Annotated in this window: 91 protein-coding genes and 8 pseudogenes (1 of these 99 only partly in view); 59 read left to right on the forward strand and 40 right to left on the reverse strand. The window is 57.9% G+C overall.

Translation table 11 applies throughout. The features are described from left to right. Window positions 1-189: 189 nt before the first annotated feature. Both ACODNH_RS22005 and ACODNH_RS22010 read left to right on the forward strand, forming a co-directional pair. Window positions 190-1,224, forward strand: coding sequence for a galactitol-1-phosphate 5-dehydrogenase (locus ACODNH_RS22005; RefSeq protein ID WP_434531847.1), 1,035 nt, complete (start codon window positions 190-192; stop codon window positions 1,222-1,224). A gap of 365 nt (window positions 1,225-1,589) precedes the next feature. After that, window positions 1,590-2,357, forward strand: a complete 768-nt coding sequence (locus ACODNH_RS22010; protein WP_306711167.1) for an IclR family transcriptional regulator — start codon at window positions 1,590-1,592, stop codon at window positions 2,355-2,357. Between the two features lie 592 nt (window positions 2,358-2,949). Here ACODNH_RS22010 and ACODNH_RS22015 read toward each other — a convergent pair. Further along, window positions 2,950-3,956, reverse strand: a pseudogene (locus tag ACODNH_RS22015) (hypothetical protein). Between the two features lie 352 nt (window positions 3,957-4,308). On the opposite strand from ACODNH_RS22015, the gene ACODNH_RS22020 reads away from it, so the two are divergent. Then, on the forward strand, window positions 4,309-4,830 hold the full coding sequence (locus ACODNH_RS22020; RefSeq protein ID WP_306711161.1) for an LUD domain-containing protein: 522 nt from the start codon (window positions 4,309-4,311) through the stop codon (window positions 4,828-4,830). A gap of 2 nt (window positions 4,831-4,832) precedes the next feature. Further along, on the forward strand, window positions 4,833-7,013 hold the full coding sequence (locus ACODNH_RS22025; RefSeq protein ID WP_306711159.1) for an LUD domain-containing protein: 2,181 nt from the start codon (window positions 4,833-4,835) through the stop codon (window positions 7,011-7,013). Between the two features lie 213 nt (window positions 7,014-7,226). Here the strand turns inward: ACODNH_RS22025 and ACODNH_RS22030 are convergent, their stop codons facing one another. From ACODNH_RS22030 to ACODNH_RS22040, 3 genes are all read right to left on the reverse strand, one after another. After that, complete coding sequence (locus ACODNH_RS22030) at window positions 7,227-8,576, reverse strand: DUF362 domain-containing protein (protein WP_306711157.1); 1,350 nt, start codon at window positions 8,574-8,576, stop codon at window positions 7,227-7,229. Window positions 8,577-8,703: 127 nt separating this feature from the next. After that, a complete protein-coding gene (locus tag ACODNH_RS22035) occupies window positions 8,704-10,038 on the reverse strand; it encodes a glycerate kinase type-2 family protein (RefSeq protein ID WP_434531848.1) in 1,335 nt (444 codons plus the stop codon). A 926-nt stretch (window positions 10,039-10,964) separates the two neighbouring features. Beyond that, window positions 10,965-11,894 carry an NAD-dependent epimerase/dehydratase family protein gene (locus ACODNH_RS22040; RefSeq protein WP_434531849.1) on the reverse strand — a complete coding sequence of 310 codons (930 nt, stop codon included), beginning with the start codon at window positions 11,892-11,894 and terminating at the stop codon, window positions 10,965-10,967. A 349-nt stretch (window positions 11,895-12,243) separates the two neighbouring features. Here ACODNH_RS22040 and ACODNH_RS22045 point away from each other — a divergent pair, with 349 nt between their 5' ends. The 6 genes and pseudogenes from ACODNH_RS22045 to ACODNH_RS22070 all read left to right on the forward strand — a co-directional run bounded on the left by ACODNH_RS22045 (window position 12,244) and on the right by ACODNH_RS22070 (window position 20,518). Beyond that, a complete protein-coding gene (locus ACODNH_RS22045; protein WP_306711151.1) occupies window positions 12,244-13,563 on the forward strand; it encodes a glycosyltransferase family 2 protein in 1,320 nt (439 codons plus the stop codon). Between the two features lie 219 nt (window positions 13,564-13,782). After that, entirely contained in the window at window positions 13,783-15,063 is a 1,281-nt protein-coding gene (locus ACODNH_RS22050; protein ID WP_306711149.1) for a nucleotide sugar dehydrogenase, read from the forward strand. Between the two features lie 169 nt (window positions 15,064-15,232). Beyond that, window positions 15,233-16,340 (forward strand): annotated as a pseudogene (gene wecB, locus ACODNH_RS22055) (non-hydrolyzing UDP-N-acetylglucosamine 2-epimerase). 305 nt (window positions 16,341-16,645) lie between these two features. Continuing rightward, the gene (locus tag ACODNH_RS22060; protein WP_434531850.1) at window positions 16,646-17,623 is read left to right on the forward strand and encodes a DUF1616 domain-containing protein; all 978 of its coding nucleotides are present in this window, start codon (window positions 16,646-16,648) and stop codon (window positions 17,621-17,623) included. Window positions 17,624-18,271: 648 nt separating this feature from the next. Continuing rightward, window positions 18,272-19,240, forward strand: a complete 969-nt coding sequence (locus tag ACODNH_RS22065) for a glycosyltransferase family 2 protein (protein ID WP_434531851.1) — start codon at window positions 18,272-18,274, stop codon at window positions 19,238-19,240. Window positions 19,241-19,309: 69 nt separating this feature from the next. Further along, on the forward strand, window positions 19,310-20,518 hold the full coding sequence (locus tag ACODNH_RS22070; protein ID WP_306711141.1) for a glycosyltransferase: 1,209 nt from the start codon (window positions 19,310-19,312) through the stop codon (window positions 20,516-20,518). 17 nt (window positions 20,519-20,535) lie between these two features. On the opposite strand, the gene ACODNH_RS22075 is transcribed toward ACODNH_RS22070, so the two are convergent. Then, a complete protein-coding gene (locus ACODNH_RS22075; RefSeq protein ID WP_434531852.1) occupies window positions 20,536-21,096 on the reverse strand; it encodes a glycosyltransferase family 4 protein in 561 nt (186 codons plus the stop codon). Between the two features lie 149 nt (window positions 21,097-21,245). Then, window positions 21,246-21,752 (reverse strand): hypothetical protein, encoded by a 507-nt coding sequence (locus tag ACODNH_RS22080; RefSeq protein ID WP_434531853.1) that lies wholly within the window; start codon window positions 21,750-21,752, stop codon window positions 21,246-21,248. Window positions 21,753-22,399: 647 nt separating this feature from the next. Between ACODNH_RS22080 and ACODNH_RS22085 the strand changes: the two genes are divergently transcribed. The 5 genes from ACODNH_RS22085 (at window position 22,400) to ACODNH_RS22105 (ending at window position 28,334) form a co-directional block, all read left to right on the forward strand. Further along, window positions 22,400-22,960 carry a hypothetical protein gene (locus ACODNH_RS22085; protein WP_434531854.1) on the forward strand — a complete coding sequence of 187 codons (561 nt, stop codon included), beginning with the start codon at window positions 22,400-22,402 and terminating at the stop codon, window positions 22,958-22,960. 239 nt (window positions 22,961-23,199) lie between these two features. Then, window positions 23,200-23,406: a hypothetical protein gene (locus ACODNH_RS22090; RefSeq protein WP_306711135.1), complete on the forward strand. Its 207-nt coding sequence runs from the start codon at window positions 23,200-23,202 to the stop codon at window positions 23,404-23,406. Further along, window positions 23,403-23,687, forward strand: a complete 285-nt coding sequence (locus tag ACODNH_RS22095; RefSeq protein WP_434531855.1) for a hypothetical protein — start codon at window positions 23,403-23,405, stop codon at window positions 23,685-23,687. The genes ACODNH_RS22090 and ACODNH_RS22095 overlap by 4 nt, the downstream gene beginning before the upstream one ends. Before the next feature lie 8 nt (window positions 23,688-23,695). Then, entirely contained in the window at window positions 23,696-26,269 is a 2,574-nt protein-coding gene (locus ACODNH_RS22100) for an Ig-like domain-containing protein (RefSeq protein ID WP_434531856.1), read from the forward strand. A gap of 256 nt (window positions 26,270-26,525) precedes the next feature. Further along, window positions 26,526-28,334: a hypothetical protein gene (locus ACODNH_RS22105; protein ID WP_434531857.1), complete on the forward strand. Its 1,809-nt coding sequence runs from the start codon at window positions 26,526-26,528 to the stop codon at window positions 28,332-28,334. Between the two features lie 132 nt (window positions 28,335-28,466). Here the strand turns inward: ACODNH_RS22105 and ACODNH_RS22110 are convergent, their stop codons facing one another. Further along, a complete protein-coding gene (locus ACODNH_RS22110) occupies window positions 28,467-29,945 on the reverse strand; it encodes a chitin-binding protein (RefSeq protein ID WP_434531858.1) in 1,479 nt (492 codons plus the stop codon). Between the two features lie 1,248 nt (window positions 29,946-31,193). Here ACODNH_RS22110 and ACODNH_RS22115 point away from each other — a divergent pair. Both ACODNH_RS22115 and ACODNH_RS22120 read left to right on the forward strand, forming a co-directional pair. After that, entirely contained in the window at window positions 31,194-32,444 is a 1,251-nt protein-coding gene (locus ACODNH_RS22115) for a glycosyltransferase family 4 protein (RefSeq protein WP_306711127.1), read from the forward strand. Beyond that, entirely contained in the window at window positions 32,437-34,365 is a 1,929-nt protein-coding gene (locus tag ACODNH_RS22120; protein ID WP_306711125.1) for a heparinase II/III family protein, read from the forward strand. Before ACODNH_RS22115 ends, ACODNH_RS22120 begins: the two co-directional genes overlap by 8 nt. Window positions 34,366-34,501: 136 nt before the next feature. On the opposite strand, the gene ACODNH_RS22125 is transcribed toward ACODNH_RS22120, so the two are convergent. From ACODNH_RS22125 to rdfA, 3 genes and pseudogenes are all read right to left on the reverse strand, one after another. Then, entirely contained in the window at window positions 34,502-34,936 is a 435-nt protein-coding gene (locus tag ACODNH_RS22125) for a PTS fructose transporter subunit IIB (protein WP_434531859.1), read from the reverse strand. Continuing rightward, a pseudogene (gene ptsP, locus ACODNH_RS22130) lies at window positions 34,933-36,053 on the reverse strand (phosphoenolpyruvate--protein phosphotransferase); the annotation flags it as partial. The pseudogene ptsP and the gene ACODNH_RS22125, both read right to left, overlap by 4 nt. Next, complete coding sequence (gene rdfA, locus ACODNH_RS22135; protein ID WP_306711123.1) at window positions 35,974-36,240, reverse strand: rod-determining factor RdfA; 267 nt, start codon at window positions 36,238-36,240, stop codon at window positions 35,974-35,976. The pseudogene ptsP and the gene rdfA, both read right to left, overlap by 80 nt. A gap of 300 nt (window positions 36,241-36,540) precedes the next feature. Here rdfA and ACODNH_RS22140 point away from each other — a divergent pair, with 300 nt between their 5' ends. The 3 genes and pseudogenes from ACODNH_RS22140 (at window position 36,541) to folE (ending at window position 39,378) form a co-directional block, all read left to right on the forward strand. Continuing rightward, on the forward strand, window positions 36,541-37,239 hold the full coding sequence (locus ACODNH_RS22140; RefSeq protein WP_306711121.1) for a hypothetical protein: 699 nt from the start codon (window positions 36,541-36,543) through the stop codon (window positions 37,237-37,239). Next, complete coding sequence (locus ACODNH_RS22145; RefSeq protein ID WP_434531860.1) at window positions 37,236-38,546, forward strand: hypothetical protein; 1,311 nt, start codon at window positions 37,236-37,238, stop codon at window positions 38,544-38,546. The genes ACODNH_RS22140 and ACODNH_RS22145 overlap by 4 nt, the downstream gene beginning before the upstream one ends. A 214-nt stretch (window positions 38,547-38,760) precedes the next feature. After that, a pseudogene (gene folE, locus ACODNH_RS22150) lies at window positions 38,761-39,378 on the forward strand (GTP cyclohydrolase I). A gap of 270 nt (window positions 39,379-39,648) precedes the next feature. Here folE and ACODNH_RS22155 read toward each other — a convergent pair. Then, entirely contained in the window at window positions 39,649-40,029 is a 381-nt protein-coding gene (locus ACODNH_RS22155) for a hypothetical protein (protein WP_434531861.1), read from the reverse strand. Between the two features lie 152 nt (window positions 40,030-40,181). On the opposite strand from ACODNH_RS22155, the gene ACODNH_RS22160 reads away from it, so the two are divergent. After that, entirely contained in the window at window positions 40,182-40,775 is a 594-nt protein-coding gene (locus tag ACODNH_RS22160; RefSeq protein ID WP_434531862.1) for a cyclodeaminase/cyclohydrolase family protein, read from the forward strand. An 85-nt stretch (window positions 40,776-40,860) separates the two neighbouring features. Here ACODNH_RS22160 and ACODNH_RS22165 read toward each other — a convergent pair whose 3' ends face one another. After that, entirely contained in the window at window positions 40,861-42,606 is a 1,746-nt protein-coding gene (locus ACODNH_RS22165; protein ID WP_434531863.1) for a formate--tetrahydrofolate ligase, read from the reverse strand. 325 nt (window positions 42,607-42,931) lie between these two features. On the opposite strand from ACODNH_RS22165, the gene folP reads away from it, so the two are divergent. Together folP and ACODNH_RS22175 are read left to right on the forward strand one after the other, a co-directional pair. Next, entirely contained in the window at window positions 42,932-45,331 is a 2,400-nt protein-coding gene (gene folP, locus ACODNH_RS22170; RefSeq protein WP_306711109.1) for a dihydropteroate synthase, read from the forward strand. 25 nt (window positions 45,332-45,356) lie between these two features. Further along, window positions 45,357-45,590 carry a hypothetical protein gene (locus ACODNH_RS22175; protein ID WP_306711107.1) on the forward strand — a complete coding sequence of 78 codons (234 nt, stop codon included), beginning with the start codon at window positions 45,357-45,359 and terminating at the stop codon, window positions 45,588-45,590. A gap of 114 nt (window positions 45,591-45,704) precedes the next feature. Here ACODNH_RS22175 and ACODNH_RS22180 read toward each other — a convergent pair whose 3' ends face one another. Next, a complete protein-coding gene (locus ACODNH_RS22180) occupies window positions 45,705-46,028 on the reverse strand; it encodes a hypothetical protein (RefSeq protein WP_306711105.1) in 324 nt (107 codons plus the stop codon). A 214-nt stretch (window positions 46,029-46,242) separates the two neighbouring features. On the opposite strand from ACODNH_RS22180, the gene ACODNH_RS22185 reads away from it, so the two are divergent. Beyond that, a complete protein-coding gene (locus ACODNH_RS22185; protein WP_434531864.1) occupies window positions 46,243-46,851 on the forward strand; it encodes a hypothetical protein in 609 nt (202 codons plus the stop codon). A gap of 79 nt (window positions 46,852-46,930) precedes the next feature. On the opposite strand, the gene ACODNH_RS22190 is transcribed toward ACODNH_RS22185, so the two are convergent. Then, the gene (locus tag ACODNH_RS22190; protein WP_306711100.1) at window positions 46,931-48,691 is read right to left on the reverse strand and encodes a BCCT family transporter; all 1,761 of its coding nucleotides are present in this window, start codon (window positions 48,689-48,691) and stop codon (window positions 46,931-46,933) included. A gap of 415 nt (window positions 48,692-49,106) precedes the next feature. Here ACODNH_RS22190 and ACODNH_RS22195 point away from each other — a divergent pair, with 415 nt between their 5' ends. Beyond that, window positions 49,107-49,268, forward strand: a complete 162-nt coding sequence (locus ACODNH_RS22195) for a hypothetical protein (RefSeq protein WP_154020974.1) — start codon at window positions 49,107-49,109, stop codon at window positions 49,266-49,268. Window positions 49,269-49,274: 6 nt separating this feature from the next. Here the strand turns inward: ACODNH_RS22195 and ACODNH_RS22200 are convergent, their stop codons facing one another. The 4 genes and pseudogenes from ACODNH_RS22200 to ACODNH_RS22215 form a co-directional block, all read right to left on the reverse strand. Continuing rightward, window positions 49,275-49,718: a universal stress protein gene (locus ACODNH_RS22200; protein WP_306711097.1), complete on the reverse strand. Its 444-nt coding sequence runs from the start codon at window positions 49,716-49,718 to the stop codon at window positions 49,275-49,277. A 91-nt stretch (window positions 49,719-49,809) separates the two neighbouring features. Continuing rightward, window positions 49,810-51,072, reverse strand: coding sequence for a threonine ammonia-lyase (gene ilvA, locus ACODNH_RS22205; RefSeq protein WP_434531865.1), 1,263 nt, complete (start codon window positions 51,070-51,072; stop codon window positions 49,810-49,812). Window positions 51,073-51,128: 56 nt separating this feature from the next. Continuing rightward, window positions 51,129-53,681, reverse strand: a complete 2,553-nt coding sequence (locus tag ACODNH_RS22210) for a GcvT family protein (protein ID WP_434531866.1) — start codon at window positions 53,679-53,681, stop codon at window positions 51,129-51,131. 215 nt (window positions 53,682-53,896) lie between these two features. Further along, a pseudogene (locus ACODNH_RS22215) lies at window positions 53,897-56,466 on the reverse strand (GcvT family protein). Between the two features lie 369 nt (window positions 56,467-56,835). On the opposite strand from ACODNH_RS22215, the gene ACODNH_RS22220 reads away from it, so the two are divergent. The 3 genes from ACODNH_RS22220 to ACODNH_RS22230 all read left to right on the forward strand — a co-directional run bounded on the left by ACODNH_RS22220 (window position 56,836) and on the right by ACODNH_RS22230 (window position 60,072). Then, window positions 56,836-57,792 carry a succinylglutamate desuccinylase/aspartoacylase family protein gene (locus ACODNH_RS22220; protein ID WP_434531867.1) on the forward strand — a complete coding sequence of 319 codons (957 nt, stop codon included), beginning with the start codon at window positions 56,836-56,838 and terminating at the stop codon, window positions 57,790-57,792. 138 nt (window positions 57,793-57,930) lie between these two features. Next, complete coding sequence (locus ACODNH_RS22225) at window positions 57,931-59,133, forward strand: hypothetical protein (protein ID WP_434531868.1); 1,203 nt, start codon at window positions 57,931-57,933, stop codon at window positions 59,131-59,133. A 78-nt stretch (window positions 59,134-59,211) separates the two neighbouring features. Beyond that, window positions 59,212-60,072, forward strand: coding sequence for a methylenetetrahydrofolate reductase (locus ACODNH_RS22230; RefSeq protein ID WP_306711085.1), 861 nt, complete (start codon window positions 59,212-59,214; stop codon window positions 60,070-60,072). A 317-nt stretch (window positions 60,073-60,389) separates the two neighbouring features. Here ACODNH_RS22230 and ACODNH_RS22235 read toward each other — a convergent pair whose 3' ends face one another. Then, a complete protein-coding gene (locus tag ACODNH_RS22235) occupies window positions 60,390-61,766 on the reverse strand; it encodes an aminomethyl transferase family protein (protein WP_434531869.1) in 1,377 nt (458 codons plus the stop codon). Between the two features lie 243 nt (window positions 61,767-62,009). Further along, on the reverse strand, window positions 62,010-62,501 hold the full coding sequence (locus tag ACODNH_RS22240) for a dihydrofolate reductase (protein ID WP_306711081.1): 492 nt from the start codon (window positions 62,499-62,501) through the stop codon (window positions 62,010-62,012). Window positions 62,502-62,629: 128 nt separating this feature from the next. Here ACODNH_RS22240 and ACODNH_RS22245 point away from each other — a divergent pair, with 128 nt between their 5' ends. Further along, window positions 62,630-62,905 carry a hypothetical protein gene (locus ACODNH_RS22245; RefSeq protein WP_306711080.1) on the forward strand — a complete coding sequence of 92 codons (276 nt, stop codon included), beginning with the start codon at window positions 62,630-62,632 and terminating at the stop codon, window positions 62,903-62,905. Window positions 62,906-63,078: 173 nt separating this feature from the next. Here ACODNH_RS22245 and ACODNH_RS22250 read toward each other — a convergent pair whose 3' ends face one another. Beyond that, window positions 63,079-63,732 carry a helix-turn-helix domain-containing protein gene (locus ACODNH_RS22250; RefSeq protein WP_306711078.1) on the reverse strand — a complete coding sequence of 218 codons (654 nt, stop codon included), beginning with the start codon at window positions 63,730-63,732 and terminating at the stop codon, window positions 63,079-63,081. Window positions 63,733-64,139: 407 nt separating this feature from the next. Between ACODNH_RS22250 and ACODNH_RS22255 the strand changes: the two genes are divergently transcribed. Continuing rightward, entirely contained in the window at window positions 64,140-64,307 is a 168-nt protein-coding gene (locus ACODNH_RS22255; RefSeq protein WP_434531870.1) for a hypothetical protein, read from the forward strand. A gap of 51 nt (window positions 64,308-64,358) precedes the next feature. Here the strand turns inward: ACODNH_RS22255 and ACODNH_RS22260 are convergent, their stop codons facing one another. From ACODNH_RS22260 to ACODNH_RS22270, 3 genes are all read right to left on the reverse strand, one after another. Next, the gene (locus ACODNH_RS22260) at window positions 64,359-65,459 is read right to left on the reverse strand and encodes a carbon-nitrogen hydrolase family protein (protein ID WP_434531871.1); all 1,101 of its coding nucleotides are present in this window, start codon (window positions 65,457-65,459) and stop codon (window positions 64,359-64,361) included. 102 nt (window positions 65,460-65,561) lie between these two features. Next, window positions 65,562-66,800 carry an MFS transporter gene (locus ACODNH_RS22265; RefSeq protein ID WP_434531872.1) on the reverse strand — a complete coding sequence of 413 codons (1,239 nt, stop codon included), beginning with the start codon at window positions 66,798-66,800 and terminating at the stop codon, window positions 65,562-65,564. Window positions 66,801-67,346: 546 nt separating this feature from the next. After that, entirely contained in the window at window positions 67,347-68,129 is a 783-nt protein-coding gene (locus ACODNH_RS22270) for an IclR family transcriptional regulator (RefSeq protein ID WP_434531873.1), read from the reverse strand. A gap of 527 nt (window positions 68,130-68,656) precedes the next feature. Between ACODNH_RS22270 and ACODNH_RS22275 the strand changes: the two genes are divergently transcribed. The 12 genes from ACODNH_RS22275 (at window position 68,657) to ACODNH_RS22330 (ending at window position 80,950) form a co-directional block, all read left to right on the forward strand. Continuing rightward, a complete protein-coding gene (locus ACODNH_RS22275) occupies window positions 68,657-69,754 on the forward strand; it encodes an ABC transporter ATP-binding protein (RefSeq protein WP_434531874.1) in 1,098 nt (365 codons plus the stop codon). Between the two features lies 1 nt (window position 69,755). Beyond that, the gene (locus tag ACODNH_RS22280) at window positions 69,756-70,562 is read left to right on the forward strand and encodes a creatininase family protein (protein WP_306711064.1); all 807 of its coding nucleotides are present in this window, start codon (window positions 69,756-69,758) and stop codon (window positions 70,560-70,562) included. Window positions 70,563-70,610: 48 nt separating this feature from the next. Continuing rightward, complete coding sequence (locus tag ACODNH_RS22285; protein ID WP_434531875.1) at window positions 70,611-71,969, forward strand: ABC transporter substrate-binding protein; 1,359 nt, start codon at window positions 70,611-70,613, stop codon at window positions 71,967-71,969. Between the two features lie 9 nt (window positions 71,970-71,978). Further along, window positions 71,979-72,917, forward strand: a complete 939-nt coding sequence (locus tag ACODNH_RS22290) for a carbohydrate ABC transporter permease (protein WP_434531876.1) — start codon at window positions 71,979-71,981, stop codon at window positions 72,915-72,917. Then, entirely contained in the window at window positions 72,914-73,759 is an 846-nt protein-coding gene (locus tag ACODNH_RS22295; RefSeq protein ID WP_004965985.1) for a carbohydrate ABC transporter permease, read from the forward strand. Before ACODNH_RS22290 ends, ACODNH_RS22295 begins: the two co-directional genes overlap by 4 nt. Before the next feature lie 40 nt (window positions 73,760-73,799). Then, window positions 73,800-74,948, forward strand: a complete 1,149-nt coding sequence (locus tag ACODNH_RS22300; RefSeq protein WP_434531877.1) for a hypothetical protein — start codon at window positions 73,800-73,802, stop codon at window positions 74,946-74,948. 47 nt (window positions 74,949-74,995) lie between these two features. Further along, window positions 74,996-76,165, forward strand: coding sequence for a mandelate racemase/muconate lactonizing enzyme family protein (locus ACODNH_RS22305; RefSeq protein WP_434531878.1), 1,170 nt, complete (start codon window positions 74,996-74,998; stop codon window positions 76,163-76,165). A 49-nt stretch (window positions 76,166-76,214) separates the two neighbouring features. Then, window positions 76,215-77,057, forward strand: coding sequence for an SDR family NAD(P)-dependent oxidoreductase (locus tag ACODNH_RS22310; protein WP_434531879.1), 843 nt, complete (start codon window positions 76,215-76,217; stop codon window positions 77,055-77,057). A 6-nt stretch (window positions 77,058-77,063) separates the two neighbouring features. Then, window positions 77,064-77,438, forward strand: coding sequence for a Rid family detoxifying hydrolase (locus ACODNH_RS22315; protein ID WP_434531880.1), 375 nt, complete (start codon window positions 77,064-77,066; stop codon window positions 77,436-77,438). A 1-nt stretch (window position 77,439) separates the two neighbouring features. Continuing rightward, the gene (locus tag ACODNH_RS22320) at window positions 77,440-78,069 is read left to right on the forward strand and encodes an HAD-IB family phosphatase (RefSeq protein ID WP_306711050.1); all 630 of its coding nucleotides are present in this window, start codon (window positions 77,440-77,442) and stop codon (window positions 78,067-78,069) included. A 339-nt stretch (window positions 78,070-78,408) separates the two neighbouring features. Further along, complete coding sequence (locus tag ACODNH_RS22325) at window positions 78,409-79,341, forward strand: DMT family transporter (RefSeq protein ID WP_306711048.1); 933 nt, start codon at window positions 78,409-78,411, stop codon at window positions 79,339-79,341. 304 nt (window positions 79,342-79,645) lie between these two features. Beyond that, window positions 79,646-80,950, forward strand: a complete 1,305-nt coding sequence (locus ACODNH_RS22330; RefSeq protein WP_306711045.1) for a dicarboxylate/amino acid:cation symporter — start codon at window positions 79,646-79,648, stop codon at window positions 80,948-80,950. 202 nt (window positions 80,951-81,152) lie between these two features. Here the strand turns inward: ACODNH_RS22330 and epsC are convergent, their stop codons facing one another. Beyond that, window positions 81,153-82,016 carry a serine O-acetyltransferase EpsC gene (gene epsC, locus ACODNH_RS22335; RefSeq protein WP_306711043.1) on the reverse strand — a complete coding sequence of 288 codons (864 nt, stop codon included), beginning with the start codon at window positions 82,014-82,016 and terminating at the stop codon, window positions 81,153-81,155. Window positions 82,017-82,167: 151 nt separating this feature from the next. On the opposite strand from epsC, the gene ACODNH_RS22340 reads away from it, so the two are divergent. Then, on the forward strand, window positions 82,168-82,368 hold the full coding sequence (locus tag ACODNH_RS22340) for a hypothetical protein (protein WP_306711041.1): 201 nt from the start codon (window positions 82,168-82,170) through the stop codon (window positions 82,366-82,368). Window positions 82,369-82,410: 42 nt separating this feature from the next. Here ACODNH_RS22340 and ACODNH_RS22345 read toward each other — a convergent pair whose 3' ends face one another. Continuing rightward, on the reverse strand, window positions 82,411-83,304 hold the full coding sequence (locus ACODNH_RS22345) for a bifunctional methylenetetrahydrofolate dehydrogenase/methenyltetrahydrofolate cyclohydrolase (RefSeq protein ID WP_306711039.1): 894 nt from the start codon (window positions 83,302-83,304) through the stop codon (window positions 82,411-82,413). Between the two features lie 315 nt (window positions 83,305-83,619). Here ACODNH_RS22345 and ACODNH_RS22350 point away from each other — a divergent pair, with 315 nt between their 5' ends. Continuing rightward, entirely contained in the window at window positions 83,620-85,131 is a 1,512-nt protein-coding gene (locus tag ACODNH_RS22350; RefSeq protein ID WP_306711037.1) for an anthranilate synthase component I family protein, read from the forward strand. Further along, entirely contained in the window at window positions 85,128-85,700 is a 573-nt protein-coding gene (locus ACODNH_RS22355; RefSeq protein ID WP_306711034.1) for an anthranilate synthase component II, read from the forward strand. The genes ACODNH_RS22350 and ACODNH_RS22355 overlap by 4 nt, the downstream gene beginning before the upstream one ends. A gap of 20 nt (window positions 85,701-85,720) precedes the next feature. Here ACODNH_RS22355 and ACODNH_RS22360 read toward each other — a convergent pair whose 3' ends face one another. Both ACODNH_RS22360 and ACODNH_RS22365 read right to left on the reverse strand, forming a co-directional pair. Continuing rightward, window positions 85,721-87,577, reverse strand: coding sequence for a BCCT family transporter (locus ACODNH_RS22360; RefSeq protein ID WP_434531881.1), 1,857 nt, complete (start codon window positions 87,575-87,577; stop codon window positions 85,721-85,723). An 89-nt stretch (window positions 87,578-87,666) separates the two neighbouring features. After that, window positions 87,667-88,914, reverse strand: a complete 1,248-nt coding sequence (locus tag ACODNH_RS22365) for an NAD-binding protein (protein WP_306711030.1) — start codon at window positions 88,912-88,914, stop codon at window positions 87,667-87,669. A 172-nt stretch (window positions 88,915-89,086) separates the two neighbouring features. Here ACODNH_RS22365 and ACODNH_RS22370 point away from each other — a divergent pair. Beyond that, a pseudogene (locus tag ACODNH_RS22370) lies at window positions 89,087-89,486 on the forward strand (EamA family transporter). Window positions 89,487-89,576: 90 nt separating this feature from the next. Then, window positions 89,577-89,957, forward strand: coding sequence for a Rid family detoxifying hydrolase (locus ACODNH_RS22375; RefSeq protein ID WP_306711026.1), 381 nt, complete (start codon window positions 89,577-89,579; stop codon window positions 89,955-89,957). A 21-nt stretch (window positions 89,958-89,978) separates the two neighbouring features. Here ACODNH_RS22375 and ACODNH_RS22380 read toward each other — a convergent pair whose 3' ends face one another. Next, a complete protein-coding gene (locus tag ACODNH_RS22380; protein WP_434531906.1) occupies window positions 89,979-90,248 on the reverse strand; it encodes a hypothetical protein in 270 nt (89 codons plus the stop codon). Window positions 90,249-90,425: 177 nt separating this feature from the next. Here ACODNH_RS22380 and ACODNH_RS22385 point away from each other — a divergent pair, with 177 nt between their 5' ends. Together ACODNH_RS22385 and fdhF are read left to right on the forward strand one after the other, a co-directional pair. Continuing rightward, a complete protein-coding gene (locus ACODNH_RS22385; protein WP_434531882.1) occupies window positions 90,426-91,949 on the forward strand; it encodes an NADH-ubiquinone oxidoreductase-F iron-sulfur binding region domain-containing protein in 1,524 nt (507 codons plus the stop codon). After that, window positions 91,946-95,254, forward strand: a complete 3,309-nt coding sequence (gene fdhF, locus ACODNH_RS22390; protein ID WP_434531883.1) for a formate dehydrogenase subunit alpha — start codon at window positions 91,946-91,948, stop codon at window positions 95,252-95,254. Before ACODNH_RS22385 ends, fdhF begins: the two co-directional genes overlap by 4 nt. A gap of 241 nt (window positions 95,255-95,495) precedes the next feature. Here the strand turns inward: fdhF and ACODNH_RS22395 are convergent, their stop codons facing one another. Continuing rightward, the gene (locus ACODNH_RS22395) at window positions 95,496-96,227 is read right to left on the reverse strand and encodes a creatininase family protein (protein ID WP_434531884.1); all 732 of its coding nucleotides are present in this window, start codon (window positions 96,225-96,227) and stop codon (window positions 95,496-95,498) included. Between the two features lie 159 nt (window positions 96,228-96,386). Here ACODNH_RS22395 and ACODNH_RS22400 point away from each other — a divergent pair, with 159 nt between their 5' ends. Next, window positions 96,387-97,469: a CobW family GTP-binding protein gene (locus tag ACODNH_RS22400; RefSeq protein ID WP_373567976.1), complete on the forward strand. Its 1,083-nt coding sequence runs from the start codon at window positions 96,387-96,389 to the stop codon at window positions 97,467-97,469. 1 nt (window position 97,470) lies between these two features. On the opposite strand, the gene ACODNH_RS22405 is transcribed toward ACODNH_RS22400, so the two are convergent. From ACODNH_RS22405 to ACODNH_RS22415, 3 genes are all read right to left on the reverse strand, one after another. Beyond that, window positions 97,471-97,632, reverse strand: a complete 162-nt coding sequence (locus ACODNH_RS22405) for a hypothetical protein (protein ID WP_306711015.1) — start codon at window positions 97,630-97,632, stop codon at window positions 97,471-97,473. Window positions 97,633-97,695: 63 nt separating this feature from the next. Continuing rightward, entirely contained in the window at window positions 97,696-98,853 is a 1,158-nt protein-coding gene (locus ACODNH_RS22410; RefSeq protein ID WP_306711236.1) for a glutathione-independent formaldehyde dehydrogenase, read from the reverse strand. 166 nt (window positions 98,854-99,019) lie between these two features. Further along, on the reverse strand, window positions 99,020-99,871 hold the full coding sequence (locus ACODNH_RS22415; protein WP_306711013.1) for a CPBP family glutamic-type intramembrane protease: 852 nt from the start codon (window positions 99,869-99,871) through the stop codon (window positions 99,020-99,022). Window positions 99,872-100,432: 561 nt separating this feature from the next. On the opposite strand from ACODNH_RS22415, the pseudogene ACODNH_RS22420 reads away from it, so the two are divergent. Together ACODNH_RS22420 and ACODNH_RS22425 are read left to right on the forward strand one after the other, a co-directional pair. Then, a pseudogene (locus ACODNH_RS22420) lies at window positions 100,433-101,735 on the forward strand (S8 family serine peptidase). Window positions 101,736-101,798: 63 nt separating this feature from the next. Continuing rightward, window positions 101,799-102,410 carry an ArsR/SmtB family transcription factor gene (locus ACODNH_RS22425; protein WP_434531885.1) on the forward strand — a complete coding sequence of 204 codons (612 nt, stop codon included), beginning with the start codon at window positions 101,799-101,801 and terminating at the stop codon, window positions 102,408-102,410. A 195-nt stretch (window positions 102,411-102,605) separates the two neighbouring features. On the opposite strand, the gene ACODNH_RS22430 is transcribed toward ACODNH_RS22425, so the two are convergent. Then, entirely contained in the window at window positions 102,606-103,964 is a 1,359-nt protein-coding gene (locus ACODNH_RS22430) for a BGTF surface domain-containing protein (protein WP_434531886.1), read from the reverse strand. A gap of 342 nt (window positions 103,965-104,306) precedes the next feature. Here ACODNH_RS22430 and ACODNH_RS22435 point away from each other — a divergent pair, with 342 nt between their 5' ends. The 3 genes from ACODNH_RS22435 to ric all read left to right on the forward strand — a co-directional run bounded on the left by ACODNH_RS22435 (window position 104,307) and on the right by ric (window position 107,330). Then, the gene (locus tag ACODNH_RS22435) at window positions 104,307-104,585 is read left to right on the forward strand and encodes a PRC-barrel domain-containing protein (RefSeq protein ID WP_306711007.1); all 279 of its coding nucleotides are present in this window, start codon (window positions 104,307-104,309) and stop codon (window positions 104,583-104,585) included. Between the two features lie 893 nt (window positions 104,586-105,478). After that, window positions 105,479-106,543: a DUF2249 domain-containing protein gene (locus ACODNH_RS22440; protein WP_306711005.1), complete on the forward strand. Its 1,065-nt coding sequence runs from the start codon at window positions 105,479-105,481 to the stop codon at window positions 106,541-106,543. A 76-nt stretch (window positions 106,544-106,619) separates the two neighbouring features. Further along, window positions 106,620-107,330, forward strand: a complete 711-nt coding sequence (ric, locus tag ACODNH_RS22445) for an iron-sulfur cluster repair di-iron protein (RefSeq protein WP_434531887.1) — start codon at window positions 106,620-106,622, stop codon at window positions 107,328-107,330. Window positions 107,331-107,643: 313 nt separating this feature from the next. On the opposite strand, the gene ACODNH_RS22450 is transcribed toward ric, so the two are convergent. Further along, entirely contained in the window at window positions 107,644-108,234 is a 591-nt protein-coding gene (locus ACODNH_RS22450; RefSeq protein ID WP_306711001.1) for a TetR family transcriptional regulator C-terminal domain-containing protein, read from the reverse strand. Between the two features lie 179 nt (window positions 108,235-108,413). Between ACODNH_RS22450 and ACODNH_RS22455 the strand changes: the two genes are divergently transcribed. The 3 genes from ACODNH_RS22455 (at window position 108,414) to ACODNH_RS22465 (ending at window position 111,226) form a co-directional block, all read left to right on the forward strand. Continuing rightward, a complete protein-coding gene (locus tag ACODNH_RS22455) occupies window positions 108,414-109,013 on the forward strand; it encodes a TetR/AcrR family transcriptional regulator (protein WP_306710999.1) in 600 nt (199 codons plus the stop codon). Further along, on the forward strand, window positions 109,013-110,482 hold the full coding sequence (locus ACODNH_RS22460; protein ID WP_306710997.1) for an MATE family efflux transporter: 1,470 nt from the start codon (window positions 109,013-109,015) through the stop codon (window positions 110,480-110,482). Before ACODNH_RS22455 ends, ACODNH_RS22460 begins: the two co-directional genes overlap by 1 nt. 75 nt (window positions 110,483-110,557) lie before the next feature. Then, window positions 110,558-111,226 (forward strand): class I SAM-dependent methyltransferase, encoded by a 669-nt coding sequence (locus tag ACODNH_RS22465; protein ID WP_306710995.1) that lies wholly within the window; start codon window positions 110,558-110,560, stop codon window positions 111,224-111,226. An 11-nt stretch (window positions 111,227-111,237) separates the two neighbouring features. On the opposite strand, the gene ACODNH_RS22470 is transcribed toward ACODNH_RS22465, so the two are convergent. The 4 genes and pseudogenes from ACODNH_RS22470 to ACODNH_RS22485 form a co-directional block, all read right to left on the reverse strand. Then, complete coding sequence (locus ACODNH_RS22470; protein WP_434531888.1) at window positions 111,238-111,909, reverse strand: AIM24 family protein; 672 nt, start codon at window positions 111,907-111,909, stop codon at window positions 111,238-111,240. A gap of 216 nt (window positions 111,910-112,125) precedes the next feature. Then, window positions 112,126-112,308, reverse strand: a pseudogene (locus tag ACODNH_RS22475) (metallophosphoesterase); the annotation flags it as partial. Between the two features lie 204 nt (window positions 112,309-112,512). Then, entirely contained in the window at window positions 112,513-112,758 is a 246-nt protein-coding gene (locus ACODNH_RS22480; RefSeq protein WP_434531889.1) for a hypothetical protein, read from the reverse strand. Between the two features lie 107 nt (window positions 112,759-112,865). Continuing rightward, complete coding sequence (locus ACODNH_RS22485; RefSeq protein ID WP_434531890.1) at window positions 112,866-113,711, reverse strand: DUF726 domain-containing protein; 846 nt, start codon at window positions 113,709-113,711, stop codon at window positions 112,866-112,868. A gap of 134 nt (window positions 113,712-113,845) precedes the next feature. Here ACODNH_RS22485 and ACODNH_RS22490 point away from each other — a divergent pair, with 134 nt between their 5' ends. Next, window positions 113,846-114,448, forward strand: coding sequence for a class I SAM-dependent methyltransferase (locus ACODNH_RS22490; protein ID WP_434531891.1), 603 nt, complete (start codon window positions 113,846-113,848; stop codon window positions 114,446-114,448). Between the two features lie 69 nt (window positions 114,449-114,517). Here the strand turns inward: ACODNH_RS22490 and ACODNH_RS22495 are convergent, their stop codons facing one another. Beyond that, window positions 114,518-115,343 carry the end of a cbb3-type cytochrome c oxidase subunit I gene (locus tag ACODNH_RS22495; protein WP_434531892.1) on the reverse strand. The gene runs 881 nt beyond the window's last position, so the window shows 826 of its 1,707 coding nt (coding positions 882-1,707); its start codon lies beyond the right edge, outside the window; it ends in the stop codon at window positions 114,518-114,520.

The following is a 115,343-nucleotide window of genomic DNA, read 5'->3' on the forward strand; positions in this document are numbered from 1 at the left end:
GGCAAGATTTTAATACGCAGTCCAAAAACATCGAGAGTACGGATCGTAGCCGAGTCCGCTGTGTGTCCAGCTCAGCCGGACTAGTGACAACGGGCTACGGCCCAAACCACCCATGACCCGACCCACACCAACGCACGAAAGAGGTACTGCTGCAGTGACGACCGCGAGCCGACCGTTGGAGGACGACTGATGCGCGCTAGCATGTTGACCGATGTCGGCGAAATTACCGTCGAAGACCGTGACCGACCGGACCCTGCGGATGACGAGGTTCTCGTTCAGGTTGGCGCCTGTAGCGTCTGCATGACCGACTATCATATGTATCACGGCACCTTCGCCGCCGAAACACCACTGATTCTGGGCCACGAGGGTGCCGGGACTATTGCGGAAGTCGGTGCCGACGTTGCGGGCTTTGCGGTCAGAGACCGCGTCGCAATCAATCCCACCGTCCCCTGTAACGCCTGTTCGTACTGCAAGAGGGGGGAGACGCACCTCTGTGAGAACAACACGAGCATCGGTGGTGCCGGTGACACCATCCTTGACGGGGCCTTCGCCGAGTACGTCCGCGTCCCGGCTATCAACGTTGAGGACATCGGCGAGATGTCCTTCGAACGGGCCGCACTCGCCGAACCGCTCGCCTGTTGTGTCCACGGTGTCGAACAGGCTGACATCAAACCGGGAGACAGTGTCGGTATTATCGGCGCTGGCCCGATCGGCTTGCTACTCTTGCAAGCGTTCCGCAACGCGGGCGCTGCCCCAATCGTGGTTTCCGAACTCGATGACGAACGGCGAGAGCTGGCCGCCGACCTCGGCGCAGATGCCGTCATCGACCCCAACGAAGAAGATCCCGAGGAAGCGATCCCGGCGGCGGCCGGTGGACCGGTCGACGTCGGCGCTGAGGCTATCGGGCTCGTCCCGACAATCAAGCAGGCCAACGCTGTGACCGCGCCCGGCGGCTCGACACTCATCTTTGGCGTCCCGGACCAGGAAGCGACGATGGAAATCAGTCCGTTCGATGTCTTCTTTGACGAGGTTGACTACCGCGGTTCGTTCTCTCTGACGACTGAGGACTTCGAGCGAGCGATAACACTGCTCGAACACGAACGTATCGACGCCGAGCCGCTTATCACCGAACGTATCGGGCTTGACGACCTTCCGACAGCGTTTGAACGGATGGGCAACGCTGAGGGACTAAAGAAAGTAGTCATTCCAGACGGCTCTGAGTAAGCAAGTGCGACCTCCTGATACTGTTCGGAAACGCCGCCGTCGAGCGGCCTTACAACGGTATGGAAGCAATTGGGGTCGAAGACCTAAGCCACAGTCGACACGGTGCTTAGATGAGAGCGATTCCGATGCAGTCAAAATGGCCGTGCCAGCCTGACGCGGGTATTTTCTACACGCTGAGGATCTGCACTGTTCTGAGTACACTCGTTCTGGAGAGAAGAACGAGTAAATTTCGGTATCCAGGCATCGTAGCAATCTAGTTATGGACAATAAATAATGTGTGCCTCTCTGTGTTACTAGCTTACATCACTCTAACTGTTCTGCTCTAGTGAACAGAATTTTAAGGCGAGGTATTGAAATGACGTTCAATGACCGAAGAACCACAGTATGCGGTCGAAGCGACCCAGACCTCGGTGGCTATTCTGGAGGCGCTTGTCGCCGAGGGCGGACCTGTCGGGGTGACAGAGCTTGCGAACACAGTGGGGGTTTCTAAGAGCGTCGCTCACAACCATCTCTCGACGTTGCGTGCGGCCGGATACGTGGTCAAGCACGCAGAAACGTATGCTGCGTCGCTCCGTCCGCTAGCGCTCGGTGAGAGAACGCGAGATAATCTCAGTTTCTATCAGGCGGCGAAACAGCAACTGGATAATCTGGCGGCAGCAACAGGGGAAACAGCGACACTGTTCGTTCTCGAAGAAACGGCCGGCGTCCCAGTGTCAATTTCCGAACCCGAAGACGGCTGGTCGGTCCCGTTCTATGCGGGCGAACGGTTGCCACTCCATGTCAACGCTCCGGGAAAGGCACTGCTATCGTCGCTCTCGAGTAGTCGCGTCAAATCGATTCTGGATGAAAGAGAGCTTGTCGCACCGACTGACGCGACAATCGTTGCCCCAGACGAACTTACCGAAGAACTGCGCCGGATCCGCGATGACGGTATTGCGTTCTGTAGAGGTGAACAGTACGAAGGGATTGTCGGTGTTGCCGCCCCGCTGCCTGACGTTGGCGGCAATCGGATCGCCGCGCTGGGCATTTGTGGCCCCGTTGAGCGCTTGAACGGCCGATACCTCAGGGAAGATATCACCGGGCAAGTCCTCAGCACGACAAAATCCATTCAGGTGGCCCTTACATCGAATTGATTGGATACTAAATAACGGACGTACCACTGTTATTCACTGGGCCGATTGCCGCTGTCAAAGTGACAAATGTCTCTCCCACGCACCGCTAACGGGACACCTGACTTTCATGCATTCAAACGATAGCCTGCGGGTGACCTGGCATCAGAAGTGCCCTCGTGATGGTATCGCGGATCACTCTACCGTCCGCTTCCTGACTGTGAGAGTAGGTACCTTCGTGTGACTGCTACTGATGCAAATTGTACTGTTTTTCAAAACAGAACAAACAGCAGGGTTACCGAGCAAGAAGTCACTGTGGAGACAGTTGGACGGCTACGGGAGCGGCTATTGACCCGTGCTTCAGTTATCTCGTCCAATATGGTTCTGTAATGGCCCCATTTCGATTTATATTCCCAAAATTGGATGTAGATATACTAGATACACACTCCATCTTGTCTGGGATGGAATGTCTCACCAGTACTATCCGATCCCCACAGAAGTAGATACATATGAGAGGTATCGGTACGAGATGACGCAGCGCTAGGTAATCGACTGCAACCGTAGTCCTATTAGAAGTGGACCGTGCTGTGAGCACTGTCGGTAAACCGCTGTTCTTTCACAGTGGGGTGCCACAGCCCGGGCACAGCGGGGGACCGGATTCGGGGAGTGAAAGCCCGCAGTGTGGGGCATCCGCCATCTCCTTCTGGCGTCCGGATTTTCGAGACAATATCGGCCGTCTGCGTGCGGATTGCATCTCTCGTGCCTATGCCTGTGAATCCATCAGCAGGCTCCGTCCCGCGATGCCGAGACAGGGCGAATTGTGCTCGTCTTGCAACAAACGTCTCGTCTACGGTGAGACTGTCGAGCTGTGCTTGCGGAAACGATTCCATGCTAGGCAGTGCCGGCAAGCAAACCTAGCGCCTCGGCCGCCCGCCCACGGACGTATCTGCCTTCGTCTTCGAGGCACGAGACAAGTACTTCCTTGGCGTCTGCAAGCCGTTCGGGACACGCAGAACCGATAACGACGAGTGTTGTGCTCAGGTGATATCGGACTAATTCGCTGTCTGCTTGAAGATGCTCGGCGAGTGAGTCGACTTGATAGCGGAGTCTGTCGGGACTACCTAGGGCCACATGGACCAGCGCCTTCGCCAATTTCTCTGTTACTTCTGGTTCGTCGAACTCCAGACCGATACGCAGGTCTGCCACGACCTCAGGTGAGACAACGGCGTCGGGATGATCGACGGCGACGTAGCCCAGCGCCTCTGCACACCGGGCACGGACGTAGTAGAACTCCGCCTCATCCGCCAGTCGATCAGCAAGCGTCGGAACAACCGGAACCACGCTACCCGGCGCGCTCTCACTGATCGTAACGAATAATTTCGCTGTCGTGAGCCGTACAGGGCGCTCACTGTCCTGCAAAAAATCGGTGAGTGATGGTAGGACGCCGTCGAACAGTTCTGGCTGGTCGTTGGCAGCCGCTTTGAGTGACCGCAAGCACGCCTGTTGGGTAGCTGGTCCGGCTGTCGAAAGCCGCTCAAGTGCTGCCAGTGCGTCAGCCTCTTTCCCTTGTTCAAGCAATGTTGCAATCTCTGTGTCTGGAGATCCACTGGGTCGGTCGTCCATCGGTCCGTTGTCGGTGTTTCTTCGAGAACCCACAAAACCCCTTCCTCTCAGTCATTGCTTGATCTGAAAACAACTGCTTAGCGTTGAATCTGCGATACCGTGAGTACTGTATCATCTGGTAGTGGATTCTTCATTGACATATCTATCTATCGAATATATCGATACGGAATACCAGGATTTGGTTATGTTGTGGGTGTCGCTTCTATGAACACTGATCGTGATGTGCCCAAGTTCACAACATTGCAGCCACTGTAGGATACCTTCTGAGTCACATTTTAGTATGAACTTGTCGGACGTCCATTCGTTTCAGACAAAAACTAAATGATGATGTAGGTTTACGGTTCGCGTATAGATGGAAAGCAAACGCGCGTCGTTCGAGGGAGCTCTCGAAGCCTTGGGTGTGACAGTTGCCAGCACTACTGAGTCCGAACTCGAAGCCGCTGTCACCGAGGCGGTCACGGAGCCTGCCGTTGGGGTTCCGCCTGATGAGGCGGTTGCGGACGAGGCGTTTTCGCTCACAGAGACGCCGGTAACAGTTGACCCGACACCGGTCGCGCTTCGAGAGGCGACCACTGGCGTAACCGAGGCCGAACTCGGTATCGGCGACTACGGCTCACTTGTCCTCTCGATGACCGATCAGGCCAGCGAACTCGTGAGCCTGTTTGTCGAGCGCCACGTGGCCATTCTTTACGAGGAAGACATCCAGCCCGATATGGACGCAGCAGTGGCAGAGTTGGACGAGCGGTTCAACGAAACCGGCGAGAGTGCAATCATCGCAACAGGACCGAGTGCGACAGCCGATATGGGCGCGTTGGTCAAGGGTGCACATGGACCCAAAGAGGTCCACGTCATCATCGTCGAGGAGGAGGCCTGACAATGGCGACTGCCGACGAAATCCGCGAACTGATGCGGACCGAGGGAGCGGCAATCGCGGAGAATACGCAGGGGTTCAACACGGGACGGTACGACTCTGTCTCGGACCTAGAGGACTACGAGGACCTCAAGCGAGCGGCCCGCAGTATCAAGGAGGACGCTATCGCGGAGCTTCCAGATCTACTTGACCAGCTAACGGAGACCGTCGAAGCGAACGGTGGGTCGGTGTACATCGCCGACGACGCCGCTGACGCAAACGAGTACATTCGTGACGTGGCCGACGAGCGAGCAGCTGACCGAGCCGTCAAGAGTAAGTCGATGACCAGCGAGGAAATCGAGGTCAACGAGGCACTTGAAGCCGACGGCGTGGACGTGGTCGAGACGGACCTTGGCGAGTGGGTGTTACAAGTCGCTGATGAAGCCCCCTCCCACATCGTTGCCCCCGCGATTCACAAGTCTCGTGAGAGCATCGCCGAGCTATTTAACGAGCGGTTTGACCCTGATGAGCCACTGGAGACGGCCGAGGAACTGACTCATTTCGCTCGCGAGAAACTCGGCGAGCAGATCATCGACGCGGAAGTCGGCATTACTGGCGCGAACTTTATCGCGGCCGACACTGGAACGATGGCGCTGGTCACCAGCGAGGGCAACGCCCGCAAAACGGTGGCTGCGACGGACACACACGTCGCCGTCGCTGGCGTCGAAAAAGTCATCCCGACAGTTGCAGACCTCCATCCGTTCATCGAACTCATCGGTCGGTCGGGCACTGGGCAGGACATTACGTCGTATGTCTCGCTACTGACCCCACCGGTCGACACGCCGGTCGTCGATTTCACCGACGACGAAACACCGCTGTCTGAATTCGACTCCGACCGCGACTTCCATCTCGTGCTGATCGATAACGGCCGACTAGAGATGCGGGACGACGAGCAGCTCCGGGAGACGCTGTACTGCATCCGGTGCTCCGCCTGTTCGAACTCGTGTGCGAACTTCCAGAGCGTCGGCGGCCACGCCTTCGGCGGGGAGACGTATTCGGGCGGTATTGCGACGGGATGGGAAGCCGGTATTGAGGGGTTAGACGTGGCTGAGGAGTTCAACGACCTCTGTACCGGATGTACGCGCTGCGTGAACGCCTGCCCGGTCGGTATCGACATCCCCTGGATCAACACCGTCGTCCGGGACCGCATCAACCGCGACAAAGATGCCCCCGGGGAGTGGCTCGTCGATGGCCTCACTCCCGACGAAGAGGACGATGGTGCCCCACTGCAGAAACGCTTCTTCGGAAACTTCGAGACCGTTGCGAAACTGGGTAGTGCCACCGCACCGGTGTCAAACTGGCTAGCCGAGACAACACTCGCTCGGCAAACGATGGCCCGAGTTCTGGGCATCGACCCGAGGCGAGATCTGCCGACGTTCGAGCGACAAACGCTTGTCGACTGGGCTGCCGCCCGTGACTCACAGATCACAAATCCTGAGCGTCGGGCGGTGCTGTACCCGGACCTGTACACGAACCACGTGCAGGTTGAGCGCGGCAAAGCCGCGGTAAGGGTACTTGAGTCGCTGGGTGTCGACGTGGTAGTGCCGCCGGCTCCGTCCAGCGGCCGCGCGCCACTGTCACAGGGGATGGTTTCGACGGCGACCGACCACGCCGAACGGGTCACAGAGATCCTCGAACCACATATCGAAGACGGCCGCGACGTGGTCGTTATCGAGCCGAGCGACCACGCGATGTTCACCCGTGAATACGAGCGACTTCTTGACGAGCCGGCGTTTACCGACATCGCGGCGAACAGCTACGAAGTGTTCGAATACCTCTTCGGCTTACTCGACAATGGCGCGTCCACCGATTCACTCTCGACCGTCACCGGCGCAGAAATCGCGTATCACAGCCACTGCCAGCAGCGGACGCTCGGACTCGAAGCCCATACCGTCGCTGTCCTCGAAGCGTGTGGCTACGACGTTGTCACATCTGACGTGGAGTGCTGTGGCATGGCTGGAAGCTTCGGGTACAAGTCCGATTACTACGAACTGAGCATGGACGTTGGCGACCGGCTTCGGACACAATTGCGAGACGACGGCGTACAGGACCGTCCCGTCGTCGCCAGCGGGACCTCTTGTCTCGAACAGATTGACGCCCTACTGGAGCGGCAGCCGCGCCATCCGATCGAGCTATTGGCAACCTAGACAACCGCTTCGGCTTGGAATTTGCTCTCGCACGGGAAGCGTCATACCTAACGTATGTACGCCCGTTATTTATTATCCATCCATATGTTGGGGGGACACGTCGCGTTGGATTCGGGATCTGAGATGTCGCGTGTGTGCTGCGACGACTTTTAGGAATCGTTGCCTGCTCTGTCTGCAGTCCGCAGTGTGAGTATACAGATTCGCTACCGGCAGCTACTCGCGGAGCGACGGCGCGACAAGCTGTCCGTTATCAAACTTAATCGGCGACGGCTCTTCGATGACACGGAGGTCGTCACGGTCGCGTGCGGCCTCGACCAGCGCCGGCGACGCGTAGAGCTGGTGGAGATGCATCGTGTCGGCTGCACGGAGTACCCGAACGGTGTCGGTGTTGACGACCCCTATCGTCGACAGCGCCGCGACGATGCCGGCACGGTCGGTTTCAACTACCGGCGGTAGTTTCACGCCGCGAATCGTGCTCGCGGTGAGCGCGTTGATCAGCGACGTCTCCGCGTCAAGTTCCGCAACAATATCAGCATGGATGATATCAGCCGAGCCGACACCCATCGCGTTCCCGTGGGTCTTCTCCGTCAGCCCGCGTGTGAAGATGCGCTTGATGTCCGGTGTCTCTGGGGCCGGCTCGTTAATCGAGAACGGTCGGCGGCCGATGACATTAGTATCGAGTCCCTGGCCGCTGATCTCCTTCCCTTGCCGGTCGAACACCACGAGATCAAGTTCCTCGAACGGGAGCTTCGGCATCAGCTCGTAGGCGGTCTCTAACAGTTCCTCCTCGCGGTCGAGGAAGCCACTCGGCGGCACACCTTCTATCAGGGTCGTGTCGTCGTGTTGGTCCTCGATGATTGCGACGCCGCCGACGATGGGGAGCTCTTCGAGCAGCTGGCCAGTAATTTCGGGAATCATCCGGCGGAACGACCAGTCGACGGCCCACTTGTGTGCAATCTGTGCGCCGCGCTGCTTGCCCATGCCGATGACGAGCATCTTCGAGAGCCCGCTCTCGACTGCCCCGCCGAAGTCCGTGTGTGGCTTAACTCGGTTGATAGGGATGATTGCATCAGCCGCCACAGCGTTGTCGTCGGCGACGACAGGCACGTCCCGATCCGGCGTTCGTCCGACCTCGTCCACATCCATAGTCGACCGGATTTCACAGCCGATGGCCGACTCGGTCACCCCCAGTTCGTTCAGCATCGTTCGCTGTCCCTCGCCGGTCGCGCCACCGTGGCTCCCCATAGCCGGGAAGACGAATGGCTCGTAGCCGGCGTCGGAAACTGCGCCGACGACACCGGCGACAATAGTGGGCAGGTTCGCAATACCGCGACTGCCGACACCCAGCGCGACTTCGCCGCCGGCAGGCACGTCCGCAAAGGACAGGGATTCGGCCGCTCGGGCTGCATGTGTTGCGACATCGTCTGGCGCTATCGGGTCTGTCTCCCAGCCCTGTTCGATGATACCGAACTCGGGGAGTGGCGGGTCGCCACAGGCGTCGACGATCGTCTCTTCCGGGACCGAGAGTGCGTCCGCCGCGACCGCCTGATCTGATGCGTTCATACGCGGCATATCAGCCCGTCTGTTGATAAACGTGATCCACGGATCGAACGGTAGCTACCACCTCAATCGTGATGTGGCGGTCCGGTAGTACCACCTGAGAATAGCCACCGTGTATCGGTAGCCGGGATTACTCGCTTGGGTCTGGGACAACGAGCACGGCCACGTCGTTGACGTTCGTCCCGGTCGGTCCGGTTTCGACTGTCGCCTCAATTTCCGAGAGGTACGAGCCGGCATCGTTTGCGAGCAACGCATCGCGGGCTCGTTCGCGGTCGCCGATGACGGCCCCATCGGCGATTGCACCGGCCACATTGGAGCTTCCGTCTTCACCGTCAGTGTCGACGGCTGCGATGACCGCGTCGCCGTCGTGGGCCAGTGCGCTGGAGAGAACAAACTCCTGATTAGGCCCTCCCTGCCCACCGTCCGCTGTTACGGTGACGGTCGTCTCGCCACCGGCAAGGAGAACGGCCGGTGGTTCGACCGGTGTTCCCGTCGCTGTTGTCTCTTCGGCGATAGCGACGAGCGGTTTCGCCACTTCGCGGGGTTCGCCGCGCAGGCGAGACGTGAGTACGAGCGGTTCGTAGCCGGCCTCCCGTGCGACAGCAGCGGCGGCGTCAAGCGCGGTTGCGTTGTCCCCGATGAGGTGGTTCGTAACACGGTCAAAGACCGAATCATCGGGAAACGGTGTCTCCGATAGTCGGCCATCCTGCCCCGCTTCGAGGTGGTCGTGAACGGCTGACGGCGGGCTAAGGTCGTATCGTTCGAACACGCCAAGGGCATCTTCGTATGTGGTCTCGTCCGGAACTGAGGGACCGCTACCGATGGTCGAAAGGTCGTTTCCAACAACGTCGCTGATCAGTACCCCGGCGACAGTGGCGGGAGCCGCGCGCCGTGCTATTTGGCCACCTTTCAGGTCCGAGAGGTGCTTCCGGACCGCGTTGATCTCTTCAATCGGAACACCACCATTGAGCAGCCTGTCGGTCGTCGTCTGGAGGTCATCCAGTGTCAGGTCCCCGGCCGGAGCAGATAGAAGCGCACTGGCCCCGCCTGTCAGGACGAACAAGATGAGCGTCTCCGCATCGGCCTCGTCAACGGTTTCGAGAATATCGGTGGTCGCCACAACGTTTCGGTTCGACGGTAACGGGTGATCTCCGACAGACCTCTGGACAGTTTCGGTGTCAGTAGCCTGCTTGACGACGATGTGGCCGCCGTTGAGGGTGTCCCCGAGAACAGACTCGAGCGCCCGTGTCACACCGTCTGCGGCTTTCCCGCCACCGACGATGACGACATCAGTGTAGTTATCAAGATAGTACGTTGTCTCGCCGACTGTCAGCGTCTTGCCGTCACGGTTGACGGCTGCCCTTGTGGCGCCCTCTGGTGCGGCCGTGGCCACGGCGGCCTCGATACAATCGAGTGCCACCTCGTGTGCAACGCTGGCAGCCAGTTCGCTTCGGTTGTGAATCATACGACTGCTTCCATCCGAGTCATTAAAAATCCCCCTCGGTAACAATTACCCGTGGTGCTGTCAGAAGCCGCTGCTACTCTGCAGCGAGTGCAGGCTTTTGCAGTGGCCTTTGAGATGAGGACTCAGCGTACACACTGTCCCAATCTGCCGGCAGCTGATTGAGGATTTGGATAGTTGCGACAGCGCGTCCGTGTCTAACGCACGCTTGCAGTATGATCCGGCCCATCGATCCAGACGGAGGCTCTGCTCAAATACGAGGATAAATACATGATTCCGGTTTTACACACCCGATAACAGTGTTCAACAACGTCGGTGAGTTCGTAGAACTCAGACATAGACGCAAATACTACTGCGGTGCGGATTTTTCGCTCGCTCCTGTCTCCATGTCACACGAATATACATCGATATAGCTAGTTTACTGTTCGATACCCTGATTGTATAACTGTTATTTTAAAACGGCCCAATATGCCTCAGCCCCAATAGACTTGCGGACGGATGTATCCCAGAGCACGGGACTGTGAACGAAGGGATGCACCAGTAAAACTAGGTGGAACCCGAATAATAAGAAACCCATCACTTACTCATCAAGATGATGTGTGGTGGATTTCTTGTGATGATTGTTGCCGATGTACAACTAAACTCTAATGCTACTGTCACTTATGTCACAACTCTACTAGGGGTTCTAAATGCCAACCCTCTGTGTGTTGAATCTGGCTGATGATACAAATTAAATGATTGTGGTCTGGATCAGTGTTAGACGCTGTTTTATATTATTATATGTAGGCTATCTTTATTTTACATAGGGACGATTGCTGACCCCGTGCGATAAATAGATAGCCTCTTCGGTGATATTACGACGAGAGACTGGCCCAAATGTGATGTTTTCCTTGCAATTGTACAGACGTTCTATCAGCAACAGAAGGGGCTTATTCCGCTTCAGCACTGAGCGTTGTTTCCAGCCCTTTTGCGAGGGACACTGTTGGTTCATATCCAAGCAGTGTGCGTGCGTCACTGGGATCTGCTTCGCTCTCTCTGATATCATTCGTGCGTTCGGGGACGTGTTTTATTTCTACATTCGCTCCAACGACATCTCGGACGGTTTCGGCAAGTTCCTTGATACTGATACTTCGTCCAGTTCCGACGTTGAACGGCTTGCCGATAGCATCTGTCGCGGCTGCAAGCAGGTTGGCACGGACAATGTCATCAACGTGTACGAAATCCCGAGTCTGTTTTCCGTCACCTTCGACTGTGAGCGGATTGCCGGCCTGTGCCTGACGAATGAATGTGCCGATGACACCGGCGTACTCCCCGTCAAGCCCACGCGGTCCATAGACATTGAAGTATCGTAACGGGACTATGGGTAGGCCGTACCGCTCTGTATAAAACCGTGCATACTGTTCACCGAGATGCTTCTCAATCCCATACGGCGTGCGTGGATCGGCCGGTTCTTCTTCTTTAATCGGTATCGTATCAGGATTGCCGTATACGGCGGCACTGGAGGCGAGTACGACCCGTGCATCCTGCCGTCGAGCGCAGTCGAACACGGTGACGGTTGCCGACCCATTAAGCTCGTGACAGTCGACCGGGTGCTCGATTGATTTCGGGACACTAACCATCGCGGCCTCATGAAAAACTATGTCAATGTCGTCCATCGCTTCGTCGACTGTTCCTTTATCGCGTATATCGCCCTCAATGACAGTCACGTCTTCTGGGAGGTTTGCACGCCGTCCCGTCGAGAAGTCATCGAGGACTCGCACCTCGTTCTCCACCGCTAGCGCTGATGTCAGATGACTTCCAATGAACCCACCCCCTCCGGTAACTAGTACCCGACAGTTGCGAATATCGTTTGTCGACATATCATTCGAAAACGAGGTTTTGATGCTTTAAGTTATTCATAGACATACATCTCATCTCCTAGTTGAGTAATCTTGGTATCGTAAGGGATGGGCCGAACTAAACTCCTCTCAGACCGTAGTGGCCACGCGCTGTATTCCTACGCCAGACTATACTTTGTTACCTGCTTTTTGCGGATAATACAGGGTTGGGACAATCTCGGAAAGCTGGGGATAACAATATGATAACTCGTTCACAGCAGAGCACAACGGAGTCCACTACTCGCCACAATGATGCCATTATACGTACCGGAGCGTGTGGACGACCACACCGAACGACCGCCATCGAGAGCGGTTCCGGAGTGGGACTGAGATGTCGGATAGAATCCAGCAATCACCCGCCGGTGACGGTATCCGAGAGGTTTCGAAGAACTTGCCGGCGGTGGGACTAGTCGCGACCGAGTCGAACGCCGAATGGATCGCGGCTGAGATTCTTCGTATCCACTCACGGGCACACCAGGCAATCGTTACAGCTGCCGTTGATGCTGACCTTCAGGCACTCACTTTTGCCCGGTGGCTTGATGCAGAGGTGGTTCCCCCTTCTGGAAACTGGGCTGAAGCCGATGCCCCTCGCGAGCGGTTGCGGATGTTTGCTAAGCAGGCAGGGTATCCGGGACTCCTGTATCATGGTGAAGAGAATGGGTCAGTTAACCTCCCGGCAAGCCGCCAAGCACTGAAGAGTACAGAGAAGTTCACTGTCGATGCCCGTCTTGAACCCGTCACCGAGCCGGATCCGACTGTCATGGTCGGAATTCCTGCGTACAACGAGGCAGCGACGATCGGGGCGGTAGTGGAGTCGGCCAAGCACTATGCAGACACTGTTCTGGTTGTTGACGACGGGAGTACCGACGACACTGTCGAGGTCGCAGCGGCGGCTGGCGCGACAGTGTATGAGCACGACCGTAACGTCGGGTATGGTGGTGCCCTCAACAGTATTTTTGAGCAAGCTGACCGTGGTGACGCGGACTACCTAGTCATTCTTGACGCCGACGGGCAGCATGATCCCAGTGATATCCCAGAATTAATTGAACAGCAAAAGGAGTCGGGGGCGGAGGTCGTCATCGGTAATCGGTTCGATGAGGATGCGGACACAAAGATGCCGCTGTACAGGCGATTTGGGCTGTTCACGGTGAACCTCATGACTAACCTCAGCCTTGGAATCCTCAAGCCAGCCAATCAAATCAACGACACACAGAGTGGTTTCCGTGCGTATAGTACAGAGGCCATAACCTCACTTGCTGAAGACAACTCAATTGGCGACCAAATGGATGCAAGCACCAATATACTGTACCACGCCCACTCAAACGGCTACCAGATCGTCGAGGTTCCGACGACGATAGATTACGATGTGGAGGCTTCTAACAACCTTGGCCCAGTTGAGCACGGGCTTACGCTTGTTGGAAACATTATTCGAACGGTTGAGCGAGAACATCCTATCATGTTGCTCGGCGTGCCTGGTGTCTCCTGCGTTCTACTGGGATTTATATTCACTTACCTCACGATGTTCAACTATCTTCAGTCCGGAAGCTTTCCACTCGGATATGCCCTGACTAGCACTACTTTTACAATTATTGGCATCCTCGCATCATTCACCGGGATCATTCTGCACTCCTTAGAACTGTACCGTCAATAAGTGGCGATCGTCCTCATTGATCGGTCGTATTAGACGGCGTACCCCACTTCTCAGGTCTGGGTTTACCATAGTGTCGATTCTCTTACTTGAGACAACTTCTGCATAACAAAGGGTAATCTATATCATTCGTAGGTCAATGCGGAACGAGTCAGCGTCAGACTATTTCGAACGGCGACAGCGTTGCGAGTCAATAACAAAACTATCGAGGGCACAGAAAGCATGACTATCTGCGTCCACGGGCTAGGCTATATCGGGCTCACGACCGCATCGCTGTTCGCCAATTCAGGCATCGATGTCATTGGTTTCGATGTCAACGAGGATGTAATCAATCACCTCAACGAGGGTGATCCGAAAGTTAGCGAACCAGAACTTGAGTCGTACATTCAGGATGCGCTGGAGTGCAATCTAACGCCGAGTCATCATCCCCAATCCGCTGATGTACACATAATCTGTGTCCCAACGCCGTACGACGATATGAACGACGAGGCGGATCTGACATACGTGAAGGATGCTGGACGAAACGTGGCGGGCGTTCTCAGGTCGGACGACACCGTGGTGTTGGAGTCAACAGTGCCGCCGGGAACAACGACTGGAATGTTGGCCCCGATCATTTCGAGAGGCAATCTCGACATCGGTGAAGATGTACACTTGGGGTACACGCCGGAGACGGTGATGCCAGGGAATACGCTCACAGAACTCCGAACCAACGATCGAATCGTCGGCGGTGTCGATGAGGCCTCGGTTAACGCCATCAAATCCCTTTATGAACCGCTCACGACCGGAGACATTCATGTCGCCGCTGACCCTACGACCGCCGAGTTCGTGAAACTTGCACAAAACGCCGAGCGAAACGTCAGTATCGCGTATGCCAATACGCTCGCACTCCTCGCAGAGAACTACGGCATTGATGTACGGTCTGCGATCAATCTCGCGAACAACCATCCACGGGTTGATATTTTGAGCCCAGGTCCAGGAGTAGGCGGGCATTGCCTTCCTGTCGATCCGCATTTCCTGAGCGATGGGTCTGGTGTAACAGAGCTAATCGATATCGCGAACCGAGTCAACGACAGGATGCCCGAACACGTTATCAGGCTACTCGAGGACGCTATCGACTCGCTCGAAAATAAGACTGTAGCTGTTCTTGGGATTACGTACAAAGGTAACGTCAGCGACACTCGCAATAGTCCAGGTTTGGAAATAGCCAAACTGCTCGGGACTGTCACGGTGGACACTCGCCCAGCTATGGATGGGGGTTGGGACGAGGGATCAGTCACTATTCACGACCCACGGGCGACGGACTCCAGATTACAGCTTGAAACCCTTGAGACGGCAGTAAGAGATGCTGATGCGGTGATATTCGGGGCAGCACACGATGAGTTTGTAGATCTCAACCCGGAAGCCATCAGGTCAAAGATGGCGGGCCGAACTGTGATCGACCCGGTTGATGTCATCGACGCGAATCGGTGGGCTGAGCACGGGTTTGATGTCCGGACAATTTGATCCAGCGTTACAGATGATTTTCTGACAGCACCAATTTGACTCGCGACGACTGGCCATGATCAATGGCGTAGGAAGCCTATAACAAATCCTGCGGCTACTCACGGAACCGGTATGAAACTGACTGGCTGGAGCTATCACCGGCTGTTCGACTTACGGATCAGGGCCAACAATGACTGACAGCACTGTGGGGTTCGTTCTTGGGACGCGTCCCGAGATTATCAAGCTGGCCCCGGTAATTCAGGAGTGCCATCGGCGTGGTGTCAACACACACATCGTCCATACTGGTCAGCATTATTCAGACTCGCTGGATACTGTCTTTTTCCGACAACTCGGGTTATCTCCCCCAGATACGAACCTCGAAGTCGGATCTGACGATCACGGGGCACAAACTGGTGCGATGCTCGCTGGCATTGAAGAAGAACTTCAGGATACCGAGCCCACAGTGGTATTTGTCCAAGGGGATACGAACTCGACTCTCGCGGGTGCACTCGCAGGGAGTAAGATCGATGTCGACGTGGCTCACGTCGAAGCCGGGCTTCGAAGTTTCGATGACGATATGCCTGAAGAGACGAACCGCGTCATCATTGATCACATCTCTGATTACCTTTTCCCACCGACCGCCGAGACAGCAGCGTTACTCCGCGACGAAGGGATCCCTGCGGACCGTATCACTGTTACTGGGAATACGATCGTCGATGCAGTTGAAATCTATGATGATGAGGCTGCAAACAAAAGTCGGATTCTGAGTGAACTCGGCGTTTCCGACGGCCAGTTCGACCTCTTGACCGCTCACCGGGCGGAAACAGTTGACGACCAGGAAGCGTTCGAGCGGATTCTCAGCGGCGTTGCACGGGCAAGCGCTCAAGCGGAACAGGAAGCCATCTACCCGATCCATCCCCGAGCGGAGGACCGTCTCGAAGAGTTTGGTATTACAGTCCCCGATCAAGTTCGCCTCATCGAACCACTGGGCTTCTTCGATTTTCTCCGGCTAGAGTACAGCGGACCTAGTGTTCACCGACTCAGGTGGTGTCCAGGAGGAAACAAGCATCCTCGGGACACCGTGTGTGACGCTCAGGTATGGCACTGAACGCCCTGAGACGGCATTTGTCGGTGCAAACTGCGTTGCCGGCCGGGAGCCGAGTAGTATCACTGCGGCGGCGACACAAATGCGTGGAAAGGCTGGAGAGTGGGAAACGCCTTTCGGCGATGGAACAGCCGCGGTTCAAATTCTTGATGCGGTTCCGGAACTCCCTGCCAGAGAAACAGTCAGCCCCTGAGTGACTAGCGCCGGTACCCACTGTCAGCGCGGCGCCGACTCATGTGTTTTCCTGAGGGCGAATTGACCGTACGCTCAACGACCTGTTTAACCAGAGATAGGGGACCAACGACCCAGTCATGTACAACTGGATGAGGGTGTTGTGAATAGCTACTTTGTCAACGGAAATTTGCCAAGTGGAGACAGCGTGCTCTCAACCCAGACAGACTTTTCGAAGAGATTACGGACGACTCCGTTTGACACTGATCAGTTACATGCACTGGTAGTAACTGTCTAATTTTACTACTACGCTCTCATCGAGTGATAATGGCTACTGACGCAGATGCGAACATTGAGACGGAGACGTTCCCGATCGATCTTCTGCTAGTCGGGCTCCTTGGCCTCTGGCATCTCGCTGCTGCCCAAGGGTATGTCAAAGACTCATCTGTAGGGGCCTTTCTGGGGTTGGTAGCGATACTTATTGCACCAGGATACGCTCTCGTTGCGCTTTTATTCCCACGCAGTTCTACTGAGATCGATGGATCATCTGATGGCCGAGTGGGACGAATTTCTGTCGGTGAACGACTCGTCCTTGCAGTCGGGAGTAGTGTCTGTATAGTTCCACTACTGGGGCTCGGACTAGTCTTGCTTTCGCCTGGTTCGACCACCGGACCGTACCAACTCTCTATCGGAATAACGACTGCCATCTTCACGATTGCCGCAACGATCCGACGGATGCGGGTGCCATCAGATGAGCGTTTCAGTCCCTTGCGGTGGGAGACAACTGTACAGAGCCGAGTGTCTCTGAACCCTTCTGGAAGTGTCTCGACACTATACATCCTGCTTATACTGGGTCTTCTTGTCTCTGGTTCCGGGATCGGCTACGCGGCCATGTCGGCGGAACGGGGTGAACAGTTCACTGAGTTCGCGCTGGTAACGGAATCCGCCAACGGAGAACCTGTTGCCTCTGAGTATCCGTCACAGATTCCGCTTGGCAGTTCGCGGACTGTTCAGGTCACTATCGGCAATCATGAAGGCCAAGAGCTGAATTACACAATTGTTGTCGTTGCTCAGAGAATCGAGAACGGCACTGTCCTAGCCACCGCACGAATTGATCGGTTCAAGAACCGTGTCGCGGAAGGTGAAACGCTCAAGCGCTCACACGAGATCGCCCCCACGCTAGTCGGTGAGAACATTCGAATCTCATATCTGCTCTACCGCAACGACGCACCAGTCGGGGCGAATCCCCGTCCTGAGAACGCGTACCGCCGCACGCATCTCTGGGTTACTGTCACCAATGGCTGACAGCATTGGCTCACACCCCATTCTAAAGCTGTGATCAAACCCCTCTGTCACGTCTCGCTTCAGAAACTCGAAAGGGATTAGACCACTGCACTGACCCGCTTAAATAGGAGAGAAAGAGTAATAAGCCAACCGACGAGTTTGACGAGCTGTAGCCCACGCCACCACTGCTTGTCTGCCAGCGGCGGGAACACCTCACTGGTTACCAGCAGAGTCAGAAACAGTCCGACAAAGTAGACTCGAATGCCAGTAATATTAGCAGCCCAGAGGGTGACTAGCGAGATGGTTCCAAGAGTCGCGAACGAGATGAGAAACCACTGGAACCGACTCTGGTTAGGTCCTGAAATCGACATGGATGAAACCCACTTCGTCATTGACATATGGATTGCGTACTACGACATAATGGGACCTGCGAAATAGTAATTCCCCAGAAACCGTATGGCTTTGGCCGATAAGACACCGACTACTGATACGTTGTTTCGGTTGACTACGTAGCATCTATCCCGTAACTGGGTCAAAATGTTCTCTGTATAATCTCAAATCAGATCTACCACCTTGGGAGGTAGCACTCTGTCCAGAAATATCTTCTATCTGTCCGGTAGCAATGTTGTACTTAAATATGATGGCACACGAGGTATAATTAAAATTAATATGCCCGTGGAACGTCACACGAACGGCGAGAATCCGCTTGTGAGTGTCGTAATACCCACCTATGGAAGAGACGAACACCTGCCAGCCGCAATTAACAGTGTGCTCAATCAACAGTATGAGCGGATCGAACTACTCGTCATTGATGACGGATCACCGACACCGGTAGCGACGACACTACCCGAAGATATTTTGAAGGACAAGCGTACGGAAGTAGTCCGACACGAAGAAAACAGGGGGGCAAATGCCGCCCGAAATACAGGTATCAGGACTTCAAACGGCGATTATGTTGCGTTTCTCGACGATGATGACCGGTGGAAAGAGACAAAGCTCAGGAAGCAGGTGGATCGGTTTAGCGAATCATCACCCGAAACCGGAGTCATTTACACATGGGTCAAACGAGAAAGCGCGGCTGGAACAACGATTTCAACCCCGACTGCGGCGGGAGATGTGGTTACCGACTTGTTGACTGGCACAAACTTCGGACAGTTTTCTTCGGTTCTAGTCGACACTGAGGCAATTTCCGATGCCGGACTCCCCGACGAGAGATTTCCGGCGTGGCAGGATCGTGAGTGGTTCTTCCGGCTCGCACAGTCTTGCGAGTTCCAACCGGTCACAGAGACGCTTACGTATCGCCAAACTGGACGAGAGGATAGCATCACAGCGAACTTCGAACAGAAGCGAGATATCGCCTATCCCCTATTTATCGAGAAGCATGGTGGCCTTGCAGCGGAGCACGGGAAATACTACGAACGGACCTTTCTCGCGTCCATGCGACGCTCGTTGGCACGGTCAGCGATACGTGCAGAGCGATACGGCGAAGCCCGTAAGTATTTCTTACTGGCCTTCTTTGCTAACCCACTCTACCGCCCTGTCCACCCTCACCTACTCCCCTCCTTGGGAGGAGAGCGGACCTACGAGATGGCTGCGTCCTTACGTCGGAAGCTGACAGAGACCGTCCCTTCAAAATGATAACGTGTTTCGGTGTCAAGTTTGGAACCCAGTGACTAACAAAGACTATCTGACGGGTCCAACATCATAATGGACGAGCCGACGCTTTCAGATGGTGATGGTTCTACAGTCTCACCCGTAGCTGAACAAAATATTTCGGTTGCGACGGACGGTGACCGACCACTGCTGGCGTTCTTTATTCCGGACCTCTCCGTCGGTGGCGCAGAGCAAGTCGCAATCACTATCGCAAACGGACTGGCCGACCGAGGTTATAATATTGACCTTCTGCTGTCACGAGCGAGCGGTGAGCTCCGGTCGGAGCTTTCCGAACAGGTCTCTATCGTTGAGCTTCCACCATCGAAGACGCCAGTTGTCGGGGTAGCCGCACATCTGCCGTTTCTAGTTACATACCTAAATAAGCACAAGCCGGCAGCGCTGTTTCCCCATCTTGAACACCCAAGCATTGTGTCGCTCGCTATCAATAGGTTCCTTGACGTCGATACTACGGTGATTCCGACACAGCACTCTGCATTCGGACATGAGGTTGAGGCGACACCGAAGGACCAGATTGTCAGACGAATCGTTCCCCGGCTTTACCCCGCCTCGGATCAAATCGTCAGTGTTTCCGAGGGCGTCGCGGACAGCCTCGCTGACAGAACTCCAGTCGAACGATCGGATATTTCAGTCCTCTACAACCCGGTGGACGTCGAACAGATTCGTGAGCGGGCCGGCCAAACAGTTGAGCACGAGTGGGTAGAAAGTAATGACCGGGATGTCGTCCTATTCGTTGGGCGACACGCAGGTCAAAAGAATCTGGATGGATGGGTTCGTGCGTTCGAGACGGTAGCCAATAGAAACTCGAATGCACGTGCCATCATTGCGGGAAAAGGACCGTGCCGAGAGAAAGTCCAGGCGACAGTCGAGCGACTGGGGCTGTCAGATGTGGTGTCTCTTCCCGGATTCGTCGATAATCCGTATCGGTATATGGCAAAATCAGATGCTTTTCTCCTCTCATCTCGGTATGAAGGGCTACCGACAGTCCTGATCGAGTGTTTGGCGGTTGGCTGTCCAATCGTGTCAACGGACTGTCCGAGCGGCCCCAGAGAGATTCTCTCCGATGGAAAGTATGGGACACTTGTCCCAGTGGATAATATGAATGGGTTGGCCAATGCAGTTTGTGATACGCTTGCTGACCCTCCTGATGCTGATCGGTTGCGCTCTCGCGCCGACGACTTCTCCCCGCGACCTGTGTTTAATGAGTACGAGCGGTTCCTCGGAGAACACGTCTTCACAGCCTAACAGCTACCTGCCGGGCACTAGTCCAGGACTTCAGCCGAGGGGAGCTGGCCGTTATCGATGATCGATTCGTGGAGGTCTGCAAGTTGCTTCCCGTGTGCTTCCCACGTCCATCCCTTCGATACCAGTCGTTTCTTACCGTTTGTTCCCATCCGCTCTCGCTCTGAAGGGTTGTTGATGAGGCTGTTCAGAGCGGTGGCAAGCCCATTGGAGTCTTTCTTTGGGATCAAGAGGCCTGTTTCACCGTCTACAACCTGCTCCGGGATACCGGATACATCGGAGGCGACAACCGCGGTTTCGCTTGCCATTGACTCGTATATCGTGTTGGGTCGACCTTCTGCGTGGCTTGGGAGCATAAAAATGTCGGCAACAGCGAACCACCGCCGGAGACCCAGCGGCGGGACTTCCCAGAGGACCCGATAGTTCTCGTGGCGGCTAGCTTTGAGTTCACTGATGAGGTCTGTACGAAAGTCACCGTAATGACCGACAAAAACAAACGCTACGTCATCGCTATGAATCTCATCCAGAGCTTCACAAATCTCGTTGATTCCTTTCCGTTCCGTGTACCCGCCACAGAACATGATTAGTGTAGTATCTCGATCAATTCCCAGTTCTTGTCGAATCGCTTCCTCGTTGTCCGTCGGATACCGCGTTGGATTCGCGCCGTTTGGGAGTACAGTAGCTTTCGGTGTTTCGGTGATACCGTTAGCGATACGTGCGAGCGATTCACTTACACAAAAGATACCCTCCGCGTAATTGAGAGTCTCTTGATTTTTCTTCGGCTGACCTGCGAAAGATCATAGAAGTTATTCAAAATCTTTCCACGCCCCATGACTGTCAGCGGAATCTCGTTGCTCCGACAGTATGGCACTAACCCGTAACCATCGTAATGAATGTGACCAGCATGGCAGATATCCGGCGTCTCGAAGTTCGATGAGATATACTCCGGAAGCATTTCCGAAAACGATCGTGACGACAGCGTATATTTGAATATTTTCTGTGGTAATAAGTAGAGAAATCTGGGATAATGGACCTCATGAGAGCTGTAATCATGTTGGCTCGGTATGTCACCGAACTCGGAGTAGGGACCCACCGGAGGCGCTCTGGGACGAGGAGTAACTACATCTATACCAGTACCGGTCATACTGAGTGCCCTGATGGAGCGGAAATTGAACAGCCCCATGTATGGATTGAAGGGGTCTGGGTGGTTCATTGCGCTTACGACCGCATCGTACATAAATACTAACTGGCAGTAAGTCTCAATAAGTATGCATCCGGTACTGGCTGTCCTGTTTGGTATCTCATATGTTGAAAGCAGATAAGTAAAAATAAAATACAGTTTACTATCTATTTACCAGATGGATATTACCTGCGTAACTATATCTGGAGTAGTCCACTCACGGTACTGCAGGTAGAAGAATTATAACTATACTATCTACTGCGAAAGTCCGTACTGTGAGGACGAATATACGCGAGTGGCTACGTACCCTTACGGGAGGTCAGGTAGATGGGGGAGGAGGGTCTCCGGTATTTTCTAGGTGGTGCTTATAATGGACTATACTTCTCACTGACCACTCAGTACCCTTTGGGTACGAACATTTATGAAGAGGAGTGGGATTTACTGATCGTACTGGACGCCTGTCGGGTAGATGCGTTGCGGGAAGTCGCACCTGAGTTCGAGTTCATTGACAGGGTTGATAGCGTGTGGTCCACAGGCAGCTCATCCCATGAGTGGTTATGTAAAACATTTACTCAGGAACACGCAGACGAGATCTCCGACACAGTATATATATCCACGAATCCGCATACACAGCCGACGTTTGAAGGGGGAAACGGCCACCGCGAAAGTACGTTACGCCGGTTACTTGGGCAGATTGGAACGTAGTGGACGAAAGCCAGTTCAAGTTCTTGAAACAACTGTCTCGTCACCATAGGTACGAAGACTACTTCGACACGATCCCACCGAATATCGTGACTGACCAAGCAATCCTTGCGGGACGAAAGCTTGACTTCGAACAGATGATTCTGCACTACTATCAGCCACACCGTCCACACGTGGCATCCGCATACAGGGAGCAGCGGGATATTACTGATGCTGAGGATCATCCATGGGAAGCCATCGAGCGTGGGGAAATCTCAAAGCAAGAGGCCTGGGACAATTATCTGGATAACCTTCGACTAGTCCTTGGCTCAATTCGTCGCCTGCTCAGTAACATAGATGCGGAGCGGGTTGCTATCACTGCTGACCACGGTGAACTGTTTGGAGAGATGAACCAATATGGACATCCGGAAGGGATACCCCATCCCCATCTCAAAAAGGTCCCGTGGGCAGTTACGTCTGCCACAGACCACAAAACCAGCAGCCCGTGCGCAAGCGTTACAGAACAGGAAGAACCATCGAAATCAGACGTTGAAGATCGTCTGAAGCAACTTGGCTATATATGAGGTTTCTCTTCACCGATCAGTAAAAGGCGAATTACTCGCTCTGGCGACTTGCAATCGTACATCAGTGTTGAGACTATGAACTGGTACGTATGCCGTTCGCAAAGTTTTGTATCCAACAACCAGATATCAATATAAAGTAACAATCCATAATACCATAGTCGGGTCGAATCTGGTACAGCATGTTAAGAGCGAACTACTCTTCGAAAGAGGCTATTACCAGAGCAGGAGGTCAGTCTGAGGTGGGTAACACAAAATTGGCTAGAAACGTCTACACTGTTCCGAAAAAAGCAATTAGGAATCAATTTACCGAATGTGAAACGGTAAGGATGAACTCGGTTGTAAGCGATACACATGGAATGACTGCAACCACTACTGCCGGTGCATGGACGCCCTCTACCACCGGGGCAGATATATCTGCAGAGACTGACTGGAGCGGCCTCCAATGACTAGACCAGCCTACGTGCCTGACAGTGCCGAAGATGTCACCAACCACGGTATTGGTCGCGATTACAACCCGAACGATCCAAGCCTCTCAGACGCTCAAGAGGTTCTAAACGCGCTCCACAGTGCCATGGACGCTGCTGGGCCGAACGGGTCTATTTTTGTTCCGGAGGGAACCTACTACTTCGGTAGCGAGGATGTATACTCCCTGATAGAACTAGGGGAAGTCAGCCACGCGGCATCTCAGTCTACGGTGAGGGGCCTGATAAGTCCACACTTGCAGTGACTGAGCACATGGATCCCGCAGTTATATCGAACCAGACAGCATTTATTTACGATGGGGACGCGGACCATGGCGATGTTGAGATTCGCGGCCTTACGCTGGACGTAAACGCTCCCAAGCTGGGTGACCTCAATCAGTACAGCGGCGGAGCAGATGGGTTCTCGCTCGCCGGTGACTCCTTGTCGTTCTCGCTGTACAACGTTCGGATTACGGACACCTATACGCGAGGTATTAGATGTAGACAGTACCTCTCATCCGCGAGATACTGTACCCTCGACCGGATTGGTATCGAATATCACAACGACAGCGGATCAAATACACACCCGTTTGACTCACTACAGACGCCAAAAGGCAGCACCACTGTCATCGAAAACTGTAAGATAAAGAACTGTCCAGGTAGTGCGATAAACATTCGATATGGTGACGGAACCTATCGTATCCGGAACGTGTACGCCGCTGGGACAGGTAGTCAGTTCCTCAAGCTCTCTGCCGGAGAGAGGGTTACACTGCGCCGTATCAACCACACAGCATACACAGCGGAACTGGAATCGCTGCTCCCAGACGAGCCAAACGATGGATTCCTGGGTCGACACTTCATCCAGAGTCTGGGTGATCGCGGGGACACCAGCGTGACGCTGGATATGGAACAAGTATCAACGAAGAACCACACTTCGTATGCATTCCAAGTCCGTGATTCCTTGGGCGGCCCATCCGATATCACGTGGATCGGTGATAGAATCGCGTTCGCCGGTTCGAACATGTACACTGATGATGAGGTCATCCGCGACCGACAGGGGGCAGCGTTCAAGAACGTTGATGTTGGCGAGTTATCGGTTCACGACACTGATGCAAAGGTGTTTGAAACTGAGGACTCGTACGGTTCTATTGCCACGCTATCAACGGGTAACGTCGGCAGCGTCGGAAGCACGGGAGGCATTAATGTTGGCAGTCATCTCTCTGGAGGGAACCCTCTGAATGTGGATGTCCCAAGCGAGGACGAGGTGGGTGCAAAGAGCCAGAGCAGTACAGAGGAAGAAACGACTACGACCGAAACTGCAGACGGCTCACAGAACAGCCTCCCAGACTGGACAGCGCGGTGGGACGGTGACTCCTCGGATTGGTCAGTTGTGTCGAGTGATTCAAACACAGGCAATGCATATATGGAGTTCAGTGCCAGCTCGGTCAACTCGCATGCACTGTCCTGGGACGATGTCGGAGAACATACCGATACCGAGGTACTCGGACTGGTTCGTGTCGGCTCGGAAGACAACGGCGGCGATGGCTGGTGCCGTTTGATCGGGCGGGGGGGCACTGATGCCAGCGGAAACATGGTCGGTTATTCGGCGTGGTTTGTTCGGAGCAATGGCAGCATCAAACTCCGAGTTGAGAAGGATTTCAATGGGTCACAGACCACAATCGGCGAAACTATGGCCAATTCAAATCCCCTTGATGAATGGAGCTACCTTCGGCTCCGCATCAATGGCTCATCTGTACAGGCCAAAAACTGGAGTTACGGGACAACCGAGCCCGATTCGTGGGACATAGACGTAACTGATGGGGATGTCACCGGTCCGGGATGGACTGGGATCGGGTCTTGGTCGAGTACCGTTCAAATGTTTGACTTCCTCAGCGTTGGCACCAGCGGTGAACCAGCCAGACTTGATGACGCCAGACCGGAGATTGCGTGGCAACAGCCCCTGTCTGGTGGGACGGTCGACGGGACAGTCACTCTGCAAATCAGTGCAACTGATGCCGAAGACGCTGCTGGCTCTCCCAACGTGAAGTACCGCACTGACGGTAATACGTGGTCATCTGCGTCGTTCAACGGAGACACGGGATACTATGAAGACACCTGGGATACCACGGAATTATCAGACGGAACCCACACGCTCGATGCCACGGTGACTGATTCAGCTGGGAACACCGACTCCAGTAGCATCAGCGTTACCACTGACAACAGTGGCACCAGCCCTGTTGTCAGCGGTCTATCGGTTTCAGAGATCGAGACCGACAGTACGGAAGCGGTCTTTGCGATCGACTGGGAAGTTAACGACTCTGACAGCGATCTCTCAACTGTCGACCTGGGCCTGTACGATGAAACTAACGACGAACAGGAAGATACGACGAGTCTTGATGTTTCGGGTGGCTCGGCTACCGGAACAACTGAGTTACAAGCGAGTGGGGACGCCGGTACCGGAAATGAGTATACCATTGTGCTGACCGCAACAGACAGTAGTGGAAACGGGACGTCTGCTACTGCGTCAGAGTCCGCATCGGGAGACGGATTGAAGCCACAAATCGGACGGTTCAGCGTCTCTGAATCGCAAAAAGGTGACGGTAGAGCTAATATCACTGTTGTGTGGGACGTGCACAGTAGTGATAGCGAACTCCGGTCGGTTGACATTGATGTCGCTGATTCAGATACTGTGGTAGAGAGCGTCCAGTGGGATGTCAGCGGAAATACAGCCTCGGATATCGATATGTTCAATCTTGATCAGGTTACCGGGAGTAACTACAGCATCGCACTCACAGTGGTCAATAGTAACGGGGCGTCTGTCTCTACAACGAAATCTGTGAGCGTCTAATAGCGGCACATACTGTCTTTCGTCTCGTCCGCAACGTAATCTGTGTGGGCCGCGGATATCTGTTTGTATCTTTTGAGAGGAGCAAATATAACGCTATAGTATGAGGTATGTGATCCAGAACGGGTTAGGAGCGCACTAACAATGATATCGACTACTCTATGGGCGTATAATCCAAATGATGTCTACGTTCTCGATGAATACTGGACCGGTCGTTAGGGATATCCATTCGTTGAGTAATGCCTGTAGGTGATAATTCATGAGTGAGAACTCTGAGCAGACCGTTTTCACTCATTCGCGAACTACGGAAGCCATTGCTGTCGTCGGCGTCCTGCTACTCTTGATATCAACGGCCATTGTGGTAATTTCCCCGCAGGCTACTGAGTACGAGATATCGCTCTATGACTCATATCCCGCTTCATTCTGGGGCTGTATCATTGGGTCTCTGTTTGCCGGCTCGCTGTTGATCTTTAGAAGTGTTGGGAACCCGAACGAACGGTCATGGGTCTTCGGTGCTTCGCTTATGCTGGCTACCGACGCGTTACTGCTGTTGATGCCCCTCATACGGGGATATGTAATGTACGGTGATGCCGACCCGCTGACGCATCTCGGATACGTACAGGACATCGTCAACACAGGCACTACGGGGGCTAACATCTATCCTCTGGCTCACCTGCTTGTACTCGCTACTGCCGACGCTACTGGACTGAAGGCTATGACATTAGCGATGCTAACACCAGTAATTTTCTCCGCAGTATATTTTGGAGGAATGGTTTCCCTTTTGTTTCAGGTGACCGATTCTAGAAGGGGTTTCCTTCTGGGGCTTCCTTTTGTCCTGCTACCGATACTTGGCTACAGCCATCTGCTGTTTCGTCCGTTCGATTTTAGCATCCTATTGATCCCGGTTGTTCTGTATCTCTTTTTTAAGAGTCAGCGGAATCCTGCTCCCGCAATTAGAGCGATTCTGGTACTTTCACTTGTGGGTATTCTCCTCTATCACCCGCTAACCGCTGTATTCGTTACAGGCATCTTTCTGCTGTATTACACTGTTCAGTATTCCCCAAAAATACAGACGATCTATCAGAGCCCGACAAGCGCTTTTGGCTTCTCGCTTGCGGTTATCGCGGGTTGGTACTCTAACTTCCCCGGAGTTATACTGCGGTTCGATACTATCTATCGTGTCCTCTTCGGATCAGGGAGCAACGATGCACCCGTTCAGGCGTATGCCCAGACCGCACAGGAGGCCACACCGTCCCTGATCGATATTGTTCAGTTCATTACGTTCAGGTTCGGGACCGAAATGGTACTGTTTGGTCTTGGCGGCGGCTTGTTCGGAGTAGCTCTCCTACTTGGTCTTAAAAAACGATACGCGCTGGACACGCGGACCGCCACAATGGGTACAGTTGTGTGCGTGTTCGGATCTGTTGGGCTCTTATTCCTTCTTCTCGACTTGATCGTCACCCAAGAGCGTCCTTGGCAGGTGGCCAAAATCGGTGCAGTGGTTCTGCTTGGACCTCTGTTCCATATAATTAAGAGTCGTCTTGGGCGACCCAATCAATCGTTGCTTGCCCACAGTGCAAAGCAAACAGTTACTCTTGCACTATTGATACTCGTCGTACTGTCCACACTCACACTGTTTCCTTCACCGCTGTCAGGAATGACTAACGATCAGGTCACAGCGATGGAAGTCGAGGGTAGCCAGTGGCTCACCGAACACGAGACCGGAAATAGGGAGCTCTATCACTTCGATATAGAATACCGACGGTTCCACCACGCAGAACACGGTGTAAGGGAAGGGTTGCCATTTTGGGAGGTATTCCTCCCGGCACATTTCAATTATACAACTACTATGTACTTCGGTCAGAACTACGGTAGCGATAAGTACGTAATGATAAACAGAAAAGGCCGCATCTTCTATCAGGAGACGTACCCGGATTACCCGCAGAGATGGAAATATACGCCACAGGATTTCCAGCGCTTTAATCGGGACAGAACAGTTGATCGATCCTACGATAACGGTGACGTCAGGATATATCTGGCTAACGGAACCAGAATACGAGGGGCATAGCAAGAAGGCACCATTGGCTGAGTTTCATAGCTGGGTGTACCGACACTGGCTTTTCGTGGCTACTCTATGCTGGCTCTCTTGATCCAGTATACATCTGCATTAGCAACATAACGAACAGGAGTTGGATCTGTCCTACTTACTACCTACATCTGCCGTTACGTCGTCATCGGAGGTGATCGGCCCCACTCCTACCTCCTCTATGCTGGGAACCGCTGGACTGAATCGATCTTGGCCTTGGTTGTTTGCGTTGATGACAACATCTCCTGCATTCCCAACGCCATCTGTATTGGAGTGGTTGAACGTATCTATCGTGCCTTGAGAGTTCGTTAACATGAATGCCTTGGCCTCTGAATTGTGTATCGATAGTCGACCAATGTCGATGTTGGAGAACTCTCCAGCGCCATGGTCGCGAATGACTGCATCGTCCCGAGCGCGATTGGTGTTATAAATTGAAATCATATCTCCCTTCCATATCACGTCCATTGGACCATCTCCAATGGCATCCTGTGCTTGGAACGCGTAATCAGACATATCTCTGGAGAGTACGTTCTCCATGATGACGGTGGTCGGTGTCGTTCCTCGGTTTCCAAGGTTATTAATGAAAAACCGACCGTGGAAATCAGGCCCGATGTCCCGCTTATCCACTTTCTGTTCGAGAGAGGGGGTATTCGCTCTGTGGTAGATGTTCTTCAGCTCCACGACCTTACCCGCAGACATTTTACATAGACCTGACCCCGTACCGCTAATATAACAGTTGTGGAGCTTGGTGACTCCATCGCCAAATCTAATATTGACCGCATTTCCAGCACAGTCGATGAAGCAACTGTCCTTGACAGTAAACTCGTCGCCCGCTTGTGGTCGGACAGAGATATGATGGGAGTTTGACGTTCCGTCGGTCGCGTTGTGGCGCCCGATTCCGTTGTCTTGGAACGTACAGTTCGTGACTGATCTGAGGACAGCACGACCACGGACCCCCGCTAAATGCCAGCCTCGAATCCACGCACCCTTGAGGTGGAAATTTCCACGCTCTGACATTTGGAGGCCCCAAGAGCCTCCATTGTTCTCTGCCAGTCCGCTGACGTTTTCGTAGTTACCGTCCAGCTTAATGTCCGTGATCTCGACGGTCCCGTGATCGTATCCGTCGTACCAAATAAACCCGCTCTGATTCGGACGGTTCTCAGCAGAAGCGTGTCCGGTAATTGCCAGCGTTGACTTGTTTGCTCCCTCTCCGACAATAGAAATACCAGCAGGCACAGTTCCACCGAACTCCACGTACGGGCTATAGCCTGAATCGTCGCGGCCAAAATAGTATTCTCCTTCAGGAACAAATATTGTTCCACCCTGGCCGGCAGCCTTTGCAGCCTTGAGAATAGCGTTGAGGTTTCGCCTCGCTGCTGCCACGCTGGGATCATTCGGATTTGGCTCCGAACCGTAGTCACTGATATTCTCGGCATCTTGGGCTACGTCGAGTTCATCATCTGGTCGTGTTGGCGTTGTAGTCTGCTGAGCCGACGCTTTCGCAGGAGTTTTAGTTCTGTTACCGTCTGGTGGTCCATCACCCCTATCGAAACCTGGTAGCCAAGTGTAGAGGACGCCAAAGATGACAGCCACGATACTTCCGATGGAAGCGATAAGTCTGCGACGGCTGATCACCCCGGATCCACTTGTCATGACTGAGATACAAGAGTGGTAGTACCCGGTAGATTGGATCGAATGGAGTGGTACCGACGATGGAGGAACATGATCATTGCTCTCGTCTCATGGAGATATCCTCAGAACATTAGTATAAGCTTCCTACAGAGAAGCTTGAACGAAGCCCTCAATCCTATTTCTCTCAGTTCTTTTAGAGGGAGCCCAGCCACATTCTTTCAAACCTCAAATAATAATCTTAACCATGCCTCATTCGGTTGTCTGGAATGTCGAGGTATGCCGAACCCTGAACTATCCGACTCTTTCATGAAGCGAACTGAATAGCATAAGTCTGCTGTAATGATAAGCGAACGATATCCCTGTAGACGCCCTGAACTCTCCTGTTCGTTTGTGACTCACGCACCCGGGAAGTATTGTACTATCTTAAAACGCGAATTTGCCTCGCTCTGGGGACGGACTGACTAGTAAAATTAAGGGTCATTCCGTTTCTACTATACGTACTCACTAAAGTCCGTCGTGTGGGTGTTGCTCTCCTGACCGAATGAGGTACTTGCACCTAAACTTCCAACTCCAATGGCTGCGGTTATGGCTGTTAGCCCGAACTGGAAGAAAGAACGCCTGTTAAGATGTCCTTTCCCTCTTTTACTTGTGGTAAGAGTGCTTGAACGGCCTGTAGTCTTCTTGTCGCTAGCAGTCGGTTCGTGCTTATCGAACATACACATATGACTGAAGTAGGTATATGCTAATTAGCTGTTCTCGCATGGTATAGCCATATTACATGCACTTCGATTGCCCATTCAGTTGAAGTAATTACCAACTAATTCCCTAGAACATACCTTCTCAATACATAAGACAGTCAGATGGAATATGGTAATTATATCATACTTAGAGTAGAGTGTAATTACTTGATCGGGCAGAGCGAGTTAATGTAGTTTAGGGTGCTGCCCCGGCTGGATACCGATAGTTAACTGACTTACTCGAATCAAAGCCCTGCCACAGACCGAGATAGAGCAATTCCAAGTGGGCATATAACGGACTCATCGTCAGAATGTCTCAGGAGTATCGGACGTATACTAATACTCCCGTCAGAGATACAGTGGAACGATTGGATGTCGATGAGTATCGATAGGCCAGTTGACGCGGTACCATCATCAAGATTGCGAGCGAAGCATCTGAGACCAGGACAGTCGGCGTACACACTTTGTTTCGATGACGACTGACTGTGTTATCGTCTCTCAGCGGTATCCTCCTGAAAAGGGAGGCAATGCATCCAGAATCCACGACACAGCCGTTAATCTGGATGATGACTTTGATGTGACCGTTCTGGCGCCGTCCCTCTGCTACCCACCGGGGAACTTCGAACGGACTTGGAAGCGCAAGCAGACAGAACACGATAACGGGGTGGTTGTCCACCGTCTGTGGACGTGGCAGCCACAGAGAGAGAATCCCTCTCTGCTCCGCCGACTCCCTTATTATCTTATATTCGCACTGCATGCGGCACTCTGGTTAGTCATGAACTTCCGGCAGTACGACGTTGTCATGACATCTACGCCACCAATCACTACCGGGTTCCCCGGACTTGTGGCTGCTGCCATTGGGAATCCCTGGGTAATTGATGTCCGGGATCTGTGGATTGAGAACTCGATTGCTCTTGGATACATTACAGCAGACAGTCCACTAGTAAAAGCTGGTCGCACCTTCCAGCGCCTCGCGTTACACTCCGCTGATCGCATTACGGTAACGACTGAGACACTCGGAGATGCGGTCGCTGACACGTATGGCACCGATCTCCGGGAACGGGTTCGGGTCGTCCCAAACGGTGTGGACACCGACCGCTTCTCCTCGGTATCTACCACTGAAGGCAACCACTCGCGAATAGTATACACCGGGAATATCGGAAGCGCACAGGCACTTGAACCGTGTATCCGGGCAATGCAGCACGTTTCAAGCGATGATGCCGTGCTCCAGTTGGTCGGTGATGGGGACGAGGTGTCTCGGCTCAAGAGTATGACAGATAGACTTGGTCTTGAAGACCGCGTAGAATTTGTTGGACTGGTGGACCGTGGACGAATTCCGGAGATTCTTGATAGCGCAACTGTCGGACTGGCCCCGATAAAAGACAGCCCAGAGCTGGACTACGCGATACCCACGAAACTCTACGAGTACATGGCGTGCTCGCTACCTGTCGTCGTCACTGGTAGAGGGGAAATCAAGCGGTTTGCGACGGATACAGACGCAGGTATCCACACAGAGCCTGAACCCGAGAGTATTGCGGCAGCGATTGACAGTCTCCTCGAAAACCCCGAACAGCGGGTGGCAATGGGTCGAGATGGGCTCCAAGTCGTATCCGCGGGGTACGACCGGCAGGCCATCGCGGACCGACTTGGAGAGGTGTTTCGGACATTGACAACAAGTAAACGACAAGAACCGTACACGGCCCCATGTATTGAAGATGACTGAGCACCTTCAGGCGCTTCCGAAAGCGGTCAGGTTGTACGGACACACACTCACACAGTTGGAGCCTGCTCAGGTACTTGGAATGGCTGAGCGGACGACCCGTAACTCCGTACTCACGCGACTCCCACTCGACTTCGATGGGCGATACGACGCCGCGATCCCTCAGACCCTTTCGGTGGCAACCACTCCGGTCAAAGCTGACCTTGACCTACTTCAGGGCGAACTCTCGGAGGCAACCGTCCAGACGTTCCAGCAACGGAGCCGCCAGGCGGCAGACGGCAACCTGACCTTCCTCAACAGGTCGATACAGCTTCGGTCGCCGGATCTCCCTCACTGGTTTGACGACCGATTTGACGACTATCCGCTACTCTGGCCGCTGAAACTATATGCGTTCGACCCCCTCCGATGGGCGACGCTGGGATTCAAAGGCCCGCAGTCCGCCCCCGACAGGGTTGTCGAGGTGTTCGACCAGTGGGTACGGGACTGGGCCGACAGTATCGAAATCGGTCAGCCGGGGTACCTTCGAAATGCGTGGACACCGTGGGCAGTATCACTCCGTATTCAAACACTCGTGCGATACCTCGCGTGGCGAACTGGGGGCACGCAGGGAACTGTCCCAGAGAAACTTATTGCGGCACTTGCCCGAGAGATATATCGGAGTTCGACCTTCCTTGAAAATCACGTTGAGGGTGATGTCGGCGGTAATCATCTCATCGAAAACGGGCTCGCACTGCTCATGGCCGGCCTCACCTTCCCAGAGTCTGACCAGTCCTGGATTTCAGATGGAATATCTATCCTTGGCCGTACAGGAGCTAAGCAGTTCCTTTCTGACGGCGGGCATTACGAGCGGTCGCCGATGTACCACGCGATTGTAACAACGAGATACGTGACGGCGTGCTCCGTACTGGCAGCCAGTGATCGCACAGTCCCTACTTGGCTGACAGCGATGACGAGGCAGGCCGTCGCGTACCTGCGGTACCTCTGTCCCCCGGACGAACAGATTCCGATGTGTAACGACGCCGTGTTTGGTCAAGCGCTCCCGCTTACGGACTGTTTGGAGTATGCTGGTGCTGCCGGATTCGAGCCTACTGACCGGCCAGCCCCGGCTCATAGTCCAGCGAGCGGGGAGTCAGGGTACTATTGGCTCGATACAGACCATGGACGTCTGTTAGTGGACGGTGGCCCCGTCGGGCCTCCACATTTACCCGGCCACTCTCACAACGATATGCTGAGTGTCTTACTCTGGGTTGACGGACACCGTGTGCTTACCGATACTGGGGTATATGATTATGCTAGCAACGAACGACGACAGTACGTCAGAAGTGTTGCTGGACACAATACAGTCCAGGTTGGCGATACGGAACCGATCGAGATCGGCGGAAAGTATCTGATGGGTGCGCGAACGGAACCGACGGTACGCTACGAGGATACGGACCCGACGGTTTTCAACGGACGATATGAGACAGATCCACATGCACCGGCGTCGTATCAGCATAGCAGGGCAATCGTTGCGGCGGACGACTGGTGGCTTGTTCGCGATACACTCCGCGGGCCCGACACTGAGACCGAGCCAAGCATCTCCCGACTCCACTTCCACCCAGATATTGGCGTTACAATCGACGAGTCTGGAACAATACGGGTATTTCACGGAACAGTCACCGACGATGATCCACCCTTGCTAAGTATTCACCCGCTGGGTACCAACGACGTTCGCACCACTACGACCGAATACTTCCCCGAGTTTGGCGTTGCTCAGGAGCGACAAACAGTGGAATTACGATCCGGTCCCGAGTCAGGAGCAACAGCTTTGGGCTACCTTCTTAGCCCGGGAGCTAGCCGTGGAGATATATCTGGCTTCTCGAGTGACGATGACATAACCGCCAATGAGATACAACGGTTTGGCTCTCGGATAAGGCCGGTTTAGGACATTTCAGACGATTCGCAATCCCGCATTTGAGACTGGATTGTCCACTTTCTACTTAGCTCCGTAGCTGATGGAATTGCCCACTCCGAAGGGACCGGGCGAAAAATATCCTATGTCGGCATGATATAGCTCCGAATCAACTGAACAGACGCTTCAGTCGGGCCACGAAACTCTTTGAACGGTCACCGCCACGGCGGCGCTGCTGATCGGACTCAGTACTCGTGGACTCGGCATCCTCTCCTTTGCCCCCGGTTGCCGGCGCGTCGCCGTCAGCAGCCGCAATCGCATCAGCGACCATTCCTTCAGCGTCGTTAACGGCGTCTTTAACGGTTCCGTCGACTAGCGGGACACCACTGAATCGGTCCGGACTCACCGATGTATCTGCGGCGATGATGGCCGCATCGGCGGCTGCAACGTCCTCATCGGAGAGTTCGTTTTCCGCACCCATTGCTCCCTGAACTTCGACCTTGATATCGTGGCCCTGTTCTTCTGCTGTCTGTTCGAGGTTCTCGGCTGCCATCTGACTGTGTGCGATCCCAGCCGGGCAGGAGGTGACTGCGACGAGTTTCATGTGTCTAGTGTGGTATACTTCGCTGCGCGTTGCGGCAAGTCGGGCGCGGTCCCCGCGCTCGCTTGCGGAACTGTACTCTGTTTCGCTGACGGCCGTCTTGACCTCCGGAATCGTCACGGCGCTCATGCTGAGTTCGTCGAGGCCGAGACCAACAAGGAGCTCCGTCAACTCTGGATCACCGGCCATCTCTCCACACATTCCGACCCAGGCGTCTTCGGCGTGGGCCGCGGTGACTGTCTGCTCGATGGCGCGGAGGACGCCCAGATGAGTGGGATCGTGCAGGTCGCCGACGCGCTCGTTCTGGCGGTTGGCAGCCATGACGTACTGTGTGAGGTCGTTCGTCCGATCGAGAGGAAATCGACTCGTGCGGCGAGTTCCTCTGCGATGAGGGCGGCGCTCGGTGTTTCTATCATTACGCCGACTTCGGGATCAACGGCCTCGGCGTCGCGGCCATCAAGATCGGCCGCCGCTGCATCCAGTGCGTCGAGTGCAGCATCGAGTTCCTTGACGGTGGCCACAAGCGGGAACATGATGGCGAGGTCTCCAGCCCCGTCCGCAGCAGCGTGCAGGAGCGCACGGAACTGCGTGGCGAACAGGTCCGAATCCGGAGCGAGTGAGCGCCGGATTCCGCGCTCGCCGAGGAACGGGTTCTCTTCGTCTGGTAGGTCAAGATAGGGAATCCACTTGTCGCCACCGATATCCAGCGTCCGAACAACGACGCGCCCATCTGGGAATGTATCGAGCGCCTTGCGGACCGCCTCGTACTGCTCGTCTTCCGACGGTGGCGTCTCCTGATCGAGAAAGAGGAACTCGGTTCGGTAGAGGGCAACGCTGTCGGCTCCCGCTCTGCTCCGGGCTTCAGCTCCGCCGGTTGTCAAATATATGTTGCCATTTCGATGTGTCGACCGTCAGTGGTTTCGACAGACTCATCGACGACAGCGGCCCCCGAGTCGCTTGTTGCCCCTGCCCGCTCGGTGCCGTCAGGACTGATCAGTAGGGTTCCGTTGTCGCCGTCGATAATGACCTCTGTTCCGTCCTCAACGGTGTCGAGCGCGTCGCCGACACCGACGACGGCCGGCAGGGCCAGCGAGCAGGCGAAAGTCGCCGCGTGAGACGTCGGTTACACCCATACCCGTATCCCGAATTGCAGCCACAAGCAGGGCCTGGTTGAACCGATCAGCGAGGTCACGTAGACTCTGTCGCTGCCCATTCTCTCCGAGCCAAGCGCGTTTCAGTTCCGCGCCCATCGACGACAGTTCATACGTTTCGATCAACTGTGCGGCTTTCGACTGCGCTGACCCCATTATCGCCAGAACGCATCGGTCCGGTTTACCCGTTTTGTTGCGATATCAGGTAGTCTGTTCACCGGTCCGTGGCGATATCTGTTTATCAGAGCGCCCACCATTCAGATTCAGAAATCAGATTTTATATACTCGATATATGGAGTGATATCTGGCGGTATAGATGTGTAAAGATGGTATTTATGAATGTATCAGCGTCTACTGGCATCAGCGTCCGCATCTGATCCCAGCTATAGATGGTCTGATGTGATTTGAGCAACCACGAGAATTTTATACCTGACATTACAAGCGAGAAATTACACGATGGTCCCCTCCACCCGACGTACCCTCCTCCACAGCGTCTGCGGGCTGGCGACAGTGCTATCGGGCTGTAGCGGGGTTTTCGAGGGCAGCGACGAATCAACACGTACCGCTTCGAAAAACAACGGTTCGAGTGCCTCAGGAGCAGGATCAGTATCCGACCCGGATGCAGTTGTCACACGCGTAGACGCAGACCGTCAGCCAGTCTGGCTTGCTGATGGAGATGGTCGGCCGACCGAAAGCCCACACTCCCGTCGACTGGAATCCAAGATTATCGATACGGCATCCCAAGCAGATCAGGTCACTGTCGCCGAAGACGCGGACCGGCCGCTAATCAGGACCTTCCTCGATGAGACTGACTTCGACACGGAAACCGTCTACGTCCAGAATATGATGACCGAGGAGTGCTTTCGATTAACGCTCTGTCAGATCCGTTGGACGTCGGATAACATCTCGACCGACTACGGTCGGGTGAGCCGACCCTACGACGCCTCCTGTACAGCAGGCAACAAGGTGTACGCGGTCTGGTTCATCCGGATTCCTGACACAGTCAACGCCGACGACATCTCCAGTTATTCCTCCTCCATTGGAGGCAACAGTTGCGAAAGACAGCGAGCCGGTGCTGCGGGGGAAAGTGAGGGCGGGAGCGGGGCAGTACCGAGTAGTGACCGACGCACCCGGTCCGAAGGTGAGCAGGCATGACAGACGAGGCATCTGAGACGGACGGGAACTCCGCTGAGATGACCCGGCGGGGTGTGCTCGTCCTAACTGGGGCCAGCGCTATCGCTGGCTGTAGCAGTCTCGACAGTCTGGGTGGGGGAGAGGAGGCAACTATCGATGCCTACAACCTACCCGATATCCCGCGCGACGAGGATCGAGAATCCCCAGTACCCCCTTCGGTTCCGGTCGACATCGCAGCGAGCCATTTCGACGCCGCGCGGGAGCGGGTTCGCTCGCTTCTGGCGACGCTTCCCACGCCACTGGGTCCGGAGCAGATTCCGAACGGTCACATCCGCAAGCGACTGACTGACGCCGCCAGCGACGCCTCAGACGGTCTCGATGATGCACGGACAGCCCGAACTGGCTTGATCGCGCTCCGATCGTTGCGGCGGGCGCGTGAAAACGCCCGCTACGCCGCTGCGGGGTGGGGAGTCGTTGACCGCGGTCTCACCCCTGCTCCGCTCCGGGACGAATACGACCAGACCGTGTCTGGGGCTCACACAATCTGGCAGGAACACGAGTACGTCGGGTCGGATCCAGTGCGCGCGGCGCTGGTTCACGCCCGCATTGAAGCGGGACTGGCACGGGCCACTGACACAGATACCAGGCCAAGGGAGGAGTCGGAGCTGTTGTCTGTCGCCGAATGGGGCGAGACGGCCGAGTCGGCCCAAGCCTATCTTAGCGACGCTCGCCACGTCCGCGCAAAGTTCGCTGCCTCGCTCCCGGCCGATGCTGGGTCAGTCGGGAGAAAACTGACCGCCGCAGCAAAAGCACTGCTGTCGGACATTCGCGACACGCAGTCGAACTTGGCACCGGAGACGAACGCTGATGACCGAAATCCGGGGCAGATGGTTTTCGATGAGCTCCGGTGGGAAGTAGAGAGCGGTATTAGCCGTCTTGGGGATGCTGTCGGCCCCGCGAGTGCCGTTGTCGATGCGAACAGTCAGCTCGCCCGCCTCCAGGCACTCGACCGCGTTCAGACGCGGCGGGAGGCGGGCGAACTCGTTCGGCCATCGGATGGGGAAGCGGTTCGAGACATTAGGGAAACCGCGTACGAGGCGCTCACTGTGGCCCTGGAATCGAGTTCACAACCGGAACTGGTCCGGACGGTTCTCGTCGATGCTGGCCACAAGGTCATGGCCGCTGATCGCGAAGTAGCACATCACCAGGGAGAGATTTCTGCGTCCACCCTCGACAGAAGCGTTGCGGACTACTGGCACGCGACAGCACTCGCCCGTTCAGCGTCAGTAGCGGCTCAACAGACTGTTCAGGAACTGAGCTCTGACTGAAACAGCGTTACGAAAGCAACGTTGCGGCTGGCCCGTCGGTCAACAGGAACGCATTTACTGACATGTGGGGGACTCATTGAACATTCTTGTAATACAGGATATTCACAGTCGGTGATACGTTGTGGTGCGAAATCACAATGTTACCACTGTTATTCGAGTAGTGAACTGATGGGGAACAGAGACTTTGTACGTCGAGTCCCCCTGTTTGCTTGTAATGGATTCCCGGGAACAGGAACCTGCACAACAGCACGATACTGCAACCCAACCGACAGACGGCTTTGACGAAGAGAAGGCGCGACGTGGCGCTCGCCTTCTGCTTGAAGCCGCTGGCCGTGATCCCGATTCGGCAGCGCTCTCGGATACGTGGAGCCGGCGTGTCCCGGACATGTTCGAGACGCTGACGGCAGGGTCTCGGTCCGAGTCAGGACCGGTCATGCGGACCTTCGATGCGGAGACCGACGGACTCATTGTCAAAACCGGAATTCCGCTTCACAGCATGTGCGAACATCACTTGCTCCCCTTCTAGGGCGTTGCCCACGTGGCGTACAGACCCGGGGAAGAGATGGTGGGATTGTCAAAGCTCATCCGGTACGTCCGGTGGCAGTCACGCCAGCTGACGACACAGGAGACGCTCACGCGAGATATCGCAGTCGGTCTAGCCGATGAACTCGACGCGCACGGCGTCGTCGTCGAGGTGACCGCAACGCACATGTGCGAAGTCATGCGGGGCATCGAAACGGAGACTGAGACGACGACCAGAGAGCACGTCGGAACGATCAGCGAAGCGGACCGCACGCAGTTCAGGGAGTCGATTCGACGACACGACCAGTAGTCACTGATGGGTGACCCGCATTTCAGGAGGGTATTGATAAACAGGAATTCTACCTGCTACTGCGTCTCCAATCGCGTGTGGTACCTGTGTGACCAGTGCGTGGTGTAAAACTCAACGTATTTGTAATCATACAGGATGAGTGCATGCGGTGTCTTTTCTAGCCACAGAACCCTGGCCTGTACTTGTCGATCGTTTTGAAAGGATGGCGATGGGCCACGTCCTCGGCGGAGGTGCAGCCTCGAAGACGGGGAAACGACTGGCCGACCCGACTCATTCCTCGATAACGTAATTTCCGAAGTTATCGACGGTTCCCACCGGTGGCGCACCGAGGGCAAGCCACACGTGCGTCTCAGCAGTATGGTTACACAGGGTTCGAACCGTGTCCGGATACACACGGACCACTCTGCGCTCGGGGACGTCGTAAACGTCGCCTTCGATAGATATCTGGCCGCCGGTCGTCGCGACGAACACTTCTTCTTGGCCGTCGTGCGTATGCGGCGTCGTCACGGAGTCCGGTTCGACGACGACCCGATTCACCCGCATCTCCTCACAGCCGAGCGGCTCCGTGAGCTTTCGGACCTCTGTATCGCAGGTGTTGAACTGTTCCGTTGATAGCGTCGCTGGCTGGACGGTTTCGCACGAAGAGGCCATACTTCGTCTTGACACAGCCCAGGCATAGCCTTTGTGACGGGAGGGCCCACATGGCGTTCGAATACCTCCAGGGAAACCATTAGACAAATGGGCCGAGAGTGCCGCAGTATGGATAATCAATCTCTAGAGACGACCGGCACTGTGGCCGACAAATGACCTTCGGGGACCAGCCAATCGGCGAGTTTCTCGACGAAGTCGCGTCGGGGCAGGTAACTCCGAGCGGTGGCGCGGTCGCGGCCATCGGCGGGGCGATGGGCGCGGCGCTCTGTGAGATGGTCTGCATCCACACCGTCAGTGCTGATGAGCCCAGTGCAGACTTCGGTGAATTAGCGGCTCTGGCGGATGCGCTGGCCGATAGCCGGGCACGGCTGCTTGCCCTTGCTGACGAGGACGCGGCAGCGGTCGACGCGGTCGGGGCCGCGTTCGAATCCGGGAACGACGACCGGATTCAGGCGGCCTCGAAACGCTCGACAGAGGTGCCGCTCGAGACGGCCGAGGTCTGTCTCGACATCGTTGAGCACGCCCGTACGGTGACTGCGAAGGGGACGCCTGTCGCCGTCCCGGACGCAACTGTCGGGGTGCTGCTCGAGGCAGCGGCGCTACGGGCGTCGGTCTCGACTGTCCGGGCCAATCTCGACATGATAGACGACGAATCATTCGTGGCAGCGATGAAACAGCGAGCAGACAAGGCAGAAGCGGCCGGTGAAGCGGCACTCGACGAAGCGGTCGCAAACGCGGAGCGGTGAGCGTCGTTCGCTCGTCGAACACCGAGCGGTGTTCACTAGAAGTCGAGATGACGAAACGCGAGAGCCGGGACGTGAGGCCGGTTTGTCAGAACAGGCCCGAAATGTTCCCGTCTTCGTCGATGTCCATGTCAGCGGCGGCCGGCCGGGCTGGTAGGCCGGGCATCGTGAGCGCATCGGCTGTGAGCGCGACGAGGAAGCCCGCGCCGGCGGATGGATACACTTCGCTGATTTCGAGTTCCCAGCCCTCCGGCGCACCCTTCTGACTCGCGTCGTCGCTCAGCGAGTGGAACGTTTTGGACATAACGACCGGGTAATCGTCGAAGTCAAGCTCGTTCATCTGCTCGACGTCGTCGAGCGCGCCACCGGTGTATTTCACGTCGTCAGCGCCATAGATCTCGGTCGCGACAGTGTGGATCTTCTCTTTGATGCTGTCATCGTCGTCGTACAGCATCCGGAAGTCCTCCTCGTCGCTCTCCTCGGTCGCCTCGATGACGTTCTCCGCGAGGTCGACACCGCCCTTGCTGCCGTCGGAGAACACGTTCGACTCGGCCGCTCTGACGCTGAGTTCGTCGTGACAGTGGTCCAGAACAGCCTGAACCTCCTCGTCAGTGTCGTCCGGGAAGCGATTAACAGAGACGACGACCGGGACGCCGAACTTCTGGAGGTTCCGCGCGTGTTTATCGAGGTTCGAGAAGCCCGCTTCAACGGCTTCAACGCCAGCCTCGTCGATCTCGTCGTAGTCGACGGGCCACTGGTCCAGTCCGTGGTACTTGAGCGCGCGAACCGACGCCACGAGCACGACGGCGTTTGGCGTCATATCGCCTTTGCGACAGACCACATCCATGAACTTCTCGGCCCCAAGGTCCGAGCCGAAGCCAGCCTCGGTAACGAGGTAGTCGCCCATGCCGAATGCGGTCTTGTCGGCGACCAGCGAGTTCGTTCCGTGGGCGATGTTCGCGAACGGGCCGCCGTGGACCAGCGCTGGCGTTCCCTCGATGGTCTGGACGACGTTCGGCTTGATCGCATCCCGGAGAAGCATGGTTGCTGGGCCGGTTGCCTCGATGTCATCGACAGTCACCGGGTCGCCGTCCTCATCGTAAGCGACGATGATGCGACTGACGCGCTCTTTCAGATCCCCGATATCGCTGGACAGACAGAGGACCGCCATTAGCTCGGAGGCTGCTGTCAAGATGAAGTTATCCTCCCTCGGGGTTCCACCGGTCTTCCCGCCGAGACCGACGACCGTCTCTCGGAGTGCGCGGTCATTCATATCGATAGCGCGCGGCCACGAGACGTTGTTGATGTCGATGTCCAGATCGTCACCTTGCGAGATCTTCGCATCGAGCATCGCAGCGATGAGGTTGTGCGCGGAGGTGAGCGCGTGGAGGTCGCCGGTGAAGTGGAGATTGATGTCCTCCATCGGAAGGACCTGCGACCGGCCGCCACCTGCTGCGCCGCCTTTGACGCCAAACACCGGGCCAAGCGAGGGTTCCCGGATGGCAATCATCGCCTCCTCGCCGACGTGGTTGAGCGTCTGGCCGAGGCCGACGGTCGTTACCGTCTTCCCTTCGCCTTTCGGTGTCGGCGTCATTCCGGTTACGAGTACGAGGTTCTGTTCCCTGTTCTCGGCCTGTTCGCGGAGGCGCTCGATGGCGTGTTGTTTGACTTTTGCGGTGTATTCGCCGAAGTATTGGAGGTCGTCAAGGCCGAGTCCCCACGGCTCGACCAGTTCCCATATCGGCTCCATATCGGTCGACTGGGCGATATCGTAATCCGTTGGAATCGGCTCCCGTGTCTCTTCGGTCGCGGATTGCTCATCCTGTGAAGACATCTCAGTTAGCTCTTCCCTGCACCGTCGTAATAATGTTAGTGAAACTGACACTACCGGGATAGGATGTGTTCGAGATGCCGTTGCAGACCCTAGAAGCCACATCATGTATCTCGGCTTACGAGATCTGTTCACAGATCTGACAGCAGGTCAGCCGACAGTGGCCGCAAAGGCAGAATTTGCGAGATTACTTGACCGCAGCTTCAGGTCCAGTATTTAGGTTTTACACCGATTGAAGCCCGAATTGGCTACGTTACTTGGGTACGTGATATCGAGGCAGATTCGCTCTGGCGATAAATTAATCAGGCCGCCGCCGCCCAATTGTGCTATGGAGTACCACGAGTCGGCGGACTACCTGCAGTCACTACAGCGTCGTCGGCCCAAGTTGGGGACCGATACGACGGCGCGGATGCTCTCGCATCTCGGTGACCCGGACGACAGTTTCGACAGCGTGCAGATCGCTGGGTCGAACGGAAAGGGAAGTACCGCCCGAATGACCGAGAGTGTGCTCAGAGCCGCCGGGCTCGATGTCGGCCTGTTCACCTCGCCAGGATTGAACGGTTTCCGGGAGCAAATCACGGTCAACGGCGGTCGGGTACCGAAAGAGCGAGTGACGGAGTTCGTCGAACAGATAGATCCCTGTATCGACCAACTGGCTGCCGAGGACGACAAGCCGACGCATTTCGAGGTACTCACGGCGCTGGCGTTCTATCACTTCGATGTCGAAGATGTCGACGTGGCAGTACTGGAAGTCGGTATTGGCGGCCGGTACGACGCAACAAGCGCAGTCGATCCCGTCGCAAGCGCTGTCACCAGTATCAGTTTAGAACACACTGACCTGCTCGGCGACACAGTCGAGGAGATCGCTCGCGACAAAGCGCAGGTCAGCCCCAGAGACGCCCCACTTGTGACGGGAACGACCGGCGCTGCTCTCGATTCGGTTCAGGGGATTACCGACACTGTCACGGTCGGTGATGAGGCGGCCGATGTCACGGCCGTCGAAAACGGCATGCGCTCGGCCGTCGAGAACCGTATCGCGCTCACGGGGCCGGACTGGGCCCTCGAATCGAACCTCAAGCTACTTGGACAGCATCAGGCGGAGAACGCTGGCGTCGCCGCGACACTGGCTCGACAACTCACCGACGTAGACACGGAAACTATTGCCGAGGGGCTGCGGGCTGCGACGCTGCCGGGCCGATTCGAGATCCGGTCGACCGACCCGATGGTGGTTCTCGATGGCTCTCACAACCCCGGTGCGATGGAGACGCTGACGACACTTATCCAGCGATACGAGTACGATAATCTCCACGTTGTCTTCGCCGCGATGCAGGACAAGGAGTACGAACAGATGATTGCGACGCTTCCGGCCGTCGAGACGGCCTTCGCGACGAAACCGGCGGTCGACCGAGCCGCAGGCACCGGATCGCTCGCTGCTGCGTTTGAGGGGCAGGCAGCACAGATACAGCAGATTGAGTCCGTCCCCGAAGCTACCGAACGAGCCATAGCCGCGGCCGGCGCGGACGACTTCGTGCTCGTGGCCGGCTCACTCTACGCAGTGGCCGAGGCTCGGGACCGCTGGAGTCGGCTCGTCGTTCCGAAAAAGACTCTCCAGCAGGCGTCCACCGAAGAGACTGCTGGAGTCGGAAAGAAGCCACAACTTCACCAGCAGATGCTCTCGGTCACGTTGCGGCGTGACCAAGCAGGAGTCGTCAAACAAGAGTTCGAGGACTGTGGCGGTACGTGTACCTGTTCGGCTGTCGGAATGCCGGAGAAACTCGTCGATACGACGCTTTCAGGGACGCCGCGACAATTTAAACAGCTCACTGACCGTCTGGCTTCGGCCGGGCTGGGGCTCAGTCGCCTCGCCATGCAACTCGAAGATAGGCTGTCTGGGCGGTCGTTCCCGCCGCCGTTCGATAGTGAGGAGGCGGCCGTGATGGGTATTCTCAATGTTACGCCGGATAGTTTCCACGACGGCGGCGAGTACAACCATCGCGACCTTGCTATCAGTCACGCAGAACAGATGATCGAATCCGGGGCGGATATCATCGATGTCGGCGGCGAGAGCACGCGTCCTGGGGCAGAGCCGGTGTCCATTGAAACGGAAATTGATCGCGTAGTACCGGTCATAGAGGCCGTTTCGTCGCTTGACACGACTGTCTCCGTAGATACCCGAAAGGCCGCCGTCGCTGACGCGGCGCTGGGTGCTGGCGCCGACATCGTCAACGACGTGTCGGGGCTGTCGGACCCCGAAATGCGGTTTGTGGTTGCTGATCACGACGCGTCCGTTATCCTGATGCACAGCCTGTCTGCGCCGGTGGACCCAGGTCGGACTGTGACCTACGACGATGTCGTCGATGACGTGCTTCGAGACCTCACGGAGCAGATACTGCTCGCCGAGCAAGCCGGCATCGACCGCGAGCAAATTATCGTCGACCCCGGCTGTGGGTTTGGGAAGAACGCCGCCGAATCGTTCGAACTCGTCGACCGACTCCACGAGTTCCATGCGCTCGGTTGTCCGGTGCTGGTCGGGCACTCCCGGAAGTCGATGTTTGCTGGCATGAGCGACACAGGAGCGGACAGGCTGCCGCCGACCCTAGCAACGACAGCGCTTGCTGCTGAACGCGGGGCTGACGCCATCAGGGTCCACGACGTCTCCGAGAACAACGCCGTACTCAAGACGGTATCAGCGACAGCGTCGCGACCGTCTGAGCCGCAGAAACAATGATACCCGTCCAACACCAACAGTATGTATGGTACAGTTTCCGGTTCAGCTCGGCTCTGGTCTGCTCGAATCCGTCGGGCAGGTGGCTGCAGTCGCTGGGACCGTCGTTCTCCTACTGATACTCGTCGGCCTAGGTGCCTTCGCGTACAAGAGCGTCGTCGGAGACGGAATCCGGTGGCCCGACGAGCGAGAGGAGATGGACCGTGACGAAGACGGCGACGTCGTACAGGGAAGCCGTGAGGACGACTGGAAGTACTACTGAAGTTAAATCCAACGCGTGTGGTATAAGGAGAGCATCCCACGCTTGACCCTGTGGCCGTTTCGAAGCCACACATAGGCAGCCACATGACGGTACTCCGGTTCGTGTGCCTCTTGTCTAATCGGTACTGTGGTCGTAGGAGTGTTCGAACTCCCAGTGGTACCGACAGTCCGTACAGGTCGCCCACTCGGGAATGTCGAACCGCTCGGGATGTCGTTGACCGTGTTCCATCCGGCTTCGACAGACTGGACACGTGAGATATAGGAGTTGCAGGTCAGCAAATTCGTCGTGGCCGTACTCACCGACACACCGCGGGCAGTCGATGCTGTCACGCGCGTTGTGCTGGAAGATTTTCGACTCGCATCGCGGACACTCGACCGTCGCTGGCGGCCGTCTTGCCCACCCAATGTCACCGTCGTAGGTCGTCGTTGCCGTGTCCATGCTCGACAGCCTGAACTTGTTCGGCCCATCACTCCGCTGGAGTGGCGCCGCAACCCGCTTCCCAACCCAAACAAGCTTCGAGAGCAGAACTGCGGGCCATCTAGACACTGTGACATGGTATGTATTCTGACGGCTTAAATTTCCGGGCAGTGCCGACACTGACCCGGTGCTGTGCGGTCGATAGGTTTTCACGGTGACCCACGGTATGTGAAGTATGAGTTTTGACGTGGCTGCCAGTGTCGCGCCGGCCGTCCCGGAACTGGCCGCAACCAGTTGGAACCCCGTTGTGGGGCAGTTGGCCCCCGGCGTTAGGTCCGAACTGTCCAGACCGATCCGCGGGCTCGCCTCGTTCGTTCTTGTACTGGTGGCTGGCGCAGTAGTACTCCGACTGCGGCAGGGCTACGTTGACGAGTCGATCAACGCGATACTGGCTAGCCCGATGACAGCCGTCCTCTACGGCATCGCTGGATACGTGATCGTCGGTATTGTCGGCCTCTACGGGGCAACGACGCTGGCCCGACTCAGTGTCGCTGGCGGGGTGTTCGTCCGCATCGCGATTCTCGTCAGTAGCGCGTTCGTTCTGGTACTCACAAGTTTCGGGTTTCTCGTCGTCGGCACGCTTTTCACCGATATTCTGTCCGACCGACAACCAGCGTTGGGCCTGCTCATTGGCGCATTGCTCAGTGCTGTGCTGTGGGTCCTGTTGTCTCCGGCTGGCAGTATCGTCTCTAGCCTTGCCATCGCCGCGTTCGGAATCGGCGGCGCTGCCCGACTCTGGATACACTCTGAACGGACGGTCGAGACAGAACTGGGTGGTCAGTAGCGTGACCGGTTGTGACCGCTGTTAGCGAGAGCGAACAGACTCGAGCGGTCGCGTACGAAAACGGCAAAACAAGAGCGCGTCAGTCAGTGCCTGTCGCAGTGTCGTCTCCTGGGTCGGAGATATCCGTTACCATCTCGTCACCAGAGGTCACGACGTCCACGTCATCCCGTTCAGAGAGATCCTGAATTGTCTCTGCGAACTCCTCGGACTCGAGTATCTGGTACTCGTTATCGAGCCCCAGATACACCGTATAACACATCAGACACAGGATGGCTGCGAACGGGAGTCCCGTGGTGATTGCGGCCGTCTGGAGCGCAGTCAGTCCGCCGCCGATGAGCAGGATCGACGCGACAAGCCCTTCAGTGAGTGCCCAGAAGATCCGCTGCGTTCGCGGAACGTCGTGTTTCCCGCCCGAAGTCAGGTGGTCGATGACCAGTGACCCAGAGTCGGACGACGTGACGAAGAACGTGATGACCAGCAACGTTGCCAACAGGCCGCTAATCACGCCAAGCGGGAACTGCTCCAGCAGGGCAAACATCGCGACGGTCTGGCCGACTTCGTTATACGTCGCCAGCGCCTGTCCGTTCCCCATCAGTGAATTGAACATCGCGCTGCCGCCGAACACCGACAGCCAGAGCGTCGAGAACAGCGACGGAAGGAACAGGACGCCCAGGACAAACTCCCGGACGGACCGCCCCTTCGAAATGCGTGCGATGAACATCCCGACGAACGGCGACCACGCGATCCACCAGCCCCAGTAGAACACGGTCCATGCAGTGACGGTCCCGTTTGAGGCCTCATTGAGCGTGCCGGTGAAGAAACCGAGCGCGAGGATGTTCCCGAAGTACGCGCCGAGTCCTTCTACCCAGGAACTGAAGATGTACACCGTTGGGCCCACGATAGCGAGGAACCCAAGCAGTGCGAACATCAGGTAGAGGTTGAGCGTGCTCAGCCGCTTGACACCGCCGTCAAGCCCCGCCGCAACCGAGAGCGTCGCGATAAGCGTGATACCAGCGATGAGCACGACTTGCGGCAAGGTCCCTGTCGGGATACTTACCGCACCGAGCATGTCTCCCCCCACGTAAGAGAGGCCCGTGTTGACCTGTGCAACACCGAGTCCCAGCGAGGTTGACAGCCCGAACAGCGTAGCGAACACTGTCACGAGATCGATAATGTGGCCCGGCCAGCCGTAAATCCGCTCACCGAGCAGGGGCCAGAATATCGACCGGAATGTGAGTGGGAGCCCGCGGTTGAATGAAAAGAACGCGAGGCCGAGTCCCACGAGGCCGTACACCGCCCACGGATGAAAGCCCCAGTGGAAGAATGTCTGTGCCATCGCGGCGGACGCTGCCGCACCGGTTCCGGCTTCCGCTCCGAAGAAACTCGGCGGGTTCTGGAAGTAGTACAGCGGTTCCGAGACGCTGAAGAACATGAGTCCGATCCCCATGCCGGCGCTGAACAGCATCGCCATCCAGGAGAAATCGCTGAACTCCTTTTCTGCCTCCACGCCACCGATTTTGATATTGCCGTACTTGCTGAACGCGAAGTACAGCAATGTAATAATGAACACGTTCACCGCCAGCAGGTAGAACCAGCCGAAGGTGTCTCCGATAGTGTTGAACAGCCACGTGTACGCGGAGGCTGCTGTGTCACCCAGCAGTACCGTTACTGCGACAAATAACGCAATGATCGCCAGCGCCACCGGGAATACCACCGGGTGGATGTCAAATCCAGCCGCCTGAATGTTTGTGTCACCGGGCTCGCGGTCGGACTCCGGGTGGAACAGTTCTACCTGAAGCCCGTCCGACATCTCGCCGGTTTGGTCGTCACTGTCTGACATACGTTACCCCTCTCGAACGCGGTACTGATCTGTGGTGTCTCATTGTCGTAGTTACGGTCCTGCTCTGTCATGATCCGTTGCCACCGTCATGCCAGCGACATCCCGGCGTAGGGCGTCTGCAGCATTCGCATCCTGTTTGTCTCACTATACTCGCCTGTGCGGGCACAGCGTGCCCGTAGGGTTATTGTCGATGTGCTTTATGTGCTACACAGTCTCATACATATGCACTAATGCAACTCTAATAAAACTTCACCTTAGACAGCAATATATTACGGATTGAAGCGCTGTACTGCGGTGGTTTGACAGATACGTATTCAATCTAGCACATTGAGGTTTACTGGCCGTCGATGAGTCGTTCGATTGTCTCGCGGCATGGTGGGCGCGTATTTATTTCGGAATCCCACCTACGACCAGTATGGGACGACTTCTGGCAACGGGGGCAGCCGCGGTGGCAGCACTGCTGATGGGCGTCGGTCTCATCGGGATGACAGCTGGCGACTTTCGGCTTGCAGGGTTCAGTTTCCTCAGCGCAAGTCTTGTGATCTACATACGCGAGACGCGATTGATAGACGCGTAGTATGGGTCAAATATCGTTGACGCTCATCCGCTGGCTGATGACTGGAATGCTTGACGTTCGGACCACCTTGTCGGTCGTGCCACCGAGCAGGTTCCCGAGTTTTCCGCGGAACGCCGAGCCAAGAACAATCGCGTCCATACCTTCGCCTTCGGCGAACTCGACGATCTCCTCGCTGGGCGCGCCCGTTTTGAAGTGCGTTTCGTAGTCGACACCGTGTTCTTCAGCGATAGTCCTGAGATTCGCCAGTACCTCCTCCCCGTAGTTCCGATACTCCTCGCGCATCTCTTCCTCGTCATCTCTGAGCGCAAGCGCACGGGGTGTGCCCGGCAGATCGATGACGTACAATGCATGGACTGTCGCACCGAGTGCAGCGGCGAGTTCGATGCCGTGCTCTGCCCCCTTCCGGGCCTCGTCGCTGCCGTCATACGGGACGAGTATGTGGTCGTACATGGTACCTGACTCATGTGTACTTCCCCCACACACCTGTTATAGGTTTCCCCGCTTGCGGAGTCGGTCCATCTGTCTGAACGCTGATTCCCGCTTACAATGCGCTGCTTTTCGCTTCCCGTGCAACGTTATCGACGGGATAGCCCGCGTCGCGTATCGCTGTGATGATGGTCTGTGCGTGCTCGGCACCGCTGGTCTCGACGTTGAATACGAGATACGCCTCCCCGATTTCGAGATTCTCGACAGACCGTTCGTGCCGAACGTCGTGGATATTGGCCCCTTGCCGGGCGATAACGCCCGATATTTCCTCCATCACACCCGGCTGGTCGTCGATACGAACCCGGAGTTGGAGGAGTTGCTGGCGCTCCGTGAGCGCATGGATGAGAACCTCTCTCATTTGTGTCATGTCGAGGTTCCCGCCACAGAGCAGTGGCATCACCGTTTCACCCGACACGTCAAGGCCGTCGCTCAGCACGGCGGCCACGGAGGCAGCCCCGGCACCTTCCACAACCTGTTTGGCTCGTTCCATCAACAGGAGAATCGCCTGTGCGATATCGGTATCCGAGACAGTCACGACCTCGTCGACGTTTGCCTCGATGATGTCAAGTGTCGTCTCCGAGATACCGCCGGTGGCGATACCGTCGGCAATGGTGTCAACTTCATCAAGCACGACCGGAATCCCCTTGTCGAGGCTTTCGTGCACCGTCTCCGCGCCGGTCGCCTGAACGCCGACGACGCGCGTCTCGGGCGAGAGGTGCTTGATTGCGGTCGAGACACCGCTGATAAGTCCACCGCCGCCGATGGGGACGATGACCGTGTCGACATCGGGGCAGTCGTGGTACATTTCCGTACCGAGAGTCCCCTGTCCGGCAATGATATCTAGATCGTCGTAGGCGTGAACGAACTCAGCGTCGGTTTCCTCGACGACGGCTTTGGCGTGGGACATCGTCTCCTGAAAGTCGTTGCCGACCAGTTCGACGCTTCCGCCGTAGGACCTTGTGGCGTCGATCTTGGCCTGTGGTGCGTTTTCCGGCATGAAAATCGTCGACTCTGCCCCGCATTTCGTCGCGGCAAGGGCGACGCCCTGTGCGTGATTCCCGGCGCTGGCGGCGACAAAGGATTCCACACCATCGGCGACATCCTGCGAGATTTTGTTATACGCACCTCTGGTTTTGAACGACCCTGTCCATTGGAGGTGCTCCATCTTCAGGTACACCTCGGCGTCAACGAACCCACCAAGGGACGAGCTCCGTTCGACTGGTGTTTTCTTTACGACTGTGTCGTCGTCCAGACGTTCGCGGGCTCGTTCGATATCTGCGTATGTGACGGGCAGCGTGTCCGATTCAGTTTGTGTCATATGTTGGTATCGTCTCGGGCCTGCTATCAAAGTTGTTGGGGCATTGCGCTGTCCTGTTATTTGATAATTCGCTCCCGGGTCGGGTCGAACAGCGGCTCGTCGCGCACGGTCGCGTCGTATATCTCGCCCTCGCACTGTATCTGAACCGACGTGCCGGCTTCGGCGTGTTCAGTTGGAACGTACGTGTACGCGATTGACTCGCCAAGACTGTAGCCGTAGTTCCCGGCCTGCACGTAGCCAATCGCGTCGCCGTCTTTGAGCACTGGTCGCCCACTTAGCATGATGTCTGTCGAGTCGTCGAGCGTGAGCGGCGTGATTTTGCTGTCGATACCTTCCTCGCGTGCGGTTTCTAGGGCCGCCTTGCCGATGAACTCGGTATCCATATCCACGGCAAAGGGAAGGCCGGCCTCGAAAGGGTTCGAGTCCGTATCGATGTCCGTCCCCCAGAGTCGGTAGCCCTTCTCGAGTCGCATGGAACTGAGCGCGCCGCCGCCCATCGGCCGAACCCCGAGATCCTCTCCAGCGTCCTGCAGCGTCTCCCAAAGTCGCTGGCCGTACTCCGTCGGAGCCCACAGCTCCCACCCGAGCTCGCCGACGTACGAGACCCGCAGCGCGATGACCGGCACGTCGCCAACGTACATCTGCTTGGCGCTGAAGTACGGGAAGCCCTCGTTTGTCACGTCCGCGTCTGTACATCGCTGGAGGAGGAGCCGCGCGTTCGGTCCCCAGAGGCCGATTGTGGATTTTGCACCTTCTTCAACGTGGACCGACACCGTCGCAGGCGCTTCGTCTTCGAGGTGGCCGCCGTGGATACCGGGAGAGTTCCCGCCACCGGTCGTCACCATGAATTCCTCGTCGTCGAGTTTGACGACAGTGATATCGGCGAGGATGCCGCCACCCTCGTTCAGCAGCAGCGAGTACCGTACCTGGCCGACATCGAGGTCCATGTCGTTGCTACAGACCCGCTGGAGGAACGACTGGCTCCCCTCACCTTCGACCATAATCGAACTGAACGTCGTCATGTCGAACATCGACACATTCTCGCGGGTGTGGAGATGCTCCGCGGCCTCGATCTTCGAGCGATTGACGCCCTGCCAGCCGTCCTGGTCAGGAATCCGGTCGTCGTACTTCTCAACGAGGTCGGCGTTTGACTCGTACCACTGTGGTGTCTCCCAGCCGCCGCTCTGGTAGAACTCCGCACCGAGTTCCTTCTGCTGGTGGTAGAATGGACTCGTCCGGAGCGTGCGGTGGTCATTAGGCTGCCACCGCGGCTCGACAATGCTGTACACCTGCTCGTAGCGCTTGGCCCCGCGGTCGACAAAGTAGTCCTTCTCGCCCGCGTGGGGTTCGAACCGTCGGACGTGGATGCCGCCGGTGTCGACCGGGCCGGACGGCAACCGGGGAACGCCGTTCTCCATCCACTCGGCAAGGATGCGGCCGTAGCCGCCGGAGTGGGTCCACCAGATGGCCAGCCCCGTCCAGAGGCCGTCGACCTGCGCCGTCTCGCCGACGGCCGGCATCCCGTCGGGCGTGAAGACGAAGATACCGTTCTCGGTGGCCTCGTATTCCACGTCCTGTGTCGCCGGTAGCAGTTCGTCGAAGGCCTGTTTCGCGGACTTGTCCCGGCCGCGGTGGGTCGGCGTATCCCAGTGTTCTTTCGTGAACCCTCTAACTGACGCCTGATGTTCCTCGGTGTTCTTCCCCATCGCTTCGGGATCGACCGAGAGCGTCTCGTGATTGTACGACCCCATTCCGAAGGCATCGCCGTGGGTTCGGAAGTACAGCGAGTGGTCCTGGTCGCGGCCGACGGGCTGGTGTGGCCCTTCGCTCATGTACTCCGCGATAGAGCGATCCCCCGGAACGTCTAGCCCCGTCGTGTTGTCGCCGACGGAGGATTCGGTGTCGGCGAGTTCGTCCATCGGTTCCGTGACGACGTACTGGTGCTCGACCGGGGCAATTGGGAGGTCGAGTCCGGCCAGTTGGCCGGTCTGGTAGCCCCAGTTGTTCGTCGCAATAACCGCTCGCTCGCAGTCGATTCCGCCCTGGTCCGTCTCGACGGCGTTGATCTCGCCCCCCGAAACATCCAGATCCGTGACCTCCGTGTTTCCGTAGAAAGACGCCGAGGAGTGCTCCATGTACCACTGGAGCGCGCCGATACCGTCAACGCGCCCGTCGGTCGGCGAGTAGTAGCCACCGAGGATTTCGTCTTCGTCGACCATCGGAAGGTGCTCGGTGACCTCCTCAGGCGAGAGCAACTGTGGTTCCGGCAGTCCGTAGGAAGTCGCCCACTCGACACGCCGACGGAGGAAGTCCATGCGCTCCTCGCTGCGGGCCACTTCGATGCCACCCACCTCGTCGTAGACGCCGGCGTCCGAAAGGAGCCGACTGGTGTAGTAGGCTGTCTTTGTTTGTATCTTCGACGGCGAGGTCTGGAACATTATCCCAGGGGCGTGGACCGATGAGCCGCCAGTGACCGGGAGCGGTCCCTGGTCGATGACGGCAACGTCCTCCGCGCCGAGTTCCGTCAGGTGATACGCGACGCTACACCCGACGGCCCCGGCACCGATAACGACAGTATCCGCCCGAGATGGGGGAGTCTCTGTGCTCATGTATCTCGTTTGGGACTGTTTCTGTCACAATCTTAAATACACCGGTGAGGAGAACCGCTCTGGAAAGAAAATATCATATAGAGGCGCCAAAAGTACGAATTTCGTCCAGTACCGAAACGTCTGCTATTCGTCGGGCAGGGAGAGTAAACGGCGATGCGGAACTGAACCACAGCGTGTTACAATTACGATAGAACCAGCGACCGGTCAGACCGCTCTCAGACGAGCGGTTCCTCGCGGACAGTCGCGTCGTATCGCTCTCCCTCGTAGAGGATTTCGACGCTCGTTCCCGGTTCGGCGTACTCGGGTGGGAGGTACGTGTAGGCGACGCAAGCGCCGACGGTGTAGCCGTACTCGGCGCTGTGGAGATAACCGATAGTCTCGTCGCCATCGAGAACAGGCTTGTTGTCCAGCACAACTTCGTCCTCGTCGTCGAGCGTCAGGCACGCGACTTTGTGGTTGATGTTGTCGCCGTCGGCGGCCGCAGCGACTGCCTCCCTGCCGATGAAGTCGGTTTCGAGGTCGACAGCCCACCCTAGGCCAGCCTCGTACGGGTTGTGCTCCGTGTGGAGGTCCTTCCCCAGAGCCGGAACCCTTTCTCGATTCGCAGTGAGTTCAGCGCGCCGTTGCCGTACGGGCGAATGCCGTACTCCTCGCCGGCCTCCATGATATGCTCCCAGAGGCGCTCGCCGTACTCCGAGGGCGTGTAGAACTCCCAGCCGAGTTCACCCGCATAGGAGACGCGGAGTGCAGTCACAGGGATGTTCTTCACGAAGAACTGCTGGCTCGTGAAGAACGGGAAGGCGTCGTCGGAGAGGTCGATGTCGGTGACCTTCGAGAGAACCTTCCGGGCGTTCGGGCCGGTACAGACCATCGCGGCGAGGCTGGAGGTCACGTCGTTGACGACCACGTCGTCAGGGGACTGTTCGCGCACCCACGCGACGTGGTTATTCCCGACTTCGCGACCCGTCGTCAGCAGGAGATAGCGGTCCTCGCCGGTTCGCGTGACCGTGATGTCCGCCCGGACGCCACCGCCTTCGTTGCACATCAGCGTGTACTTCACGTCGCCCACGTCGATGTCCATGTCGTTCGTACAGAGGTACTGGACGAACTCCCCGGCGTCGCTCCCGATGACCTCCATCTTGTTGAAAGAGGTCATGTCGTGGAGGCCGACGTTGTTGCGAACGTTCAGCGCCTCGGCGCCCTCGATTGGCGACCAGTACTTCGCCTCCCAGCCCTCGCGGTCGGGGATCTGGTCGCCGTACTCAGCCAGCAGATCGGCGTTAGAGTCGAACCAGTGTGGTTCCTCCCAGCCGGCCTCGGCCCACAATTCGGCGTCATACTTCTTGTGGGTGTGATACATCGGGGTTCGGCGAATGTCCCGCTGTGTGTCAGTCCAGACCCACTTGGGGTGCATGATATTATAGACAATGCGGTACTCCTCGCCGCCGATATCCCGGGCGAAGTCCCAGCTGCCCTCGTGCTCGTCGAAACGGTTCACGTCGCAATGCGCGAGGTCGATCGGACCCTTAGGAAGCCGTGGAACGCCGTGTTCCATCCACTCGGCAAGTGCTTTGCCGGCACCGCCGGCGTGCGTGACCCAGATGGCCGCCGCCGTCCAGAGGCCGTCGTATTCTTGAACGGGACCCATCACGGGGAGACCGTTCGGCGACTCCGCGAACATCCCGTTGTACTTGTGTTCGAGCTCCTTGCCGGCCGTCGCAGGGAGCAGTTCATCGCTGGCCTGACGCGGCGCCTTGTCCGGCCGATCCGGATGGGTCGCGTTGTTCATGTGGTAGTCCGTGAACTCGTGGACGGACCCCTGCTCCCCGTCGGGGTCGTTCCCGCCGAGGTCCTGCGGGTCAGGCACGATAGGGTCGTGGTTGTACGAGCCGATACCGTAGGAATCCCCGTGGTTCCGGTAGTACATCGCGTTGTCCTGGTCACGGAGAATCGGGCGGTCCGGCCCAACGAGAAGTCGCTTCGCCTTCTCTCCGGAGACGTTCTCGTAGTTCTCGAACAGCGGGTGGTCGGTAATGTCGACCGCGCTGTCGGCCAGTTCATCGAGGGACTCCGTCATCGTGTACTGGTGCTCGACCGGCGTTACGGGCAGGTGCACGTCGAGTTTCTCGCCGAGCTGGCGGGCCCAGATGTTCGTCGCTACCACCACCTCGTTGCACTCGATACTGCCGTTCTCCGTGACGACAGCCTGTACCGAGCCGTCCTCTGTCTCGACGTTCTCGGTGCGCGTGTGTGGGACGAACTTCGCACCCCTATCCATCGCTTCCCTGGCCAGCGCATCGCAGGCGACGACACCCGAGACCTGCCCGTCTGTCGGGGAGTAGTAGCCGCCCTTGATCTGGTCGGCGTCGACCAGCGGGAGGTGCTCGGTGACTTCTTCGGGCGAGAGTAACTGCGGGTCCTCGATGCCCCAGGCGTTCGCATACTCGACGCGGCGCTGGAGGAAATCCATGCGCTCCTCGCTGCGTGCGACTTCGATGCCACCTGTTTCGTTGTAGGCCTGATGTCCGTCCGCGCCTTCGAGGTCCGAGTACAGCCGTCGGCTGTAGTCCGCAAACTGGCTGAGGACCTTCGGTTCCGCGGTCTGAAACATGATTCCGGGGGCGTGCGTCGACGATCCACCCGTGGTCGGCATCGGCCCCTGATCAACCACGACCACGTCCTCGCGGCCGAGCTCTGTCAGCTGATAGGCGATGTTACAGCCGACGATTCCAGCACCGACGATGACGGTATCGGTCTGGGTCGGCAGGCTATCGGTAGGCTCCATAACTCTGCGTAGAACGTGCTATGGCGTGGCAATATAGTTACCGCCTGACCCACCGCTTTTGCAAATTGACATTGTTTTATCACGTAGTGTTTCAGAATAACAGGAGTACCATTGTTAATAAATTTGGTTCCCCTATGGTGGTTGTCACTTCTGTTCAAAAGCTTCTAATTGCTCCCAACTATCAGATTGTACTGTCGACTTATATGTTAACAGTGACCACACAATATTTTCCACATGATGCTCTCACACCATTGAGGACCGCTGTATTGGGGTGCTTCTGTTCCGGGGGAGTATCACAGTATCACTCCATGCGGCACAGTGGCGCTCCTCCTCCCAGCGTTTTTTGTTTGCACGCCATCAGGCAGTGATATGGACTACACGGCCGTCACGCATACGACGACTGACCGACGGCTTGGACGGTTGCCGTCGGGTCGAGACGTGTCTGTGACTGTCCACCAGTACGTCGGCGGCCCCGGGCCGACAGTGTACATTCAGGCGGCGCAACACGGCATCGAACTCAACGGCCCAGCCGCGTTACGTCGACTGCACGACCGCCTGACCGGCGCGGCCATCGCTGGGACGGTACTCGTCGTCCCGGTAGTGAACCAACTCGCGTTCGATCACCGGTCCTACATGACTCCTGGCGAGTACGACGTAATGAATCCGAACCTGAACCGTGTGTGGCCGGGCGACGAGTCCGGAAGCCTACAGGAACAGTTTGCCGCTCGGCTGTGGGAACTCGTGAAAGATGCCGACGCAGCAGTCGATCTCCACACCGGCACGGCAGATATGCTGGAACACGTTCGGTGCCGGGCGGGCGACGCAGCCGCCCAGCGCCTCGCCGAAGCGTTCGGCACTTCCTACAGACTCACCGACGGTCACGAGGACGCCGGCGACGACGGGTCGGGTGGGACGTTCCGCGCTGCGGCTGCGGAAGCCGGGATTCCGGTCATCACTGCAGAACTGTCGAACAGTCGTCGGATAGCACAGGATGCGGTTGCAGCTGGTGTCGACGGGATACAGAATCTCCTGCGCGAGCGGGCAGTCCTCCCAGCGGAGCCGGAACCACAGGCTGTGCAGACGGTGCTCCGAAACGATGCGGAGCCAGTCACCGCATCGGAATCGGGGTTGTTTGAGTGCCGACCGGACATCGCTGTCGGCGACACTGTCGACGCCGGGGAGCGACTGGGCACCGTCTACGAGCCCGCCTCGTTCGAGCAACAACAGATCGTCTCAGCGACAGAACGGGGAGTGATATTCTCGCTTGCCAGGGAGTCTGTTGTCGTGAAAGGGGAGCGACTCGCGGGTATTGCGATACCGCGATAACTGGCACTAGTCCAAAGAATCGTCCACGAGCACTGTTTCAGACGTTCGTTGCTAGCCGCAGTTTTGGGGTGGTTTATAAATGGGTTCGGTATTCCACACCTATCTCTACACCACAACGTGTCATAGTCACTCAATGACATGGGACTTCACACCGCTTTCATGGCGCTCGCGGAGGTCATCGATGCGTACGAATCCCGCGGTCGGTCAATCGAGACCGTCGAAGCATCGCCGGCCGACACCGGTGATGCGGTCCTTGATGTGACGCTGGCGATGCCGGTCTCGTTGCGGTCCGGCGGCGGCGCTGATGCGGGACTTACGCCGGAGACGGCGAGGCTGAACGACAGTGGTGACCTCGAAGTCACATTCTCGCCGTCAGCCACCGAACTCCCGTCAGCTACCGGTTCCTCACTGTCGGTAGACGATGCCTCGGCGACAGTCACCGACGACGACTTGCTCCTGACGGTAGACCTGACAATCGACGCCACAGGCGCGACAGACGAGGCGGCCAGCGCCGACTGTGGACCGGAACAGGCTGACGCCCGCGGCGCAGCAACCGTCACCGAAACGCGTTCGGCCGCTACCATTGAGGGTGACGATGCCTTGCCCGACGGGTCGGCTGTCTCGGATTCGGAGTCTATCAGTGACGGAAGCGACAGTTCACAGAAAAGCCCACAGTCAGATGCCGCGTCTACGGCGGATACGCAGTCTGATCGCGAGACCGACTCTGAATCCGACCTATTCGCCGCCGTCCGCGACGACTCCGTGCCACCGTACGAGGACACCGACTACCTGCAAGCGCTGTACGATGAGTGTGACAACTTCAGAGCAATCGCTGAGCAGATACAGATGGACGTCTCTTCTGAGACGGTCCGCCGATATATGATAGAAGCGGATATCCACGTCCCGAACACGTACGATACGTCCAGTGATGACGAGGAAGACCCGTCGGCTAAATCAGGGACCGCGGATGAGGACGCTGCCCAGTCTGCAGCGATAGATGAGGACGATCAAATCAGTGTCGCGGAGCCTGTCTCAGCCGAGTCGTCGGATTCTGCCAGAGAGTCGGTCAGAGAACTTCCGGACGAGCAACTGGTCACTGACGGGATTGGACTCCCGGCTGCTGTCCAACTACAAGACGTCGCGGATGCCGTCGTCGATTCTGACACGGTGTACGAGGTGCAGCGATGTCTGCGTCTCGAGCGTGGCCAGACCCGAGATCTGCTGGAGCAACTCAATCTGTTAGATCTCGTCCTCTGCCGGCTCGCAGATGAACCGGACCATGCTGTCTCCTACGGGACTGTGGCCAGTCGAATCCGGCAGTGTACGCCTCATAGCGCGTGATAGGAGTGAGTCCTTATAAATGGGTTCGATGCCCCACCCACAGAGAAAAGTACGGGTGCGTCCTAGCTCTGGCAACTCATGGCCCTCGGAACACGCACGGTCTCAGACAGTCAGGGTGTCCGGACGCTACTGACGAGCGCCCGGTTTGAACTGATGCCGTTCGAGAGCTTCGACGAGGAGATTACCCACCTCCCCGACAATGCGACTATCGCAATCACGACTTCGCCCCAGCTCGGCATCGAGAAGACCGTCGAAAAGACGGCGGAAGCCGCCGAAATGGGGTACGACGTTGTGCCACATATCGCGGCCCGCTACGTGGAAGACAGGGACCAACTCGAATCGATAGCCGAGCGACTGGAACAGGCGGGCATCACGGACATCTTCGTTCCCGGTGGCGACCGCGAGGAACCGGCCGGTGAGTACGAGTCAGCGCTCGACATGCTCGAAGCGCTCGAAGAGACCCAGTACTCCTTCGAGGAGGTAGGCATCACGGGCTACCCCGAGGGCCACGACTTCATCAACGACGAAACGCTGGCGGAGTCGATGGCACAGAAAGCACCGTACGCGACGTATATCGTTACACAACTCTGTTACGACCCGGATGCCGTGCTGGAGTGGGTCGAAGACATCCGTGCTCGCGGTATCGAACTCCCAGTCGAAGTGGGCATCCCGGGCGTGATGAACTACCAGCGGTTGATGCAAATCTCACAGAAAGTCGGCGTCGGTGATTCGATAAAGTTCCTCAGGAAGACCACGGGCATTCTTGGGTTCGTCAAGCAACTGGTCGGCTCCCGCGGGACCTACGAACCCGACGAACTCATCGATGGGCTCGCGCCCTACGTTGGAGACGACGAGTACAATATCCGCGGCGTCCACATCTACACGTTTAATCAGACGCCCGACACAGAGCAGTGGCGGCACAAGCGTCTCGACGCCTGAACCTGACCGGCTACTGTCCAGACCCGGGACAGCCAGCTACACTCTGTTTTCGACAGCCTTGCGAGCCGAAACTGTCAGCAGACCCCACTATGACCAGACTATCCCCAACGCAGTCCAGCAGGAAACTGAATTAATATTCGCCACGCCGCATCTATATGGCCGCATCTGTACGGCTGCAGAGCGGCAGTAACAATCGGCATGTGAGCGCGATGTCGCGCTACAACAATGTTGGTGGGGACGGAGTGCTGTGATCTGCATCATAAAAAGGTGTCAGGCGAAAATAAGCGAGTAGGGTGCTGGGACAGACGGAGTGGGGGCTAGTCGTCGCTTTCGGCCTCTTTCCGGGCGTTGAGCTTCGCTTGCTCGCGGGCGCTCGGATTGACAGACTCCTTGAATGGCACCTTCGCGGCGGTCGCAAACACCGGCTCGCCGGATTCCTCGGCGTACTCATCGGGGAGGTGGACCTGGAACTCCAGATCCAGTTCCTCGTCGTATATTTCGTCGTTGAGCGGCGTATCGCTGACTTCCTGAATCTTCTCGGCTGGGACGAATCCCATCCCGATGTTGGTCTCTAAGTCCGGATTCCACCACGGGGACGTGAGGTAGCCACACTCCTCACCGGTATCCGGATCGGAGATGAGCCAGAAGTCCGGGGCGTAGTCACGGATTGGCTCGCCAGCAATCTTCAGTCCGATGAGTTTGTGCTCGAACGGATAGTTGCCGTTCTCGATCTGTTCTTTCTGTGCTTCGAGCGCCTCTCTGCCGATGTAGTTGGCTTCTTTGTCGTCGGGGACGTGGTAGCCGAGGTTGACCTGGAACGGGGACGTTTCGTGGTCCATGTCCTGTCCCCAGGACATGATGCCGGCGGCGATACGGCGGTGATGGCCAGGTGCGATCTGGCGGCCGCCGTGGTCCTTGACAGACTCCATGACAGGGTCCCAGACGCGCTCGGCGTTTTCCATTGCGTCTTTGACGTAGATTTCGAAGCCTTTCTCGCCCGAGAAGCCAGTCTGGCTAATCAACACGTCACAACCGTCGATTTCGGCGTCCATCAAGCCGTAGTACGGCACGTCACTGACCTTGTCGCCGACGACATCAATCATCACGTCCTCGGAGCGCGGGCCCTGAATCTGCATCGGCGCCACGTCGATCTCGTCGATTTCAACATCAAAGTCGTTGTCGACGTTGACACCCTGTAACCACTGCATCAGCGTCGAGTCCGAGATCGAGAACCAGAACTCGTCTTCCTCGGGGCGGAGCAACACTGGGTCGTTCAGGATGCCGCCATCTTCGTTACACAGGATGACGTACTTTCCGTCCATGGCGTCCATGCCTGTCACATCACGGGTGACGACATAGTTCGTCAGCGCCTCGGCGTCGGGTCCCTTGACCCGGATCTGACGCTCTACGGCGACATCCCAGAGGGTGACAGTGTTGGTCAGTGCGTCGTACTCTTTCATCACCCCACCGTCCTCGGGTTCGATGAGGCCACGCGGGTGATAGAGGCGGTTGTAGACGGTCGCCCGCCAGGCGCCCTCCTCATTGAAGGACTTGTGGAAGAACGGGGACTTTCGAACGCGCGTCGACACCAACATCTCGATGTTGGGGTCACCAGTCTGGCGGAGGTTACGGGGGACGGTCCGGTCTGACTGGTCGACACTGGGATAGTTAGGATGTTCCTCGTTACCGGTCATGCCTCTGAAAGAACATATGAAATGCTAATAAAAGATATTGTTACTTGCTTCTGGGGTTTATGTACGGGTAGCTTTTGTGGGTAGCAAAGACGGACAGGAGCGTTTTCCAACAGCCCGTGAGCAGGAGTATTCCACCAGAGCCGTGTCGTGTTACTCAGCAGATGCCGAGGGTTGTAGTGTGAGAACGGACCGACACAGAACACAACCGGGCAGTTGCTGTGACTGTTCGGACAGATATCAATCCTAGTCGCTGCTGGTTCGAGTGTATCTCACAATAGCAAATTCGCTATGAGTCGTTCGTTCCGTCTCAGTCCAGTGCGACCAGTCGACTGTCGGAAAGACCGTATCGCCGTCGAAAGCTGCTGTTAGTTCGGTCAGAATGAGTTCGTCGGCCTGTGGGAGAAACTGCTCGTACACTGTCGCCCCGCCAATAACATACGCCGTAGATGCGTCACTATCGGCCGCTTCGGCCAATGCCGCCGTCGTCGAGGTAACGGCCGTGACACTGTCTGGAAGTTGCTGCGGCGCCGTGGTCAAAACAATGTTCAGCCGCTCCGGCAGCGGGCCATCAAGACCACGCCGAATACTCTCGAAGGTCCGCCGCCCCATAATCACCGGATGGCCGACAGTTGTCTGTTTGAAATGTGTCAGATCCTCGGGATACTGCCACGGGATGTCGCCGGCGGCACCGATCACACCGTTAGCCGCGACGGCGGCGATCAGTGAGAGTTTCATACGTACCCCTTTGTCGGGTTACTGGTAATAAATCCGTCCCAGCACGACTTCGCAACGCCAGAGCCACCCCGGACTTTGATAGCGTGTCTCGCGCGCGACTTATGGTGTTCAGCCATATAAAATGCCGTATGGATACGATTCACCTGTCGCCCGGTCCCGCCGCCGCTCAGGCGTTTCGTCTAGGGATCATTGCGAGTGCTGTCGGTGGACTCGCCGGAATCGCGACACTGTACTGGCTAGATGTCCTGACTCCGGTCTTTGCTGGATACACACTCGTTCTTCTGTTCCCCGTGTATCTTGTCTTCGTTGCGACAGCACTGAGCGTGTGGTTAGGCTATAACAAAGACGCGACAGCACTACGGCCAGTCTACCGTCAAAAAGATTCGAACGGGCGATCCGAGTAGAGTATTGCGGGAATGTAGATCTCATATCCGTTCTGATACATCTATTTTTGAGGGTTTTGTACACATACTGTAGAATTTAAATTCAAATAGGGTTCGGTATCACAGGCGTGGATTTTAATTCAACAAATCGAATGGGAGCGGCCGCGGGCGCCCCCAATAATGGATCTGTGAGCTTACTTCTCTCTATCAATTATTGTTGCCGCAATGAGGTTCCGCATTCCACGACGGAGTCTGCCGCTCATCGCTGTTGAGGACAGGCCAATTTCGTCGGCAACTTCGTTCAGAGAGATATCCCTTGGTTCTCCGAAATAGCCGTGTTCATATGCAGTTATTAGCGCAGTCAGTTGTTCGTCGGTCAACCCGTATGACGACTCACCGCCGGTGTCCGTATTTCCGTATATTTCGATGATATCGAGAGAAATGTCGTTCTCGTTTGCATACTCCCAGATCGTATTGAGTGCCTCGCGGTCAGGGAGCAACAGTCGGACGAGCCAGCCGTTGCTCTTTGTCTCTGTATGGACGAGAAATCCGTTGACATCAGTAACGACAGAGCTGATGAGTTTCGTTTGTGGGGTGTGTTCGATATAGTATATGCCGGTCTGGTCGGTCCAGTCGACAAGTTCGTAGCTCTGGACTGTCGGGTCAGCATCAAGCATCTCTTCGAGTCGGTCCCTGTCGGGATACTCAATGAGGAATGGAAATACGGTGGACCCCGGATCGGTGTTCCCCTGCGTGATGACACGAATCGCTACGTCTTCGAGGTTCTGTAAGGTTGGAACCAGCGCGAGGCGTTCGTGTTCGATATGTATTTTAGTCGTTATTGACATTTTATGGTGCGAAGACTGCTATCGAAGTCAGAGACGAATACCAGTCCGACAACTGGGCGCCATCATATGTGAATTACTGTATATACGCAGGTTCTCTACGTCAATGTTTACATGCACAGGTGCACACACGAGGGCAAAAATAAAAAGATGACTGCCGGCGGAAATAGCTCACATCACTCATAGCAGATCGTATTCTCACTAATGAGACCAGCATGGTGGTCACAGTCAAAACACCGAAGAAATATAGAACAACTTTGAAACTGTGTATCATGAATCCACTAAATTCGTTGCACAGCACACGTATATACCCAGACATGCATCAACAATCATTTATAATTGGGTGTAATAAACACCCGTAATTATCCCCTAGTGAGCTTAGAAAGCTATACCCAGTATTATGTATTGATATGAGCAAGACACAAATCCAATCCACCGAGGAAAGCAAGTTCTCAAACAACGACTTCTATCTGCCGGCAGTCGCCCTTCCACCGAACTTCGGTCGTTTTGAGTCGGTCGTGTCCGACCTGTTCGACTTCCACGGTGTCGTGTTGATTCCCGACAGTTACAACAAGTAATACGCCGACCATCGTTTTGCAGCCTGTTCAGGAATAGACTAGCACGTCCGTTTAGCCTACCAATTCGTCAGCAACCGCTTCGACAGCCTCGACAGGAACGTCGTATTCATCGGCTATTTCCTGTGCCTGTGCTGCCGGAAGTGAACCGTTTGCAGCGACCGCACCCATACTGGATTCCTGAGGCTGTGACGGCGCTAACGTTTCGTCACTGATGGACAAGTTGACTGCGTCCCACCGTGTGTAGTGACCCATCGAATCGAAGTACGCCTTCGTCGCCCGCCGTTCGTCGTCTCGGAACTCGGCGGTCAGGAGACCCTCCTCACCAACCAGCGGTCCGGCTTTGACGATCCCGGCCGGGTTGATGAGCATACTCCCGCCCGCGGCGACGTTGAACCCGAGTTCGTCCTCCGAGAACCCATCCGGCACAGCCTCGCTCATGTACGCCGAGCACGCGGCGACGAACGACTGGGTTTCGAAGGCGTACTCACGCATCGCGGGATAGATGTCACAGGTATCCACAGCCTCACTCGTCTCCGCGCGGGTCTTGTCCCCCGGATGACCGTGCTGTTCCCAGAAGCCGGGCCAGACGGCAGCGTGTATTTCCTCACCCATTGCGGTCAGCGCCGCCTTCGAGAGCGTCATATGGTTCTCATAGCAGATGAGCCCGCCGAGTTGACCGACATCCGTTTCGTAGGTGGCCAGGCTTGATGGGTCGCCACGGCCCCAGATGGCACGCTCCTCATGGGTCGGCATTAATTTCCGGTGGCGGCCCATCAGCTCCCCGGTACTGTCGAAGTAAAACAGCGAATTGTAGAGCGTCTCGCTCCCCTGCCGGTCACTGACTTCGTTCGTCCCCAGTACGAGTGTGAGGTCGGCTTCCGCGACTGCCTCGCCGAGTATCTCGGTAGCCTCGTCGTCGACATGGAGGCTGTTCTTCTGGAGGTCCACCATCAGGTCAGTCCATCTGGAGATAGACACACTGCCCCGCCAGTATGGGTACCCCGGGAAGTACGTCTCCGGGAAGACGACGATGTCCGCACCGTCCCGGCCGGCCTGCTCGATATACCGGCATGTCTTGTCCAGCGTTCCTTCCTTGTCGTGATAGACTGGCTCTACCTGTGCGGCCGCGAGTGTGAACGATTCGGCTGGCATTCGTTTGCAGCACACAGGCCAGCAGCAAGTCAGTTGGGCCGATATCCATGGGACGCGATCTTTGAACTGTGTCGTGAGAGACCGGGTTGAGCGCGTCCTATCCTACTGGCGTCCGGGCTCTGGGGCTTGCCAGGCAATGATAGTACCGGCGACAGCGACCACGCCAGCCAGTAAAAACGCCGGCTCGAATCCAGCTCTGTTCACCACGGCTCCGCCGGCAATCGGTGCAACAAACGCCCCCGCGAGGCCGATACTGGTCTGGAATGCGACCGCCGTTGCAGCGACGCGCGGGTCGACGAGTTCTCGGACGTACGTAAATGAGAGGCCAAGCGTCAGTTGGACCGCAAACCCGATCAGCAGGAGGACAGCAACAAGCAGTGGCAGCGAGCGAAACTGTGTAAACCCGAAGAGAAGCGGAGCGGCAAGACCGAACGACCACAGCACGATCGGTCGCCGTCTGCCGTCGGAGACCCGGTCCGAGATGAGGCCGCCGCTGATTCGAGAGAGTACACCAACGGCAGGGAATACGGCAACAACAAGCCCGCTCACGGTCAGAGAGAAGTCCAGTCCCTGCGTGAGGTACGACGAGCCCCAGCTGTTCACGAACAGGTACAGCGCGTAGCCGAGAAAGCCGAGAACACCGACGAGCCAGACGCTTGGGCTCCGGAGCACTGCTCCGAATTCCCGCAGGGACGGGGCATCGCCGTGGCTCCCGCCGTGCCCGCGGCTCGCTGGCCAGAAAACGGCCAGCCCCACGATTGCAGGGCCGATAAAGGCCAGAAAGACAGCCGGCCAGCCGAACCGCTCAGCGATGAGCGGACCTGATCCCTGTCCAAGTGCGAAGCCGACCGGCCCGCTCGCGGTGAAGATGCCGACTGCTGTCGCGCGGTGAGAGCCGTCGACGGCCCGGCTCACCATATCGATGCCGGCGTTCCAAACGACGACATACGCGGCTCCGCCCAGTGCACGCGAGGCGAGGATTGATTGGAATTGACCACGCCGCCCGGCTCGCCAGCCCCACACCCCGGCGATGAGTAATATGCCCACTGCAAGTGCCATCGCGGTTCTCGAATCAGTCCGATCCAGCACAGCACCGGCAGGGAGGCTGACAACAACAGCGGTCCCAAACATGACTCCGACCAAGAGGCCGGCAGCTGTCGGCCCGACCCGCAGTGATTCCTGAATAAGTGGTGTGACACTTGCAGGGACGATCTCGTATGCGGCCAATCCCATCGAAATCAGGCTCGCACCAACCACGAGCCACCACGTCGAATTGGCCGTTCGGACAGATGACTCAGCAGTGGTATCGGAAATGTCGGAATCAGTAGCCTGTGGTGTCATTCTGTCGGCAGGGCGTGTTTTGTCATCGCAGTACAGTGCTGGTATCGGAACTGGCAGTGGAAAACTCGGTCACTTCGGGTAGCGACCGTGTGGCAGGCGGTTCCCGAACCACACGGGAAGAACTGTGCTGTGTGGAGCAGTAACGGAGACTCACTATGTACAGATGAGATAACAGGGCGTATTGAAACCACATGACCCGAATCAACCAATACAGTAGTTTCCAGCCGTGGTCTGTTATGAGTGTAAAATCTACACGACGCCAGTGTACAAACAATGCGAAATATGCACATACATTTCTAAATTTAGATAGAGGTAATAAATCCAGAGTTGGTGCATTCTTATTTCACATTAACTTTCTATTTGTGTCGGTATCTAATCTCAATTCGTCTTTACCTCCAGTATTTCGACTGGAACAATAATCAAAAACCGGTATTTAGACATGGAGCAGACAGAGGCCAATAGCCATGTAGCGAAGTTCGGAGACAGAAGTTGCACCAGACTGATGCTGCTTCCTCTTCTATCTGTGGTACAGTATCATATCCCAGTCTATCCGTCTATAGTACTGTATTCGTAGTACTGGCTTCGAACTTCGATTTCGTTTTTCGTATATCGAAGTATCTCTAGTAGATTTGCCATATACCTAGAGGTGAATCGATCTCTGGGTCCAGTAATACCAAGCGACACCATGACTTCCTGTTCGTCATTAAATATCGGAACGGCAACACCTCGAACGCCTCTGAGATGCTCCTCATCATCTATCGCATAGCCTTGGTCACGGATTCGCTCAAGCGCCGCTTCGAGATCAGACCGGGACGATAACGTGTTATCAGTCCCTTTCGGAAGCCCATGGTTGGCAACGATTTCGTTTCGCTTTTCCACCGGAAGATGCGCCAGAATTACTTTGCCCAGCGATGTCCAGTGCATCTCTGTGTGATTCCCGATGGGAATTTCATCGCCTGCAGCCTTTCCGCCTGAGCTCCGGTAGAGGATGACCCGCTGGCCGTTCTCCTCGATGCCAGCACCAGCAATCTCGCCGGTTTCTCTGCTGAGCTCTTCAACCTTATTGCGAAGCAGTCGGCCGATGTCAAGTCTTTGCCGAACACTGCCGCCGAGCTCCAGAAAGCGGAACGAGCGACGATACTGTCCGGATTCCTTGACAACGTAGTCCCGCTGGACGAGTGTATTGAGGTGGATGAAGACAGTGCTTGTGGGGATATCGAGATGAGACGCAAGATCGGAGAGGCCAATTGGTTCAAGTTTTCCGAGGGCGGCGAGAATGTCCAGCGTTGTCTCAACCGCGCTGATCGTTTTTTTGTTCTGTGAAGGCATGAATGCGCTTTTTCTCCCAGGGTAAAATAGATTCCGTCGAGAACCAAAATGTTTCCAATCATCTTGAAAACTGATGCTTTCCCCTGAGAGAGGAGAATCTAACAAGAGTACGAGTGTTATTTTTGTATCCCTCCCTACTCACGGAAAGTGGCAACATACCACATGAAGGCCTATGATGTAATGTCGAGTGCCGGATTTAGTAGTTACAGACACTCTAGTGGCGGTTTGTGACAGTCGTGTATTCCGTACAAGCGTCTCCAGTGACTTTCAATCTCATTGAAAGAGATAGGAAACGCCCTGATATCCGGCTTTTACGAAGTAGTGAGCCTCTACTCTGTATTCTGTATCATAGGATTTGGTCATACGTGTCAGTGTGACGTTTAGCCTCGGTTCAGAACCGTCGGCTACGCAGTCATATCGGAGGTTGCGCCACAGGTGCTCCGCGGGTTTCGATGTGAGTGGCCTGCGTGATGTGCCAATACTACCAACATTTATTAATGATGATTGCGATGCTTCTTCTACTCGGTATGAGCGAAGTTACACTATCAAACGTCAGCAAGGTATACGACGACAGCGTCCTTGCAGTTGAGGACCTCTCTCTGGCCGTCGAGGATGGGGAGTTTGTCGTCGTTGTCGGACCCTCGGGGTGTGGCAAGTCGACGACACTTCGGATGATTGCCGGCCTCGAAACGGTCACCGACGGTGAGATTGCTATCGGGGAGAACGTAGTCAACGACGTTCGTCCACAGGACCGGAACATTGCGATGGTGTTCCAGAGTTACGCCCTGTACCCACACATGACCGTACGCGATAACATGTCTTTCGGGCTTCGGCTGTCAGGCGAGTACGATGATCAGATCGAGCAGCGGGTAACTGAGGCCGCCGAGCTACTGGAGATTTCGGACCTCATGGACGACCTGCCGAAGCAGCTCTCGGGAGGCCAGCAACAGCGTGTCGCACTTGGACGGGCGATTGTCCGCGACCCAGATGTGTTTCTGATGGACGAACCGCTGTCGAATCTTGACGCCAAGCTCCGGACACAGATGCGTACGGAGATCCAGCGGATCCAAGAAGAGCTGGACGTGACGACGATTTACGTCACACACGACCAGACGGAAGCGATGACGATGGCGGATCGGATCGTGATTCTCAATCAAGGTGAACTCCAGCAGGTCGCGCCACCGGAACGCTGCTACGATGAGCCCAACAACAAATTTGTTGCGGGGTTCATCGGATCGCCATCGATGAACTTCTTCGAAGTGAGTGTGACGAATAGCGGCGGGCGCGCGACGTTCCACTCGTCAGATATCGAGTTTACGCTCAACGTCGACATTCCGGACGGAGAGTACACGCTGGGCGTTCGTCCAGAAGATTTCGTCGCCGAGGGCGCCGGCGAGTACATCGATACAGTTGTCGACGTCGTAGAACCAATGGGGTCTGACAACTTCCTCTATCTGGAGACTGGGGGCGGGTCGAAAGAAGTCGTAGCCCGGGTCGATAGCGAGTATCGCCCGGAACGGGGCGACAAAATCGAGCTCGGATTTCATACAGAGGATATGCATCTGTTTGGTCCCGATGGCGAGCGAGTGGAACTGAATCAGCCACAGCGGACAGAATCAGTGTAATATGTTGTACGATACTATCGGTCGGAAGGACAACGAATGGGCTGGGATGACTGCGAGTCAGATCCGAGATGTCGGTGAACAGTCGGGCTCTGTCCTCGTTATTCCCGTTGGAAGCGTCGAACAGCACGGGAATCACCTCCCGGTCATCACCGACACGCTCCTCGTTGAGGCGATGGTCGACACTGCTATCGAGCGTCTGGACGACGTGCCTGTCGTCGTGACACCGCCGGTCTGGAGCGGGTTCTCGCCACACCATCTGTCGTTCGGTGGGACCCTGTCACTCGAGTTTGCACACTTGCGAGCGACACTTGAGGATATCGCACACGCTGGCATCCAGAACGGATTCGATGCGGTGCTGTTCGTCAACGGCCACGGCGGGAACAGTTCACTCATTGACGCCGTCGTGAGTACCGTGGGCGTCGACACTGACGCCGAAGTACTGGGAACGACGTACTTCCACTTGGCGTCGGATAGAATCGAGGAATTCCGAACGACCGAGACAGGGGGGATGGCGCACGGCGGTGAGTTCGAAACGTCCCTCATGCTCGCGCTCCGACCAGACCTCGTAGGCAACCCAAAGGTCCGCGACGGCGAACCGATGGACGAACATTACGGCTGGGGCGGGCAAGACTTGCTTGACGGAGGCAACGTCTCTGTCTACCGCTCGTTCGACGAGTATTCTACGTCCGGGGCCATCGGGACGCCGAAGCAGGCGAGCGCAGAGACAGGCAAACGAATCCGCTCGGTCATCGGCGACGAACTCGCGGCCCTCATGACTGCGATTCACGAGCACAATGCTGAGCAGTGAGTGACACAATACAAAGAATTATGTACATGGAAATAGGTGACATTAACGATGCAGCCCGATAACAACGACAGGTCTATCGACGACAGTATCGACCGCCGACGGCTTCTCCAAGCACTCGGCGCAGGCGGCGCCATCGCTATCGCCGGGTGCAGCGGCGACGGTGGGAGCGGTAGTGACGGTGGTGACGGCGACAGTGAGAGCGGCGGTGATGGCGGCGACGGCGGTACGCAGAGCGTGCAGTTCCTCACGATGGGTGTCGGGGACAACATCAAGCAATTCTTCGAGGAGAATAACACAGCCTTCGAGGACGAGCATGACCTCGACGTCGAGTTCACCAGCGTTACGTGGGACAACGCCCGGCAAACTGTGAACAACCGTGTCGACGGTGGGGAAGCACCCGATGTCAGTCGGTGGCCTGCGCGCTGGATCCCCCAGCTCGTGGGTAAAGAGGCACTCGAACCGCTCGATGACATGATGGACGGGGAGTTCGGTGAACAGTTCTACGACGGCGTGGCCGATGGAACGATGTACAACGGCTCCCACTACGGCGTGCCGTGGGCCGCCTCGAACAAGTGCCTGTACTACAACAAAGACGTCTTCGAGACGGCGGGGCTCGACCCCGAAGACCCGTCGCTCGACTCGTGGCAGGATATGCTGGATGCCGCAACGCAGATCCGCGACAGTGATGCGAGCGTCCCAGCACTGGGCCTTGCAGGGGCCGACGCAATCGAGACTGGGTCGCAGTACTACCACTACCACTGGTCACACGGCGCGGACCTTGTCGACGACGAAGGAATGCCAGTCGTGAACTCAAGCGGCGCTGTCGACGCCCTCTCGTTGTACACCGACCTCCACCTCGAACACAACGTCACACAGTCCTCACCGCTCTCCTCGACGCGGCAGGACATCCGACAGCTGTTCGAGAACGGGGACCTCGGGATGGTCATCGGGCACGTGTACACGGGACTCAACATCGAATCCGCGAAAGAAAACGGGGAAGCCGACTTCGACTACGGTATCGTGCAGGTGCCGCGTGGCCCAGAAGGCCGGTACAGCCTGTTCACCATCGACACGCTCGCCATCCTGAGCCAGAGCGAGAACAAGGACCTCGCCCGGGACCTGATTCGGTTCTACTTCGATGAGGAGCGGCGGTTCCAGTACTCGAAGCAGAAAGGGTTCCTCCCCGTCGTCGAAGCCGTCGGTGAGCGCTCGTACTTCTCAGGTTCGGAGAACTGGGGACCCTTCGTCGAGGCGGGGCAGTATGCTCGCGCCCGACCGAAGCTCGGTAACTTCAGCGAGTTCAACGACCGGATGGTCCAAGCGATTCAGGAAGCGCTGGCGGACCGGAAGTCGCCGCAGAAAGCGCTCAACGATGCCCAGAGTGATCTCGAAGATGCCATGGAGTGACAGACAGGAATGAGTCTGGCAGAGGAATACACCGAAACGTCCGATGACTCACGTCTCGAACGAGGGCTGGCGTACGTCCAGCGCAATAGCCGAGCGTACCTCCTCATTGCTCCCGCAGCGGTGTTCCTGCTGGCCGTCGTCGGGTACCCGATTATCGAGACGTTCCGGCTGTCACTGTACCAGTCACCCGCCGACTCCAACATTGAGACGTTCGTGGGACTCCAGCATTACGTCGAGATATTCAACAGCGACATCTTCTACAGGCTGCTCTGGCAGACCGGCCGCTGGGTCGTTGCCGGTGTCGTTGGCAAGACACTGCTGGGTCTGCTTATCGCCGTTCACCTCAAGGGTGATATTCGCGGTCGGAAGTTCTTCCGCACAGCGTTTCTCATCCCGTGGGGGATTCCCTACGCGATCTCCGCGGTGGTGTTCCGCTGGATAGAGCACCCGCAGTTCGGCTACCTCAACGCGATCTTGCTGAAACTCGGTGTCATCGAGCAGGGTATCGGTATCCTCGGGAACCCGAGTCTGGCGTGGCTCGGCGTCGTCGTGGCCGATATCTGGATCGGGACGCCATTCATGGCGATTATCTTCCTTGCGGGGTTGCAGTCGATACCGCAGGAGCTCTACGAGGCAGCCGCCATCGACGGTGCCGAGAAGTGGCATCAGTTCCGGTACATCACGCTCCCTCAGCTGAAAAGCGTCGTTCTGATCGCCACGCTACTGTCAACGATCTGGACGTTCGTCAGTTTCGACGTCATCTGGACGATGACTGGCGGCGGGCCGATCAGTTCGACGGCGACGCTCGTCATCCATATCTATCAGGTGGGCCTCCAGAACGGGAATCTCGGACGCGGCGCCGCCTACAGTGTCATCGGGTTCCTGTTCCTGTTCGTCTTCGCCATCATCTACCTGCGCATCTACACGCGCGGGGGTGATGAGCTGTGACGATGGCAGGCCACGACCGGAGCAGTCTCCGCAAGGTTCGCCTCTACGGCGTGCTGATCGGACTGCTCGGGCTTATGATGTTGCCGTTCTACGCGATGTTCTCAAGCACGCTCAAGCCGGAGTCGGAGATATTTGCTGCGCCGGCGACACTGGTCCCCAGTGACCCCAGCATCCAGGCGTACCTGCAGGTCTGGACACAGACCGACGTGTTGCTCTGGGTCGGCAATAGCTTCATTATCTCGGTGGGGACGGTCGTGCTGACACTTCTGTTGGCGATACCAGCCGCGTACTCGTGTGCCCGGAACGACTTCGTGGGGAAACGGACCTTCCTTCTCTCCGTGCTGGTCGTCCAGATGTTCGCACCGGTCGTGTTGATCGTCGGTCTCTTCGACGTAATCACTCAGATGGGGCTGTTCAACACCTATCTGGCTGTGATCGTCCCGGCGGCGGCGTTCACACTGCCGTTCAACGTCTGGATGCTGTACGGGTACTTCAAGACGATACCCGTCGCGCTTGAGGAATCAGCGCGTATCGATGGCGCGAGCCAACTGCAGATCCTCACGAAGATTGTGCTCCCGCTCACGAAGCCGGCGCTGGTCGCCAGTGTCACCTACACCTTCCTCTACGCGTGGAATCGACTGCTGTTCGTGCTCACCTTCCTCACTGACAGTGCGAAGTACAACATCCCACGCGGTGTCTTCTCGATGGTCGGTGCGCTGCAGACCGACTGGCGGATGATGCTCACCGTGTCTGTTATCGGGATTATCCCGCTTCTGATTCTGTTCGCCTTCTTAGAGGAATATATCGTGGCTGGCATGACGGCTGGCGCGGTCAAGGAGTAACCGCCTCTACTTTTATTATCGCCGCGATAGTTGTCCGCGTATGGAATTCGCGATGTGGGCCTACCCGTGGGACCTCTTGGACCAAGGGCCGGCCGAGGTGGAAACCCGGCTGCGTGACATCGGCATCGACGAGCTGAACCTCGCGACGAACTATCACACTGTACAGGCATTCACGCCGCACAATCCGGAGCGGCGGACACTGTTTGCCCGTGCGAGTTCGTATTTCGAGCCCGGCCCGGAGTACGGAGACCTCGAACCGGTTCCATACGAGCGCATGGACGGAGACTGGGTCGCGGACGTCGCCACCAGCTTATCGGAGATGACACTCAATTCCTGGACGGTCGGCTGCCACAACTCCCGGCTCGGGATGGCCAACCCCGAGTACACGCTGGAATCTGCACACGGTGATGACCTGATCTTTGGTCTGTGTCCATCCCAGCCCGCGGTCCAGACGTATCTCTCGGCACTGGTCTCGGATCTGGCGGCCCGCGATGAGTTTGCTCGGATCGAACTGGAAACGTTCGATTACTTCTACGGGACAGGCTTTGGGTGGCACCACCAGAAGATTCACGCACGGCTGGGGGTGCTCGGAGAGTTCCTGCTCGGAGTGTGTTTCTGCCCACACTGTCAAGAAAATGCGACGGCTGAGGGTGTCGATACTGAACGGGCACGCGAGACGGTGGCCAGCGCGCTGGACGATATCGTCGCCGGCGATTTGTCACACAACCGCGCACCGGAGGAGTGGTTTGCGGAGCACAGCACCGTCGCGGCATACGTCGATGTCCGCGAACGGACGCTGGCATCACTGTACGCCACGCTGGCTGACGCCGCGGGAACGACACCGCTTGGCTACTACGTCGGCGCACCGGAGCCCGGCCGCGAGTGGATCGTCGGAGCCGACCTGCAAGCGCTCTCGAACCACGTCGATTACTACTGTCTGCCAGCCTACGAGTCGTCAACTGAAGCAGTCATAGATGCGTACAACGCCGTTGAGACAGTGATTGATGACGTGCCACTCCACGTTGGTCTATTACCAGGCCATCCGGCTATCGACGACGAGAATACCGTGGTCGACATCGTCGAGACTCTCGACTCGAAGCGAGTGCCGCGGCTCTCGTTCTATAACTACGGACTGCTCCCGGAGCAGTCACTGGAGTGGGTCGAAAGCGCCATCGAGACAGTGACCTGAGAGGGGGAAGCGGTACTTTGATATCGGTTCCCGAACGACAGGGGTGCATGGAGATAACCGGCGTGTCAGCGGTAACTGTAGACGTACCGTTGGCCGACTTGGATGAGCACCTCGGAATCGGACCGTACGTGACCAACCATGGGAAACTACACTCGATGGAACGCGTCCTCGTCCGTGTCGACACGGATGAGGGGATTAGCGGCTGGGGCGAGATGCGTGTATTCCTGTCACCGGAAGCCACCGAGTCGATTATCGAAGACGGTGTTGGACCGATGATTGAGGGCCAGTCACCGTTCGAAATCGAGCGACTCCGTCGACAGGTGTTCGTTGAGTACACGAACGTCGATATGTTCTTTGCCGCTGTCGAAACAGCCTGCTGGGACATCGTCGGGAAGGCACTTGATAAGCCGGTGTACGAACTTCTCGGTGGGTGGACAGCACCGACACAGGGTGCTCAGCAACACCGGCAAAGCGTCGATGGCAATAGTACTGCACCCGCTGACGTCCCTGTCGCCTTCTGCCTCGGTATTCTCTCGCCCGAAGAGTCTCGTCTCAAGGCACGAGAGGCGTTCGAAGCTGGCTTCACTGTCCTCAAAACAAAGGCGGGTCGGGACTGGCGACAGGACGTGGAGCGAATCAAAGCGATGTACGATGAGGTCGACGGGCAACTGGAGTTCCGACTCGACCCGAATCAGGGCTGGACACTCGACCAGGCGGTTCGGGTCGGTGCGATGCTCGAAGATGCGGGTATCTACTTACAGTACATGGAACAGCCGATTCGAGTCGATTCACACACGTCGCTAGCTCGGCTCCGGCAACGACTCCGCCAGCCAATCGCACCGAACGAGGACACCTATATCTCCCACAATCTGCAGTCGCTCGTGGAGGCTGGCGCGATGGATGTCAGCGTTATCGACCTGACCCCAGCCGGCGGCATCAGTGGAATTCGACAGCAGGCCGCTATCCTCGAAGATGCCGGGGTTCCCTTTACGCACCACTGTGCGTTCGACCTCGGAATTCGGACTGCGGCGATCCTCCACGCGTTCACCGGCATCCCGGGCTTTTCGTTGCCACCGGATTCGACGTATTACGGCTGGGAGGCAGACATCATCGGGACACCGTTCGAAGTCAGCGACGGCTGTCTTCCGGCTCCGGAGGGTCCCGGCCTCGGTATCACTGTGGATATGGCCGCTGTCGAGGAGTATCGAATCACATGAGCGGACAAGAGCAACTTTCAAGAGGGCAGCTTACGTGGGCATCAGTGTCATGGTAGAGTTATCACTAGCGGACCGGCCGGCCATTGTGACTGGCGCGTCGCGGGGTATCGGGCGCGAAATCGCAGCCCGGTTCGCCGAAGCGGGTGGCGATGTCGTCGTCTGTTCGCGCACCTACGAGGATGTGGAAGCGGTTGCGACGGAGCTAACCGAGACACACGAGGGTCGCGTTGTTCCGGTCGAATGTGACGTCACAGACCGTGAAGCGGTTCGGGACCTTGTCGACACGGCCATCGAAGAATTCGGGGACATCCGGGTACTTGTAAACAACGCTGGCGGGGCAGACGAGTCCGCCAACCTGTTGCACCGGTGTGACGAGGAGACCTTCGAATCGATGGTCGACCTGAACCTGAAGAGCCAATTCCTCCTGAGCAAAGAGGTACTGCCAGCAATGGTCGCCGCTGGCGGGGGCTCGATAATCCACATGGGCTCGGTCAACGGCCTGTTCGGTATCGGTCTCTCCGGCTACTCCGAGGCCAAAAGCGGACTCCTGGCGCTCTCCCGAAACATCGCTGCCCACTACGGGCAGCACGGGGTCCGCTCGAACGTTATTTCAGCAGCGACCATCGAAACGGCGAACAGGCGGGCAGAGATGGAAAACACCGAGGAACGGACCGGTGAGACGAGCGCTCGGGAGCGCTGGCTCGACCAGTATCCGCTCGGTCGGTTCGGTACACCGCGGGAGGTCGCTGATACGACCCTGTTCCTTGCCTCCGAAATGTCGAGTTTCGTTACCGGTGAGAATCTGGTGCTTGACGGCGGATTGACGACGAGCCTGCCGACATCGTTCATCAACGAAGTCTACGACGCGGACGAAAAGCCGACACCCAAGTAAACAGCCATGGAAGAACTAACAACTGACGACGCACCTGATAGTATCGGCCCGTTCTCACAGGGGATCGCCAGCGGTGACCGTATTTACGTTTCCGGACAGGGGCCAGTCGACCCGGATACCGGCGAGGTAATTCAGGGCACGCCCGGTGAACAGACTCGGCGCACACTCCAGAACGTAGCGGCCGTTTTGCAGGCCGGTGGCGCTTCACTCGACGATGTCGTGAAAGCGACGGTGTTCGTGAAGGATATGCGGTACTACGACGAGGTGAACGAGGTGTACGGTGAACTCATGTCTCCCCCCTATCCTGCACGCAGTGCTGTTGAAGTCGTTAAATTGCCAGTGGATATCGACGTTGAGATAGAAGTTGTTGCAGAACGGTAGTATGTCGCATCTGGTAGTGTTCGACCTCGACGGGACGCTCACTCGACAGCGCGGCGGGTTCGAGCTGTTGCACACCCTCTACGGAACAACACCGGAAGCCGAGGCGCTGACGAACCGGTTCGAGGCCGGGCAGATTACGTTTGAAGAGTGGTGTCGAGGAGCGGTCGACGTGTGGCGTGCGAACGATATCACTAGGTCAGATATCACTCGTGCGACCCGATCCGTCAAACCGAAAACAGGTGCTGTCGACCTCCTCAAACACCTGCAGCAAACGAATATCCAATTCGGTATCCTCAGTGCCGGCGTCGCAAACCTCGCGACGCAGTTCGAGCCGTACGAGCCGGCGTTTGTTCGGGGGAACTGGCTTCAGTTCGAGGATGGCCGGATTTCGGGTATCGATGTCGGTGTCGGGCCCGACGAGAAAGGAGAATTACTGAGAGAAGTTCGAAGCAAGCAGAATCCCACGTCAATCACCTATATCGGCGACTCGCACACTGATACGGAGGCGTTCGTCGAGGCAGATACCGCGGTGTTGTTCGACCCGGATGAACGCGTTCCTGAAACAGCGATAGACGCAGCAGATACAATCATCGAAAGTGCGGATATAAGAGAGGTACGGACCTCATTCTAATAGTGTAGCCCAATACCAACTGATGGAGATATATACGCTCAAATGCGTCTCTTCCTCACTAGCTTTTGCAATATATGTTCTCATAGACCTAATATGCTAGTCCATATAGCATAGAGTATATCCAAATATCTGTTCTTAGGAAGGCCTGGCTTTCAATGTGGGAACTGGATCGCTATCGACGTTACTCACTGGCGTACTGATCCCGACCGTGGATTACACGGACAAATGCAGCCCGATCATCGGCACCACGTCAGGTGGTCGCTGGCGCAGTGGCAACGTCTAGCAATTTGTAACCGGATTCGACGGCCCTTTTAGCGTCGGGCGGTGATCGACAACTGAATGAGTCGCTATCGAACGACAGGTTGCTTTCTCCTCCTGGCTGCAATCTGGGGTACTGCATTCATGGCGACAGATGTCGGCCTCGCCGACCTGCCGCCGGTACCGTTCGCTGCCGTCCGCTTTGACATCGCCTCCGTCCTCCTGTTTGCCGCGTTGGCCATCACAGGTTCACTAGAACGGCCACAGACCCGCGATGACTACGTGTATGTCCTCGCTGGTGGGACACTTATGATTGGCGTGCATCACGTATTCCTGTTCACCGGGCAACAGTACGTCACCGGAGCCGTCGCCGCCGTCCTGCTCGGTCTCGTTCCCGTCGTGACGCCCGCGCTCACGAAACTCGCATCCAGCGATGACACGTTCACCGCGAATACTGGCGTCGGCGTAGTACTCGGGTTCGCCGGTGTTGTCGTCATTGCTGATCCTGACCCAGCGAATCTCATCAGCAGTACTATTGGAATCGGGCTCGTGTTTGCGGCAGCGCTGGCGTTTGCCATCCCAGCCGTCGTGACGCACGACACCAGCCCGTCGATATCGTTTCTGGCCACGCAGGCATGGTTGATGGCTATCGGAGCCGCTGTCCTCCATATCACCGTACTCGTACTTCCCGGACAGTCGTTTTCGGACGCATCGTGGACACTGTCTGCGGTTGCGGCGCTGTTGTATTTGGCTGTCGTCGCCGGCATCGGCGGTTTCCTGCTGTACTTCCGGTTACTTGACCAGCTAGGTCCGATCGAGATGAGTTTCATCGAGTACGTCATTCCCCTGTTCGCCGCGCTCGCCGGCTGGCTCGTGCTCGATCAGCAGGTCACGCTCGCCACCGTCGGTGGGTTCGGGTGCATCCTGCTGGGGTTCATCGCAGCGAAGTGGACAGCGTTACGAGCAGAGTTGCGTCGGGTTGTCGAACCGAAAACCAGTCCACCGGCCGACTGACTGGAGATAGAGTCCGCAGACCGTCACTGGCTGCGCCACCCTGCCGGATTCAAGAAAATCGACAACGAAGCGGGAAACGGTAAGAATGACCGTCAGACAGGAGTGATAACGGCGTCAAGCTTCTGAAAACAAACGAATTACAACCGCTATTGTACTGTCTTTTCAGATTATCAGCGGAAGTGCTTGCTATTTGTCGATAGACCAGTCTGAAAGCGGAATCTTGTAAGAGAAAACCGCATCATAGCTGCTTGCACATACTGGCAGGGCTAACGGGTTTTTATAAGACCGCCCGTTGCTGTGTAATATGATACAACCCATTCGAACTCTATGGAGCCGGTATCGATCCATCCCACTTATTTGGCGTATCTTTGTCGCCTTCGTACTGGGCGCAGGTGCCGGTATCGTGTTCGGGGAGCAGATGGCTATAGTCAGACCAGTGGGCGACCTCTTCCTTCGACTGCTCAATATGCTGGTCATCCCGATTATCGTCTTCACGCTGCTGACCGGTATTCGGCAACTCTCTCCCGCAAAGCTTGGGAAAATCGGCGGTGCGACCGTCGGTCTCTACGCTCTGACGACGACCCTCGCAGGCATCATTGGCCTCGTGGTTGCAAACGTGCTTCAGCCGGGCCGTGGGCTCGAATTCGGTGGTGGTGAAGCACAATCCCAAGCGCCGCCGTCGTTGCTGGATGTTGTTCTCGGTATCGTGCCGAACAATCCCGTCGCGGCGCTCGCAGAGGGGAATCTGCTAGCAACGGTCTTTTTCGTCATCGTGTTCGGAATCGCGCTGACATACGTCCGCTCACAGCAAGACGAGCTCGCAGAGAGTGTCGATTCAGTGTTCGAGGCCTTCGAAGTGGGTGCTGAGGCGATGTTCGTCATCGTTCGAGGGGTCCTCGAATTCGGTGTACTCGGCGTATTCGCGCTGATGGCGTCCGGGATCGGCACGGAAGGCGTCGGCCTGTTCTCCTCGCTGGGCGAACTCGTATTGGCAGTCACTATCGCAATCGTCATTCATATTGGCTTCACCTATCTCGTTTTTCTGATGGGCGTGGTTGCCGATGTCTCCCCGATTGCGTTCCTCAGCGGGGCGAGAGACGCGATGGTGACCGCGTTCGCGACTCGGTCGTCGAGCGGAACGCTCCCTGTCACGATGCGTAATGCGGACGAGGACCTGCAGATCGCCGAGCGGGTGTATTCCTTCACGCTTCCAGTCGGTGCAACGGCGAACATGGACGGGGCCGCCATCCGGCAGGCAATCACCGTGATGTTCGCCGCGAACGTCGTCGGACAGCCACTGGTACTTACTGAACAGGTCTTCGTCTTGATTGTTGCAGTTCTCATCAGCATCGGAACCGCTGGCGTTCCGGGAGCGGGCATCGTCATGCTCACTGTGATTCTCACACAGGTCGGTCTCCCACTGGAAGTCGTTGGGTTCGTCGCCGGCGTCGACCCGATCCTCGGACGGATTGCGACGATGAACAACGTCACTGGCGACCTCGCAGTCTCGACCGTTGTGGGGAAGTGGAACGACGGACTCGACCGTGGTGAGGGCGTCTGGTCACGAAACCTGAGCGGAGTCGCCGAGTTCGTTCCCGGAGATGACTAGAGGGGGTCGGCGGTAGCGATTGCAACAGACGCTAATGCTGGTACAGTTGTTATTCTAATCTATAAGATCAAAAATACGTCTCGCGACTGGACTGACAACAGCGGATGAGTGGTCCATGGGCCGGTACGCATATCAGAACCATACGTCCAGCCGATTCGTAGTCGCTGTGCAGTTTCAGACACCGCGTGATATCAGTTGTAGTTTACTTGGTTCGTTTCCGTTCCTGAGTCGGGTGGTCTGTGACGTACACTTTCGTGTCGTCCGGAACGTCGTCGGTGACCCAGGAGTTCGCCCCGATGCTGACGTGGTCGCCGACGCTGATAGCGCCCAGAACTTTCGTCCCCGCGCCGATAACGACGTGGTCGCCGATATCCGGGTGTCGTTTGTATCCCTTTTTTAATCTGTGTTCGTCGCTCTCGTCGGCCTCGAAGTGAAGCGCGCCAAGCGTCACGTCCTGATAGAGGCGAACCCATTCCCCGACAGTGGTGGTTTCACCGATGACGACACCGGTTCCGTGGTCGATAAAAAAGTGGTCGCCGATTTCAGCGCCAGGGTGAATGTCGATTCCGGTCTCTGTCTTAGCGTATTCGGTGAGTTCTCGGGCGTACTCGGAGGCCCCAGCCTCGTAGAGAGTGTGGGCCACTCGCTGAACCAGTATTGCCATGAACCCCGGATAGGACCGGATTATCTCCATGTACGTCTTCGCCGCTGGGTCACCTTTGAACGCGGCCTCCACGTCCTTTTTGAGTCGTGTGCGAACCGCCGGGAGCTGATCGATGACGGCGTCGACTGTCTCAGCAGGGTCCGATCCGGAGTATGGTCTGATACCAGCAAAGAAGAGACCTCCCAGGGTATCAAGACGGTCCAGAACGGCGAGTTCGTCCCGGACCAGTTCAGCAGCGTTCCAGCAGGTCGGGAAGAACAGTCGTTTGAGGATATCGATTTCCGGCCTTCGGTGTTCTCGCCGCGGGAACTCCATCTGTGTTTGGGTTGGAAACGGGGCTTCGTCAGCCCGGTACGCTGCGAACAGGTTCTCGTGTGTGTCGCCCGTGTAACAGTAGTCCATATCTGATGATTGGGCCGCAGCATCTTAGTTTTGAAACAACAGTTGTCTTTTCGGCTATATGTTGTGTTCTCGCTGACGCTGTAGAATTGAAAACAGGCAGAACTGAACACTGAAAGCTAGCTATTTGATACTGGCCTGTCATCGATTCTGTATGAACGGCGAGTGTTACTTCTGTCACGGCATCGTTTCAGCACCGGAAGAAGGCCACATCTGGTTGCGTGAGCACGACAGCCACGAAGTGTATATGCACGAACAGTGTGCCAGCGGTCACAACGTCATAGAGGGAGGGCAGGACCCAGCAGGTGAGCTCCTGATTACGTGCCCGGAATGTGGTGCGGTCGAAACGGTGTAACAGCCCAGGCGGGTAGTCCTGCGAACGGGCAGCAGTCCCACCCTACGGAAGTGTAATATCGACGCCGGACTGCAGGCTAGCCGCTTTCACAGTGTTGTACATCAGCATCGCAATGGTGAGCGGTCCGACACCGCCGGGAACCGGCGTGATGGCGTCCGCTTTCACTTTGGCGCTCTCGAAGTCCACGTCCCCGACGAGTTCGTACCCCTTCTCCGTGTCAGCATCAACGCGATTAATACCCACGTCGATGACAGTTGTGCCCGCCGAGAGCATCGATCGGTCTATCATTTCCGGAACCCCAGCGGCGGCGATCACGATATCCGCGTTGCGAGTCTTTTCCGCAAGGTCGTCAGTTCGGGAGTGGCACACGGTCGTTGTCGCGTTCCCGCCCGGCCCATACTGGATGAGCAGGTTCGCCATCGGCTTGCCGACGATGTCCGAGCGGCCGACAACGACGGCGTCTTTCCCCTCCGTCTCAACACCCGTTTTTGCCAGTATTTTCTGTATTCCGTGGGGCGTGCAAGGTTTGTATCGGGCGTTCCCCGCAACGAGTCGGCCGACGTTTTCCGGATGGAACCCGTCGACGTCTTTCATCGGGTCGATGCGTTCCAGCACGTCGCGCTTGGGCACGTGGTCGGGGACCGGCATCTGGACGAGGATGCCGTGGACGGCCGGGTCCGCGTTCAGTTCGTCAATGGTCGAGAATAGCGTCTCGGCCGGTTCGTCCGCGCTGAGTTCGTGATGGAACCCCTCGATGCCGATTTCATCACAGGCCCGCTGTTTCATCGAGACGTACGTTTCACTCGCGCCGTCATCGCTCATCAAGACTGTCGCCAGCCCCGGTGTGACACCCTCGCTGACGAGCGTGTCCGTACACGCCGCGACGCCCTCCGTGATCTGGTCGCCGATTTCGTTCCCGTCGATTACTGTAGTCATTGTTGCTAGGTTTGCTGTCGGCCCCGAAGTCCCTAGTTAGATGTCCAGGGTGAGCAGACTGCTGCACGGTCAACTGCTGGGGTTGGCCAAGCGTTCGGTGTCTCCCTCAAGCCCCGCCGGCATAGTGGGTGATGCGGAATAGTCCAGACTTTGAAATGATACCGGCTATTCGTCCAGTGTGCAACTGCGATCGGTCGACAGTTCGACAGTATTTCCGGCAGTGTGCCGAAGTACCGAAGGTTTTTGTCCTGACCCATGCTTGACCTACACAACCACACCGGGAGGCAATCCCTCTCGTTCAGGAGCAACTGCACTATGACTGAGATCCGATTCAGCACCGACAGAGAATCGTTCATCGAAACCGCGAGGGCGGCAGCGGACGGCGCCCGCGTGCCGGTCGAGGCGCGCGTCACCGTCGCTGACCCGTTCGAGGCGTATCGCCGCGCCCGCGACGGGAACACAGACAGCTTCTATCTCGAGACGACCGGTGGGCAGTCTGGCTGGGGGTACTTCGGCATCGAGCCAATCGAACAAATCGAGGTTTCTGCGGGAGCGATACCTGCACAGGCTGGCGGAAGTCCGAGTATCGAAGCTATCGACGACCTACTCGACCGTGAACACCTGAAGCGGGGCGACTGTACGGTTCCATACCCGTGTGGCGCGTTCGGCTGGCTTTCATACGACGTAGCACGGGAACTGGAAGACATCCCAGAGACGACCGTTTCGGATGGCCTCCCACGGCTCCAGTTTGGCGTGTTCGACTGCGTCGCCGCGTGGGAGGAGCCACACGATGGAGACGTCGAGATGCACGTAACGGCCTGTCCCATCGTCAACGGGTCGCCCGAGGCGGCGTACGAGCGTGGCCGTACAATGGCCCGCGAACTGGCCGAGGACGCCATCCACGGTGAGAAACACGTCCAGTTCCAGCCAACCGCTGCGAGTCAGGCCACGTTCGAGAGCGAGTGCGGCGAAGCAGCGTTCGCCGACCGCGTCCGGCAAATAAAGCAGTACGTCAGGGACGGCGACACGTTCCAGACGAACGTGTCACACCGGCTGACCGCCCCGGCGGCCGTCCACCCGGTCGACACCTTCGATGCCGTCCGCCGGGTGAACCCGGCCCCGTACTCAGCCCTACTTGAGTTCCCCGGCGTCGACCTCGTCAGCGCCAGCCCGGAGCTGTTGCTGGACGTTGACGGCGACCAGTTACTCACCGAGCCGATTGCCGGGACGCGGCCGCGCGGCGCGACGCCGTCCGAAGACGAGGAGCTTGAGACAGACCTCTGCAGCGACGAGAAGGAGCGGGCCGAACACGCAATGCTGGTCGACCTCGAACGCAATGACCTCGGCAAGGTCAGCGAGTATGGATCCGTCGATGTCGCCGAGTACCGCCGCGTCGACCGGTATTCCGAGGTGATGCACCTCGTGTCTCTCATTGAAGGGGAGTTACGCGACGACGTGAGCATTGCCGACGCGGTCGCTGCGGTGTTCCCCGGCGGAACCATCACCGGCGCGCCGAAACCGCGGACGATGGAGATTATCGACGAGGTGGAGCGGACCCGACGGGGGCCCTACACCGGCAGTATCGGGATGTTCGGCTTCGACGACCGAGCAACGCTGAACATCACCATCAGAACGCTGGTTCACTACGACGGCGAGTACCGTCTCCGCGTCGGGAGTGGCATCGTGCACGATTCCGTTCCGGCAGCGGAGTACCGGGAGACACTGGACAAGGCTCGGGCGCTCGTCACGGCCGTCGACGAGGCGCTCGGCGAGCAGGGGTCGTTCGCGGTCGAATCCGGGACTGAACCGATGGAGGGGATGCGATGATACTCATCATCGACAACTACGACTCCTTCGCATACAACCTAGTCCAGTACGTCGGCGAGTTCGACGATGTCACCGTCCGCCGGAACGACGCTATCGACGTTGAGGGCATCCACGAACTCGACCCGGACGGCATCGTCGTCTCGCCGGGGCCCGGGACGCCAGCGGAGGCCGGCGTGTCCATCGACGTGTTCGCCGAGACGGCGTACCCGGCGCTTGGCGTCTGTCTGGGCCACCAGGCGCTCTGTGCGGCCCACGGGACCCCTGTCGGCCACGCACCGAGCGTGGTCCACGGGAAACCCTCGGAGGTTCGCCACGATGGAACGAGGCTATACGACGACGTCGACGACCCGTTCGAGGTCGGGCGGTATCACTCGTTGGCCGTCGAGGCATCGGAACTCCCAGACACGCTTTCGGAAACGGCCTACACCAACGACGAGCAGGGGACCGTGATGGGCGTCCAGCACGCCGAGAAACCGCACATCGGCGTCCAGTTCCACCCGGAAAGCATCCTCACTGACGCCGGGAAGCAGATCGTCGAAAACTTCTGTACCGAGGTCGCGAAGGCCTGAAACCGCATCGCCGGCGCAATCTACTTCTTTTCGGGTGGGTCGACGTCGTGGTGTGTCTGAACGGTCGGCAATTTCCTGACGGCGCGTCTGAGGAGGGACGTGTGGCCCTGCTCGTCCCGGTACCATGTCACGGTTAGCCCGCCGACCGCCACGAGTGAGATCACGGCGAACGGGCCGCCAGTCAGGACGGCCAGAGCCTGTAGCGTCTCAGCGCCTCCAAGAAGCAACACCGAGACAGCGACCGCTCCCTGAAAAACGCCCCAGAAGACGATATGCGTCGCCGACGGTGCCATCCCCCGTCGGGTCGCCAGAACCGAGACGACGAGCGTCGAGGTATCCGCCGATGTGGCCATGAACACGATGATGAGCGCGAGAAACAGGAACATCAGGAGCTGTCCAAGCGGCAGCGACGCGAACAGCGGGAACCCGGCGACGGCTTCCGAACCACCACGCTGTGCGATCGCGGCAAGGATATCGGCCTGCCCTGTCTGCTGGATGAACAGTGACGTGCCACCGAGCAGCAGGAACCAGACCATCGTCGCCGCCGAGGTTGCGACGACACTCGTGAACACGACAGTTCTGACCCGGCGGCCGCGGGAGAGTGCGGCGATGAACAGCCCCGCGAAGGGTGCCCAGGAAAACCACCACGACCAGTTCCAGACGGTCCACGCCGCGACCCACTGCCCGCCCGTGTGAAGACTCAACGGAACGAACTCCACCACGTAGGTCCCAAGTGCCTGCGTTCCTCGCTGGAGAATGAACGACCGTGGACCGACGGCAGCGATGAGAAGCGCGAACAGGCCGAACAGGACGATATTGAGACCGGCGATGCGACGGATGCCACGGTGGATTCCAGTCGCACTGGAGACAACGAATATCAGCGTCAGGCCGCCGACGAACAGGACCGGCCCGACCTCACCGGCTGCCACGTCCCACTGGTAATTGATTCCGGCGAGGAACTGCTCGCTCACGAGTGCGACCGAGGTGGCGATGCCGCCGATAGTGGCAAAGACGGCCAACGTATCGACCAGTGTAGCCCAGGCCGAGTCAAGTTCATCGACACCGAGAATCGGTGCCAGCACCGTCGAAACCCGGAGTGGTGCGTCCCGCGTGAACGCGAAGTACGCTATCGGGACGCCGATGACGGCGTAGGCGCTCCAGGCCGAGACGCCCCAGTGAAAGAGGGTGTACACAAGCGCACCGTTGACCGCGCCCGGCGACCCGGCGGCTGCCCCGACGTACGGCGGTGGCTGGTCGTAGTGAAACAGGGCCTCGGTAGGACCCCAGAAGACCAGTCCAGCTGCGATGCCAGCGGTAAACACGAGCGTAAAGTACGTCGGATAGGTGTAACTGGGTTCCGTGTCCGGACCGCCCAATTTGATGTCTCCCCAGGGCCCAACCAGTAGGAACAGACAGTAACAGACGGAGAGGAAGACGGCAGCGAGAAACAGTGGACCGCCGCCGCGAAGGACTGTGGCAGCGGCGGCGTCAACAGCACCCGTCGTCCGTGCGGGGAATGCGATCTGGAGCCCCAAGAACGCGGCGAACACGAGCACGGGGAACGTGAGGATAGCTGGCTCGTGCTGTGTAAGGAACTCCCGGACGGCCCGCCTGACATTGGTCCGACGGACGCGGAGCAGGACATCGGCCGCGGCCGGCCTGGTTGCGTCTTCGGAGTATGGAAGGAGCGCTATATAACAGAGTCCCGAGCTGAAAAACACGAGGGCGATAGTCAGCCACGCCGGACCGGTCACGGCTTCGCCGACAAGCGTCGGAAAGAAGAACCCCGCGAGCACGAGCGCCCCGGACGCAGCACACAGTGGCACCAGTAGCTGGCCAACGATCTCCGAAATGCCACTGGCGTCCGAGGTGGCCATACATCGATATTCAGTATCGTATACATATATTAGTATCCCACAGTGTGATGCAAGGCGGTCGACACCGTCGCTGGCGAGCGTCGGGACCGTTACTCGGGGGTGTCTCCACTCCCCTCGTCGTCCGCGACGATTCCGTCCAGCAGTGGTTCGCTCGACTCACGGCCCAGCACCGACTGTCCCAGAAGCCGCCCGCCAATCGACCGGGGGTTGATAACTTCGTCCGCCCCGACCGCGCGGAACTTCTCGACGTGTTTCTCGGCAGTCGCTGCTGCGACTGTGCGGATGTCCGGATTGACGTTTTTCGTCGCGATGACAGCCAGCACGTCGCGGGCGTCGTCGTTACTCCCTACGACAACGCCGCTTGCGGCCCCGACGCGTGCGTCCCTGAGGACATCCTCATCGGTGGGATCACCGGTGAGCAGATTCACCCCCTCTCCTTGTAGCGACGCGACCGTCTCCTCGTCGGGTGTAACGACCACAACCTCCGTCTCGTCGCCAAGTTCCTCAAGCAGCGATGCCGTAACGTCTCCGTACCCGAGAACCACGACGTGGTCCTCAAGGAGTGTGAGTTCTGATGCTGTCATGACTCCGAACGCTGTCGCCATTCTGGATTCGATAGCAGGGCCGATGAGCGCGCCCACGGCGACGGTGAACGCGCCGGTTCCGAACAGGATGATAGAGAGCGAGAACCACCGTGCTTCCGCCGTCACGGGTGTGATATCGCCGTAGCCGACTGTTGCGATTGTGACGACGACGTAGTATACGGCGTCGCCCCAACTGTCGAGTTCGAGGAATTGACCTCGAAGCCCGTAGGCACCCACAGTCCCGTAGAGAACGACGCCGAAAATCGCCGACAGCGATGCGATCTGAATCGGCGAGAGGTCAAGAGACTGATCGAATCGGTGACGGTTCCGGACCAGCAGTGGGTACGTGACCAGCGTTAGCAACAACAACGGGATATCTGTTGGCTGAAACGTGGCAAGCGGTAGCAGTACCAGACCGAGAAGCACGACGGCCGCCACGCGCCAGGCAAGCTGTTTGCGCCGCTGGAGTCCAACCGTCACAATGCCGAGGATGAACGCGAACAACACCCCACCAAACCTGACGAAAAGTAGCGGAATATCGACGACTGCGGTCAGTGGGCCAGTGAGTGCAATCGACGCCTGGCTGAGGTTCGAAAGACCGGTCACGAACGCCAGCAGCGCGACCACACCGGTCAGGACGACCGTCGGTTTTGCGCCAGATAGCTCGTCCCACTCGATGAACGGAACTCTGTCAGCCGGGTAGAACACGTCCTCCAGTGTCCGGTCCGACGAGTCTTCTGGGACGTTAGCCATTGACATACGTTTGTCGGAGTCAATATAAAAATCACGCGGCGAACGCACACTGGACTCAAGTCACCGCCTCCCGTACGATCGGATCAATGCGTCGATTGCACGAGCATAGATGTCGCTGTTCGCCCAGGGCACTTAGAGGGAGTGGGGACCAACTCATCCGGAGGCTGAACCGATGAACGCCGCCGTCCTGTTTGGGCTGGGAACGATGATAGCCTGGGGGTTCTGGATCGCGTTCGGCAACGTTGCGTCGAGTACGATGGACCCGGAGACCGCGGCGTTCGTGTCGTACGCCACTGCGACGGTCGTCACCGAGATATACGTCGTCGTCTCAGACGCATCGTTCGTCGTCACAAACCGGGGGATGATGTTCGCCAGCGCGGCGGGCGTCGCGGCGGCTGTCGACGTTCGTCGGCGTGACTGTGGGGCCCACATCAATCGTGTCCACCATCGGTGGGATGTACTTCATCACCGCCGCGGTCATCGGCGTCATCGCGTTCGGGGAGTCAATGACGTTGACGAAAGTCGCCGGCATCGGTCTGGCGCTGATAGCGATTGTCGTCATCAATCAATGACTGGACACAACTGGTAAGCGCCCGAGAATGTTGTGCAAGCGTGACCCGTCACGGCAGGGGTTTATCCGATGGGGACAGGTACGGCCGGATATGAAGCATGTAATCAGCACCGACGAGGCACCGGCCGCGGTCGGAGCGTACAGTCAGGCAACGTCGAACGCCGACCTCCTCATCACCGCCGGACAGCTCCCGCTCACAACGGACGGCGAACTGCTCGACGACGAGCCTGTCTCCGACCAGACACGACAGTGTCTTCACAATGTCGCGGCGATTCTGGAGTCAGAAGGGCTCTCGCTGGACGACGTACTCAAGACAACCGTCTATCTCGACGACATCGACGACTTCGATGCGTTCAACGAGGCCTACAGCGAGTTTTTCGAATCGGAGCCACCGGCGCGGAGTGCCGTCGGCGTGGGTGCGGTCCCGAAAGGTGCAGCGGTGGAAATCGAAGCTATCGCAACCACCGACTAGCGGGGGCGGCCGTTCCGTATCCTACCGCAACTCCATCTGTTCTGCTCGCTCTGCGGCGAGCGTCGTCAGTTCGTCGACGCTGCTGTCCGAGCGGTCCGCGAGGACGCGGAGCAACATCCCGAGCTGTATTGCCGCTGCCTCCCGGAGTTCGGCTGCTTCTTCGGTGTCGTTACCGAAGTAGTACTCGTGGCGGCCGTCCTCGTGGATAATACCGGTGTACACTGAGCGCAAGTCGTCCTCAGTTATCGCGGCCGACGCCTCCGTCTTGACTTCCTCGAACTGTGAATTCATCATTTCGATTGGGGTAACGTCCCGCTACCACATTGTTTCGACGGAATGGTCTGACCAGCGCTGTCCCATCAATATGTGGACAAGTGATATATTGTGCGGGAAGATGACTCCACTGCAATCGGTGGTCCCGGGACCGCTCGGCTGGGGTTTTTAATCGTTCAGCACGACGCAAAGAGTATGACACGGGAAACCACGGCCCTCGCTCATTCGACCGTCGTCCGGGTGTCGACGGACGGCCGGTCACAGAGTGGGGACCGGGTCTACTCCGCTGCACGAGCGGCGGCGGACTCGGTCCCTGTGGTCAGGACAGGGCCGACAGGCATCACAGCGGTCACGCCGCTGGTAATGACTACGAGTAGCGGGCGGACAGCGTTCTACGCCAACCCCTCACCGGCGACCGTCCGTGACCTCGTCGCCGAACTAGAAGCTGAGACAGTACCGACAGCCGACGCAGACGCCGTCGTCGAACACGACCCCAAGACGGCTTCGCTTCCCGTCCCGGAGCACGGACCGCTCTCGGTCGGCCACCGTGACGTACTGGGCCCCTGTGGCTGGGTGGCTCCGCTCGAACCGGCTGACTGGTTGTTCGTCTCGACTGGGCAGACTGCCGACGCTGCAGCAGAGGCCGGGCTGCTGGGCCGCGGTCGCGGGGACGCGGCCGCGGACGAGCCAGTCGCCGACGCGTGGGAGACGGCCAGCGAAACCGACGGTGACCCGGTGGTCGTCTGTAACGCCAACGACGCCAGCGACCTCCCGACGGGCGACGACACGCTCCTCTCTGGCGCACCGATGGCAGTTCTGGACGGGATTGCGGCGGTCGCCGAGCACGTGGACGCCGGCGACGCCGTCATCTATGTCAATGAGTCGCAAATTGACCTGCAAGCGGACCTCCGGGAAGCAATCGACGCAGCCGGCGACAGCCTGCCAGTTGTTCCGCAACTGGTGGCCGGCCCGGACGAGTTCCGTGCCGGCGAACCGACGGCGGCGCTTGAAGCACTGGAAGGAGCCGACCGCATCGAGCCGCGGCTCCAGCCGCCAGCACCGGCCAAACGAGGGCTATACGGCCGCCCAACAGTCATCCACACGCCGCGGACGTTTGCGCACGTCCAGCGGGCCATCGCCGAGCCAGACAGCGTCGACGCTGACGCCGCGGACCCCGGAACGCGACTCGTAACGGTCACTGGCGACGTTGCCAACCATGCGACCGTCGAACTCGGGTCCAGCGCAAGCCTCGCGGCGGTACGTGAGGCGGTCGAGATGGACGGGTCGTTCAAAATGGCCTGCGTCGGCGGCGTTCTCGGCGGTGTCACGCGCAGCCTCGATATGGCACCGACTGCGCAGTCGCTCCAGACGACGGGCCTCGGAACCGACGGCGTCGTCGAACTGTTCGACACCGACCGATGTGCCGTCGAGACGGTCGGAAAGCGGGCGCGGTTCGCATCGATAGAGAACAGCGGCCGATGCGTCCCTGGTCGCGAGGGGACGAAACAGCTCGCTGAACTCCTGCGCGACATATATGACGGCTCCTTCGAGACCGGCAAGATACGCGAACTCGGCCGGGTGATGCGCCAGTCCAGTAACTGTCAGACCGGCGCGCACGCACCGCGGCCGGTGACCACCGCCATCGACGAATTCGAACCCGAGTTCCGCGCCCACACCGAGGGACACTGTCCCAGCGGCACCTGTACGGAGAAACTATGAGCACAGACAAATCGATTCCACGAGTTCCAGACCTGCACGACCCGCAGCCGGAGACGCCAGTCACCCGCGAGTTCGAGACCGGCACCGCCAACGACCCTGACGTGGGGACCGACACGGATGACCCGACGACGCTGACCGTCGACGGCGAGCGGGTCACGGTCGCCCCGGGATCGACAATTATCGACGCGCTACAGGACCTCGACGACGATATCGTCAGCGTCGACCCCGGTGCCGAGGGCGTCGAAGACGACGCCGACGTACCGGCACTGTGTTACTACGACCGCGACGGGGACTGTAGCGACGAGATCGGCCCACGCAGCGAGTGTCGCACCTGCATGGTCGAGACCGAGGAACACGGCCTCGTCCCGTCGTGTTCGTTCCCCGCCGAAGACGGCCTCTCCGTTTCGACGGATACGCCCGACGCCGAGGAAGCCCGCAGCGTCAACCTCGACCTCGTGCTGTCGAACCACAACCTCCGGTGTACCACCTGCAACGGTAACGGCCGCTGTGAACTGCAGGACGCCGCCATCAGCGAAGGTGTGGACCACCCCCGCTACGGCGTCTTCGATGAACGCGACCAGTACGAACCCATCGACGACACCTCCTCGTTCATCCAGATCGACCGCAACAAATGCATTCTCTGTAACCGCTGTGTCGACGCCTGCAACGACGTGCAGGTCGAAGGTGTCCTCCGAATCGAAGGTCACGGCGAGGACACCCGCATCGGCTTCCAGTCCGACGCCGAGACCATGCACGACTCGGAGTGTGTCTCCTGCGGGCACTGCGCTACCGTCTGCCCCACCGGCTCGCTGACCGAGAAGGGCATCGACGGCGCGGCGACGCTCCCGCTGCCGGGGTTCACGCAACGGAACTCCATCGGGACCGTCATCGAACACGAGGACGCCGAGACCATCGATGACACCACCGCCCCGAATCGCGGATTCGAACCCGGTGACCCGAGAGCCGATGAAAAGAAAGGCCTCGCCAAGTTCGCGTCGCAGGCCAAGCGACGAGCCGGCGACATCGCCAAGGACTATGGGAAGAAGGCGTTCCTCGCCGGCGAACACACCGCCGAGAGCATCGCGGCGAACACGATGCCTGAGGGTCGACTGTTCGACATCGCCAGCGTGGTCAGCGACTACCGGCTCTCGAAGATCGACAAGCAGGAGACGACCTGCGGGTTCTGTGCCGTCGGTTGCCGGTTCGAGATGTGGGGCAAGGACGGCGACTCGCTCGGCGTCGTTCCGGTTGATGACCCCGACGACGCGCCCGCGAACAACTTCTCGACCTGCGTGAAAGGGAAGTTCGGCCACGAGTTCGCCAACAGTGAACAGCGAGTCACGGAGCCGCTCATCCGCAACGACGACGGCGACCTCGAACCGACGACCTGGGACGAAGCGCTAGACTATGTGGCTAAGCGCTTTAGCGAGATTCAGGACGCCCACGGCATCGACTCACTGGGCTGTCTGGCCTCATCGAAGGGGAGCAACGAGGAGGCGTACCTCGTCCAGAAGTTCGCCCGGCAGGTGCTGGGCACGAAGAACATCGACAATTGCGCGCGGCTGTGTCACTCCTCGACGGTGGCAGCGCTCCAGCAGACGCTCGGCTACGGCGCGATGACCAACCGCATCAACGAGGACATCGGCGAGGCCGACGCGTACCTCATCAGCGGCTCCAACACGACGGAGTCACATCCGGTGCTCGCCACGCGGATCAAACAGAACGTCCGCGAGGGAGCCGACCTCGTCGTGTTCGACCCGCGGAAGGTCGGCATCGCCGAACATGCCGACCAGTACACCCGGACCAACCCCGGATACGACGTGGCCTGGCTCAACGGCCTGATCCGGTACATCATCGAACACGACCTCCACGACGAGGACTTCATCGAGCGCAACACGAAGAATTTCGAGGAAGTCAGAGAGAAAGTCCAAGCGTTCACGCCCGAGAAAGTCGAGGAGCTGGCAGGTGTGTCGCCAGAGGAGCTTGCTTCGGCGGCCGAGACGCTCGCCGAAGCCGACAGCGTCGTGTTCGGCTGGGCGATGGGCATGACCCAGCAGAGCCACGGGACGGAGAATCTCATCGCGATGGCTGACCTCGCGCTCGTCCTCGGGCAGGTCGGCAAGCCCGGTGCCGGCCTCTCGCCGTTCCGCGGCCAGAACAACGTTCAGGGCGGCGGTGGCGACATGGGAACGCTTCCGGGAAGCCTGCCGGGCTATCAGAACCCGGCAGATGAGGAGGTCGGCGAAAAGTTCGCTGACGCGTGGGGCGAGCGACCGCCCGAGGAACCCGGACTCAAAGTGCCGGAGATGCTCGCCGAGGCCCACGCGGGGAACCTCCGGGGGATGTACGTCGTCGGCGAGAACCCGGCGCTCTCGGAACCCGACATCCAGCACGCCGCCGAGGCCTTGGAAGACCTGGAGTTCCTCGTCGTACAGGACATCTTCATGACCGAAACAGCGGACTACGCCGACGTGGTGCTGCCGGCGGCCACCTCGCCGGAGAAACACGGCACATTCACCAATACGGAGCGCCGCATCCAGCGGGTTCGGCCCACGTCCGAGCCGCCGGGCAAGGCCCGCCAAGACTGGGAGATAACGCAGGCGTTGGCCCGTCGGCTGGGCTACGACTGGGACTACGACCACCCGCGGGAGGTCATGGACGAAATCAACTCGCTTGCGCCCATCTACGGTGGCGTCACCTACGACCGGCTCGAATCTGGCGAAGAGCACGGCCTCCAATGGCCCTGCTGGGACGAGGACCACGAGGGCACGCCGTACCTCTATGACTACGAGGAGGGGAACTTCAACTTCGAGGACGGGAAGGCCCGCTTCGTTCCCGCCGACGGCGGACACCCCGGCGAAATTCCCGACGAAGAGTACCCGCTAACGCTCACCTCGGGGCGCGTGCTGTATCACTGGCACACGGGCCAGATCACCCGCCGCGTCGAGGGACTGATGAGCCACGTCGGCGAGAGTTTCGTCGAGGTGCATCCCGAGACCGCCGAAAAGCTCGGCATCGCCGATGAGGAGTACGTCCGCGTCGAGTCCCGACGGGGTGACATCGTTGTCAAGGCGCAAGTGATCGAGCGCGTCGGCCCGGGGACGCTGTTCATCCCGATGCACTTCGCGGCTGGTGCGGTCAACAAACTCACCGGCGAGACGTTCGACCCAACCGCCGGCATTCCTGAGTACAAAGTGTCCAGTGTTCGCGTGGAAGTGCTGGGCCCGGAGACGGACGAGACGGTGCTCCGGACGCCAGACGCCGGCGGGAAACAGGTCCGGAAGCGAGGGACAGGCGACGACTGAGTCGGCGCATCCGCTTTTTATCAATACACGGGGCCGTGAATAGGATTGTGACAGGCTCAGACAGTCGCCGAGTATACAGATATATTTTCGGTTTATTTACCGCTATCTGTTAGCGTTAGTAGTTATCCATCCCGAATTTACGTAAGCAAATATTTCTTACTAAGAGGGTGGGTGTGAACTATGTCTATACCTAACCAGATAGCATAGTTTCAATATAAGCTATTTGCGCTTACCTCACTGCTTACTCACGCGGCCCGGCCGGTCGATCCGCGATTTCATCAAGGAGGTCGACGAGTGACTCTGTTGCTAGGTCCAGCAGGGTCTCCCCGCGTTCGGCGCTGCCCTCACGCGGATCACCGACAACCCCGTTCTCAGTGAACTCGTCGGAATCGAACGCAAGGTTGACGCCGCTTTGCCACTCCCCCCAGCCGTCGCTACCACCGTCTGCGGCCTCATCCAGCCGGTCTTCGTGGACCGTCTCTGGATGCGTATGCTGGAGCAGCGAGGTTTCCAGCGGCCCACCATGGCCCATGTCGGCGCTGTGGTCGCCGACTGCGTTGAACCACGTGAACGGGACGGCAAAGGCCTCGTCGTGGCGGGTTATTGTGCCCGCGACTTCCCGCAACGCGTCGATGTTGCCGCCGTGGCCGTTGACCAGCACCACGTGGTCCCAGCCGTGGCTGGCGAGGCTCCGGACAATGTCACGGACGTAGGACCGAAACGTCGATTCAGACGTCCACAGCGTCCCTGAAAAGGCCCGATGCTCCTCGGCGACGCCGACGGGGACTGCCGGTGCGACGACGACAGGGTCGTCGTGGCGCTCAGCACCGCGTTCGGCGACCGCTTCGGCGTCGAGCGTATCCGTTCCGAGCGGGGCATGTGGCCCGTGTTGCTCCGTACTTCCGACAGGAAGGAGCGCCAAGTCCGTCTCGACCTCCGCCATATCGGTCCACGTCTCCGTCTGCAGTTCCATGGTCGCATCTCTGGTCGGGGCGAAATAAAGCCATTCTCTCAGCGGGTAGGACAGTCGAGGCACAGCTTGCGTCTCCAGTTAGCGTCCGGACGCGGCTTTAATACGCATTGACACGTGTGTTGTGACAGCATGGCTATCGATAGCTCGGGTTCGGTTCCAATGACGGTCATCAGCGGGCCGCTCGGCGCGGGGAAAACGACACTGGTAAACAGGTTGTTGAGTGAGCCCGGAGAACGGCGAATCGCCGTCGTCGTCAACGATATGGGAGAAATAAACGTCGATGCCGAGCTTCTCGCGGACGAAGCAGAGTCGGGGGAGGAGGGCGTCGTAGACCTCTCGAACGGCTGTATCTGTTGCCGACTGCAGGATGACCTCGTCACCGAGGTGACGCGACTTGCCGAGGAGCGGACGTTTGACTATCTTGTCGTCGAAGCCTCCGGTATTAGCGAACCGATTCCCATCGCCAGAACGCTGACAGTCGGCCCGGACGAGGGCGACCCGCCCGACGGCTTGCATCTAGATACGACGGTTTCAGTCGTTGACGCCTACGGATTCTGGAAGGCGTTCGATCCCGAGGAATCGCTTCCGGAGGCTGCCCCCGACCCCGAACGCCCGCTCACCGAAGTACTGATCGACCAGATAGAGTTCTGTGACGTGCTCCTCCTGAACAAGTGTGACATGGTCCCCGATGATGCGCTGGACGCCGTAGAAGCCGCAGTCAGGGCGCTCCAACCCCGAGCAGCCATCCATCGAACCACGTACAGCGAAGTCGACCCCGGCGATGTACTGGGGACCGGACAGTTTGATTTTGAGGATGCCAAGCGACAGCAGGGCTGGAAACAGGCGTTAGCCGGGGCGGACAACCACGATGGTCACGGTCATGACGACGGGGCGGCAGCAGCCCACGGCGTCGAGTCGTTTGTCTACCGCCGTGACACGCCGTTTCACCCCGGTCGGTTCAACGACTGGCTCGACGACTGGGACGGGGCTATCGTCCGCGCAAAAGGGTTCACCTGGGTCGCCAGCAGACCCGAGACGGTGCTGGGCGTGAGTCAGGCTGGCCCGTCTATTCAGGCCGGACCCATCGGGAAGTGGGGCGACGACGGCCCGTCCACGCGACTCGTCTTCATCGGACAGGAGATGGACGAGGACGACATCAAAGCCGAACTCGACAGCTGTCTGGCCACGGACGAAGAGCGAACGCAGACGTTTGTCAGCGATCCGTTCCCACGGGAGGGGTGAGTCAGGTCGCGCCGTAGCCAACCTCCTCGCGGAGTTCGTCCCACGACTCGTGGAAGCCATAGGTCGACTCGGAGTCGCCGCCCATCGCGTCCTGATAGACGTCGTCATAGGACAGGAGCTGCGTCCAGCCGTCGTGGAACCGGTAGCTACAGTACTGACACATAGCTGTTCATACCGGGTAGCAGGATGTATAGCTATCGCCAAAAAATGAGTCGGTGGCTCTGTGTCAGGGCTCCAGCAGCACCTTCGTGACGCCTTCTTCACGGTTGTCGAAGGCCTCGTACATCTCGGGAGCTTCTTCAAGGCCGACACGGTGAGAGACTACCCAGCTGGGGTCGGCGCGACCCTCGATAATCAGGTCACGTAGTTCCCGGTTGTACGACTTGACGTTACACTGTCCGGTCCCGAGCGCCTGACCTTTTTCGAAGAGCAGTCCAAAGTCAATGCCGAGGCGGCCCTGGGCGGCCATGTCGTCTGGAGCGCCCGGGTCCTCGGGAACGTAGAGCCCCGGGATTCCCAGTTCGCCGGTCGGTTTCACCGTTCGGATGAGGTTGTTGATGACGACGGCCGGATTCTCCCGCGCTGGGTCGTACGCGTCGTCACCTTTCTTGTCCGGGTCGATGGCCTGATAGCCAACAGCGTCTACACCCTTGTCGACTCCGCCACCGTGTTGCTCTTTGATTTGCTCGACCGGATTGCCGTCCTCGAAGTTGATCGGCGTCGCGTCGCAGTGTTCTTCTGCGAGTTCAAGCCGGCTCGGAACACGGTCGACGGAGTAAATCTCCGCTGCACCCTTGATCTTCGCGCTGTAGGCGGCCATCAGGCCGACCGGACCGGCCCCATAAATGGCGACGGAGTCGCCCGGCTCGAGGTTAGCGAGTTCTGTCCCATGCCAGCCTGTCGGGAAGATGTCCGCCAGCAGCGAGAAGGCGTCCTCGTGCTCGTCGCCCTCCGGGAGTTTGAGTGCGTTGAAGTCCGCGTAGGGAATGCGGAGCTTCTCCGCTTGCCCGCCCTTGTACGGCCCCATAGCGACGTATCCGTAGGCTCCGCCAGCGAAACCGGGATTGACGTTCGTACAGAACCCGGTATACCCGCTCTCGCAGTTCTCACAGAAGCCACAGGCGACGTTGAACGGCGCGACGACGCGGTCGCCTTCCTCCAGTGAGGAGACGGCCTCCCCGACTTCGGTGACGATACCCATGTTCTCGTGGCCGAACACGATGCCGGGCTCCGCCGCGGTCCGCCCCTCGTACATATGAAGGTCGGACCCGCAGATACATGACGTCGTGATATCGATGAGTACGTCGTTCGGATGTTCTACTTCCGGTTCATCTACTTCTTCGACAGCCACTTCTTTCGGTCCCTTATACACAACAGCGTTCATTGACATTGTTTAACACAACCATATGTCCCATAGGATAGCTGTCACTTATAACTAGTTAACTGTAATGAACAATTCGATGATGGCCCGTGACGGCGCAGTCCGGGGGGTCGCGCCATGCCCGTAACGGGTATGAACAACGCAAAGAGCCCGGAAGCTCCAGCGAGTCCTATTCCCCGGTCGAGGCAGATATCTCCTTCCGTGACCCGGTAAGCGGTGAGCCGTCGTCTCCTGATAGGCGGACAGTCAGGTAGACCAGCGAAACCATGACGGTGTATTCGAGCACACTGACCACCAGATGTAGCTCGGACGGGATGCTCACCGAGATGATGACCGGCGGGTGATTCATCGATGCATGGAACAGAGCGACGAGCCAGAGGTTGCCAGTCAGTGCATAGACGCTCCCGTAAGCGAGTCCCATGAGCGCCAATCCGAAGAGTCTGGCTGCAAGCGCGGAGCTAACGCCGTGCCCCGATGCGAGAAACCACCGCGGGAGGTGAAAGAGAGCGAACAGGACCGCGACGAGTCCGATACCGGACAGCACTGCGCGACGAGTCGTCTCACCGGCCAACCGAGTGAACTTCTGCTGGAGGTACGTACGGAAGAGGAACTCTTCCGGGATTGCAGTGAACAGCAGCGAACTGAAAAGTGCCGCGAGATACAGTAGCGGGTGGGCAGCGGTTCTCGACAACGAGGCTTCGAACCCGGGGATGCCACCCATCGCGAGAGCGACCGCAACAAGGTTGTACAGTCCCCAGAACACGGTGACCACCCCGATCACGGGGCCCAGTGTGCGAACAGACGGGAGCAGAGAGCGCGGTGAGACGGTTTCAATTCTGAGCGCACCAGCCGTGAGTGCGACAAGGAAGACACCCCAGAGCATTCCCAAGACGGGCGGCGGCGATGCGCCGGGGGAGATAGTCACTAGTCCGGAGAGGACACCAATCACTATGAGGTACGTTGCAACGGGAACCAACGGCCCGCCGCTGAATCTCGGCAGGCCAATACCAGGGCGCAACATCCAGTCGGAATCCAATGGCCGACCCAAAATTAGCTTCTATCTCGAATTTCGGTGGGCCTCTGTCGTCGACAAGTGTCCAATGTGTTGGTTATGCACAACCACTCGACTCGATGTTTAAAACTAGTTTTTAGTCACTGGTAGCTTTAGTATGCTCCCGTCCAACGGGTCAAACGCCGGTGACCGCTCGTAACAGGTCCCGGCTGCCAGCGCCCTCCCGATGTGCCGCCGGTTTCCACGAACTGGAATCCACCCAGTCCGGTTGTCCGCACGACAACGGGTACGTCCCGCCTTCCCCGTTGTCGATCGCTCAATTCACAGTACCGTTGGTACTACAGTTGGGTCCCACACCACACAGACCGAAAGTAACCATGAAACGACGTGTCCGCCGGCTATACTGTTGCTATGTGGATGTACGTGTGTCAGTTTTCACAGCCGATGTGGTCTGTAATGTGTCTCGCCGAGTAGCAGAGCACCTCGGTACGGCGCTCGACACTCGACCAGTGTTCACTGAAAGACCGGCGATCCACAGACCAGCGAGAGTATCGCAGCAGGTGGTCAGCGATGCGTGATCGGACTGTATTGCTGCTGGCCGTCGTCACAATCGCGTTACTCACTGGGAGCATCGCGGTGCTCGCGGTGGCAGGCCCGACAGAGTCTCGCCCGAACAGGGCCGATGCCGCATCAGTATCGGTGTCGGACGAAGCAGCCGGCCGGTTCGCACGTCTCCACGCAACCGGAGTCACAGGGTCGAATGTCTCGGTCGGCATTGTCGATCCGACCGGATTCGACACAGAATCGAAAGCGATTGCCGGTCAGATCGCCAGAACACGGAGCTTCGGTGTTGGTTCCGTACACAATACCCACGAGGCCCACGGGACTGCGACGGCCGCCGTCGTGTCGCGGACCGCACCGGACGCCAGCCTATATCTCGCTCGGGTTGACAGCGTCGACAGTTATCGACAGGCAGTCGACTGGCTGGTCCGAGAGGACGTCGATGTGATCGTCGCACCTGTTTCCTTCTACGGGCAGCCAGGCGATGGAACCGGGCCAGTCGCCCGGAGCGCGACACGAGCGACAGAGCGTGGGTCTGTGTTCATCGCCCCAGCCGGTAATCTCGCACAATCTCACTGGTCAGGGCAGTACACGACCGAAACCGTCCAAAATCGGACAGTCGCGTTTACCAGCGGAAACAGGCAGAACTACATCAGAGGTGGGACCGAAATTACGGTCTGGCTTTCGTGGGAACGAGCACACGCAGATGAGGAATACACGGTCGAACTATATTGGACGAACGGCACCACCTCTCGCCTCGTCGCCCGCTCACAGCCCTACCGCGGCGACGACGTACCAAACGAACGAATCGTTGCCGACGTCAGGTCCGGCGACTACTATCTCGTGATTCGCGGGCCAGCATCGCCGACTGGCGCGCGGTTACGGCTCGTCTCACCAACGCACGACCTCCAGCACACGTCGGCTCGAAACAGCATCGTCGCTCCGGGGACGGCCCACAAAGTGATTACTGTCGGAGCATACAACGGCCGTGTCGATCAGCTCGAACCGTTCAGTTCGCGGGGCCCGACAGTGGATGAACGGACCGGTGTCGACATTGTGGCACCGGACAGGCAGTTCGCCGCTGCCGCACCTGACGGCTTCGTCGGCTCTTCGGCCGCAGTCCCATACGTCGGCGGAACCGCGGCCCTGCTGCCTAGAGGCAAACGAGTCGCTGTCGCCTCGCGAAACAGAGCGCCTGCTTGAACAGACCACAAGAGACGTGGGACAGCAAGGACTCGACAGCGAAACCGGCCACGGAGCGGTCCGTCCAGTTCGTGCAGTCCGGACAGCACAGAACCGCACCGAAGGTTAAATATCATTTTAACCCAGCCACAGGCCTTTGTGGAGTCCATATCATACATCCGACAGCGACGCTATGTCGAGCCTCATCGAAACGATACAGGAGCGGACCGGGACAGCCGACGAGTCACCGCGGGTACTCGATGTTGCAGAGAACGAGACCGACGACGTACTCGATGCGCTCGCCTCAGACACCAGTCGGTCGCTGTTCCGCACACTGTACAACGAGCCCGGAACGCCGTCCGAGATAGCGGACCGGTGTGACACGTCGGTCCAGAACGTCCACTATCACGTCTCCAATCTCGAGGACGCGGAGCTCATCGAACCGGTCGAAACAGTGTATTCCGCGAAGGGTAACGAGATGACCGTGTACGGTCCCGCGAGCGACCCGATTGTGCTGGTCGGCGACCGCGACCTGGCGCCGCGTATCCAACAGTCGATGACCGATGTTGTTACCGGGGTCGGGCTGATTGGGTTTGCGAGTCTCTTCGTTCAGTGGGGTGCAAAGCGACTGGCAGACGCAACCGCCGGAGCCGGGGTCTTAGCTCCTGCGAGTCCACAGACCGGGCCAGTCAGTGGAACCAGTACGCTCGCATGGTTCGTTTTCGAAGTCGTCGAGCCGGGTGTGCTATTTTTCTGTCTCTGCCTCACCGTTCTCGGTCTCGCTGCGCTACTGACTGGCGAGTGACTGTCCGCGAGACAGTACAAAAAACGACAGTTCAACCGTGACCGGTTTCCGGGCAAAAACGCACGGCTCACCGATCTCAGCCCCGAGGCCGCGGTCGTGGGTACACCAGTGAGAGCAGGCCTCTGACAGTGGAAGCCGCTTTATACACTTTCGAGATGGGTTCAAAAACCGTGTTTCGAGACGACTGTCTTGGGATCAGTTCATGACGGACCGAAGGCAGATCCCCACGCCAACGATAGCGAGGATGCCACCGACAGCGAGAGCACCAGCACTGATCCCCAAGTCACCAGCCTGTGACTGCTGTGGAGCCGATGTTTCGCCGGTAACTGAATCGACGCCGTCGGAAGACGCGTCTGTAGATGTAGTGTTCCCATCTGTGATGAGCAACGTGCCGACCGTGTCGGGCCGGCCATCCATCTCAGTCCCACGGTACAGCGACAGGTCGTAGGTGCCCGCGTCAAGTTGCGAATCGAGGGCGACCTCCGAGCCGGATTCAACCGCCACGGCATCGGCATCCGCAACGGTTTCGAGGGTCGGTTCGTCGTGGCCGGCCGCCGTGGTGTCAAACAGGAGAGCGACACGGTCATCGCCGTTCCCGTCACGGACGGTAGCATTGATCTCGTAGTTGATTTCCGGGTTCCCGATAGAGATGGTGGCCGCGTCAGCGGTCGCAAGGACGATATGGATTCGAGCAGTCTCTCCCTGCCGCCCTTTGACGACTGGTTCTTCTAGCCCAAAGTCGGCCGATTCTTCGACCTCGAACTGCTCGTTTGCCGTCCCATTAGCTTCGATGATAAGCCGTCCGACAGTCGGTGTCCCGTCGGTCGACTGCCCATCGAACACGCGGTACGGGTACGCGGCGGGGTCAAGGGTCGACGGGAGATCCGGCTCCGACTCGGTCACGGTCAGCGAGTCACCGTCGTCTGCCACGCGAAGCGTCGCCCCGTCCGTGCCGGCGACCGCAGTGTCAAAGAGGACCAGCACCTCGCCGTCGCTGTCGTCGTCACTGACGGTCGCGTTGATCCGGTAGTTGGTCGCCTCGCTTCCAACAGAGAGCGTTTTGGTCCCTCCGTCAGTCATTGAGACCGGTATTTCGGCGGTGTCGCCCTGGGAGACCGTGACAGTGTTTTCGCCGTCGTCAGTCTGCTTCGGGGTCGCTGTCTCCGGTACCGTATCAGTACAGTCGCCGTCACACGGGGCGATGGTCTCAGTACGTTCAAACAGCGTGTCGCCGTCGACATGAGCGGACAGTTCGTAGGATATGTTCGCTGGCATGTGCGACATATCGAACTGGGCGACGAACGTCCCGTTGGGTTGCACTCTGACCTGCCTTTGAGAAAGGAACGGGTTCGACGCGTTGGCTGACTTGATTCTGACCGTAATCTCTGTCCCGGCTTCCAGCGTGGTCTCCCCAGTGACCACCTGTTGTTCGTCAGCGTGCAGAGGGAGGCTATCCTCTGAGACCGTAGCCTGCTGCTCCGCGGCAGCAAGCCCCGGACCCGTCACCGCTGCGGCGATAAGCACCGCAGCCAACACCACTGATCTGAGACTCACAGAATCCCCTCCCGTGGTGCGGGCAACCGGGCGTACGTTTGCGGGCGATGCTGCCAACAGTCCCACGTCGCAGGTGGAGGGCCAGTCGCTGGCATACGGGTAGCGGTTACGCTGGGACTAAAAAAATCACCAGCGATAGGTTAAAATTGCGTTGAACTCGGTCATGCTGCTCCGGTCAGTGAGCCGGCGAGTTGGCTGGGGCGTAAAACGGTAATATATGTGACACTGTTTCGGTGGCGATAGTGTTCATGGCATCCACGTAGGCAATTATTTTGCAGTAAGCGACGAGAGGTCGCGGAGAGATGCAGTAATTTTATGATAATTTCGTTATTATTGACTAATATGCGAACGGTCCTCGCAAACCAGCTCTCCAACGTCCGGGTCGTGAGCACCGATGGCCGCGAAGTCGGCACACTGCAAAACATTACGGTCAATACAACTACGGGAGAACTTCAAACAATTGTCATCAACAGCGACATTCAAGAAATATACGGCGCTGAGCGGGATTCCGACGGCGATATTCGATTGCCGGCGTCCCTCATCGAGTCGATGCGGGATCACCTGACCATTCAGCCGCCTGCAGAACAGCGTGTCGCAGGTGGCGATACTGTGGATTCATAGGTAACCCGTCGGGTGTTCAAACGGGCCGGTCCGAATGCAGTTGTTAGTCGTGCGTATTCAAGTATCGTTGGCTGACAGGTCTGTCAGCGCAAATACGAACGGGTTCGGGCGAATACTCTTTTTTACAAATAGCTGAGGAGGGTTATGGAAGCACTATCGCCTGCACAGCACTATCCCGGCGTTGTACTCGGTCTCCTCTGTGCTGGTGTCGGAGCTGTGCTACAGGGGATCGATGGGAGCGTTCTATGGGGCCTTATCGGGTACTTTCTGGGTAAATCGATACAGAGCATACTCTGGACTGTCACCGGCGAACGGAGCTCGTGACCGAAGGCGATTGGCACAAAACTCCTTAGATAGCCGTGATAGACGCAGTATAAGTAGCGTACCCTTTTCGGTGGAGGCCCCCATGCTCGCTTTCTCTGGTACGATCCGAGTTCTGTAACTGTCAGGAGATGGTTTCCCAGTCGAGTAGGGCGCTGAAATCGGATTAGCTCGCCAAAGGGCAAAGCCCGATTCGATAGCCGATGTATCGTGTGTGAGACAGAGAGAGTATCCAATAAGGAGACACTGTGGACGGTTCAGGACCTGGCAGCGGTGTTTTCACGGGTGCCACTCGGGGAGTCGAACACGTCCCCGCACAGCGGAGACCATTCTCGGAACAGGCGTGAAACCGAAACTGTGACTGTCGTGTCCCTAACAGAATTGTAAATCCGATGTATCTGTTTCGCTTGAAGCTGGCGGCCACCATTGCGGTCAGGACGATGAGGCCAAGCAATTTGACGCCGACGAGATACCCTGACTGGTTGCCGTCCAATCGGTGGGGTGATCCGGATGCGGCCGAACCCCTTCGGGACAGGTGACATCAGTCCACTCGTTTACCGACCAGTATAGAGATGCCAAGGGAGATTCAGTTGCGAGACCAGTCGGAAGGAGAACGCCGTGAACAGCTCTTCGACGTACTGTCGGGAGCCGAGGTCGGTGATACCATCGAAGTCGTGGCCGACAGGGATATCGACCCCCAACTGGTTCGCTACCAGCTGGAACAGAACCGGTCGCTGGAGTGGAAATACGCACATCCCGACGCAGAGCCGCGAGAGCTCCAAGTGACCGTCGGCGAGTCGCTTGGGGACGAGTCACTCCCCACAATCGATGTCCGTGACCTGAAGCCACAGCGACGACACGAGGCGCTTCTGGATATCTTCGACGGTCTGGCGGCGGGTGAAGGGTTCGTCCTCGTCAACGACCACGACCCCAAGCCGCTGTACCACGAGCTTAAATCGATGCACGGGGACGTAGTCGAGTGGGACTACGCGAGTCAGGGCGGCGGTGAATGGCAGGTCAAGATCGTCAAGACCGATGCTTCCGAGACCACCGACGAAGACATCGTTACGCGGTATGACGTCCGCGAAATCCCAAAACAGGAGCGGCATCCGACGATCCATCACCGATACGGAATGATACCCGAGGGCGAGACGATGGAACTCATCGCCCCACATGAGCCGCGGCCCCTGCAGCGAGAGTTCAGACAGCAGTACGGCGACGCCTTCACCTGGGAGGTCGTCGAATCAGAGCCCGGCCGCTGTCGTGTCCAGATCACGAAGACCGAGAGTAGGGACGAGTCCAGTGGTTCGGATGCCCCTGCCGATGCCGTGTCGGCAACCCCATCTGACGACGAGTCGCTCAATATCACCGAGGAACTTGATGTCAGAGATCTCCCGCCAGCGCAGCGACACGAGCAAATCTTCGAGGCGTACGCCGAACTGGACACCGGGAGCGGATTCGTCCTGGTGAACGACCACGACCCCAAGCCGCTGTACCACCAGTTCGAGGCCGAGGCGGGCCCGGAGTTCCGCTGGTCGTACCGCCAACAGAACCCCGGCGAGTTCAGAGTCCTGATCGGAAAGGCCGAGACAACCGTCGGCGAGTCAGCCGACGAAGAGACGGAGGTCCCGTTCTGACCATGATCGACGGCCACAAATTCCGAGAACAGCGGAATAGAACGCTGCCAGCAACAAACACAGGTAACAGCTCCCAATGACGGAACCAATCGATTTGGAACGACCGCTCGGCGCACTCGTCAGAGAGAACCCGGCGTTCGCTCGCGTCTTCGAATCAGTCGGACTCGATTTCTGCTGTGGCGGGGACCAGACACTCTGGACAGCCTGTACCGAAGCAGATCTTGATCTCGATGCCGTCCGAGAGCAACTGCACGAGGCTCGCAGACAAAGCGAGGATAGCGGGGACGAATGGAAATCGATGACTGCACTCATCGAGCACGTCGTCGACAGCCATCATCAGTACCTCCGCAAGGAGCTACCGGCCCTGGAACAGCTCGCTGAGAAAGTTCGAAGCGTCCACGTCGAAGAGCATTCAGAACTGGCGGACATCGAGCAGGAAGTCCTTGAACTGGCCGAGGAGATGCGTCAGCACACGACAGAGGATGAACAGGACGTGTTCCCCATCATCGAGAAGCTTGACAGAGGCACTGAACTCACAGACGAGGAAAGAGCGGTGCTGGACGAGGCGCTTGCGGACCTCGAATCGGACCACGAAGCGACGGCGGAGCATCTCGAACGGATTGCTGAGCTGAGCGACGGGTACGCAGTTCCGGACGACGCCTGTCCGAGCTATCAGAGCCTGCTCGAACGACTCGAAACACTGGAACAGGACACACGTATGCATGTCCACAAAGAGAACAACGTCCTGTTCCCGCAGGTGGAATCACAGCTTGCGGGCCAAGCCTGACGGCGAAAAGAGCGATTGGCAGCCGTTACAGTACTACTCCTCTCCGTCCGAGGTGGCATAACGTTCGCGGCGTTGCTCTCACTACCGATATTCGGAACCGGTGTCCACACTCTGGGAGGTTCTCTCGACCTCGGTCGACTCGTCGTGCCGTTGTTAGCCCTCGGCACGTGCCGGCCGTTATCGCGCTGATCAGTCTCTGGTCGATAGGCTGTGACGTCTGTGAAACAGGGGTACAAGCTAACGGCAGCCGATAGCATCAGAAGCCTGTGGTGTAGCTACAAGACAGTCGAACGGTGGGATTACAAGGAGCCTGTTACCGTAACATCGCATCGGCATACTCACTTGCTGTCTGTCGGGCCGTTTCGAGTTCCGCGGTGTCGTCTAGCATCACGGCCCGAGTCCGGGCACCGTCGATGATCGTCAGCAGCGAGCGGGTAACGTGCTCCGCGTCAACGTCGTTGAACACACCCTCGTCAATCCCGTGATTGATGACTGCCTTGAGTATATACCGGATATACTCGTCATTCTGGTGGAACCGGTCGCTGAACGCTTCCTTGTACGGTGCTTGGCTCCGCATCTCTAGCAGAGCGACCGAAAGATCGGGGTTTTCCTGCGGTTTGACAAGCAGTTCGTCGAGCAAGAGATCCAGTCGTGCTTCAGGGTCTGTTGTCTCGACATCGTGAATCGAATCAACGAACCGCTCCAACAGATAATCGAGAAAGGCCGCAAGAAGATCGTCTTTCGTGTCGTAGTAGTAATGCACTGCAGCCGTCGATTTGCCGTACTCGTCCGCGATCCGTTTTATTGTGAGATCAGCGTACCCGTGCTCGCGCAACGCCCGGTAGGTCGCCTGCATTATTTCCTCGGTCTGGTCCGAGAAGGTACGGTCCGATGGTCCAGCCATTGCCTAACGGTTTCGCCCATGGTTGGATAACCGTTGTGACCCGCATACTATTGCTCAACCAAATTATTAGTTAGTTAGTCTATTCGACGCCTGAATGACCCTATTTATTGTCTATGATTAAGATTGTCGACTTCAAAGCGTTTTTGACTAACCGGTTAGTAAGTATTGTCACAGCCGTTATGGATGACGATACAGCTACCGAAATTCTTGAAGCGACGTACCGCGCCCTCTGCCAGCACGGGTACGCCGCGCTCACGGTCAAAGACATCGCTGCCGAGGCAGACCGGAGCAAAGCGTCTATTCACTATTACTACGACAGCAAGGAGAACCTCTTTACGGAGTTTCTGAATTTCCTCTACGAACAATACACTGCAAAGATAACGGCAGTCGACGGGAATACGCCGCGAGAGGAACTCACTTCGTTATTGGATACAGTTCTCACTGATGGGCGACCGACGCCCGGTCAGGAGTTCAGAACAGCGTTACTCGAAATAAAAGCACAGGCCCCGTACAACGATGCTTTCCGGACACAACTGGCCAAGTTCGATGCTGCTCTCTTCGACCAGTTGCGGGACATTATCGCGGCCGGCGTCGAAACCGGTGAGTTCGATGAAACAGTTGAGCCGACCGTTGCAGCGGAGTTCCTCGTGACGGCGATTACGGGTGCCCATACCCGACACGTCGCCACAGACCGTTCAATAGACCAGTTCAACGAGACGATTACGCGCTACGCTGAGACCCATCTTCTTGCAGACGCACCGGCGGAGGCGACCCACTAATGGGGATTCGAAGTCGCGTTAGCGCCCTGTTCAAAGGCCCCGAGGAGTTCGACCTCACGTCGGGTGGCATCGGGAAGCCGCTGTTTTTCCTCTCGATGCCGATTGTCATCACGAACCTCTTTCAGACCGCGTACAACCTCGCGGACACGTTCTGGCTCGGCCAGTACAGCACGGACGCGCTGGCGGCGATCAGCTTTGCGTTCCCGATGGTGTTCCTGCTTATTTCGCTCGGGATGGGGATATCCGTCGCCGGCAGCGTCCTCGTCGCGCAGTTTACCGGCGCAGGTGAGGAGCGCGAAGCTGAGTACGCTGCGTCCCAGACAGTAACGTTCGCCGTCATCGTCTCGTTCGGTCTCGGTATCGTGGGCTATCTCGGCGTCGATACGTTTCTCGGCCTGATGGGCGCGTCCGAAGACGTCCTGCCCATGGCGACCAGCTATATGGAAGTCATTTCGCTGGGTCTGCTGTTCATGTTCGGCTTCTTCGTCTTCGTCGCGCTCATGCGGGGCTACGGGGACACGATAACGCCGATGCTCGTCATGTTCGGCTCGGTCGTTCTCAACATCATCATCGACCCGTTCCTGATCTTCGGCTGGACGGTCGTCGAGAACGCACCGCTCGTCGGGACCGTCTCGTTCCCCGAGCTCGGCATCGAAGGGGCTGCCATCGCAACCGTCTTTTCGCGGGCGCTGGCGCTGGTCGTCGGGCTGGCAATCATGTTCCGAGGGAACCGCGGTGTCCAGATTCACCTCCGCGACATGGCTCCGGACCTCTCGTATCTCCGCCGGCTCGTTCGCATCGGCCTGCCCGCCTCCATCGAAGGAACGGGCCGTGCGCTATCGATGAACCTGCTGCTGGTCATCGTCGCGATGTTTCCGGATACGGTTGTCGCTGCCTACGGCATCGGGACGCGCGTGTTCTCGGTCGTCTTCCTGCCAGCCATCGCAGTTGCGCGTGGCGTTGAGACGATGACTGGCCAGAATATGGGGGCGGATAAGCCGGACCGGGCAGCGAAAGCGGCAGGCCTTGCAGCGACGGTCCTGTTCGGCGTGCTCTCCCTAGCTGGCGTGCTCGTCTGGTTCATCGCCGCACCGATAGCCGACCTGTTCACGACGGATCCCGAGGTCGTCGAAATCACGACGCAGTTCCTCCGGTACGTCGCGCTTTCCTTCGGGTTCATCGGCATCATGCGGGCCTACACCGGGAGCTTCCGTGGTGCCGGAAAGACGCTCACTGCCGCAGCGATATCGGTGTTGATGCTCGGCGTCATCCGCTTCCCGATTGCGTGGTTCGCCGCTGTGCCGCTCGGTGAAACCGGAATCTGGATCTCATTCGCTGTCTCGAATGTCGCTGGAGCGATTATCGCGTACGGCTGGTATCGACGCGGGACGTGGCGAGACAGCGACCTCACCGAAAGCAAAGTCGACGTTGACGAGGCAGGTATCGAGATATCCGCAGACGGAGACTGATAGCAGTGGGTGGTGAGCGCGTGTGACACCCTTTGGTGACCCAATGCTTTCAGGGGAGCCATCGTTACTACTGCCGTGTCCCCTGATCCGAACCCCAGTCAGGAGCCCTCGTCGCCGTTGTTTGCGGCGATCTACGACCCGGCAACGGCGCTCATCGAGCGGGCGCTCTTACGACCACATCGTGAGTATCTGGTAGCGAATCTGGATGGAACGGTGCTGGATCTCGGCGCTGGAACCGGCGCGATGTTCCCCTATTTCGATAGCGTTGCGACCGCCTCGACGGAGTTCCACGCTATCGAGCCGGACTCGCATATGCGGCGGCAGGCAGCAGAGAAGGCGAACGCGCAGGCCACGCCGATTCGCATCGAGTCGTCGCCGGCGGAAGCCCTCCCGTACGACGAGGAATCCTTCGACGTCGTTATCGCCTCGATGGTGTTCTGTACGATACCGGACATCGAGTCAGCGGTGAGTGAAATCGCCCGCATACTCAAACCCGGCGGCGAACTGCGGTTCTTCGAGCACGTCATCGACGACGGCTGGCGCGCCTGGGTTCAGTCGGCTCTCGCACCGCTCTGGAAACGACTCGCTGGCGGGTGCCACCTGACCCGTCAGACAGGGTCGCGGCTCGTCGCCGACCAGTCATTCGATGTCGTCGAAATCGAGCGACTCGCTCTTGGCGTCACACCGATCCGGCCGTTCGTTCGGGGACGGCTCCGCAAGCGCTCAGTGTCTCCGGGGCAGTAAATCGGCGGCCATTAGCTCTGGCTCTGTGTGACGGACCCCTCTTCGTTCGGTTGGATGACGACGAAGCCGTCGTCGCCGGTGAACTCCATTTGGATTGATTCCCCGGAGGTCTGGCCGATTTCGAACGTCTTGTTCATCTCGATAGACGGCGAGAGGTTCGAACTCCACGCAACGGTGGCATCCGGGTCGGTGAACACCGGCGGCGTCATCACTAGCGGGTCGCCGTGTGTCGTCAGCGCGATTTCTCCGGGGCCAGTAAGGTAGACGTTCGTCAGGCCGCCAGCCGCCATGCCAGAGAGGCTGCCGACAGTGTTGATTTCGTAGTCGATAGTTGACTCGAACGCGAGCACGTCAGTGCCGTTGACCGATATCGACTCTCCGTCATCGAGGGCCAAGACCTGTACCTTCTTGCCGTTCTCGGCCACATACAGGTGGCCGCTTCCTTCAGCCTCCATGACCGGCGTCCCTTCGCCGCTCACAGCCTCCTTGACGAAGCCCGTGATACCGCCTTCCGCCGAGGACTTGCCAGTGAACGTGACCTCGCCGGTGTACGCGACCATCGACCCGGCTTTGACCATCACCGTTCCGTCGAGCGGGATGTCGAGCAGCCTGTTGTTCTCTTTCTGGAAGCCATCGCCACCGTCTTCGGGGGCGTTAGAGCGGACGAATTCCTGTAGGTCCATAGTTACATCGGGACACTCGACAGGCCATGCTGATAGGCTTCGTGAAGGATTAAACTGCATTTTGTGCGAAATGGTCTCATATTGAGGGGGCCAAATAGCTACCAGACAGAGAAGAGGTCAAAGTTTGGTATATCCACATAACTATTCCGAATAGCTATACAGTTGTCCGAGGAGATCAGTAACGCCGGCTTTGGTTTTGAGGTATCGCCGCTCCTCATCAGGAGTCCGAACAGCGTAGTCGTATACGACGCTGTCCGGGCCTTTGCGGACAAGGTCACCAACGAAGACGACGAGTTCGTCCGCAGCGAGGTCCAGTTGGTTCAGGAGTCGTTCGAGCGTCGGGCGACAGCCGTGGACGTCGCCGACAACATAGATCTCCGCCCATGCATCGCTGTGGATTCACTGATGTGATGCGCCGAGGTCTGCATGAAACGTCGGTGGTGAGACCATCTCTGTGGGGCCGTTGGCGATACGTCGGTGAATCTGCTATAGGCTGTATATGAGTGCGATATAGCGGTATAAGAGTGAACGTATGCTCGTTACCTGCTGTTAAACCCGCTGGTGGCGATTGGCTACTTCTTGGTTATTACAAGAGGCGGCGAGTCATCCCTCGACGGCATCTCTGGTGTGTTCGGCGTCCAGCCCGAACAGCAGTCCGGCGAGAAACAGTAGTTCGTTACCCTGATAGTACTGTTCGATCACGAAGTTGACCAGGCCGATATCCGGCGTGGTCGCACCCAACAGCACCAGAACGAGCGCAAGAGCGGCAGCAAGTCCAGCGATCCACCGGACGACGATGCCTGAGAGCAGCCCCACAATAAAGACGACAACAGCAGCGAAGAGGCTCATTTTCCGCTCCGGGGCATAGCGGCCGTTAGTCTGCCAGCGGTTCCCATACAGAGCTCAACACTTCCACCGGATATAATTCTACTAGCAGCAGGGAACCCTGAGCCAGATCACTCGATTTCGCCAGCAACACGCATCAGACAGCCCTCACCCGGTTCGAAGTACGAGTAGTGGTCGGCAACGAGGTCAGTGACATTCACGTCTTGGTAGCCGTCAGGAAGGGGCCCCGCGTCACGAGCGCCAGCGTGGCCGACGGCGTGTGTCCGATCTGACGCTCGGTACACCCACGAGAGGACCTTATCGTTGTGGCTGTGGAAATTCGACACCGGGGCGTCAACAGCCTCGATAGCGTCGCCGTAACGGCCACCCTGGACCACGCTATCGTAGGGAATGGCGCCGCCGAGCAGTGACACCGAAGCAAGCGCGTCGGTCGCCCCTTGCTCGGCAAGCACGCGAAGTGTCTCGCCGGTCACCCGCGCGCCAAGCGAATGGGCGAGCACGTGGACGGGTCGCCCGTCGGTTTCGGCCCACTCGACCAGCCACTGGGCGAGGGGAGTGCTGTTCGCCACAGCGTTGTCCTTGGCCTGCTCCCATTCGACGTTGGACTCCCAGCTGTATGCGACGACCGGTGCAGATGTAGACTCTTCGAGCGCGACCTGCGCTGTGTAGGCATTATTTCGCGCCCTCTCAGCGTCGGTGCTGAACCCATGGATGAACAGAAACACCTCCGACGCGTCGTCGAACGACCACGTGCCCTCGGTCTTGACAGTCGGCCCCTCCGGTGAGTCGAGAAGTCCGCGCGTAGTGACGACGGGCTGTGAATTCGGCGCAGTGTACCCGCCGGAGTCGCCCTGCAACGACCAGTACACGTAGGCACCGCCACCCCCAAGCAGACCGAGTCCACTTCCGAGACCGATAAGCAGTCGCCGTCTGGTCACACCGGTTTGGCTGTCCATAGCTGGTAGCTTGTGGATAGGTTGCAGGTGTGCAGATAAGTCAGTTGAGATTGTCGCGCCCGGAAACGGAATACAACGCAAGCGCTGTGTCACAGCCCACAGGCTTCATGTCTCAGCGGGCGGTTACGGGAGCCATGACGACTTGGGACGAACGATACCGAACGGGCACATACCCACAACGCCCGGACCCACACCCGGTGTTAGAGCGATACCTGCCGACCTTTCCACCGGGTCGGGCGCTTGACATCGCAACCGGCACCGGGCGCAACGCGCTGCCGGTCGCAGCGGCCGGGTACCGCGTCGACGCGGTCGACCAGTCGCGTGCGGGGCTTCAGATTGCCCGCGAAAACGCACACGCCGAAGGCGTCGAAGACGATATCGAGTGGATACAGGCGGACCTCGACTCATTTGCCTACCCGGTGGCGACGTACGACCTCATTACGATTAGCTTCTATCGCCCTGTCGACCGCCTCCCCGATATCATCGAGGCGCTGGCCGACGGCGGCTGTCTGTTCATCCAGCACCATCTCCGGACGACTGATGACGTGGACGGCGGCCCCTCCGGGGACCGATACCGGTTCGCCTCGAACGAACTACTCAGGGCCGGGCTCGGGCTGACAGTATTGCATTACGACGAGCGCACCACGACGACGGACGGGACGACCGCCGCCACCGCTCAACTGGTCGCCAGGAAGTCACAGGGCAGTCGGCAGTCGTATCCAGACATCTCAGAGTAGGACAGCGGTCGGAGACCGGGAACCGTCAAGAAGGGGACCGCAAACGGGAGCCCGGGGCTGACTCAGTGATCAGTCCCCGGTCGATTCTTCGCCGCCGTCGGTCAGCGCCGGTAGCCGCTCACGCTCAAACCATGCGAACTCCCGCGGGAACTGCCCCGTCGCCGCCAGATCCCAGGGGTCGCCGTCCGTGACCAGTCGTCCTTCCAGCCACGAGGTCACGAGGTTCCAAACGAAGATGAGCTGGCCGATGACTAGCAGGACGACGCCCAGTGTCGCCAGCTGGTGCAGGAGCGTAAACAGGTCTACCGGGCCAGCGGTCAAAGCGTACGTGGCGTACCGGCGGGGCATCCCAGCGTAGCCGAGCAACACCATCGGGAAGAACGTGACGTTGGTTCCGAGCAGCGTCAGCCAGAAATGCCACTTCGCCAGCGACCGCTGGTACCAGCGGCCGGTGTACAGCGGGAACCAGTAATAGATGCCCGCGAAGACAGCGAAGGCGATCCCGCCCATGATGATGTAGTGGAAGTGGGCGACGACGTGGTACGTGTCGTGCAGGATCAGGTCGACGGGAATGGCGGCTTCGAACACGCCGGTGACGCCGCCGATGATGAAGTTCCCGACGAACCCGACACAGAAGAGGAACGGCGCTGTGGTCCGCAACGCACCGTTCCACATCGTCGCCATCCAGTTGAACGTCTTCACCGCGCTCGGGATGGCGATAGCAATGGAGACTGCCATGAACGATGCCCGCAGTCGGGGGTCCATCCCTGTCGCGAACATGTGATGCGCCCAGACGCCGAAGGAGAGCACCCCGAGGGCAAGCGTCGAGTAGACGACAAATTTGAATCCGAACAGCTTCCGGCCACAGAACTTGGGCAGGATGTAGCTCACGAGC

Origin of the sequence: Haloarcula sp. NS06 (assembly GCF_051122755.1) — an archaeon.
In the GTDB taxonomy this organism is placed as follows: domain Archaea; phylum Halobacteriota; class Halobacteria; order Halobacteriales; family Haloarculaceae; genus Haloarcula.

Bases quoted from the DNA above. Each gene is read 5' to 3' on its own strand.
- ACODNH_RS22005 (WP_434531847.1), top strand. From the start codon at position 190: ATGCGCGCTAGCATGTTGACCGATGTCGGCGAAATTACCGTCGAAGAC.
- ACODNH_RS22010 (WP_306711167.1), top strand. From the start codon at position 1,590: ATGACCGAAGAACCACAGTATGCGGTCGAAGCGACCCAGACCTCGGTG.
- ACODNH_RS22020 (WP_306711161.1), top strand. From the start codon at position 4,309: ATGGAAAGCAAACGCGCGTCGTTCGAGGGAGCTCTCGAAGCCTTGGGT.
- ACODNH_RS22025 (WP_306711159.1), top strand. From the start codon at position 4,833: ATGGCGACTGCCGACGAAATCCGCGAACTGATGCGGACCGAGGGAGCG.
- ACODNH_RS22030 (WP_306711157.1), bottom strand. From the start codon at position 8,576: ATGAACGCATCAGATCAGGCGGTCGCGGCGGACGCACTCTCGGTCCCG.
- ACODNH_RS22035 (WP_434531848.1), bottom strand. From the start codon at position 10,038: ATGATTCACAACCGAAGCGAACTGGCTGCCAGCGTTGCACACGAGGTG.
- ACODNH_RS22040 (WP_434531849.1), bottom strand. From the start codon at position 11,894: ATGTCGACAAACGATATTCGCAACTGTCGGGTACTAGTTACCGGAGGG.
- ACODNH_RS22045 (WP_306711151.1), top strand. From the start codon at position 12,244: ATGTCGGATAGAATCCAGCAATCACCCGCCGGTGACGGTATCCGAGAG.
- ACODNH_RS22050 (WP_306711149.1), top strand. From the start codon at position 13,783: ATGACTATCTGCGTCCACGGGCTAGGCTATATCGGGCTCACGACCGCA.
- ACODNH_RS22060 (WP_434531850.1), top strand. From the start codon at position 16,646: ATGGCTACTGACGCAGATGCGAACATTGAGACGGAGACGTTCCCGATC.
- ACODNH_RS22065 (WP_434531851.1), top strand. From the start codon at position 18,272: ATGCCCGTGGAACGTCACACGAACGGCGAGAATCCGCTTGTGAGTGTC.
- ACODNH_RS22070 (WP_306711141.1), top strand. From the start codon at position 19,310: ATGGACGAGCCGACGCTTTCAGATGGTGATGGTTCTACAGTCTCACCC.
- ACODNH_RS22075 (WP_434531852.1), bottom strand. From the start codon at position 21,096: ATGTTCTGTGGCGGGTACACGGAACGGAAAGGAATCAACGAGATTTGT.
- ACODNH_RS22080 (WP_434531853.1), bottom strand. From the start codon at position 21,752: ATGTACGATGCGGTCGTAAGCGCAATGAACCACCCAGACCCCTTCAAT.
- ACODNH_RS22095 (WP_434531855.1), top strand. From the start codon at position 23,403: ATGACTAGACCAGCCTACGTGCCTGACAGTGCCGAAGATGTCACCAAC.
- ACODNH_RS22100 (WP_434531856.1), top strand. From the start codon at position 23,696: ATGGATCCCGCAGTTATATCGAACCAGACAGCATTTATTTACGATGGG.
- ACODNH_RS22105 (WP_434531857.1), top strand. From the start codon at position 26,526: ATGAGTGAGAACTCTGAGCAGACCGTTTTCACTCATTCGCGAACTACG.
- ACODNH_RS22115 (WP_306711127.1), top strand. From the start codon at position 31,194: ATGACGACTGACTGTGTTATCGTCTCTCAGCGGTATCCTCCTGAAAAG.
- ACODNH_RS22120 (WP_306711125.1), top strand. From the start codon at position 32,437: ATGACTGAGCACCTTCAGGCGCTTCCGAAAGCGGTCAGGTTGTACGGA.
- ACODNH_RS22125 (WP_434531859.1), bottom strand. From the start codon at position 34,936: ATGAAACTCGTCGCAGTCACCTCCTGCCCGGCTGGGATCGCACACAGT.
- rdfA (WP_306711123.1), bottom strand. From the start codon at position 36,240: ATGGGGTCAGCGCAGTCGAAAGCCGCACAGTTGATCGAAACGTATGAA.
- ACODNH_RS22140 (WP_306711121.1), top strand. From the start codon at position 36,541: ATGGTCCCCTCCACCCGACGTACCCTCCTCCACAGCGTCTGCGGGCTG.
- ACODNH_RS22145 (WP_434531860.1), top strand. From the start codon at position 37,236: ATGACAGACGAGGCATCTGAGACGGACGGGAACTCCGCTGAGATGACC.
- ACODNH_RS22155 (WP_434531861.1), bottom strand. From the start codon at position 40,029: ATGGCCTCTTCGTGCGAAACCGTCCAGCCAGCGACGCTATCAACGGAA.
- ACODNH_RS22160 (WP_434531862.1), top strand. From the start codon at position 40,182: ATGACCTTCGGGGACCAGCCAATCGGCGAGTTTCTCGACGAAGTCGCG.
- ACODNH_RS22165 (WP_434531863.1), bottom strand. From the start codon at position 42,606: ATGTCTTCACAGGATGAGCAATCCGCGACCGAAGAGACACGGGAGCCG.
- folP (WP_306711109.1), top strand. From the start codon at position 42,932: ATGGAGTACCACGAGTCGGCGGACTACCTGCAGTCACTACAGCGTCGT.
- ACODNH_RS22175 (WP_306711107.1), top strand. From the start codon at position 45,357: ATGGTACAGTTTCCGGTTCAGCTCGGCTCTGGTCTGCTCGAATCCGTC.
- ACODNH_RS22180 (WP_306711105.1), bottom strand. From the start codon at position 46,028: ATGGACACGGCAACGACGACCTACGACGGTGACATTGGGTGGGCAAGA.
- ACODNH_RS22185 (WP_434531864.1), top strand. From the start codon at position 46,243: ATGAGTTTTGACGTGGCTGCCAGTGTCGCGCCGGCCGTCCCGGAACTG.
- ACODNH_RS22190 (WP_306711100.1), bottom strand. From the start codon at position 48,691: ATGTCAGACAGTGACGACCAAACCGGCGAGATGTCGGACGGGCTTCAG.
- ACODNH_RS22195 (WP_154020974.1), top strand. From the start codon at position 49,107: ATGGGACGACTTCTGGCAACGGGGGCAGCCGCGGTGGCAGCACTGCTG.
- ACODNH_RS22200 (WP_306711097.1), bottom strand. From the start codon at position 49,718: ATGTACGACCACATACTCGTCCCGTATGACGGCAGCGACGAGGCCCGG.
- ilvA (WP_434531865.1), bottom strand. From the start codon at position 51,072: ATGACACAAACTGAATCGGACACGCTGCCCGTCACATACGCAGATATC.
- ACODNH_RS22210 (WP_434531866.1), bottom strand. From the start codon at position 53,681: ATGAGCACAGAGACTCCCCCATCTCGGGCGGATACTGTCGTTATCGGT.
- ACODNH_RS22220 (WP_434531867.1), top strand. From the start codon at position 56,836: ATGGACTACACGGCCGTCACGCATACGACGACTGACCGACGGCTTGGA.
- ACODNH_RS22225 (WP_434531868.1), top strand. From the start codon at position 57,931: ATGGGACTTCACACCGCTTTCATGGCGCTCGCGGAGGTCATCGATGCG.
- ACODNH_RS22230 (WP_306711085.1), top strand. From the start codon at position 59,212: ATGGCCCTCGGAACACGCACGGTCTCAGACAGTCAGGGTGTCCGGACG.
- ACODNH_RS22235 (WP_434531869.1), bottom strand. From the start codon at position 61,766: ATGACCGGTAACGAGGAACATCCTAACTATCCCAGTGTCGACCAGTCA.
- ACODNH_RS22240 (WP_306711081.1), bottom strand. From the start codon at position 62,501: ATGAAACTCTCACTGATCGCCGCCGTCGCGGCTAACGGTGTGATCGGT.
- ACODNH_RS22245 (WP_306711080.1), top strand. From the start codon at position 62,630: ATGGATACGATTCACCTGTCGCCCGGTCCCGCCGCCGCTCAGGCGTTT.
- ACODNH_RS22250 (WP_306711078.1), bottom strand. From the start codon at position 63,732: ATGTCAATAACGACTAAAATACATATCGAACACGAACGCCTCGCGCTG.
- ACODNH_RS22255 (WP_434531870.1), top strand. From the start codon at position 64,140: ATGAGCAAGACACAAATCCAATCCACCGAGGAAAGCAAGTTCTCAAAC.
- ACODNH_RS22260 (WP_434531871.1), bottom strand. From the start codon at position 65,459: ATGCCAGCCGAATCGTTCACACTCGCGGCCGCACAGGTAGAGCCAGTC.
- ACODNH_RS22265 (WP_434531872.1), bottom strand. From the start codon at position 66,800: ATGACACCACAGGCTACTGATTCCGACATTTCCGATACCACTGCTGAG.
- ACODNH_RS22270 (WP_434531873.1), bottom strand. From the start codon at position 68,129: ATGCCTTCACAGAACAAAAAAACGATCAGCGCGGTTGAGACAACGCTG.
- ACODNH_RS22275 (WP_434531874.1), top strand. From the start codon at position 68,657: ATGAGCGAAGTTACACTATCAAACGTCAGCAAGGTATACGACGACAGC.
- ACODNH_RS22280 (WP_306711064.1), top strand. From the start codon at position 69,756: ATGTTGTACGATACTATCGGTCGGAAGGACAACGAATGGGCTGGGATG.
- ACODNH_RS22285 (WP_434531875.1), top strand. From the start codon at position 70,611: ATGCAGCCCGATAACAACGACAGGTCTATCGACGACAGTATCGACCGC.
- ACODNH_RS22290 (WP_434531876.1), top strand. From the start codon at position 71,979: ATGAGTCTGGCAGAGGAATACACCGAAACGTCCGATGACTCACGTCTC.
- ACODNH_RS22300 (WP_434531877.1), top strand. From the start codon at position 73,800: ATGGAATTCGCGATGTGGGCCTACCCGTGGGACCTCTTGGACCAAGGG.
- ACODNH_RS22305 (WP_434531878.1), top strand. From the start codon at position 74,996: ATGGAGATAACCGGCGTGTCAGCGGTAACTGTAGACGTACCGTTGGCC.
- ACODNH_RS22310 (WP_434531879.1), top strand. From the start codon at position 76,215: ATGGTAGAGTTATCACTAGCGGACCGGCCGGCCATTGTGACTGGCGCG.
- ACODNH_RS22315 (WP_434531880.1), top strand. From the start codon at position 77,064: ATGGAAGAACTAACAACTGACGACGCACCTGATAGTATCGGCCCGTTC.
- ACODNH_RS22320 (WP_306711050.1), top strand. From the start codon at position 77,440: ATGTCGCATCTGGTAGTGTTCGACCTCGACGGGACGCTCACTCGACAG.
- ACODNH_RS22325 (WP_306711048.1), top strand. From the start codon at position 78,409: ATGAGTCGCTATCGAACGACAGGTTGCTTTCTCCTCCTGGCTGCAATC.
- ACODNH_RS22330 (WP_306711045.1), top strand. From the start codon at position 79,646: ATGATACAACCCATTCGAACTCTATGGAGCCGGTATCGATCCATCCCA.
- epsC (WP_306711043.1), bottom strand. From the start codon at position 82,016: ATGGACTACTGTTACACGGGCGACACACACGAGAACCTGTTCGCAGCG.
- ACODNH_RS22340 (WP_306711041.1), top strand. From the start codon at position 82,168: ATGAACGGCGAGTGTTACTTCTGTCACGGCATCGTTTCAGCACCGGAA.
- ACODNH_RS22345 (WP_306711039.1), bottom strand. From the start codon at position 83,304: ATGACTACAGTAATCGACGGGAACGAAATCGGCGACCAGATCACGGAG.
- ACODNH_RS22350 (WP_306711037.1), top strand. From the start codon at position 83,620: ATGACTGAGATCCGATTCAGCACCGACAGAGAATCGTTCATCGAAACC.
- ACODNH_RS22355 (WP_306711034.1), top strand. From the start codon at position 85,128: ATGATACTCATCATCGACAACTACGACTCCTTCGCATACAACCTAGTC.
- ACODNH_RS22360 (WP_434531881.1), bottom strand. From the start codon at position 87,577: ATGGCCACCTCGGACGCCAGTGGCATTTCGGAGATCGTTGGCCAGCTA.
- ACODNH_RS22365 (WP_306711030.1), bottom strand. From the start codon at position 88,914: ATGGCTAACGTCCCAGAAGACTCGTCGGACCGGACACTGGAGGACGTG.
- ACODNH_RS22375 (WP_306711026.1), top strand. From the start codon at position 89,577: ATGAAGCATGTAATCAGCACCGACGAGGCACCGGCCGCGGTCGGAGCG.
- ACODNH_RS22380 (WP_434531906.1), bottom strand. From the start codon at position 90,248: ATGAATTCACAGTTCGAGGAAGTCAAGACGGAGGCGTCGGCCGCGATA.
- ACODNH_RS22385 (WP_434531882.1), top strand. From the start codon at position 90,426: ATGACACGGGAAACCACGGCCCTCGCTCATTCGACCGTCGTCCGGGTG.
- fdhF (WP_434531883.1), top strand. From the start codon at position 91,946: ATGAGCACAGACAAATCGATTCCACGAGTTCCAGACCTGCACGACCCG.
- ACODNH_RS22395 (WP_434531884.1), bottom strand. From the start codon at position 96,227: ATGGAACTGCAGACGGAGACGTGGACCGATATGGCGGAGGTCGAGACG.
- ACODNH_RS22400 (WP_373567976.1), top strand. From the start codon at position 96,387: ATGACGGTCATCAGCGGGCCGCTCGGCGCGGGGAAAACGACACTGGTA.
- ACODNH_RS22405 (WP_306711015.1), bottom strand. From the start codon at position 97,632: ATGTGTCAGTACTGTAGCTACCGGTTCCACGACGGCTGGACGCAGCTC.
- ACODNH_RS22410 (WP_306711236.1), bottom strand. From the start codon at position 98,853: ATGAACGCTGTTGTGTATAAGGGACCGAAAGAAGTGGCTGTCGAAGAA.
- ACODNH_RS22415 (WP_306711013.1), bottom strand. From the start codon at position 99,871: ATGTTGCGCCCTGGTATTGGCCTGCCGAGATTCAGCGGCGGGCCGTTG.
- ACODNH_RS22425 (WP_434531885.1), top strand. From the start codon at position 101,799: ATGTCGAGCCTCATCGAAACGATACAGGAGCGGACCGGGACAGCCGAC.
- ACODNH_RS22435 (WP_306711007.1), top strand. From the start codon at position 104,307: ATGCGAACGGTCCTCGCAAACCAGCTCTCCAACGTCCGGGTCGTGAGC.
- ACODNH_RS22440 (WP_306711005.1), top strand. From the start codon at position 105,479: ATGCCAAGGGAGATTCAGTTGCGAGACCAGTCGGAAGGAGAACGCCGT.
- ric (WP_434531887.1), top strand. From the start codon at position 106,620: ATGACGGAACCAATCGATTTGGAACGACCGCTCGGCGCACTCGTCAGA.
- ACODNH_RS22450 (WP_306711001.1), bottom strand. From the start codon at position 108,234: ATGGCTGGACCATCGGACCGTACCTTCTCGGACCAGACCGAGGAAATA.
- ACODNH_RS22455 (WP_306710999.1), top strand. From the start codon at position 108,414: ATGGATGACGATACAGCTACCGAAATTCTTGAAGCGACGTACCGCGCC.
- ACODNH_RS22460 (WP_306710997.1), top strand. From the start codon at position 109,013: ATGGGGATTCGAAGTCGCGTTAGCGCCCTGTTCAAAGGCCCCGAGGAG.
- ACODNH_RS22470 (WP_434531888.1), bottom strand. From the start codon at position 111,909: ATGGACCTACAGGAATTCGTCCGCTCTAACGCCCCCGAAGACGGTGGC.
- ACODNH_RS22480 (WP_434531889.1), bottom strand. From the start codon at position 112,758: ATGAGCCTCTTCGCTGCTGTTGTCGTCTTTATTGTGGGGCTGCTCTCA.
- ACODNH_RS22485 (WP_434531890.1), bottom strand. From the start codon at position 113,711: ATGGACAGCCAAACCGGTGTGACCAGACGGCGACTGCTTATCGGTCTC.
- ACODNH_RS22490 (WP_434531891.1), top strand. From the start codon at position 113,846: ATGACGACTTGGGACGAACGATACCGAACGGGCACATACCCACAACGC.